We start from the raw sequence: 113,231 nt of genomic DNA on the forward strand, positions 1-113,231 counted from the left end.
GGGCATTGCCGTGAGTCATTACCGCTTTCGCCGTGGCTATGTGATGCATGGCCACGATGTGGGTCTGCTGCCCTACAAGGCGGGTGCTTTTCCCTTTGGCCCCATCTTTGCCTTTGTGCTGTGCCTGATCGTGACGCTGGGTCAGAACTACCAGGCCTTTCTGGAGGAGCGCATTGACTGGGGCAGCGTGATCTCCACCTATCTGGGCATTCCGTTGTTTCTGGTGTTCTGGCTGGGTTACTGGCTGGTCAAGCGCAACACCTGGGTGTCTTACGCCGATATGCGCTTTGACGAGGTCGAGGAGCTCAAGAGCGAGGCGGCGAACAAGTAAGCCTTGCCGAGCAGGCTTGCTGTCGATTCTTGCCAGCGCAGGCAAAATCGGCAGCGTGAGTGATCTTTCCGTCAGCCCTGAACCCAAGCCCCGGCGTATTGCGCATCTGGATATGGATGCGTTCTACGCCTCGGTGGAGCTGCTGCGCTATCCGCAGCTCAAGGGCCTGCCCGTGGTGATTGGCGGCGGGCGGCGCAGCTTTGACGACGCGCTGCTGGCGCGCCATGCGGGGCTGCCGCTGGCAGAGATTCCGGTGGCGGACTTTCCGCTGCTGCGCGACTACACGGGGCGCGGCGTCATCACCACCGCCACTTATCCGGCGCGGCAGTTTGGTGTGGGTTCGGCCATGGGCATGATGAAGGCCGCCAAGCTCTGCCCTCAGGCGATTTTGCTGCCCGTGGACTTTGCCGAATACCGGCGTTTCTCGCGCGCCTTCAAAGAGATCATCGTGTCGATTGCTCCCGTCATGGAGAACCGCGGGGTGGATGAGGTCTATATCGACTTCACCGACGTGCCCGGTGGCCAGCGCGAGGGGGGGCGAGTCCTGGCGCGCTTGATTCAGAAATCCATCTTTGACGCGACGGGCCTGACCTGCTCGGTCGGCGTGGCGCCCAACAAGCTGCTGGCCAAGATGGCCAGCGAATTCAACAAGCCCAATGGCATCTCCATCGTCCAGCCCGAAGATCTGCAAAGCCAGATCTGGCCGCTGGCCTGCCGCAAGGTCAACGGCATAGGCCCCAAGGCCGATGCCAAGCTCAAAAGTCTGGGCATAGAAACCATTGGCGATCTGGCCGCGCAAAGCCTGCCGCAATTGCTGCACTGGTTTGGCAAAAGCTATGGCCACTGGCTGCATGAGTCTGCATGGGGGCGAGATGAGAGGCCGGTGGTGACAGAAAGCGAGCCTGTGTCCATGAGCCGCGAAACCACCTTTGAGCGCGACCTGCATGCAGTGCAAGACCGGGCCGAGCTGGGGGCGATCTTCACCGGGCTGTGTGAGCGTGTTGCGGAAGACCTGAAGCGCAAAGGCTATGTGGGGCGCACGGTAGGCATCAAGCTGCGCTATGACGACTTCAAGATTGCCACGCGAGATCAGACCCTGAGTCTGCCTGTGCAGAATGCGGCTGCCATTCGGCAGGCGGCCGGACAGTGCCTCAAACGGGTGCCACTGGGCAGGCGCATACGCTTGCTGGGGGTCAAGGTTTCGGGCTTGATTGACGAAAAGGCGTGGAAGGCCGCTGCGCACGACCCTGTGGCGCGGGAGCTATTGCTCAGGCCTCAGGCGCTGATGTCCGTCAAGAACCATGATCCCTACACTGCTTCCTTGTTCTGAGCCCCTGTGTACGGGCATCGACCGTGTGCGATGATTCAAGTGTGAGATTGTGTATCTATGCTGGTGCGGCCCTGGACGTCTCCCGGATTGATCGCTTTTGAATAAAAAATAGGCTTCCTGGAGGAGTGCAAGTCATGCGTGTGAACCTGCCGATTACCCAACAAAACTATGATTTTCCAGGTGATGAGCTGCTCGTCTCCAGTACCAATACCAAGGGCGAAATCACGCACTGCAACCCGGCATTTGTGCGGGTCAGCGGCTTTACCTATGAAGAGCTGATCGGCCAGCCCCACAACCTGATCCGCCATCCGGACATGCCGTCCGCAGCCTTCAAGGACATGTGGCGCACCATTGCACATGGCTACCCCTGGACGGCTCTGGTCAAGAACCGCCGCAAAAATGGCGATCATTACTGGGTGCGTGCCAATGTCACCCCCATCATGGAAGGAGGCAAGCCGCGTGGCTATCTGTCGGTGCGCACCAAGCCTTCCGCCAAAGAAGTGGCTGAAGCCGAGGCCTTGTATGCACGCATGCGTGACGAGGAAAAGCAGGGCAAGGCCAGCATTCGCCTGCGTGGCGGAGAGATCCGTCGCCTGGGGCTGATGGCCTGGTGGGATGGGCGTCAGGACGTGGGCCTGGTGGCACGCATGGCATGGCTGCTGGCCATCGTGGCCTTGATTGTCATGGTGCCGGACATGCTGGGCTGGCAGGGCGCTGCGGCCTGGGGCTGGCGCGCTGCTACTTTGATGGCCGGTGGCATTTTTGTGCTGTGGCGCTTTCATCGCCGCTGCGTGGCGGGGCTTGATGAGGCCAGCCGTTTTGCCGCCGATGTGGCCGCCTGCAATCTGAGCACCGAGTGCAGCCAGAACTACAACGGTGCCATGGGCGCGCTGATGCTGAGACTGCAGCAGATTCAGATCAATTTGCGAGCCGTGGTGGGCGATGTGCGCACCGAGGTGCAGGGCTTTGCACGCACGGCGCATGAAATCGCCCAGAGTAGCTTTGAGCTGGCCGGACGCACGGAGTCTCAGGCCTCCAGTCTGCAGCAGACGGCTGCGTCGATGGAGGAGATTTCCGGCACGGTCTCGCAGACGGCAGATACGGCGCAATTCATGGCCGGTGCCAGCGATGAAAGCTCCAAGGTGGCCAGCCGCAGCGGTATGGCCATCAGCGAGGTGGGTCAGGCCATGGAGCATATTCGTGGTTCGTCCACTCGCATGAGCGAGATCATTGGCGTGATCGAGAGCATTGCTTTCCAGACCAATTTGCTGGCGCTCAATGCGGCGGTGGAGGCTGCGCGTGCCGGTGAGCAAGGCCGTGGCTTTGCCGTGGTGGCGGCCGAAGTGCGGGCGCTGGCCCAGCGCAGCGCAGAGGCTGCCAAGGAAATCAGCGTGCTCATCAATCGCACGGTTGACGGCATCAACGATGGCAATGCGCGCATGCGTGCGGCAGGGCAGACAATTGACGGCATGGTGCAAGCCGTGGACAAGGTCAGCTCGCTGGTGCACCAGATCAGCGTTGCCACGCGCGAGCAGTCCATTGGCATCTCTCAGGTCAACGAAGCCGTGGCGCAGCTGGATTCGGTGACCCAGCAAAATGCCGCCTTGGTGGAAGAGTCCACCAGTGCGGCCGAGTCGCTGCGCCTGAGCGCGAAAACGCTGGAGCGCTCGGTCGACGTGTTCAATCTTTGAGGCTTTGGCACAGGCCAAAAAAGGCAGCTTGCGAGCTGCTTTTTTTGTGTGTGCTTTCTGTAGGATGACGGCATGAGTGTTGTGCTGACCCTGATTGCTATTGCGGCGCTGGCCCTGTGTTTGCTGGTCTGGCTGATTTCACGTCTGCGTGACGGTGGGGGGCGGTCCGCGTCTGCCCAAGCCGATCTACCTGCGCCTGAGGGAAAGCCTCTGGCAGACAGTCAGGCCTCGGCAGTGAGTGCTTCAAAGCTATCAAAATCAGAGCTGGAAGCGCATGCTGATATTGCGGATGAGAGCAATAAGGATGTGAATTTTCGTCCCCAGGGAGAGCGAGGCATGGGCGGTCCGCTCTATGGCGATGTGATGTGCTCGGATGGCGTCTATCTGCCCCATGTCTGGGAGATGGACATGCACACCTCCTATGACGGGCGCTGGCTGCGTACCGGCTTTTATGACAGCGAGCTTGCCCATCTGGTAGACCGCAAATCCCGGCGCAGCTGGCTGATTACCAAGGCCGAAGGGGAGTTGCTGGATGCAATCCACTGGCGTATGCCACGCTGGAGCGGAGAGAGCATCAACGAGAGCGGTATTGCCGACGATGCGCATGTGATTCTTTCGGATATCAACTTCGATGTCTGGCTGGGTGAGCATGTAGCAGCTGCCGCTCAGCCGCTGGTGCAGGTCGTGGATTTGTGGGTACCTGCCGAGAGCTTGCCGACAGAGGTTGGCCGCCCCATGCCCGTGCTGCCTCAGCCCTCGCAGCCCACAGCCGTGCCGCAACTGACACTCAAGCGGCACTGGCCGGCTTCGCTGCGCAAGCTGCGCTATCCCATGGCGCCACTGCAGAACCCGCACTGGCAGCTGATGCTGGGAGAGAGTCTTCAGCCCTGGGGCCTGGATGAGAGCCATAGCATGGTCTGGCGGGCCGATGCCCAAGCCTTTGCGCTGTATGCCTATCCAACGCAGGGCGATGCCAGTCAGAACAGTCTGAGGCTGGTGGCCTGGACCATGGAGCGCGGCTGGCAGCAGTGGCCGGAACTGATGCCTGAAGATAGCAAGCCATGGGCGCTGGGCCTGTGCTGGAAGGCTGGAGAGGCCCAAGCAGAGGAGGCAGGCTCTCTGGAACTGAGCTGGAATCAAGACCTGATCCTGCAGCGCGTCAGCGTGGATATTCCTGATATCGAGCGTCTGCATGACGGCACCAGCATCAGCTGCATCATGAGCGAGACCGAGGTGTGCGTCGGTCACGAACGGGATGGGCTGCCCATGCTCAAGCCGTCGCTGGCCGTGGCCTTTGACTGGCTGCGCGACCCGGCCCAGCCGGCCCTGTGGAGAGCGCAAAGCGAGCCCTTGAAGGGCCAGCGCATGATCTGGACGCTGGCCAAGCCCGCCAAGGATGAGCTGGGTGAAACAGCGGCCTATAACCTGCAGTGGGGAGAGCGCCACCTGCCGGGAGCCTGGGCGCTGGAGCATGTGATTGTGCAGGGGCGCTGGGCCATTCTCATGCCCCATGGACGCGCGCCCATGCGTGGCGGCAGCGGCAGCTTGCAGGTCTGGGATGGTGAGCGCCTGCAAAGCATTGACCTGCCCTGGCCTGTCGTGCGGCTGCAGGCGGTCCCCGCCCTCAAAGGCACACAGAAAGGGGACATGGCTGCACGTGTGCGGGTGGTAGCACTCACGGCCAGTCTGGCCGATAAGGACTGGGACCCCTCCACAGCCTCCTGGCGCTGGCCTTTGCAGTCTGTGTCGGCCAGCCATCTGGCCCGGCCAGACTGGCGTCCCTTGTACGCAGAGCGAGAGCTGGCACCCGATGTCCAGGGGCGCTGGCAGCTGCTGCCACGCTGGCGCTCGGTCAAGCAGATTCAGCACCCTTGTGCGGATGGTGACTATGTCTGGCGCGATGAAGTCCGTGGCGACAGCCTGTGGTGGTGGGGTGGTGTGAACGAGGGCGTCAACAGCTATTGGCAAGCCGATGAGCTGAGCAAGGATGGTGTCGCCATGACGCGCAGCGGCCTGGCTTTGTGCGGTGTGGGGCCTTGTGCCTGTCCGCATCCCTCCGGTGAAGGCTGGGCGGTGCTTGAGCCGGTGGAGAGCCGGTACGGCGAGCTGGGGCTGTGGAAGCTGCACTGGCTCAACCCCGTGGAAAAAGAGCTGCGCACGCTGGAGATCAAGGCCCGCATGCCCGTGCTCAAGAGCTGGGATGCCCAGGGCCTGCATTGGCAAGATGAGCCATTGCCAGCCGATGAAGAGCAGACGGCCTCTGAGCCCGGTGCGAGCACTGGGCAGCCTGGCTTGCGCCAGTTGCTGGTGCCCCAGAGCTGGCAGCGCGCCAGCGTGGAGCCGCTGCGCCAGGGCGTCAACGGCCTGTGGCTGCGCAAGCAGGACTTGCGTTATGCAGAGGCTTTGCAGGGGCAGGATGATGCCCCTTGGGGGCGGTAGCGCTTCTGTTCAGATAGGGCAGAGTGTCAAAAAAAGGAGCTGCAAGCGCTGGTTCATAGTTGGTTTCAGGTAGAAAACGATCTGAAATCAAGTGTTCATCAGCGTAAGCAGCTTCTATTTATTGGGGGCTTCGCAAGCCCGCAATCTTTACTGCCTTGCCGTACGCACGTTGGCGGGCAGGGCACCGGGGTGGCTGGTGCGCAAGGGGTTGATGTCCAGGCCGCCGCGGCGGGTGTAGCGGGCATAGACGACCAGCTTGATGGGTTTGCAGCGGGACCACACATCCATGAAGATGCGTTCCACGCATTGCTCATGAAATTCGTTGTGGTTGCGAAAGCTCACCAGGTACTGCAGCAGGCCTTCTTGATCGATTTGCGGACCTGTGTATTGAATTTGCACGCTGCCCCAGTCGGGCTGACCGGTCACCAGGCAGTTGCTTTTGAGCAGATTGCTGACCAGGGTTTCCGACACAGGAGCTTCACCATGGCTGGCGCGAAGCAGCTCTGGAGCCGGGGTGTATTGCGTGCACTCCACATCCAGTCGATCCAGCAGCTGGCCGTCCAGCTCATGGACTTGCTGGGCATTGAACTTCTCGACGTCGATCAGTTGCACGCCAATGCTGCCCTTGTGGTCGCTGCCGCGCCAGACGGCTTCGGAGAGGTCGGCGCGAAGACGTGCCAGCACTTCGCTGCCGTCGGCAAAGCAACTGTTGTTAAAGCTGTTCAGGTAGAGCTTGAAGGACTTGCTCTCGATCAGGTTCGGCGTTTCACAGGGGATGGTGAAGTGCGCCAGTGCCACCTGTGGTTTGCCGCGCAGATTGAGCCAGGACAGCTCGAACGCCGTCCACAGGTCAGCACCAAAAAAAGGCGGATTGCTGCCGGCGCCAATCTCTTCGCGCTTGACCAGGCGTGGAATGGGGAAAAGCAGGGACGCGTCGTACTGGTCCACATAGGCCGAGCTTTTGCCCAGCTGGGATTGTTCAGGAGTATTCATAAGTACAGAAAACAATGCGCAGCTAGTAAAAATGATAGCTAGCTGCGCTTGATGGATATGGGCTGTAGGCTGTTTTTACTTGAACTCTCTCTCGCGCAGCCATTTGGTGGCAATCCACTTTTCTCCTTCGAGAACTGGCGCTCCACCATGCAGGGACTTTGTCGCGGGGTCGGGGCGGTCATAGCTGAAGAACACGGCATTGCCGCGCCTGGGGACGACTTGCAGACCGATGTCGGGAAAGACCGTGCCGCCGCCGCGCGTGGGCTCATTGAGGTACATGACCAAGGTGCCTACGCGCTGGCCACCGCGCTTGAGAATGGTGGGCGTTCCAGGCTCGTTGGGGGCAAAGTAGTCGTAGTGCGGCTTGTACTCGGCGCCTGGGCGGTAGTGCAGCACCTGCAGGCCTTCGCCGTTTTCGACGGGCCAGTTGAGCAGCCGGGCAATGCGCTGCTCCACGCGGCTGATGACTTCGTTCTCGTCACGCTGAAAGAACATGCCACTGCTGGTGCGGTCATCGTTGACGGCTTCGCCGCCGCTTTGGTTATCGACGGTCAAAGAGCGCTGCAGTCTGGGGCGTGCGGCTGCGATGATGGCTTCGCACTCTTCATCAGACAGCAGATTGCCAAATACCACCACGCGTGGCTGGCGCAGGCTGGTCAGGACATGCACCTCGCGGTCTCCGGCATCGATGACGCAAGGGTCGTTATGCAGATCGGGCTCGGGCACGCTGCCGCCACGGGGCTGCTCTGCCATTGGCTGCTGACGCTGTGCGGAAGCAAAGGGAAAAGGCAGAGGCCCCTCTTCCGGCAGCGATAGAGCGCGTCTGGCCAAGTGTTCGGCCCAGCCTGCCTTGCGTATGGATTGCAGCAGCGAGTGTGGAGGCACGCCGCTGGCAGCTTGTGCGTGCAGCCATTGCATTAACTCGGGGGTGAGGCCGGGAGGGGTGACGAACTCGTCTTGGGTAGATGTGCTCATGTCGACCATGCTAGTGCGCACTGCGCTTGATTTCAATGCGAATCAGTCTTCCTGCCTGCGGCGGAACACCAGTCTGGTGGCGGTACTGGCCTGCTCGGCAAAGGCATAGCCTTCCAGATCGAACTTGCGCAAGTCAGCCACCTTTTTGGCTTTGTGCTGAACGGCCCAGCGCACCATCAGGCCACGCGCACGTTTGGCGTGAAAGCTGATGATTTTGTATTTGCCGCCCTTGTAGTCTTCGAACACGCATTCCACGACAGGTGCTTTGAGCGTCTTCAAATCTACGGCCTTGAAATATTCCTGTGAAGCCAGGTTGACCACAATGCGCTCGGCTTCGGGCTGCTCGCTGCTGCGCTCGTTCAGGTAATTGGCAATTTGCGAGCCCCAGAACTGGTAGAGGTTGCTGCCATGGGCATTTTCCAGCTTAGTGCCCATTTCCAGACGGTAGGGCTGCAGCAGGTCCAGCGGACGCAGCACGCCGTAGAGCCCGCTGAGAATCACCACATGCTCCTGGGCCCAGTCCAGCTCTTTGGGCTTGAGGCTGGCCGCATTCAGGCCTTCGTAGACATCACCGTTGAAAGCCAGTACGGCTTGTCGCGAGTTCTGAGCCGTGAACCGGGGGCTGAAAGCTTCATAGCGTCCCACATTGAGCACGGCCAGCTTGTCGCTGATGCTCATCAGCTCGGACAGTTGCTGGGGCGATTTTTCGCGCAGCACACCAATCAGCTCCAGGGACTGCTGTGGAAATACCGGCAGTGTGTGAGGAAGTTCGGCAGAAATAGGGCTTTCGTAGTCCAGCGATTTGGCCGGAGAGATCAGAAACAGCATGGCTTGAAGCTAACAAATTCAACAAAGGGCTGCATGAAAAAGGGCCAAGGCCCCATCCACCGTGGTGGACAGGTTTCCTTGGCCCTGTGATGCCGCAAGGCAGCTTGCTTAGGCGTTGAGGCCAGCGGCCTGCTCTTCCTTCTCGAAAGGCAGCTGCATCAGGCTCAGATCCTTGCGGGTCTCGACCAGAATCAGCGGGCCTTCGTCCAGCACCACGGGGGCGGGGCGCTCGCGAGGAAGGCGCACGGGCTTGGGCTCGGCAGCGATGGCTGCCTGCACAGCGGCCACCTTGTCAGCGTCGGAGTTGATCCACTCCAGACCCGAAGCAGCAGCCAGAGCGTGCAACTCGGCCAGAGGCAGCTCATAGGCCTGGACCTTGGGCGTTGCAGGGGCGGCAGACATGACAGGAGCGGCAGCCTCGACCACTGGAGCAGCAGCTTCAGTGACAACTGGCTCAGCGGCAGGAGCCACTTCTGCCACAGCAGCAACAGGCTGAGACTCGGCAGCAGCTGTCACAGGCGCAGCAGCTTCCTGCACAGCAGGAGCGACTTCTGTCGTAGCCACAGGTGCTTCTACTTCTGTAGCTGCAGGCGCTTGCTCAGCATGGGCTTGAGGCGCAACAGCATCAAAGTAGCTGCGACGAGCAGGTTGCTCACCCGCTTCGGAGGCGGGCGCTTCCATGGCTACATCAGGCGCAGCCGTCGCAGCTTGCTCGGCAAAGGCGGCTTCGCCTGCCTGTGCATCACGTGGTGCACGGTCGCGGCGGTCGCGGCCATAGCGATCGCGTGAGCGACGCTGACGCTGCTCGCGCGGCTGTTGCTCGCCTTGTGCATCCTGAGTCTGGGCATCCGGTGCTTCCGTTGCAGAAACCTGCAGTGCGTTCTCGTTTGCCACAGGCTGCATCACGGGCTGGGCTTCGGCATTGCGCTGCTGGCGCTCACGGCGGCCTTCACCGCGTTCTGTGCGCTCGCCACGCTCTGCTCGTTCACCGCGCTCACCACGCTCATGGCGGCTGCTGCGCTCTGGCTTTGCAGCCTGTGCCTGAGTGTTGAACTCTTCACCGTTCAGGGTCGCTTCTGCTACCTGAGGTTGACGATCATCACGGCGCTCATTGCGTTCGCCACGCTCGCCGCCACGGCGGTTGCCGCGTTCGTTGCGCTCCTGGCGGGGTTGCTGCTGATCGGGGCGTTCGTTGCGTTGTTCGCCGTCACGGTTGGCACCGTTACGACGGTTGTTGCGGTCTCCGCCGCGCTCGCTCCGTTGCTCGCCGCCGTTGCGCTCACTGCGCTCATTACGGTCGCTGCGCTCGCCACCTCGGCGGTTGCGGTCGCCACGGCGGCCATCACGGTTGCCTTCGCGAGGCGCGGGAGCTGCTGCCTCTGCGACAGGCGCAGCAGCAACAGGCGCAGGTGTGCCAAAGCCGAACAGATTCTTGAGCCAGGCAAAGAAGCCTTGCTCGCGCACTGCGGGGCGGGCTGCAGAAGGAGCCGGGGCCGCTGCTGCAGTGGCTGTGCGCTGCTGGCGGGGAGGACGAGGCTCTGCAATAGGAGCCGGTGCATCGGGCAGGACGCCCTTGATGACGGGGGTTTGCTTGTTGGTGGGCTCCTGCGAGCGGCGGGTAACAGTGGTCACGTCCTCGGGCTCGTCCGCCAGCTTGTAGCTGGCTTCCATGGACTCCAGGCGCGTGTCATCGTGCTTGAGGCGCTCGAGCTTGTAGTGCGGCGTATCCATGGACTTGTTGGGCACCATGATGACGTTGACACGCTGCTTGAGCTCGATCTTGGTGATTTCGCTGCGCTTTTCGTTGAGCAGGAAGGAAGCCACTTCCACAGGCACCTGGCAGTGCACGGCGGCCGTGTTGTCCTTCATGGACTCTTCCTGAATGATGCGCAGAATCTGCAGCGCCGAAGACTCGGTGTCGCGGATGTGGCCGGAGCCGCTGCAGCGTGGGCAGTTGATGTGCGCACCTTCGGAGAGCGCGGGCTTGAGGCGCTGGCGGCTCATTTCCATCAGGCCGAACTTGCTGATGGTGCCGAACTGCACGCGGGCACGGTCCTGGCGCAAGGCATCGCGCAGGCGGTTTTCCACTTCCTTGCGGTTGCGGGACTCTTCCATGTCGATGAAGTCGATCACGATCAGACCGCCCAGGTCGCGCAGGCGCATCTGACGGGCTACTTCGTCGGCGGCTTCCAAGTTGGTGCGGGTTGCGGTTTCCTCGATGTCACCGCCCTTGATGGCGCGGGCCGAGTTCACGTCCACGGAAACCAGCGCTTCGGTGTGGTCGATCACGATGGCGCCGCCCGATGGCAGGGTCACGGTGCGCGAGTAGGCAGACTCAATCTGGTGCTCGATCTGGAAACGGCTGAACAGGGGAGCGTCATCACGGTAACGCTTCACACGCGCAGCGTGCTCAGGCATCACATGCGCCATGAACTGCTGGGCCTGTTCGTAGATGTCATCGGTGTCGATCAGGATGTCGCCGATGTCATTGTTGAAATAGTCGCGGATGGCGCGAATGACAAGGCTGGACTCCTGATAAATCAGGAAAGCGCCCTTGGAGGCCTTGGCTGCCCCGTCGATGGCGCTCCACAGCTTGAGCAGGTAGTTCAAGTCCCACTGCAGCTCGGGCGCGGTACGGCCGATACCTGCGGTGCGCGCGATGATGGACATACCCTTGGGGTATTCCAGCTGGTCCATGGCTTCCTTGAGCTCGGCGCGATCTTCGCCCTCGATGCGGCGAGAAACGCCACCGCCACGGGGGTTGTTGGGCATCAGCACCACATAGCGGCCGGCCAGAGAGATGAAGGTGGTCAGGGCGGCGCCCTTGTTGCCACGCTCTTCTTTTTCGACCTGGACGATCAGTTCCTGGCCTTCGCGGATCACATCGTTGATGCGGGCCTGGCTGGGAGAGACGCCTTCGGCAAAGTATTGCTTGGAGATTTCCTTGAAGGGCAGAAAGCCGTGGCGGTCTTCGCCATAGTCCACAAAGCAGGCTTCGAGCGATGGCTCGACACGGGTCACAACGGCCTTGTAGATGTTGCCCTTGCGTTGTTCGCGACCTTCGATTTCGATCTCGTAGTCCAGCAGTTTCTGGCCGTCAACAATGGCCAGGCGGCGTTCTTCAGACTGCGTCGCGTTAATCAGCATCCGTTTCATGATGCGCTTCCTTTATTCGTTTTATAGGGCGCGCTGGTCACAGACCAACGCACCTTTGACTGGTAATCAAAGACGGGCTCTACGGAGAGCCTTGATGCCAGACGAACGGTTGAAACGGATCAGGAATCTGGGGGCGGTACAGGACTGCGCTACTGGCCTGATCTCAAGTCAGTAGCGGAGGTACAGGCCGGGGGACGAGCAGCAGAGGACGCGCATGCAGACGGGGAACAAAAAAAACCGGTGCGCGTGCAGGGGAGGTGGGTGGCACCTTCAGGACACGACTCGTCTCGGAGGCCGGCTGTGCCTTGCCCCAGAGGTTGATCAGCAATGTCCAAAAGATCCACATGCTCGTTGAGAAAACCGGCAGTTGCAGGCTGCTTTGCCTGAGCCAACTGCCCGGTATGAGATTCCGTATCAGTGTTTCAATTCGTCAGCCTTTGCCAGACTTTCACAGGCTGCTGCAGCGCTTCTGGGCTGCAGTTTGCGTGTACAAAACTGGCGGGCATCGACCTGCCTGTGCGGTGGGAAATGATTGTTTGGACTAAACTCCATGCGAATCAATCACTTACAACTAAGCTCGGCACAGGTGAAACACATTATAGAGGGCAAACCGGCGCAGGACCGGACCCAGAATACGGCCGCGGCCTCAGTGCGCTTGATCGAGGTGGATGAAGACTCCGCCGGACAGCGACTCGACAACTTCCTCATGCGCCACCTCAAAGGGGTGCCCAAGACCCATGTCTACCGCATTATCCGCAGCGGTGAAGTGCGTATCAACAAAGGGCGCGTCAGCGCTGAGACCCGGGTTCAGCCTGGCGATGTGGTGCGAGTTCCCCCGGTGCGGATTTCCGAAAAAGTGAGCGAAAAAGCGGAGCGTCCAGCGCCTGCTAAGGATTTTCCCGCCCTGTTGGAGGATGAGCACATGATTGCTCTGTCCAAGCCCGCAGGCGTGGCGGTGCATGGTGGCTCGGGCGTGAGCTTTGGTGTGATTGAGCAGTTGCGCCAGGCAAGACCCGAATCCAAGTTCCTCGAGCTGGTGCACCGGCTGGACAGAGAAACCTCGGGCATTTTGCTGGTAGCTAAAAAGCGCTCGGCACTCATCAATCTGCAAGATCAGTTCCGCGAGCGTGAAACGGGCAAGACCTATCTGGCACTGGTGCAAGGGACTTGGCCTGCCAATAAAAAGGTGATTGATGCGCCGCTGCACAAATATCTGCAGGCCGACGGCGAGCGCCGTGTGCGTGTGACCACGCAGGACGATCCGGATGGCATGCGCTCCATCACCTTGGTCAAGATTCGCAAGCTCATTGAAGCGCGTCCCTTGCAGGGCCTGCCTGCCATGAGCCTGCTGGAGGTGACCATCAAGACCGGGCGCACGCACCAGATTCGCGTTCACCTGTCTTCACAAGGTCACTCCATCGTGGGCGATGACAAATATGGTGATTTTGATCTCAACCGTCGTGTCCAGAAGCATGGGCTCAAACGCATGTTTCTGCACGCCTGGCGGCTACAGTTCAATCATCCTGCCAGCGGTGAGCGCATCGAGCTGCGTGCCGAGCTGCCACCGGAGCTGGCGGATTTTGTGAACTGAAAAGGCTTCATGATTACTGAAAACCATAGCGGAAATGATAGCAAGCCGCGCCTGCGCCGCTTCGATTTGATTGCCTTTGACTGGGATGGAACTGTGGCGGACTCCACCGCCATCATCAGCCGCAGCATTCAGGAGGCGGTGCGCGATGTAGGAGGCACCGTGCCCAGTGACGAGCAGGCTGCCTATGTGATCGGCATGGCGCTGATGCCCGCCCTGGCCCGGGCGGCACCTGATGTGCCGCCTGAGAAGTATCAGGATCTGGCCAATCGTTATCGCTTTCACTTTTTCAAGCATCAGGACGATATTTGCCTGTTTGACGGCATATTGCCGTTGCTGGACGATTTGCGCAGCCGGGGTCACTGGCTGACCGTGGCCACAGGCAAGAGCCGCATGGGCCTGAATCAGGCGCTGCAGGACCCGCAACTCAAAGGTTTGTTTGATGGCTCGCGCACGGCAGATGAAACGGCAGGCAAGCCTAGCCCGCTGATGTTGCATGAGCTGATGTCAGAGTTTGGCGTGGAGCCTGAGCGCACGTTGATGATTGGCGACACCACACACGACTTGCAGATGGCGGTGAATGCCGGTTGCCCCTGCGTGGGTGTCTCTTATGGTGCCCATCCGCCCGACAGCTTTGCTCAATTCAATCCTTTATTTGTCGCTGATTCGGCGCAGCAATTGCGCACTTGGCTGCTGGCCAACGCCTGAGGTGAATATGACGGATGCTGTGAACTTGTGCAGCAGTGCAGAGCTGATTGACGGTGGCAAGGCGCTGGGTTTCGATGTGCTGTATGCAGGGCAAAGCAGCCGGGCTTTTGCGATTCGCTATCAAGGGCAGGTCCATGCCTATCTGAATCGCTGCACCCATATCCCCATGGAAATGGACTATCAGGAAGGGCAGTTCTTTGATGACTCCGGGCGCTGGCTGTTGTGTTCTACCCACGGAGCGGCCTATGAACCTGACAGCGGTGCCTGCGCTGGCGGCCCTTGCCGGGGTGGACTGGTGAAAATCGCCTTGAGCGAAAGCGATGGCATGGTGCGCTGGCATACTGGCCCACAACTAAAGCCAATTGAGTTTTGAGATGAGTTCCCCAAACACTCCTGACAACCATGATTCGCAGTCCCATGTGACGCCGGGTGCTGACCTGTGGTCCAAGGCCTCAGCCGGATCGGCCGAGGCTTCCGCGACTCCTAAAGCACCCGGTAGCGGGGGCTGGGAGCGGGATGTGCTGGAAAAGCTGGTCTTTGCTTCCATCAAAGAGCAGCGTGCCGCACGGCGCTGGAGATTTTTTAGCCGCTTGCTGTGGTCTGTCGTGGTGTTGCTGGCGCTGTGGATGGTGTTTTTCAAGGACACGGCGACGAAGACCAGTACTTCGCCCCATACGGCTGTGGTGGAGATCAAGGGAGAAATCGCCTCGGGGGCTGACGCGAGTGCAGAGTTTGTTGTTGCGGCCATGCGCAGTGCGTTTGAGGACTCGGGCTCACGTGCTGTGGTGCTTTTGATCAACTCGCCTGGAGGCAGTCCTGTGCAGGCCGGCATCATCAACGACGAGATGACGCGCCTGAAGGCCAAGTACAACAAGCCTTTGTATGCGGTGGTTGAAGAAACCTGTGCCTCGGCTGCTTACTACATTGCATCGGCGGCCGATGAAATCTTTGTCGACAAAGCCAGCATCGTGGGCAGCATTGGTGTCTTGATGGATGGCTTTGGCTTTACGGGAGTCATGGACAAGGTCGGCGTGGAGCGGCGACTGCTGACTGCGGGCGAGAACAAGGGGTTCCTGGATCCGTTCAGCCCCATGTCTGAGCAGCAAAAAGAGTTTGCGCTGCAGATGCTGGAGCAGATTCACCGCCAGTTCATCGGTGTCGTCAAAGCCGGTCGTGGTGACCGCTTACATGAAACCCCTGAAATGTTCAGCGGCCTATTCTGGACGGGGCAACAAGCTGTCGAGCTGGGTCTGGCCGACAAGCTGGGAAGTCTGGACTACGTGGCTCGTGAGGTGGTCAAGGCGGAAGAAGTCATTGACTACACCCGACGTGACAATGTGGCGGAGCGCCTGGCCAAGCGCTTTGGTGCAGCCGTCGGTGCTGGTTCGGTTCAGGCCATGCGAGAGCTGGCCCCCAGCATTCGTTGAAATCTATTTTGATAGCGCTTTGCGCTTGACTGCTATTGAGTTGCGCTTGAAATCAGTCTGAAGTCCATATCTGAACAGCGGTGCAAGCTATCAAAAAAAGAAAGCGGCGAAAGCCGCTTTTCTGATTTCATCGCCCTATGGCGAAAACCACGGGGGTGCGGTTGTCTGGCGGGGCATTGCGCTGACGCCATTCGCGCACCAAGTGGCTTTCGATGCGTGCAGTCTCCAGCGTCAATCCGCTGGCCATGGCCAGGCGGGTGTTGGGCTGAAGCGTCTGCAGCAGCGCCTGCCAAAGCGCCGCATTGCGATAAGGCGTCTCGATGAACTGCTGTGTCTGGCCGTGGCGCAAAGCCAAACCTTCCAGTTCCTTGATGCGGGCTGTGCGCTCGCTGTGATCCTGCGGTACATAGCCGACAAAGGCAAAGTTTTGGCCGTTCAGTCCACTGGCAGCCAGTCCCAAGAGCAGTGAAACAGGTCCAACCAGCGGCACAACGCGAATGCCCAGGTCATGCGCTGCACGCACGATGGAGCTGCCGGGGTCGGCCACCGCGGGCATGCCTGCCTCGCTGATCAAACCCATGTCATGGCCCGCCAGCGCAGGTGCCAGCAAAGGCTTTGGGTCAAACATGGCAGCTCCTTTGTTGCCATGGTCGCCTTTTTTGTGGGCTTCGCGGGGGAGTTCGGCAATGCTCTGGGCTTGCAGTGGGGCAGCCAGCGGGAACAGGGCGTCGATGCGCTTGAGGTAGGCGCGGGCTGTCTTGGCGTTTTCGCTGATCCAGTGAGTCAGCGTGGCAGCACGGTGCAGCGTGCCTTCGGGTAACACTTCGGTCAGGGCGGTCTGGCTTTCGCAGCCAAAGTCGAGTGGGGCGGGCACCAAATACAGAGTGCCTGTTTTACTTCTTGATGTTTCGCTCATGGCAGAACCACTCCTGCGGCACGCAGCAACTGGCAGGTACGGATCAGTGGCAGGCCTATCAGAGCAGTGGGGTCGTCGCTGACGATGGCGTCCAGCAGCGCAATGCCCAGACCTTCACTCTTGGCCGAGCCTGCGCAGTCATAAGGCTGCTCGGCGCGCAAATAACGCTCGATCTCGGTGTCATTCAACTCGCGAAATCGCACTTGAACCGTCACTACGCTTGATTCTGAGAAGCCGCTTTCCAGGCAGGTGACGCATACACCCGTGTGGAAATTCATCTGGCGGCCACTCATCTGGCGCAACTGCTCGGTTGCACGTTCGTGGCTACCTGGCTTGGACAGCGGCTGGCCATCGAGTTCCGGAACCTGGTCAGAGCCGATGATGATGGCTCCGGGGTTTAACTGGGCCACGGCTTGCGCTTTGGCGATGGCCAGGCGAAGGCTCAGCTCGTAAGGGGATTCTTGGTCAAATGGGGTCTCGTCAACTTCTGGGGAGACCGTCTCGAATGGCAGTTGCAGGCGGCCCAGCAGCTCGCGGCGATAGCGCGAGGTGGAGCCAAGAATGAGGGGACGCTCAAGTCGTCCGGCAATCAATAAGTCAGGCATTGCGGGATTCTCTTACACTGGCTGCATGAGCAAGGATTTTTCTGTGACCCGGCTGGATGTGCGTGCTTTTGCACAGGCTGCAGGTCATTTGCATGGACAGGCGCCATTGTCGGACTTCAAGCGACTGGCGGCCGATGCGTTGGCAATTGCCGGTGAGCAACCGCTGGTGCACTGGGAAGCTGAAGGCGAGCTGGTTGCGCAAAAAGGCGGCAGCGGTCATGTCTGGCTGCACTTGACGGCTGAAGTTGAGATGCCCCTGACTTGCCAGCGTTGCCTGACGGAGGCTGATATTCCCCTTTATGTGGATCGGTCATTTCGCTTTGTAGCTGACGAAGCCACGGCAGAGTTGGAAGATGACGACAGCGATGAGGATGTGCTTGCACTGAGCAGCGAGTTCAACTTGCTGGAATTGATCGAAGACGAGTTGCTGATGGAAGTGCCCGTTGTGCCCCGTCACGACGAGTGCCCGGTGGCTGTCAAGCTGGAGGTCAGCGATGCTGACTTCGATCAGGCGAGTGAGCAAAAGGAAAACCCTTTTGCCGTGCTGCAGTCTCTCAATGTAGGTAAATCTGCCAACTGATCTAACCCGAGGCATGGGTGGGGATTGATTTGCATGGGCCACGAAAAGCGTTTGCGCTATAATCGTGAGCTCCGCGCGAAACCCCCTCGTGTCTTTAATGGGCTGATCGCGTTTTTTTAGGACTTGCACGGACGGAAGGCGCACTTGCGGTGTGTCTAAGGGTAGATCTATTTACCCATTCTTGATGTGTGGGTCGTGTCACCAACCCTTTCAAGATACACAGGAGCCATCATGGCTGTTCAGCAAAACAAGAAGTCTCCCTCCAAGCGCGGCATGCACCGTTCGCACAACGCACTGAATGTGCCTGGCATCGCTGTCGAAGCCACAACTGGTGAGACACACCTGCGCCACCACATCAGCCCCAACGGCGTGTACCGTGGCCGCCAAGTGCTGAAGAACAAGTCCGAAGCCTAAGCGACGACTGCATTCGCAAAGCCTGTTGCTACATTGTCTGTAGCAACAGGCTTTTGTGTTTATGGGAGATATTTGCAAAATTAGCTGCCACAAGGCCTGCGGCCCAATTTTTGAGCTGTTTTTGTAAATAACTCCTGTGCGCGCTATCTGGAACATTCAACCTATAACCTCAAGCCCGAATGGACTTGTCAGTCGCCCATGATTACTTTGGCTGTTGACTGCATGGGGGGCGATCATGGCCCCCGCGTCACGCTGGCTGCGTGTCGTCAGTTTTTAAATACTCATCCTGAAGCCCATTTGCTGCTGGTCGGCAAGGTTGATGAGTTGGCAAACTTCAAGCACGACCGTGCGACGGTGGTGCCTGCCACTGAAGTGGTCGGCATGGACGACCCGGTGGAAGTAGCGCTGCGCAAGAAAAAAGATTCTTCCATGCGCGTTGCTATCAGTCAGGTCAAGACGGGAGCAGCTCAGGCTGCGGTGTCTGCCGGCAATACCGGTGCGCTGATGGCAATTTCGCGCTACCTGCTCAAGACGCTCGAGGGTATTGATCGTCCTGCTATCGCTTTTGGTTTGCCCAATGCCAAGGGCAGCGACACCACCATGCTGGATCTTGGCGCCAATGTGGACTGCACGGCAGAGCACCTGCTGCAGTTTGCGGTCATGGGGTCGGCTTTGGTGTCTGCGCTCAAAAATGCGGAAGCGCCTTCTGTGGGCTTGCTCAATATTGGTGAAGAGTTGATCAAGGGCAGTGAAGTCATCAAGCGTGCGGGTGAATTACTGCGCGCTGCGGGCGATGCGGGCAATCTGAACTTCTATGGCAACGTCGAAGGCAATGACACTTTCAAGGGGGTGGTGGACATCGTGGTCTGCGACGGCTTTGTCGGGAATGTCGCGCTCAAGACGACGGAAGGCGTGGCGTCGATGATCTCGGGCATCTTGAAGGAAGAGTTCAAGCGCAATATCTTCACCAAAATGGCTGCCATCATTGCCTATCCGGTGTTATCTGCGCTGATGAAGCGCGTCGATCACCGCCGCTACAACGGCGCCGCATTGCTGGGCCTGCGCGGCCTGGTCTTTAAAAGCCATGGCTCTGCTGATGCAATGGCTTTCGAGCACGCACTCAATCGTGCGTATGATGCGGCACGCAACAATTTGCTGGAACGTGTCCGCACCCGTATTGCTGCAGCCGCACCTTTGCTGCTGGCTGCTCAAGCGGAACAAGGAACGTCGGAGACCTGATAGAAGACATGAGACGCTACGCACGCATCATAGGCACCGGCAGCTATCTGCCTCCCCGCCGCCTTACCAATGACGACCTCGCTGCCGAGTTGGCAACGCGTGGACTGGAAACCTCCGACGAATGGATTGTCGAGCGTACGGGCATTCGTGCTCGCCACTTTGCTGCGCCTGAGGTGACCAGTAGCGACTTGGCGCTGGAGGCCAGTCGCAAAGCGATTGAGGCTGCTGGCATTGATGCGCAGGATATTGACCTGATCATCGTTGCCACGTCTACGCCGGACATGGTCTTCCCCTCGACCGCGGCCATCCTGCAGAACAAACTAGGAATCACCAATGGTTGCCCTGCGTTTGATGTGCAGGCGGTATGCAGTGGCTTCGTCTATGCATTGACGGTGGCTGACTCCATGATTCAGTCGGGCGCAGCCAAGCGCGTGCTGGTGGTGGGCTCGGAAGTTTTCAGCCGTATTCTGGATTTCAATGATCGCACGACCTGCGTGCTGTTTGGTGATGGTGCGGGCGCCGTGGTGCTGGAAGCCTCTGACGAGCCGGGCATTCTGTCCACCGAGCTGCATGCCGATGGCAGTCATGTAGGCATTCTCTGCGTTCCAGGCAATGTGTCGGGCGGCAATGTGCTGGGCGATCCTTTGCTCAAGATGGATGGTCAGGCCGTTTTCAAGCTGGCGGTTAGTGTGCTGGACAAGGCCGCGCGGGCCACGTTGGAAAAAGCGGGTCTAACAGAAGCTGATATCGACTGGTTGATTCCTCATCAGGCCAATATCCGCATCATGCAAAGTACAGCGCGCAAGCTCAAGCTGTCCATGGACAAGGTGGTGGTCACTGTAGATCAGCACGGCAATACTTCGGCTGCATCCATCCCTCTGGCGCTGGACCATGGCGTGCGCACAGGTCAGGTCAAAAAGGGCCAGACCGTGCTGCTCGAAGGCGTGGGTGGTGGTTTCACCTGGGGTGCTGTGCTCCTCAAGATGTAGCTGTAAGCGCACAGTACATAAGCGTTACAAGTACTTTTTATACTAAGAAATATGAAGAAGTTCGCATTTGTATTTCCCGGCCAGGGCTCGCAAGCAGTAGGCATGCTGGACGGCTGGGGTGATCATCCTGTGGTGGCCCAGACCGTGGCCGAAGCCTCGGATGCTCTGGGTGAAGATATTGGCCTGCTGATTCAGCAAGGCCCCAAGGAAGCCCTGGCTCTGACTACCAACACCCAGCCAGTGATGCTGGTGGCGGGTGTAGCTGCCTGGCGCGTGTGGCAAGCCGAAGGCGGTGAGCTGCCTGATGCCATGGCTGGTCACTCGTTGGGTGAATACTCGGCGCTGGTCGCTTCTGGCGTGCTGACGCTGGCCCAGGCTGCACCTCTGGTGCGCCTGCGTGCTGCTGCCATGCAGGATGCGGTGCCCGTGGGTACCGGCGGCATGGCTGCTGTGCTCGCTCTGGATGCCGAAAAGGTCAAGACCGTCTGCGCTGAAGTGACTGCCCAGTTGGGTGGCGCTGAAGTGGTGGAAGCTGTGAACTTCAACGACCCCGGCCAGACCGTGATCGCTGGCAGCAAGCTGGCCGTGGAAAAAGCCTGTGAAGCCGTCAAGGCTGCAGGTGCCAAGCGGGCCCTGCCTCTGCCCGTTTCCGCACCTTTCCACTCCAGTCTGATGAAGCCTGCTGCGGAAAAGCTCAAGGCGGCGCTTGCAGACCTGACGCTGGCTGCCCCTCAGATTCCCGTCATCAATAATATTGACGTTACCGTCCAAACGGACGCTGATGCGATTCGTGATGCCCTGTATCGTCAGGCATTCGGCCCTGTGCGCTGGGTGGAATGCGTGCAAGCCATCAAGGCGCGCGGCGTGACCCATATTGTGGAATGCGGCCCCGGCAAGGTGCTGGCTGGCATGGTCAAGCGTATTGACGCCGACCTGACGGGTGCTCCCCTGTTTGATACAGCCACCCTGGCTGACGTGAAAGAATTGCTCGCATGACTGATAACCAGACCAAGCCTCAAGTTGCCCTGGTCACTGGTGCCACCCGAGGCATCGGCGCCGCCATCGCGCAAGAGCTGGCCTCCAAAGGCTATCAAGTGATCGGCACCGCTACTTCGGATGCCGGCGCTGAAAAAATCTCTCAAGCCCTGGCTGCCTTTGGTGGCCGTGGCGTGAACCTGAACGTGACTGACGGCGCTGCCGTCGATGCCTTGATCGACTCCATCGTTAAGAACGATGGCGGTCTGCATGTGCTGGTCAACAACGCCGGTATTACCCGCGACACCCTGGCCATGCGCATGAAGGATGACGATTGGGATGCCGTCACGGACACCAATCTGAAGGCTGTTTTCCGAGTCAGTCGTGCGGCTATTCGCCCCATGATGAAGCAGCGTTTTGGCCGCATCATCAGCATCACCAGCGTGGTCGGGGCCTCCGGCAACGCAGGTCAGGCCAACTATGCTGCAGCCAAGGCTGGCGTGGCCGGTATGACCCGTGCGCTGGCCAAGGAACTGGGCAGCCGCGGTATCACCGTGAACTGTGTGGCGCCAGGTTTCATTGCGACCGACATGACGGCCGATCTGCCAGAGGCGCAGAAGGCGGCTCTGAAGGCCCAGATCGCCATGGGCGATCTGGGTCAGCCCAGCGACATCGCACATGCCGTGGCCTATCTGGCATCAAACGGCGCAGGCTATGTGACGGGGCAGGAATTGCACGTCAACGGCGGCATGTACATGTAAAGAATTTCGGTAGTTTGGGCGGCGTTTGTCGCACTTGCTGCCAGAAGCTGAACACTTTTGCAAGTTCAGTGGCCGATTCCTCGCGACGGCCAGCCGAAAAAGGTCTTAGGCCTGAAACGGCTAGAATCGCGGGTTCATTCACAACCCCCTGAGGGAAACCATGAGCGATATCGAAGCACGTGTCAAAAAAATCATTGCTGAACAACTCGGCGTTGAAGAGTCCCAAGTGACCAACGAAAAGGCCTTCGTGGCTGACCTGGGCGCTGACTCCCTGGACACAGTGGAACTGGTGATGGCCCTGGAAGATGAATTCGGCATCGAGATCCCTGACGAAGACGCAGAGAAGATCACGACGGTGCAAAACGCCATCGACTACGCCAACACCCACCAAAAGGCCTAAGGTCTTTTTTTCAGCGATCAGTTAAAGGTTTGAACGCATGAGCCGTCGTCGCGTTGTCGTGACCGGCCTGGGTTGCATCTCCCCCGTGGGTAACACGGTGGGCGAAGCCTGGGCCAATCTTTTAGCCGGCCAGTCCGGTATTGACCTCATTACCAAGTTCGACGCGTCGAACTTCTCCTGCAAGATTGCCGGTGAGGTCAAGGGATTTGATGTGGAGAAGTACATGAGCGCCAAAGATGCGCGCTCCATGGACTCCTTCATTCATTACGGTATTGCGGCTGCGGAACAAGCTGTTCTCGACGCAGGCCTGCCCACAGGTGAAGCCCTGTCTGAAGACTTGGCCACACGCATTGCATGCGTGATTGGCTCGGGTATCGGCGGCCTGCCGCTGATCGAAAATACCCACGCAGAACTGGCGGCGCGCGGCCCTCGCCGTATTACGCCGTTCTTCGTGCCTGCTTCCATCATCAATATGGTGGCAGGGCATGTGTCCATGCGCTTTGGCTTCAAGGGGCCAAATCTGTCGATCGTGACAGCCTGCACCACAGGTCTGCACTGCATCGGCGAAGCAGGTCGCATGATTGAATACGGCGATGCTGACATCGTCGTGGCTGGTGGCACGGAAGCCACTGTATCGCCTCTGGGTGTTGGCGGCTTTGCTGCCATGCGTGCGCTATCGACGCGCAACGACGACCCCAAGGCGGCTTCGCGCCCCTGGGACAAGGACCGTGATGGTTTTGTGCTGGGCGAAGGTGCTGGTGTGCTGGTGCTTGAAGAGTACGAGCACGCAAAGGCCCGCGGCGCCAAGATTTACGCGGAGCTGGCTGGCTTTGGCATGAGTGCCGATGCCGGTCACATGACGGCTCCCAACATGGACGGCCCACGCCGCGCCATGCTCAACGCTTTGCGCAATGCTGGTGTGAACCAAGATCAGGTCAATTACCTGAACGCGCACGGCACGTCTACACCGCTGGGTGATGCGAATGAATCCAACGCCATCAAGGCGGCCATGGGTGAGTACGCCAAGAAGGGTCTGGTCGTCAGCTCGACCAAGTCCATGACAGGTCATCTGCTGGGTGGCGCTGGTGGTATCGAGAGCGTGTTCACCGTGATGGCGCTGCACGATCAGAAGATCCCGCCAACCATCAATCTGGACAACCAGGACCCTGATTGCGATCTGGACTACTGCGCCAATGTGGCGCGTGATGCCAAGCTGGAAGTGGCTGTAAAGAACAACTTCGGCTTTGGTGGTACCAACGGTACGCTGGTCTTCAAGCGCGTCTAAGTCGCATTAATCTATTTTTGTAAGCCCGCCTGTTTCAGACTTGGCGGGCTTTTTCATTGATAAGCGGCTGTGTTTTCCCTAGCTTTGATGCCATAAGACTTTCGCGCATCGTTGTGGTATGAGTCTTCGCTACCATGCTCCAGCCGTCGCTTATGCCTTCTTCAGGCCGCGTTGGGCTGGGCTTGCCCTGTCCTTGCTGGGACTTGTGCTGTTGGCGAGTTCGCTGGCTTGGTGTCGTCAGGCTAAGTCGGACCTGCTGCCGATACTTCTCTCTGTATTGGTGACGCTGTCAGCATTCTCATTGCTGTATGGAGTGTGGCGCGACTGGCCGCAAGGGCGAATATTTTGGAGTGGGGAGGACTGGTCGCTTGAATTGCAATGTTCAGGTGCTGCGCAGACGCCGCAATCTGTGCAACTGGGTGTGGGGCTGGATGGTGGCAGCTGGCTGTGGCTCAGAGCCTCGAGTGTTTTAGGTCTGAAGCCTGGGCACAGAAGGCGGAGAGTGCTATGGATTTTTATAGCGCAGCAGCACATCCCTGAGCAATGGGGAGACTTGCGGCGTGCGGTATATTCCTCCATCGTGCTGCGGACAGAGCAATGCTGAGCTTTTGCAGGTCTGAGCAGTGCGCCGCCTAGCATCTCATGACACCTCCCGATTTCTCCACTTCCTCTGCTGATAGCGACCTGGCTCTGGTTGAGCGCGCCAATGCTGGTGATACACGGGCCTTTGAGCTGCTGGTCATTAAGTATCAGCGCCGTATTGAACGCTTGGTGGGTCGTATGGTGCGTGATGTGGATCTGGTGCCTGATATCACGCAGGAAACCTTTATCCGTGCCTATAAAGCCTTGCATCAGTTTCGTGGCGAGGCGCAGTTCTATACCTGGCTGTACCGGATTGCGGTGAACACGGCCAAGAAAGCCTTGATGGAAATGCACCGCTCCCCGGTCATGACCGAGAGTGCGTTACACATTGGGGATGACGAGGATGAAACTTCTGCTCACAGACAGGAACTAACGACTCAGGAAACCCCGGAGACGGTGTTGGCGGCGCGCGAAATAGCTGAGGCTGTCAATGCCGCGATGGAAGCTTTGCCCGAGGATTTGCGCCAGGCGGTCACGCTGCGCGAAATCGAAGGGCTGAGTTATGAGGAAATCGCTCAGGCGATGGATTGCCCTATTGGGACAGTGCGCTCGCGCATCTTTCGGGCGCGTGAGGCAATTTCGGCCAGGGTTAAGCCCTTGCTGGAGCGCCAGGGCGGCAAACGTTGGTAGTACAGCAAGACGAGCAGGTGAACTTCATGAATGACGATCTGATCAAGCAGGAACAGCTATCGGCCCTGGTGGATGGCGAGGCTTCGGCTCTCCATATTCAGGCAGCTCTGTCTTTTGCAGAAAGCGACGAAGGCCAGCAGTCCTGGGCGATGTATCACCTCATCGGGGATGTACTGCGCTCACCGGAGCTGGCACATCATTGCCAGCACGATATTCTGAGTGGTGTGCGAGCGCATATGGAGCGTGAGCCGATCCAAGGTATTCATTTGCCCGGTGTGACTGCTGGTGTCGCAGGCGCATTGGACTTGGGTGCTCTGGGGCAGGTCGCTGAGGCAGATCAGCAAGGCAAGGCTGTGGTCAACGGAGCGAACATCGTCAGCTTGCCTGCACGTCATGCGGCCAATGCTTCTGTCTTTCGCTGGAAGATGGCTGCAGGCTTTGCTTCAGTTGCGGCAGTTGCTGCTGTGGGCTGGGGGGTGATGTTGGCGGGCTCTGGAGGCCTTTATAGCCGCCAAGGTGGTGCACAGCTCGCAGCCTATCGGCCTAGCGCAGTGGTAGCAGCCGCTCCTGCGGCCTCATTGGGACTTAGTCAGCCAGTGGCTGCGGCTAGTGATGAGGCAGTGCAACTGGGAGCCGAAGCACAGGCCTCCGCAGTTGTTGCTGTTGCTAGTCCCAATGGTCAGACCGTCATGCTGAGGGATCCGCGTCTGGACGAGCTGCTGGCTTCTCAAACTCAGCAAAGTACTGTCCCTAGTCTACAAATGCCAGCGAGCTTCTTGCGCAATGCAAGCTTTGCTACGGCCACACGTCATTGAGTCAGTCCAAATGAGTATTGCTTTTTGCTGGATTTGAGGGTTTTTGCCTTTAAATCCTTATGGGGTAAGCGTGCTCAGCTATTGAATTTGATGTGTTTAAGCCCATGTTGCTCTCATGAGTGCTGGAGGCTTTGATGCTATCTAGCGCCTTTGCCAAGAATGGGCATTCACTCTTGTCAGCAATCTTTCATTGGGGTTACTGTATGCCCCGCTCTGTCAGACGATTCGAACAAGGAATAACAAAGATGCGCACACCCGCCTGGATGACACTCAAATCCCGTGTTTCTGCGACGGCCCTGGTCAGCGCCATGATGGCGGCCTCCTTGGCTGGAGGCGGCTTGCTGTCAACTTCTGTTGCACACGCACAAAGCGCAGCTGTGGCGCGTGGCTTGCCAGATTTCACGGATCTGGTCGACCAGGTGGGGCCATCTGTGGTGAACATTCGCACACTGGAGAAAGTTTCGAATAACGGCGTTGAGGCTTTGGGCATGGATGAAGACATGCTGGAGTTCTTCCGTCGTTTTGGTCTGCCTGTGCCCAATGTGCCGCGCCAACGCTCTCCGAAAGGAGGACGTGCCGAGGAGGAACAGCCGCGGGGTGTCGGGTCGGGCTTTATTCTCACTGCAGATGGCTATGTAATGACCAACGCCCATGTGGTGGATGGTGCAGATGAAGTCATTGTGACCTTGACCGACAAGCGTGAGTTCAAGGCCAAAATAGTCGGTGCTGATAAGCGCACCGACGTGGCCGTTGTCAAGATTGATGCCAAGAACCTACCCGCCGTCAAGATTGGCGATGTGAGCAAGCTGCGTGTGGGTGAATGGGTCATGGCCATTGGCTCACCTTTTGGGCTTGAAAATTCCGTGACGGCAGGCATTGTTTCTGCCAAGCAGCGTGACACGGGCGACTACCTGCCTTTTATCCAGACCGACGTGGCTATCAATCCTGGTAACTCGGGCGGTCCGCTGATCAATATGCGCGGCGAGGTGGTGGGCATCAACAGCCAGATTTATTCGCGCTCGGGTGGCTTCATGGGCATCAGCTTTGCGATTCCTGTGGATGAAGCGATTCGCGTCAGCGATCAATTGCGGGCTTCCGGGAAGGTCACTCGTGGCCGCATTGGTGTGCAGATTGGTCCTGTGACCAAGGATGTGGCTGAGTCCATTGGCCTGGGCAAGGCAGAAGGAGCGCTGGTATCGGCGGTTGAGCCTGATTCTCCCGCAGCCAAGGCTGGTGTGGAGCCGGGTGACGTCATTACCAAGTTCGATGGTAAATCCATTGAGAAAGTCTCTGATTTGCCGCGCCTGGTAGGTAATACCAAGCCCGGCACTAAGAGCGCTATCACCGTGCTGCGTCGGGGCAAGCTCAAAGAATTGAGCATGGTGATTGCCGAGGTGCCTGCCGATGATGGGGGCAAGGCCAAGGCAGGTAGTGGTGGCAAGGCTCCATCCTCTGGCATGCTTGAGAACAAGGCGCTAGGCCTGACTTTGAGTGAGCTGACGGCTGCACAGAAAAAGGACCTCGAGATCAAGGGCGGAGTGCGAGTGTCGGCGGCAGTGGATGCTGCAGCACGCGCAGGCTTGCGCGAAGGCGATGTCATCTTGCAATTGGCGAATGCAGAAGTTTTGGATCTCAAGAGCTTTGAAGCCGCTTGGGCCAGAGCGGACAAATCCAAGCCTGTCAATGTATTGGTACGCCGTGGTGACTGGGCGCAATATGTGCTGATTCGCCCTTCCAAATAAATGTGACGAAAACCAACAGGTCTTGCGGTCATTTCATGATCTGGAATGTCTTCAAGACCTGTACCCGACAGTGTCCCTATGCCATTGGGTAGAATCCCGTGCAAATGCATGGTGGTTGGACGCAAAAAATCTGCGCATAAAAGCAGTTTTCAAGCGGTGCAAAAGCCTTTGCAATTTCCGGCTGCTGACGGCTAAATGCAGGTTTCGTGATTGTGAATAATTTGTTGATACATGAAAATGAAATCACAAACCGGAACTTGTCAAGCCTTGCTGGGTCTTGGTTTGAGGCCAGTTTTGCCTACAATGAAGTCCCAACTATCGCAGTTGCCAGAGATTGTTGGTTAAGGGCGCGCCGCTGAGGGACGCGCCCTTTTTTCTTGCTGCTGCAGACCACTCTTTTTTAATTCCAAGCTGTTTTTCTCGTTGATGAATCACATCCGTAATTTCTCCATCATTGCGCACATTGACCATGGCAAGTCCACGCTGGCAGACCGCCTGATCCAGCGCTGCGGCGGCCTCGCCGAACGCGATATGGAATCCCAGGTGCTGGACTCGATGGACATCGAGAAAGAGCGTGGTATCACCATCAAGGCACAGACGGCTGCACTGCAGTACAAGGCTCAGGATGGCAAGGTATACAACCTGAATCTGATCGACACCCCCGGTCACGTGGATTTCTCCTATGAAGTCTCGCGCTCGCTGTCAGCCTGTGAGGGAGGCCTGCTGGTGGTCGACGCCTCCCAAGGCGTGGAAGCCCAGACCGTGGCGAACTGCTACACCGCGCTGGACCTTGGCGTGGAAGTGTTCGCCGTGCTGAACAAGATGGACCTGCCACAGGCCGATCCTGAGAATGCCAAGGCAGAGATTGAAGACGTGATCGGCATTGATGCCAGTGACGCCATTCCTTGTTCGGCCAAGACCGGCATGGGCATTGACGATATTCTGGAAGCCATTGTGCGCAAGGTGCCGCCACCTGAGGGCAACCCTGACGGCCCGCTGCGCGCCATGATCGTGGACAGCTGGTTCGACCCCTATGTAGGTGTCGTGATGCTGGTGCGTGTGGTGGATGGCGAGCTCAAGAAGAATGAGCGCTTCAAGATGATGGCTACTGGTGCCGCTTACGAGGCCAACAATATTGGCGTGTTTACCCCTGCCAACCAGCCGCGTGATGTGCTAAAGGCGGGCGAGGTGGGTTACATCATTGCCGGCATCAAGGAGCTCAAGGCCGCCAAGGTGGGTGACACCATCACGCTGGAAAAGAAGTTGCCCAACAACCTTGGCCCCGCCAGCGAAGCACTGCCAGGCTTCAAGGAAGTCAAACCCCAGGTGTTTGCGGGCCTGTATCCGACCGAAGCCTCGGAATACGATCAGCTGCGCGATGCGCTGGAAAAGCTGCAGCTCAATGATGCTGCGCTGCAGTTCGAGCCCGAAGTCTCTCAGGCTCTGGGCTTTGGCTTCCGCTGCGGTTTCCTGGGACTGCTGCACATGGAAATCGTGCAGGAACGACTGGAGCGTGAATTCGATCAGGACCTGATCACTACGGCCCCGAGCGTGGTCTACCAGGTGGTCAAGGGTGATGGCGAGCTGATCGATGTGGAGAACCCCTCCAAGATGCCCGATGTGGGACGCATTCAGGAGATCCGCGAACCTATCGTGACCGTGCATCTGTATATGCCGCAGGACTATGTGGGTCCAGTGATGACACTGGCCAACCAGAAGCGCGGTATTCAGATGAACATGCAATACCACGGGCGTCAGGTCATGCTGACTTACGAGATGCCGCTGGGTGAAATCGTGCTGGACTTCTTTGACAAGCTCAAGTCGGTCTCGCGCGGCTATGCCTCCATGGACTATGAGTTCCTGGAGTACCGCCCGTCGGATGTGGTGAAGGTGGATATTTTGCTCAACGGCGAGAAGGTTGATGCTCTTTCCATCATCGTTCACCGTACGCAAGCCACCTACCGTGGTCGTGCCGTGGTCGCCAAGATGCGTGAAATCATCAGCCGCCAGATGTTCGATGTAGCGATTCAGGCAGCCATTGGCGCCAACATCATTGCCCGAGAAACCGTCAAGGCCATGCGCAAGAACGTGCTGGCCAAGTGCTATGGCGGCGATGTGTCGCGTAAGCGCAAGCTGCTGGAAAAGCAGAAGGCCGGCAAGAAGCGTATGAAGCAGATCGGCTCGGTGGAAGTGCCTCAGGAAGCCTTCCTGGCCATTCTGCAAGTGGAGGACTGATGCAAGTCATGCAGTGGATCACGGCCGCTATCCTGGCGGCCTTTGTAGGCTACATCGCAGCTTGGTACACAGGTTCCATCGAAGGCAACTTTGCGTTGCTGCTGTTTCTGGCAACGGTGGTGACGGGTGTGTACTGGCTGGCCGAGCGCTTTTATTTCTGGCCCAAGCGTCGTGCCGCAGCGGTTGCACTGGAGCAGGCGGCTGTCGAGCGTCGTGCCGAGCTGGATCGTATGGGCATCGCCAAGACGGATATTGAGGTCTCGGAAGACGCTAAGGACCGCATTCTCATGCAGCCCTGGTGGCTGGACTGGACAGCAGGGCTGTTCCCGGTAATTGCGATTGTGTTCGTGCTGCGCTCGTTCCTGTTCGAGCCCTTCAAGATTCCGTCGGGCTCCATGATTCCGACGCTGATGGTGGGCGATCTGATCCTCGTGAACAAGTTCACCTACGGGGTGCGCCTGCCCGTGATCAACAAGAAGATCACCGAAGGCAACAAGCCCCAGCGCGGCGATGTGATGGTGTTTCGCTACCCACCTCAGCCCACGCTGGACTACATCAAGCGTGTGGTGGGTGTGCCCGGTGACGAAGTGGCTTATATCAACAAGCGACTGACCATCAATGGTCAAGAGCTGCCTACGCGCGAACTACCGGACTTTCTGGATCGTGACGTGATGCGCTACTTCAAGCAGATCGAAGAGTCGCTGGGTGAAAAACCGCACCGAGCCATCGTCAACAACGACGTGCCGGCTTTCATCCAAGGTGCAACAAGCTTCGAGTTCAAGGAAAACTGCCGCTATAGCGTCGAAGGCGTTACCTGCAAGGTGCCGGAAGGCCATTACTTCATGATGGGCGACAACCGCGACAATTCGCTGGATTCGCGCTACTGGGGTTTTGTGCCGGACAAGAACATTGTGGGCAAGGCCTTCTTTGTCTGGATGAACTTTGGTGATTTGAGCCGTATTGGCCGCTTTAACTAAGTTCGAAAGTCTTTCGGTATTTTTCTGGGGTGAGCGGGCATTGAGAGATGTCCGCCTTGAGAGGAGAAAAACATGAAAAATCTGGCATTACGTTCGCGTCAGCGTGGCCTGTCCTTCATTGGTCTGGTGTTTCTCGTAGCCATCATTGTGTCTGCTGCGGTAATTGGCGCACAATCGGTGCCCGTCTTCCTGGAGTATCAAGCCATCACCAAGGCCGCCAACAAGGCGGCCGCTGAAGGCAACACCGTGGCTGAAGTCAAGGCCAGCTTTGATCGTTCAGCCGCCATTGATGACTTCAAGTCCGTTTCCGGCAGTGACTTGGATGTGACCAAGGTCAACGACAAGATCGTCGTCGGCTTTGAATACTCTCGTGAAATTCATCTGGTAGGTCCGGCCTACCTTGTTTATCGTTTCAAGAAATAGACCTTTCAGGTGGAACCTGCTCTAGTTGCACTGCAGCAAAGGCTGCAACATCAATTTGCCAACCCGGCTTTGCTGCAACGTGCCCTCACGCACCGCAGCTTCTCGGCTGACAACAACGAGCGCCTGGAGTTTCTGGGCGACTCGGTCCTGAGTCTGGCGATTTCCAGCTTGCTCTATGCCAAGCTGGCTTCCATGCCCGAAGGCGATCTCTCGCGTGTTCGGGCCAATCTCGTCAAAGAAGGCACTCTGCACAAGATTGCATTGAAGCTGCAGTTGCCCGAGCTGCTCCGCCTGGGGGAGGGAGAGTCCAAGTCCGGTGGCAAGCAACGCGCATCCATCCTGGCCGATGCCGTGGAAGCGCTGATCGGTGCCGTCTATCTGGATGCCGGATTTGCGGCAGGCGAGGCAGTGGTTCACCACCTTTTCGAAGGCGTGGACATCAACCCTCACATGCGTGCGGCCGACAAAGACCCAAAAACCGCACTGCAGGAATTGTTGCAGGGCAAGCGCATGAAGCTGCCCCAATACCATGTAGTCGAGATCACGGGCGCTGCGCACAAGCAGACCTTCAAGGTCGAGTGCACGGTTGCCGAATGGAACATCACTGCCCAAGGCGCGGGAGCATCCCGTCGCATCGGCGAACAGGCGGCAGCCGCTGCCGTACTGGAAAAATTGAAAGCCAAAAAACCATGACCGATGCTGCTAAGAAAAAAATAGCAGGCACCGCAGGTGCAGCAAGCGCCAAGGGCCGAAAAGGCCCTCAAGCTGCTACAACAGATATTACAGACCCCGGTCTGGACTACATCAGCGCCATGCTGGCTGCAGCCAAGCCCGGCAGCGCCCCCACAGCCATCCGAGATCAGGAAGAGGAGGCGCCTGCTCGCGTCTATGCGCCTGAAGAGCAGCGCTGCGGTCTGATTGCCATCGTTGGCAAGCCCAACGTGGGCAAGTCCACGCTGATGAATGCGCTGGTGGGACAGAAGATCTCCATCACATCGCGCAAGGCCCAGACCACGCGCCACCGTATCACCGGCATTCGCACCAAGGACGAGACTCAGTTCGTGTTTGTGGACACGCCCGGCTTCCAGACCAAGCACTCCACGGCGCTGAACAAATCGCTCAACAAGACCGTGATGGGTGCTATCGGGGATGTGGACCTGATTTTGTTTGTGGTGGAAGCGGGCAGCTTCACTCTGGCCGATGCCAAGGTGCTGAGCCTGTTCAAGCCCGGAATCCCTACGCTGCTGATTGCCAACAAGCTGGACACGGTGGGGCGTCGCCATGAAATTGCGCCCTGGCTGCGTGACATGCAAGAGCGCCATCCTTTTGCCGAGTTCGTGCCCATGTCGGCCAAGAACAAAAAGGATATCGAACGCATGTTCGGCATCTGTTCCAAGTATCTGCCTCAGCAGCCCTGGTTCTACGGCGAAGATGAACTGACGGATCGCAGCGAGAAGTTTCTGGCTTCCGAGACGCTGCGCGAAAAGCTGTTCCGCTTCACGGGTGACGAGCTGCCCTACACCTCCACCGTGGTCATTGACAAGTTCGAGGAAGAGCCAAGCCCCAAGTTTGGCCGCTTCATGCGCATTGCCGCCACCATCGTGGTCGAGCGCGACGGTCACAAGGCCATGGTGATTGGGCAGGGGGGCGAGCGCCTCAAGCGCATCTCCACAGAAGCCCGTCAGGAGCTGGAAAAGATTCTGGACGCCAAGGTGTTTCTGGAGGTCTGGGTCAAGGTCAAGTCCGGCTGGGCCGACGACGAGGCCCGTGTCAAATCGTTCGGTTACGAATGATCTCCTTGCAGCCAGTATCAGATACAGGCTGCAAGCTATCATTTCTGCACCAAGGCCTCTGCTGAGGCCTTTTCTTTTATGTGACTCCCTGTGGCAGCCAAACGCGTCAGCGACGAACCCGCATACATCCTGCACCAGTACGACTGGAGCGAATCCAGTCTGATTCTGGAGGTGTTCACACGCCATCGCGGGCGGGTGGCGCTGGCGGCCAAGGGCGTCAAACGCCACACCTCCAACTTTCGCCCGGTACTGTTGGCGCTGCAGCCGCTCAAGCTTAGTTACACCCTGGGTGCAGAAGGCAATGCGGAGATTCACACGCTCAAGGGGGCGGAGTGGGCAGGTGGACATGTCATGCCGCAAGGCGAGGCTTTGTGGTCGGGCATGTATCTGAACGAGCTGTTGCTGCGTCTGCTGGCGCGCGACGATCCCTATGCGGCCCTGTTCGATATCTATGCGGGTGTGGTGCGCGTGCTGGCGGGCCAGCATGGCAACACCAACGATGCGATCGAGCCAGTGCTGCGTGCCTTTGAGCTGGTGCTGCTGCGTGAGCTGGGGCATCTGCCTGACCTGACGCAGGAAAGCGCTACGCTGAGCCCATTGGACATGGGGCAGCGCTATACGCTGGTGGCCGATGGCGGCTTGCGTCAGGCGGCAGTGCATGAGCGTGCAGCGCTTACGAGTCTGCAATGGCGAACCATAGAGCAGGCTTTGCAAACAGATCAGCCCTTCCCCCGTACTCTGAATGCTCTGGCCGAGCCCGAAGTGGCCCAGGCCCTGAAGCCGCAATTGCGCCATCTTCTGCAATACCATTGCGGCTCAACCATGCTGCGCACCCGCCAGCTGATGATGGATCTGCAATCGCTATGAACACCTCTGCCTCCCCGCGCACCGCGCTCTCGGTCAATGTCAACAAGGTGGCGCTGCTGCGCAATACCCGTCACCTGGGAATTCCTTCGGTGACACGCGCCGCGCAGATCTGTCTGGAAGCCGGGGCGCAAGGCATCACCATTCATCCCCGCCCCGACGAGCGCCATATCCGCGCCCAGGATGTGTTCGAGCTGCATGCGCTGATGCAGAACTGGCTCCAGGCCGAGTTCAATATCGAAGGCAACCCTACGCAGAATCTGATGGACTTCATCCGCCAGACGCGCCCGCATCAGGCCACGTTTGTGCCCGACAGCGAAGACCAGTTCACCAGCGACCATGGTTGGACCTTCCCGCAGGATGCCGAGCGCCTCAAGCCGCTGATTGACGAATGCAAGCAACTGGGCGTGCGCGTGAGCCTGTTCATGGACCCTATCCCTGAGCAGATGGCAGCCGCCAAGGCCGTTGGCGCGGACCGCGTGGAGCTGTACACCGAGCCTTTTGCCGCCAACTGGGGCAAGGCCGATCAAGAGCAGCAGCTGCAAACCTATGCCGCAGCCGCGCAAGCCGCGCTGGATGCAGGTTTGGGCATCAACGCAGGCCATGACCTGAACCGCGACAACCTGGCCGCTTTTGTGGCCCGTGTGCCCGGTCTGGCCGAAGTCTCCATCGGCCACGCGCTGATCGCTGATGCGCTGGAGCTGGGCTATGCCGAAACCGTGAAGGCCTACCAGGCTTGCATTGATGCCGGAATGGCCCTCAAGCAATCCTGAAACCATAGCTGCCAGCGCTTGACTGGCAAGCGCTAGAGCCTGATTTGACTCAAGATTGACTCCAAAGGAGCCCCGCATGATCTACGGCATTGGCACCGACATCTGCGATGTGCGCCGCATTCGCGCCAGTCTGGAAAAGCATGGCGAGCGCTTTGCCCTCAAGGTGCTGGCCGAAGGCGAAATCGCCACCTGGAAGGCCCGCAGCGCGCGTTGGCCCGAGCGCGGCATTCGCTATCTGGCCACGCGCTTTTCGGCCAAGGAAGCGTTCAGCAAAGCCGTTGGTATGGGCATGGTCATGCCTATGACCTGGCGGCACTGCGAAGTCATCAAACTGCCTAGCGGCCAGCCTGCAATTCGTCTGCATGGCGAACTCAAGGAATGGTTTGAGAAAAATAATCTGACCGCGCACCTTTCTGTCACCGACGAATCCGATTACGCAGCCAGCTTCTGCGTAGTCGAAAGAAAAGAATGAAATTGGCCTCTAGCGCTTGATGGATAAGCGCTAGCAGCTATAAAAATTGATAAATCATGAGCATGCACGCCCCTCTCATCATTGATATTGCAGGCACATCACTGACCGATGTGGACCGCCAGCGTCTGGCCCACCCGCTGGTGGGCGGCATCATTCTGTTCAAGCGCAACTGGGAAGACCGCAGCGCTCTGGTGCAGCTGTGCGCGGACATCAAGGCCGTCAAACCTGATCTGCTGATTTGCGTGGACCACGAAGGCGGACGCGTGCAGCGCTTTCGTACCGATGGATTCACCCATATCCCGCCCATGCGCGCCTTTGGCGAGATGTGGATGGATGACGGCAAGGGCAAAAAGCACCGCGAAGGCAGCGGCGCCATGCGCGCCATGAATGCGGCCACGGCTGCGGGCTATGTGCTGGGCACCGAGCTGCGCGCCTGCGGCGTGGATTTCAGCTTTACGCCTGTGCTGGACCTGGACTATGGCGAGTCGTCCGTTATCGGCGATCGCAGCTTTCACCGCGACCCGCGCGTGGTGGCAGCACTGGCCAAGAGTCTGATGCACGGTCTGCTGCAGGCGGGCATGGGCAACTGCGGCAAGCATTTCCCCGGCCACGGTTTTGTGAAGGCTGATTCGCACGTGGACATTCCCGTCGACAAGCGCAGCCTGAGCGCCATCCTGGATGAAGATGCTGCGCCGTACCCTTGGCTCAGCAGCGTGCTTACCGCTGTCATGCCCGCCCATGTGATCTACCCCAAGGTGGACAAGCGCCCCGCAGGCTTTAGCGAAAAGTGGCTCAAGGACATTTTGCGCAGCCGCCTGCGCTATGACGGTGCCATCTTCAGCGATGACCTGAGCATGGAAGGCGCACGCCGTATCAATGGTCAGCTCATCAGCTATACCGAAGCCGCTTTGTCCGCCTTGAATGCAGGCTGCGACATGGTGCTGCTGTGCAACCAGAGTCTGGGGTTGGGCGAGCATGTGGATGAGCTGCTGGACGGCATGGATGCTGCACTGCGCGACGGTCGCTGGACTCCTGACGAAGACAGCGAATCGCGCCGCGTCTCGCTGCTGCCCGATACCGAGCCACAGGCTTGGGATGACTTGATGCTGCAGCCAGCTTACCTGCAGGCTCTGGATCAGCTGCCCTGAGAGCGGCCATATAGATCAATAAGAACAAGGAGAGATATTCCATGCGTGTGGGTGTGTTGACGGGTGGTGGTGACTGCCCAGGTCTGAATGCGGTGATCCGTGCAGTCACCAAGTCTTTGATCAATCATGGTCAGTGCGAGGTACTGGGCATTGCCGATGGCTTTGAGGGCTTGATGGGCGCGCAGCCGCGCGTCAAAAGCCTGAGCTGGGACGAGGTCAGCGGCATCTTGCATATTGGCGGCACGATTCTGGGCACCAGCAACAGTGCCAATCCGCTGCGTGATGCGGCCACGCTGGAGCAGGTGGGGCGCAATGTGCAGCAGCTGGGCCTGGATGTGGTGGTCGCCATCGGCGGCGACGGCACGATGAGCCTGGCCCATGGCCTGGCGCAAGTGGGGCTGCAGTGCGTGGGTGTACCCAAGACCATTGATAACGACATTGCCAGCTGCGAGCGCAGCTTTGGTTTTGATACGGCGGTGGCCACGGTGACGGAAAGCCTGCGCCGCATCGAGAGCACGGCCATGAGTCACCACCGCGTGATGATTGTCGAAACCATGGGCCGACACGCGGGATGGCTGGCGCTGGAGTCCGGCATTGCCGGTGCGGCCGACATCATCCTGCTGCCCGAAATCGATTACGACCTGCAGTCCATTATCAAAGTCTGCAAGGATCGTGAAGAGCGCCAGCGCTACACCATCATCTGCATCGGCGAAGGGGCCAAGGAAAGCGGTCAGAGCCTGACGGTACGTGAGCGCATAGAGCACAGCCCCGACCCTGTGCGTCTTGGTGGCGTGGGTCATGTGCTGCGAGAGCGCCTGCAGCCTCATCTCAAGAGCGAAGTGCGCACCACGGTACTGGGCCATGTGCAGCGCGGCGGCGACCCGACTCCCTATGACCGGGTTCTGGCCACCCAGTTTGGCCACCATGCGGCACAGCTGGTGCTGAGCGGGCAGCTGGGGCATATGGTCACACTGCAAGACGGGCGTATCGGCAGCGTGGCGATTGCCGATGTGGCGAACACGCAGCGAACGGTGCCTCTGGACAGCCCGTTGCTGAGCATGGCGCGAGACATTGGCATTTGCTTGGGCGAAGTCTGAGCTGCGCTAAGGTGTGAGCCTGCGCAAACTTTTTGAGGCGCTGGAGAGATACAGCATGGATCGACATGACGAAGCCGTGATGCAGCTGCTCACGGCCAACGGGGAAACCTTTGTAGCCCCCAAATACGAAGTGGCTGACGGCTGGCAATGCCCGGCCTTTGTGGCGCTGCGACCAGCGCGCAAGCAAGTCTATGTGGTGGAGGTGTCGGCTTCCGGCTATCCGCTGGCGCAGGTCAACCGCCTCAATGAGCGGCTGGAGAAGTGGGTGGCACCGCTGCTGTCACAACTGCATGGCCTGGGTGTTACCGCGCCAGACTGGGAAATCGCGTGTCTGGTATTTGTGCGCAGCGATCAGATCGACTGGCTCAAGGAACGCGTCAAGGATTTGAGCGGCGTGCATGTGCTGAGTCTGGAGCAGGCCAGCAGCCCCTGGCTCTGGGACGATTCGGTCTGGACTTCCGAGATGCAATTCAATGCGGGCGCGATTCCTTTGAAGCTCGCCAAGCCGAGCGGCCTCACCCATTGAAAAGTAATCTTGCAGACCTCTGAATGGAAGGGACAGGAATGAACGATTTGCACATGTCTCTCTTGACCCATGCAAGACAGGCCATGAACGTCTTGGGACCGCTCATGCCTGTGCACAGGGCGCTGATGTTGGCTGCCTTGTTGATATGCGCGGCCTTGCCCGTGCGGGCTGCGCAGTGGCAGATCTGTGATCTGGAGGTGGAAGTGCGGGACAAGCAAAGCAGTCGCCGCGAACTGCAGGTACGTGTGCTGGAGACCCGAGCGCAGGCTCAGGCCGAATGCCCACAGCCCGGAACGGCACTGAGCTTCCGGCCCGAGACACAGGACTATCAAAGCGAGCTGCCACGACGCCAGTGGCCCAAGCCCGGTAGCAAGGTCAAGCTGCGCTTTCGCTATCTGGATGGGTATTGCAAGGATCGAGGTCCCTGTCGCATTTCTCACTACTCGCCCGTACTGAATTGAAATATTGATAAAAAATGGCTCTAGCCCTTTCCTATTAAGCGCTGATAGCTATTGAATTGGTAGTGATCTTGCGCGCTATGCACATGCTGTGGCCTATGATCGGGCACTGGCCCATATCTGCAGGACGCGACAATGACTACCTTAGGAACCCCTCTCTCCCCCCATGCCACCAAAGTCATGCTGCTAGGCAGCGGCGAGCTGGGCAAGGAGGTACTGATTGCCTTGCAGCGCCTGGGTGTCGAGACCATTGCAGTGGATCGCTACCAGAACGCGCCCGGCCAGCAAGTGGCGCATCACGCTCGCACCATCACCATGAGTGATCCAGCGCAGCTCAAGGCGCTGATTGAAGAGATCAAGCCTGACCTAGTGGTGCCAGAGATTGAAGCCATCGCCACGCCCATGCTCGAAGAGCTGGAGGCCGCGGGTGTCGTGACCTGCATTCCCACGGCGCGTGCTGCGCGCCTGACCATGGATCGCGAAGGCATTCGCCGTCTGGCTGCCGAAACACTGGGTCTGCCTACCAGCCCCTATCGCTTCTGTGACTCGCTGGCTGAGCTGCAGGCAGCGATTGATGGCAGCGATGGCAAGCCAGCCATTGGCTATCCCTGCGTGGTCAAGCCGGTGATGAGCAGCTCTGGCAAAGGCCAGAGCAAGATCGACAGCGCCGACGATGTGGCTGCAGCGTGGGACTACGCCATGGCCGGTGGCCGTGTGGCCAAGGGCCGCGTGATCGTTGAAGGCTTTATCGACTTTGACTACGAAATCACCCAGCTGACCGTGCGTGCCAAAGGCGCGAATGGTCAGGTGGAAACCCATTTCTGCGACCCCGTAGGTCATATCCAGCAAGCGGGTGACTATGTGGAAAGCTGGCAGCCGCATCCCATGCACCCCGCGGCGCTGGAAAAGTCACGCCAGATTGCCAAGGCAGTGACCGATGACCTCGGTGGCCTGGGACTGTTCGGTGTGGAGCTGTTTGTGAAAGGCGAGCAGGTCTGGTTCAGCGAGGTGTCGCCGCGTCCACATGACACGGGGCTGGTCACGCTGTGCACGCAGTGGCAAAGCGAGTTTGAGCTGCATGCCCGCGCTATTTTGGGCTTGCCCGTGGATGCCAGCTTGCGCAACCCCGGTGCCAGTGCCGTGATTTATGGCGCTCAGGATGCTGAGGGGCTGGTGTTTGACGGAGTGGACGAGGCGCTGGCCATTGCCGGCACGGACCTGCGTCTGTTTGGCAAGCCAGAGAGCTTTGTGAAGCGCCGCATGGGGGTGGCCCTGGCCCGCGCTGCCGATGTGGAGCAGGCCCGCGTGACTGCCAAGCTAGCTGCAAGCAAGGTCAAGCTACGACTGCCATAAACGGTAAAACATCAAAAAGGGCTGCTGGAAGATATTTCCAGCAGCCCTTTTTGATGGTGAGAGAAAAAACTTAGTTGCCAGCCTTGCTGGATTCGGTCGTGGCGCCAGGGGTCATCATGGAGACGACGCTTGCCTCTTCATTAGCCGTGGCGGGGGTGTTCTCTGTCACGGCGTGCATGCCACCTTTCCATCGGCGGATGACGCGCTGGAAAATCAGGGAGTTAGGGATTTGCAATAGGTTCGGGCGTCCTTCAGGGGCGCTGTCGTCCTGCAAGGTGGTGTAGAGCATGTTGAGGTCTATGACCCGACCTTTGGCTCCTGGTTTTTCAGCGGTATCCAGAACCTCAATGTAGTCACCAAGCCTGAAGGGGCCGACCGTCATGATGAGAACGGCGCAAAACAGGTTGGAAAGCACACTCCAGGCTGCAAAGAAGGCGACGGCACCGACGGTGGCAAAACCGGTAAAGGCTGTCCACAGCACGGTAGCGGACATGCCAAGACGCTCCAGTACCGCCAGCACGGCCGCAGCGATGATGAGCCAGCGCAATGCTCCGCGCAGAGGCATCAGAATTTCATGCGGCAGATCGTAGGCCTGGCCCACGCGCAAGATGATGCGCTTGAGAAGGCGATTGAGCAGCCAGGCCACGAAGATGATGCAAAAGATCTGCATCCCGGGGACCAGGATTTCTATCCAATCCTGCATCCATGAGGGCAGGTGCATTTGAAGACGATGCATAACCAAGAAATAAAAAAGCCAGGAGAGAATCCTAGCGTTTATTGTGGGGTGGGTTGAGAAAGCCGGGACCAACGGCAGGGTGGCAGCGTGCACGCCCTGAGGGTGAAGGCGTAAGGCGAGGCTGTTTGCATTGGGTCAGAGTTGCCGTTGCTCTATGGTGTCCATCTGCATTTCAAAGCTGAAGAAGCGGTTGCGGCCCTGGGATTTTGCTGCATACAGGGCTTCATCTGCACGCATCAGCATGGATTCGGCACTGGTGTTTTCATCCGGTATGCAGGTTGTGATGCCGCCTGACAGCGTGAGCAGGATCTCATCGGGTGTTCCCGCTGGTCGGATTTTGAGAAATTTCAGCATCTGCCCCAATGCCCGCGCAAAGGTCATGGCCCCCGAGCGAGGCGTGTTGGGAAGAATCAGCGCGAATTCTTCGCCGCCGTAGCGAGCCGCAATATCGCGGGGGCGAACGCAGACTTCGCGCAGCAGTCGGCCCACCTGTTTGAGACACTCATCGCCCTGAACGTGGCCGTAGGTATCGTTGAAGCGCTTGAAATGATCCAGGTCACAGAGCATCAGTGTCAGCGGCTTGCCCTCGCGCTTTGCGGCAGCAATTTCTGCATGCAGCATGCGATCAAGCCCACGGCGGTTGACCAGACCTGTGAGCGCATCCAGCTCCACCATTTCGTTGAGCTTCTGGTTGGCCAGATGGAGTTCTGCAGAAACGGTGACCAGACGGCGGCGCATGTCCAGCAGGCGGCGCATGGCCCGCAGTTTGGCCACCAGTACGATGGGTTTGACGGGCTTGACGAGGTAGTCGTCACCACCCGCCTCGATGCCGCGCCAGACATCCAGGTCATTGTCGAGACCGGACAAAAAGATAATGGGAGTCCACTCACCAGGTTCGGCCTCGCGCAATTGTCGAGCGACCCAGTATCCGTCCTCTCCGGGCAGGCGAATGTCCAGCAATACCAGGTCAGGGCGCTCGCTGCGAAACAGCGCGAGAGCAGTACGACCATTTTCTGCTTCTAGCACCTGGGTGACGCCTGCCTGATGCAGCTCTGTGACCAGGGCCGCACGCATGACGGCCTGATCTTCAACGACAAGAACGGAGAACGGTGCTGTAGAGTCTTGTGAGGAGAAGCGTGCCCCGCTGGGCTCAATGGCTGGCGGGGCTGAAGCGGAAGATGGCAGAGCTGTCATGGGCGCGTAAGAAAAAACGAGGTCATACCAAATCTGTTACTCAGGCCGCTGCTGGGCAATATCTTGTTACTTTATACGCTAGTTTTAAGAAATAAGCTTTTTCAAAGTCCCGCGGCCTGACTCAGGCCAATGAGTATGTGGAATGGGCTTTGCTGGCTTCGTCATGCCAGTGGATGAAAGCCTGGGCCTCAGTGCAGAACAAGCTCGGACCATGCTGCTCAAGAAAGCGGCAAGCGGCGAACTTTTGGGCAGCTGATTCATAGCGATCCACCCACTGTTGACGAGAAACTTGGTGTTCTTTTGGGGTGGGCCAGCGGCGCTCTGAAGTGGAAAGCCCGCTTAGACCCATGCGCCAGGGCTTGCCGCTGACTCGTGCACGAAAGCATTTCTGCTTTTGGCACAACAAAGCGTAGAGCGGGTCTACTTCCAATTGTGTGAACAGGTTCTGCGCTTCAGCAGACTCGGGGTGAAATGCAGCATGGCTGACGATGACGCGCAGCCCCTTCGGGGTCTCGTAGATCCTCAATCCCCAGTCAGGGTGTGCCGCAGCAAAGGCTCTGACCTTTGCCAGAGCTGCTTCTGCTTGAGTCGGCGCTGAGGGAAGGCTGCGTTGTTGCTGGTGGCTAGCAAACCACCTTTGAAGGCCGGACCAGAATATCAGTCCAACGCTTGCAATAACCAGAAGCAATGCCACAAGACCGGGAGACCAAGAGAGCGGTGTTACCCACAACCATGGCAAAGCCGCGGCGAAGAGCAGGGCTGAGATGATGGGGAAGCGGGGGCGCTTTTCTTCCTGTGGGTAGTCAATGTCTGCAATGGCTATCTGCTCGGTATTGAGACAGTGCGCGCCATAGCTATTTCGCGTCAGGACTGCTTGCCCACGGCGCTCCAGAATTTCTTCGCGAATCTGGGTGCTGCCGCCCAGACCGTATTCGCTTTGCCATTCCATGCGTTCAAAGTGCAACTCCTGCTGGCCGTTGAGCACGGCCTCCAAGGCCTGCTGAGCCCTTTGCTCTGCATGAATCTCGGCGTCGCTCTCACTGAGATCAGACCAGCCCCAGCGCTGCACAGAGATACCATGACGTATGCCGCTTTGATGGCGCATACGCTTTTGAGCCCAGTATTGCGGAATCTGCATGCATGGCAGTATAGCCAGCGCTTATGACATAAATGGCAACCAAGAAAAAAGGCATCGTGCGTGAACACGATGCCTTTGAGGTGCAGTGAATGGGCAGAGCTTATTGTTCGCGGCGCAGGGCAGGGAAGAGAATCACGTCGCGGATGCTGGGGCTGTCGGTCAGCAGCATCAGCAGGCGGTCGATACCGATACCGCAGCCGCCGGTGGGGGGCATGCCGTATTCCAGTGCGCGCACAAAGTCGTGGTCAAAGTACATGGCTTCGTCGTCACCGCCGTCTTTGGCTTCCACCTGAGCGTTAAAGCGTGCGGCCTGGTCTTCGGCGTCGTTCAACTCGGAGAAGCCATTGCCGAACTCGCGGCCGGTGATGTACAGCTCAAAGCGCTCGGTCACTTCGGGGCGCTCGTCGTTGGCGCGGGCCAGAGGCGAGATCTCGGTAGGGTGCTCCATGATGAAGGTGGGGTTCCACAGCTTCTCTTCCACCACTTCTTCGAAGTACAGCACCTGCAGGCTGGCCAGCGAACGGGTGGACAGCTTGTCCTTGTCTTCATTCATGCCCAGCTTTTTCAGTGCATTGGTCAGCCAGTCACGGTTGGTCACGTTGTCGCCGGCTTCGGTGTACTTGACGATGGCTTCGGGGATGGTCAGGCGCTCAAAAGGCTTGGCCAAGTCCACAGGCTTGCCACCATAGGTGCACTCCAGCGTACCCACGGCCTTCAAGGCTGCGTCCCGCACCAGCTTTTCGGTGTAGTCCATCAGGTCCTGGTAGTTCCAGTACGTGGCGTAGAACTCCATCATGGTGAACTCAGGGTTGTGGCGTACCGAGATACCTTCGTTGCGGAAGTTGCGATTGATCTCGAACACGCGCTCAAAGCCGCCGACGATCAGGCGCTTCAGGTACAGCTCCGGGGCAATGCGCAGGTACATCTCCTGGTCAAGTGCGTTGTGGTGCGTGACGAAGGGCTTGGCGTTGGCACCGCCGGGGATGGGGTGCAGCATGGGGGTTTCCACTTCCAGGAAACCATTGCTCACCATGAAGTCACGGATGCCTGCCACGGCCTTGGAGCGGGCGACAAAGCGGGCGCGAGCGTCTTCGTTCATCATCAGATCAACGTAGCGCTGACGGATCTTTTGCTCTGGGTCGGCCATGCCATGGAACTTGTCGGGCATGGGGCGCAGGCTCTTGGTGAGCATGCGGATCTTGCTGGCCTTGATCGACAGCTCACCGGTCTTGGTTTTCATCAGTGAGCCTTCGATAGCGATGATGTCGCCCAGGTCCCACTTCTTGAAGTCGGCATACACCTCTTCGCCCACGGCGTCGCGGGTGATGTAGGCCTGAATGCGGCCTGTGGCATCTTGCACCGTGGCAAAGCTGGCCTTGCCCATCACGCGCTTGAGCATCATGCGGCCAGCGACGGACACGGTTAGGCCTTCGGCTTCCAGTGCTTCGGCTTCTTTTTCGCCGTGGGCCTGCACCAGAGGCAGAGCGCGGTCAGCGGGCTTGAAGTCATTGGGGAAGGCGACGCCGCCACTGGCCTTGGCAGACTCGCGCAAGGCTTTGAGTTTTTCGCGGCGCTCGGCGATGAGTTTGTTTTCGTCCTGAGGGGCGGTGTTATCTGCCGCAGAAGAGGTGTTTTGTTCAGTCATGAAAAGAGAGCGCCAGCGGCAAGCGCTGGTTGGAGGCCACAAGGGAATGAGGGGGCAACAAGACTTGCTGCAGCCCGAAACGCATGATTTTAAGTTTTTTGACGAAGCAGCGGTCAATGGGTGGGCAAAGCGCTGGCTTGAACTGCGGTATGGCATTGTCGAATGCCATCACTGGTGCAGTGAAATTATTCCAATTGATATAAAAAAGAAGCTTTAACCCTTTGGTGTTTAAAGGTGCAGGCTGTTTTTGTAGTGTTTTTTACTTTGGGCCGCCTGTGATGCCGCTCTGATCCAGCAGGTCTGAAATCAGCTCAAGCCTCAGCAGCGGGGCATTCAATGTCATCAGTTGCTGCTTGATCTGCAGTGGCAGTGGCAGGATTTCTGCCCAGCGATTGGCAACCCATCCGCAATCGTTGATTTGCTCTGCTGAGGGGAGGCAGGCATGGTCGGAGTCTTGGCCGTACATATTCAGCAGAACCTGCGACAGGGCATGTGCCGTGATGCGCAGGTGTGCGGGGATGCTGATCCGAGTGTCATGGGGCAGCATGTGGACATCGGCAACCCACAAGCCATGCGTCAATTGTCTGCAACATTGAATATGAAAGCGCTGGCTGCCTTTGCACTGCAGATGCAGAAGGCCTGGCTGAGGAGCATCGACATGTGCGATATGGGCCAGTACACCCTCGGAGTGCAGACGCTCTGCCTGAGCGCCGGCTTTGCGTACTTCCTGGCCTGACTGAAGGGCGACGATGCCAAAGGGGGCCTGGGTCTGCTGGCATTTGCGAATCATGTCCAGATAGCGCACCTCAAATACCTGCAGGCTTAGCAGGCCTTCGGGAAACAGCACAGTGTTCAAGGGGAACAGGGGCAGAGAGTGCAGACTTGGAGTATCAGTCATGGTGCACGGCTATCATCCCACGAATAGGCGAGGACCTCGTCACCTTATGAACTGAGTTACATGCTATTTGAAATTGTTTTGTTTCTGCTGGATGTTGTGGTCGGCTTGATCAGCGGAGCCTGCCTGCTGCGCATGTATATGCAGGCGCAGCGCGTGCCATTTGGCAATCCTGTGGGGCAACTGGTGTTTGCGCTGAGCGACTGGGTCGTCATGCCTCTGCGCAAGCTGGTTCCTGCCAAATGGCGTTGGGATACCTCCAGCCTGATTGCAGCGCTGGCTTTGCAGCTGGTGCAGGCTTTGCTGATCTGGTTGCTGTTGGGGGCGAAAGGCAATGTGCTGGCTTTGCCCTGGCTAGCCATCTGTGGGCTGGTCAAGGTGGCTCTGTCTGGAATGATGGGCATTTTGCTGATCTACGCCATTCTGTCCTGGGTTCAGCCTTATTCGCCCATCTATGGTGTGCTGCAGCGCCTGGCGGATCCGTTGGTGGCACCGATTCGCAAACATGTGCCCATGATTGGAAATGTGGACTTTTCGGCGCTGATCGCCCTGATTGGCTTGCAGGTGCTGCTGATGGTGCTCAATTACGTACAGGCGGGTGGATTAGCCATGATTGCCAGCGCAGCCTTTTGATCCAAGGGCCTCAAAGAGTCATCACCTCTGTGCTGCTCCCTTCAGTTTGACCAGATGGCTTTGGCAGAGACTGCAGTGCATGGGGAGCCATTGGTGCAGTTTGCGGCCTAGCCATCCACGAGGCATTGGCTTGAAGAATTCGCTCTTGCATTCCATGCACTCATAGATGAGGGATTGTCCAGACAGGGGGGCTGGACATTTTTAGGCCTTGTTTTTATGTCAGGCGCTGCCTTGAACGGGGTGAGCAGCATGGTCTTGAGGTGCTCAAACTCTGCCTCATCGATGGAGTTGCTTTCGCGAAGCTGCTGGACCTGTCGCAGGCTGGCAATGGTCTGGTGCAAGTCCGCTACGGAAGTCACTGCGGTAATGCTCTGAGGCCTCCTGACAGCATTCGCCGAGGTGGCTTTATGGGCCCTGGTATGAACTGCTTTGCGGATGCCGCTGACGATGGAGGCAACACCCCAGGCAAGGCTGGTAAACAGAAAAATACTATGACGATGCCGCCACCTTTCATTCCGCTCTCCGAAGTGCTGTGAAGCGATGAGGTGACTGTAGAGACCAGCGAAGACAGGATGTGTCAGTCTGTTTGCAAGTGGAAAATTTCAATAAAAAAAGCAGCCAGGGCATATGGTGTCAGCCCTGGCTGCTTTTGTTTTGATAGTGATAGTGATTTATTCCACTGCGTCAGCAGGCAGGCGCTGCAACATGGCCAGAGAGTTGGCGACACGGTCACGCAGTTCGCGACGGTCCACGATCATGTCAACGGCACCCTTGTCCTGCAGGAACTCGGCACGCTGGAAGCCTTCAGGTAGCTTCACTCGCACGGTGGTTTCGATCACGCGGGGGCCGGCAAAGCCGATCAGGGCCTTGGGTTCGGCAATCACGATGTCGCCCACAAAGGCAAAGCCGGCAGACACGCCGCCCATGGTGGGGTCGGTCAGCACGGAGATGTAGGGCAAGCCCTTCTTGGCCAGGCGGGTCAGTGCTGCATTGGTCTTGGCCATTTGCATCAGGCTCAGCAGGCCTTCTTGCATGCGGGCACCACCGGTGGCGGTGAAGCAGACGAAGGGGACTTTTTGCTCGATGGCAGTTTCCACGCCACGCACAAAGCGCTCGCCTACCACTGAGCCCATGGAGCCGCCCATGAAGTCGAACTCAAAGCAGGCCACAACCACGTTGATGCTCTTGACGGAGCCTCCCATGACGATCAGGGCATCGGTCTCACCAGTGTTCTCCAGTGCTTCCTTCAGACGCTCTGGATACTTGCGACTGTCCTTGAACTTCAAGGGGTCGACAGGAATCACTTCCTGGCCGATTTCGTAGCGACCTTCCGCGTCGAGGAAATGGTTCAGACGTGCGCGTGCACCGATGCGATGGTGGTGGCCGCAGGTCGGGCAGACGTTCTGGTTCTTTTCCAGATCGGTCTTGTACAGCACGGTTTCGCAGCTGGGGCACTTGATCCACAGACCTTCGGGAATCTGCTGGTGGCGTTCCGTCGGGTTGGTCTGCTGGATTTTTGCAGGCAGAAGTTTTTCAAGCCAGGACATTGGTTGTTTCCTTTTCAGTTTCCGTTGCTCAGCATTCCACCCAACACATCTAAAGGCTGGGGCAAGGGACAGCGAGCAAGGGCCGCCCCGCAGCAAGGCTGCTGTCCCCCTTCAGGGGGAAGCGGCGTAGCCGCTCAGGGGGATCTAATTATGCGTCGAGTGCCTTACGCACGCCACGCAGAAAGTCTATTGCCAGAGGCACGATCTTTTCATGGGGCTGGTTGTCGAGCAAGTCGATGATGCGGCTGCCGATAATGACAGCGTCGGCGACCTGGCCCACGGCCTGTGCAGTCTGGGCATCACGGATGCCGAAGCCCACTCCGACTGGAACACTCACATGCTGGCGAATGCGGGGCAGCATGGCTTCCACGGCGGAAGTATCCACGGCGGCTGTCCCGGTCACGCCCTTGAGCGAGACATAGTAGACGTAGCCGCTGGCCACGCGGGCCACTTGCTGCATGCGCTCTTCCGTACTGGTGGGGGCCAGCAGGAAGATCAGATCCATGTCGCGGGCCTTGAGCTTGGCGGCGAACTCTTCGCACTCTTCAGGCGGGTAGTCCACGACCAGCATGCCGTCCACGCCGGATTCGGAGGCATGATTGACAAATGCGTCCTCGCCATGGATCTGGTCGTAGCGCTCCACCGGATTGGCGTAGCCCATCAGAACCACGGGCGTGGCTTGATCTTTTTTACGGAACTCAGCCACGTAAGCCAGTACTTGGGCAAGGCCTACGCCATTGGCAATGGCCTTGTCACCCGCACGCTGAATGGTCGGGCCATCTGCCATGGGGTCGGAAAAAGGCACGCCCAACTCGATCACATCAGCCCCTGCTTCCACCATGCCGTGCATGAGGGAGGGGGTGATAGGGGCAAAGGGGAAGCCAGCTGTCACGTAAGGAATCAGAGCGGTGCGGCCTTCTTCCTTGAGTTTGTTGAAAGTGGCGTTGATTCGACTCATAACTTGCTTGCTCCCGCTGCTGCAGCCTTGGCTGTTTCGTGTCCGGGAGCACCTTTGACAGTGAGACCGCGCATAGAAGGGCGGTCGAAATATTCGGCACCCGACAGGTCGGCCACGGTGCCGATGTCCTTGTCGCCACGGCCAGAGAGGCTGACGAGGATCGATTGGTCCTGCCGCATGGTCTTGGCCAGCTTCATGGCATAGGCCACGGCGTGGCTGGATTCAAGTGCGGGGATGATGCCCTCGGCGCGGCACAGATAGTGGAAGGCATCCAGTGCCTCGGTATCGGTAATGCCCACGTACTCAGCGCGTTTGATCTCCTGCAACCAGGCGTGCTCTGGGCCCACGCCGGGGTAGTCCAGCCCCGCGCTGATCGAATGGGTCTCGGTGATTTGGCCGTTTTCATCTTGCAGGATGAAAGTGCGATTGCCGTGCAGCACGCCCGAGCTGCCTTTTTGCAGCGAAGCCGAGTGCTTGCCGGACTCCAGGCCTTCGCCTGCCGCTTCCACACCAAACAGCTTGGTGTTCTCAAACGGGATGTAGGGGTAGAAGATGCCCATGGCATTGCTGCCACCGCCCACGCAGGCGACCACGGCATCGGGTTGCTTCTCGGTGCCCAGAAATTCGGGCATCTGCGTCAGGCACTCATCGCCAATGACTTTCTGGAAGTCGCGCACCATCATGGGATAGGGGTGGGGGCCGGCCACGGTACCGATGATGTAGAAGGTGTTGTCTACGTTGGCTACCCAGTCGCGCATGGCTTCGTTGAGCGCATCCTTGAGGGTCTTGGAGCCGGACTCCACGGGCACCACGGTGGCGCCCAGCAGCTTCATGCGATAGACATTGGGGCTCTGGCGTTTCACGTCCTCGGCACCCATGTAGATGATGCATTCCAGGCCGTAGCGCGCGCAGATGGTGGCCGTGGCCACGCCATGCTGGCCGGCACCGGTCTCGGCAATGATGCGGGGCTTGCCCATGCGCTTGGCGAGCATGGCTTGGCCGATCACGTTGTTGATTTTGTGCGCGCCAGTGTGGTTGAGGTCTTCGCGCTTGAGGTAGATCTGCGCGCCTCCCATCTCACGCGACATGCGGTCTGCGTGATAGACGGGCGAGGGACGGCCCACGTAGTGCGCCAGTTCGGACTGGAATTCTGCGATGAACTCGGGGTCGTTCTGATACTTGGCATAGGCCTCACGCAGCTCGGTGAGGGCGTGGGTCAGGGTTTCACTGGCGAAGCTGCCGCCGTAGCGGCCGAAGTGGCCAAGGGCGTCGGGATACTGGTATTCAAACATGTGTCAGTCTGCAAAATTTGGGCATCTGCTGCGCGCACGGCAGCAATGAAGCAATGAATCTTGTGGGCATCCTTGATGCCTTTGAGGGGCTTGCCGTCGGGGCCTTCGGCCTCAACACCAGAGCTCACGTCAACGGCCAAAGACAGCCCGCGAGGACGTACTTGCAGGATGCCATCGGTCACGTTTGCAGGCGTGAGTCCACCAGACAAAACGAGGTGAGAGGCGACGCTTGCTGGAAGGAGTGACCAATTGAATGCTTTGCCACCGCCACCATAACCATCGACATGAGCGTCGAGCAGGATGGCTTGGGCTTTTGAATAACGTTGGGCATATTCTACGAGGTCGAAGCGGGCCGCATCGTCGCCAAGGGGTATGCGGGCGGCGCGCATCCACGGCTGTACGCCTTGGGTAGCGGCTTCGCAGTCCTCGGGTGATTCATCACCATGAAATTGCACGCAAGCGTTTGGTATACGAGCGCTAGCAGCTATTACATTGCTAGCGATTTCGTTCACAAAGAGCAAAACAGGTGTGACAAAAGGCGGCAGGCGGCGGGCCAGCTCAGCTGCGCGCTCCAGCGTTACGGCCCGCGGGCTCTTGGCGTAGAGCACAAAGCCTATGGCATCGGCTCCGGCTTGAACGGCGGCGTCAACGTCCTGCTCACGAGTCAGGCCGCAGATTTTGATGCGAGTACGGTAGGAAATGGGGACCATGGCAGTTCTCTGATTGTGCTACGACTGTTTGCACTTGAGTGATCAGGGAAGCCAGGCAAACGCAGGAGTGGAGGAGGGTAGGCTCCAGCGTGCGTCGTAGATGGGGCCCAGAAAGTACAGTCCGTCCGGAGAGAAGGTCGGAGCAGCGACGTCGCGTGATCGTGCATCCAGTACCTGCTGCATCCACTCCACAGACTTGGATCCTTGGCCTACATAAATCAGGCAGCCCATGATGTTGCGGATCATGTGATGAAGAAAGGCGCTACCTTCGAACTCGAAGCGCCAATAGCCGCACTCCATCTCTCCATCGCGCATGGGGGCTAGACCTGCCGGTCGGTAACTCACGTCGATGCGATACAGGGTTTTGACAGGGCTTTTGGCCTGGCAGCCTGCGGCTCGAAATGAGGAGAAGTCATGCTCACCCAGCAGCAACTCTGCAGCAGAGCGCATGCGCTGCCCGTCCAGAGGCTGGAACACCCAGCCCACGCGACCGTGCTCTACGCTGGGGCGTACGGGGGACTGCAGCAGCACATAGGCATAACGACGCGCGGTGGCACAGGCGCGGGAATGAAAACCTTGGGGGCCGCTGGGCACCTCGACAGCCCACTGCACGGCAATGTCCTTGGGGAGGAAGGTGTTGGTGCCACGTACCCAGGAGTTGGGCGCACGCTGCAGCTCGGTGTCGAAGTGAACAACTTGCATCAGTCCGTGAACACCGGAGTCGGTGCGGCCAGCACAAATGGTGGACACCTCTTGAGCAGCAAAGCGGCCCAGGGCCGCTTCGAGTTTGTCTTGTACGGTGTGGCCATCGGGCTGACTTTGCCAGCCGCGATAAGCCTGACCGTTGTAGCTGACGCCCAGAGCTATGCGCATGGCATGGCTCCTGGCGCGGAGATTTCACACATCAAATTCAACCAATCTGAGAAAGCAGAGACTGAGCCTTGGCTTTGAGGTCACCACGGGCTTCGGCGATCACTTCTTCAATGAGTGTACGCGCTCCGTCACTATCGCCGATAGCATTGAACTCCTCTGCCAAAGCCAGCTTGGTAGCGATAGGATCTTCGGGCTCAGTGGGGGGGGCGACGGCATCAATTTGCGGTACTGTACCGGAGTTGCCCAGTTCCAGAGACAGGCCGCTCAGGTCAAAAGCTACCTCGGGCTGTGCCTGCTCGGGCGTGAGGGCGGAGATGTTGCGCTCGTGCTCGTCAATGGGCAGCTGCAAGGTCATGGCCTCGGTGCTGTGATCATCGGCTCCTGTTGCTGTGAAGTTCAAAGATGCTGCGTCCTGAGTGTTCTCCTGAGCGGACTGAGGCTGCAGTGGCAGGGTAAAGCTGTCGAGGTCGAACTCAAGCGTATTCAAGGAGGCCTGCTCTGCAGGCGCAGGAGCTGCTACTGGTGCAGGGGCTTGAGAGGCCGTTGTAGGCAGGCTGAACGATGCAAGGTCGTCGAGATCCAGATTCAGGCCATTGTCTGCAGCGTGAGATGCGGGTTTTGCAGGCGCTGTTGCGGGCGTCTCCCACTGAGCCAGTGCTGCGAAGTCCTGTTCGGAGGGCTGTGCAACCGGCTCAGAAGTCACAGGTTTGGCATTGGCTGAAGCCTCGGGAAGACCCAGATCCAGGTTGAAGTCCATGATGGAAGGTTCTGTAGGAGGACCTTCGCGGTTGACGGCTGTTTCGATGGCCTGAGCCGCCGCCAAAGCCGAACCAAAAGCTACTGCGGCACCTGCCCCGCCTTTTAGCGCTGTAGAGGGATCGGTTGGGCTGAAGGCACTGGACGCGGCTGCGCTCTTGGCTTGTGGCGATCCGCCGGGCTGGTAGAGCTGATTTTCCGGATCAAGGATGCGTCCTTGGTCTGCTAGGCGTTGCCACTCGGGTCCCTTGCCTTGAGTGAGGGCGTACAAGTTGCCTGCGACTGCAGCGTAGGCCATGCGGTCATGGCGCTTGGCGTAGATCTCCGCCAGCTTCTGGTGCAGTACCAGGCGGTTGGGGTCAGTGCGCAGGGCTTCCTTGAGAATCTCTTCGGCCTGGAGGTCTCGCCCATAGGCCAAGTAAACATCGGCTTCGGCCAGAGGATCGACATCGCCTGCATCCAACTGGCTGGGAGAGTACTGCATGGACTGGCCGGACATCTGACTGCTGGTGGTCGTGGTATCCACGCGCTGGCCACCGCTGGCGCCAAAGAATGAGTCGGCAGACAGCTGACTGTCGCCCAGTGTGCTATCGGCTTGAGCTGCAGCCGCAGCCTTGCGGCGCTGGGCTACGCGGTAACCGCCATATCCCAGTAACAAAGCCAACAGGGCAGCTCCGGCCAATGGAATGGTGGGGTCCTCCATCAGGCTGTCGATAAAGCTGGGTTCCTCTGGCACAGGGGCGGCGGGCGCTGCAGGCTTGGGAGGGGCAACCGGAGCAGGTGCAGGAGCAGGTGGCTCGACAGGTTCCGGTACAGGTGCTGCCTCACCTGCAGGCTCGGTAGCTGCTTCGAGCTTGCTCAGGTCTGTGCTCACGGCTCCGGGTTCGCTCACTGCTTCTGTGGGGGCGGCAGGCGTTGTGGTTGCTTCCGAACCTGTGGCAGGCACAGCAGCAGTCGCTGTCATAGCGGCTGGAACATTGACACCGGGGGCCGAAGGAGGCGTTGCCGCAGGCACTGCAGCTGTCGCAGCATCGCCTGCTGGCTTGGCTGCAGCGGCAATCTGGCTCAGTTCAGCCATGTTTCGCTTGAGCTCGTCTGCGCGAGCCGACTGTTCTGCTGCCTGCTTTTGCTGCGCCAGCTGCTCATCAGCCACAACTCCCTTGACGGCGCCCTTGGAGAGAGTCAGCTTGTCTGGTGCTGCTGTGCTGGGCTTGCCGTCTTCCACGTGGGCCTGGACCTGTCCGGAAGCACTGCGGGATGCAGCTTCCACAGGTGCGACAGGTGCGACACCCGCGAGCTGGCGGCGAAACTGGTTGAAGTCCTGAGACTGGGCCGCCATGATCTGGCGCGCTTCCTTGGCGGAGGTCGCCTGTGCAGCAGTCCGGTCGGGCAGCTGAATGACAGCGCCGCTGCGCATGCGGTTGACGTTGCCACCGATGAAAGCCTGGGGGTTGCTGCGCAGCATGGCTACCAGCATCTGATCCAGAGATACTCCTGCAGGCTTGTGGGCAGCGGCAATGCGGCCGGCCGTATCGCCCGTCTTGACTCGCAGCTCACCAGGGCTACGGGCCGGAGCCGCTGCACTGTCCGGGGTCTGGCGAGTGCGCTGAGGCTTGGAAGACGCAGTATCGAGGTCGCGATCATTGCGAAGGTCGCGGCCCGGGGCATTGATGGCGGCAATCGTTGGACGAGTGGCCGCAGCAGGGCGAGCAGGAGTGACTGCGGGCGTGGGAGCAGGTGCCGCTTGAGCCGCCGTGGTGGGGGCGGGAGCTGCACGGCGGGATGAAGGAGGGTCCAGCAGCAGGGTGTAGTTGCGCTGCAGCTTGCCCGATGCCCAGTTGGCATCGATCACCAGGTCTACAAAGGGATCGTTAACAGGCTGAAAGCTGCTGAGCTTGAGGATAGTGCTGCCGTTGGCGCGCTTTTGCACTTGCACGCGAACGGAGTTGGCTGTGCCCGTGTACTCCATGCCTTGAGCGCGGAATGCCGCCGGTGAAGCAATGGCTGCTTGCAGACTGTCGGCTTCCGCAGCGCTGAGCTGAGGAATTTCGACCTCGGCGCGCAAGGGCTCTCCCAGAGCCGACTGAACCGTGATGCGGCCCAGTGCCAATGCCCATGCATCGGTGGCCGAAAGGCTTGACAGTGCGAGGGTGGCTGCGGCGAGCGCAGAGAGTTTCCAGCGTTGCATAGGGCTCAAACTTGATTTGTGCAGCCTACAGCCCTTTTGTTTTTGATCGGGTTCGTGGCTGCGGTGCACATGAAAATTGAAAATTCGGCAGGTGACAAAGGTCTTGCTACCCGACTATTACAGCTTGCATTGTCAACGACGCTATTGCCTTGTGAGCAAAAGCCGCCTTGCCAAGGCGCGCAATTGTTGTCGATTGGCAACGAGATGAAACTTAATGTAGCTCACCTGAAACCTGTCTTCGTTCATTCGATTAGACAAACAATTGTCGCCCAGTGCGAGCCTTGGAGATGAAAAAGCGCCAGCCATCGCAAGGATGACTGGCGCTTTGCTGTGCTGGATCAAGCCCTTGGTGGGCTGATGCTGGCTGAATCAGTCAGCCAGCAGAATGCGCAGCATGCGGCGCAGGGGCTCGGCAGCGCCCCATAGCAGTTGGTCACCGATGACGAAGGCCGACAGGTACTCGGGGCCCATGTTCAGCTTGCGCACGCGTCCCACGGCGATGTCCAGGCCACCTGTGGTGGCTGCGGGGGTCAGTTGCTTGACGGTTTCGGCACGGTCGTTGGCCACGAACTTGACCCATGGGTTGCCACCCTTGATCAAGGCTTCGATCTCTTCAAGAGGCAGATCCTTCTTCAGCTTCAGCGTCAGCGCCAAGCTGTGGCAGCGCATGGCGCCGATGCGCACGCACAGGCCATCCACGGGGATGGTGGCTTCAGTGCCGAGGATCTTGTTGACTTCGGCCTGGCCCTTCCACTCTTCCTTGGACTGGCCGTTGGGCAGTTGCACATCGATCCAGGGGATCAGGCCGCCAGCCAAGGGGGCACCGAAAAATTCGGTGGGCACATCTTCGCGGATGGTCGTGGCTACCTTGCGGTCGATATCCAGAATGGCGGAAGCGGGAGTGGCCAGCTCGTCGGCCACGGCAGCATGCACCACGCCCATGCCCTTGAGCAGCTCGCGCATGTGGTTGGCGCCGCCGCCCGATGCGGCTTGATAAGTCATGGAGGAGACCCACTCCACCAGACCTGCCTTGAACAGGCCGCCCAGGCCCATCAGCAAGATGGAGTTGGTGCAGTTGCCGCCGATCCAGTTCTTGCCGCCTGCGGCCAGCTTGGCTTTGATCAGGTCGTCGTTGACGGGGTCCAGCACGATGACGGCGTCATCTTCCATGCGCAGCGACGAAGCTGCGTCGATCCAGTGGCCGGTCCAGCCGGCTGCGCGGATCTTGGGGAAGACTTCCTTGGTGTAGTCGCCTCCCTGGCAGGTGATGATGATGTCGCACTTGGACAGCTCGGCGATGTCGTTGGCATCCTTGAGCTGGGTATGCACCGTGGCCATCGCGGGGGCCTTGCCGCCGGCGTTGGAGGTGGAGAAGAAAACGGGCTCGATCAGGGCAAAGTCGCCCTCGGCCTGCATGCGATCCATCAGCACGGAGCCCACCATGCCACGCCAGCCCACCAAACCAACCAGTTGCTTGCTCATTTGAAATGCCCTTTCAGTTTTGAAAACCGTTGTTTTCGACTGCTTCCTCCGGCTCGTCTGAGCCGGATCAAGGGCGCACGACGAACCGGGCTGGGTCAGCCTGTAATCGTCTTAATAGTGATTGCGCGCACGTCCAGACCGGCAAGCAGTGCAGGTGTGGCGGTTTCAGTGTTGAAGGCTGGTGCGGCAAACATAAGAGCTCCATTCTAGCGACTGGAGAAAAAGCTTGAAGCTTTAAAAGTGATTGAATCAATGGTCAAAACGTCTAAATAAAAGATTTATTTTTGACGTTTTGATTTGTTTGCAGGCAGAAAACTCGCCAAACAAAAAAGCCACCGTTTTGAGGCGGTGGCTTTTGCTTCAGTACTTCATGGCTTTCAGACGCTGGCCAGCGCCTTGACCACGGCATCTCCCATCTGAGCGGTGCTGACCTTGGTCGTGCCTTCGCTGTAGATGTCGGGTGTGCGCAGACCGTCGGCCAGCACCTTTTGCACGGCGGCTTCGATCTTCTGGGCAGCGGCTTCCTGGTTCAGCGAGAAGCGCAGCATCATGGCGGCTGACAGGATGGTGGCCAGCGGGTTGGCAATGCCCTTGCCGGCGATGTCGGGAGCCGAGCCGTGGCTGGGCTCGTACAGACCTTGCTTCTTGTCGTTCAGGCTGGCGCTGGGCAGCATGCCGATGGAGCCGGTCAGCATGGAGGCTTCGTCGGAGAGGATGTCGCCGAACATATTGCCGGTCACCACCACGTCAAAGCGCTTGGGCTCCTTGACCAGCTGCATGGCGGCGTTGTCCACGTACATATGGTCCAGGGCCACGTCGGGGTACTGCTTGGCGACTTCGGTGACCACGTCCTTCCACAGCTGGAAGGTCTCCAGCACGTTGGACTTGTCCACACTGGTCACGCGCTTGTCGCGCTTTTGGGCGGCCTGGAAGGCCACGTGGGCGATGCGCTCGATCTCGGGGCGCGAGTAGCGCATGGTGTCGAAAGCTTCTTCGGCGCCGGGGAAGTGACCGTCCGCAGCCGTGCGGCGGCCGCGTGGCGAGCCAAAGTAGATGTCGCCCGTCAGCTCACGGATGATGAGGATATCGAGGCCCGCCACCAGCTCGGGCTTGAGGCTGGAGGCGTGGGTCAGTTCCTTGTAGCAGATGGCGGGACGGAAGTTGGCGAACAGGCCCATGGCCTTGCGCAGACCCAGAATGGCTTGCTCTGGACGCAGAGGGCGGTCCAGCGTGTCGTACTTCCAGTCGCCCACGGCGCCGAACAGGATGGCGTCGGCTTCCTGAGCCAGCTTCAGCGTGGCAGGAGGCAGAGGGTGGCCAGCGGCTTCGTAGCCCGCGCCGCCTACAGGTGCGGTTTCCATCTCCAGACCCAGGTTCAGGGCTTCCAGCACCTTGACGGCTTCTGCAACGATTTCGGGGCCAATGCCATCACCAGGCAAAACTGCAATCTTCATGATGTTCCTTTGATGAATTTGATAGCTGCTTGCGCTTGATATTCATAGATTTCAGATTGAATACTGTTTGAAATCTAATAAAGAAAAGCGCTAATAGCTCACTTCTTGATAGTTGTACTTGAGGCCAAAGTAACTGACATCCCTCAACTGAGTGAGACGAGCAATGCCAGTGTGGGGCATGGCCTAAGCTCTGGCGCGTCCCAAAAAAAGGGCATCGAGCAAGGGCCGTCCCGCAGCGAAGATGTCGTCCCCCTTCCGATGCAAAGCATCGAGAAAGGGGGAAGCCGCAAAGCGGCTCAGGGGGTTACTTCTGGATCAATGTATGAGCAAGCCAGGGCTTTTGCGCCAGACGCTCGGCTTCAAACGCCTTGATCTTGTCGGCATGGCGCATGGTCAGGCCGATGTCGTCAAAGCCGTTGAGCAGGCAGTACTTGCGGAAGGCGATGACGTCGAAGGCTATCTCTTCACCCTGGGGGCGAACAATGACCTGACGCTCCAGATCAATGGTCAGCTCGTAGCCGGGGGATGCTGCGACGTCGTTGAACAGCTGGTCTATCACGGACTCGGGCAGCACGATGGGCAGCAGGCCGTTCTTGAAGCTGTTGTTGAAGAAGATGTCGGCAAAGCTGGGTGCCAGGATGGCACGGAAGCCGTACTGGTCCAGCGCCCAGGGCGCGTGCTCGCGGCTGGAGCCGCAGCCGAAGTTCTTGCGCGCGATCAGGATGGAGGCACCCTTGTAACGTGGCTGGTTCAGAACGAAGTCGGGGTTGGGCTTGCGGTCGGCTTCGGGAACGCCGGGCTGGCCGGGTTGGTCCAGATAGCGCCATTCGTCAAACAGGTTTGGGCCGAAGCCGGTCTTCTTGATGGACTTGAGGAATTGCTTGGGAATGATGGCGTCGGTATCGACGTTCTCGCGGTCCATGGGGGCCACGAGACCCTTGTGCACGGTGAATTTCTGCATGGTGTGATTCCAGAATCTTGTGTCTTGGCCGCTTAAGCGAACTGGCGAATGTCAACGAAATGACCGTGGATGGCGGCCGCAGCTGCCATGGCGGGGCTCACAAGGTGGGTGCGGCCACCGGCGCCCTGGCGGCCTTCGAAGTTGCGGTTGCTGGTCGATGCGCAGCGCTCGCCGGGCTCCAGGCGGTCGGCATTCATCGCCAAGCACATGGAGCAGCCGGGTTCGCGCCATTCAAAGCCTGCAGCCACAAAGATTTTGTCCAGACCTTCGGCTTCGGCCTGCGCCTTCACCAGACCGGAGCCGGGCACGACCATGGCCAGCTTGATGTTCTTAGCGACCTTTTGGCCCAGGTTCTTGACGACGGCAGCGGCTTCGCGGATGTCTTCGATGCGGCTGTTGGTGCAGGAGCCGATGAACACTTTGTCGACAAAGATGTCGCTCAGAGGCTTGCCGGGTTGCAGATCCATATAGGCCAGCGCGCGCTCGATGGCGCCGCGCTTGTTGGCATCCTTTTCCTTATCGGGATCGGGCACCACGGCGTCCACGCCCAGCACCATTTCGGGCGAGGTGCCCCAGGTGACCTGCGGCACGATGTCGGCCGCATTCAGCTCCACCACGCGGTCGAATTGGGCGTCGGCGTCGGAGTGCAGCGTCTTCCAGTAGGCGACGGCGGCATCCCACTCGGCGCCAGTGGGGGCCAGAGGCCGGCCCTTCACATAGGCAATGGTCTTGTCGTCCACGGCCACCAGGCCGGCGCGTGCGCCACCTTCGATAGCCATGTTGCAGACGGTCATGCGGCCTTCCATGCTCAGGTCGCGAATGGCTTCGCCAGCAAATTCGATGGTGTAACCCGTTCCGCCCGCAGTGCCGATCTTGCCGATGATGGCCAGCACGATGTCCTTGGCGGTGATGCCAGGAGCTACCTTGCCGTTGACCTGCACCAGCATGTTCTTGGCCTTCTTGGCCAGCAGGGTCTGGGTGGCCATCACGTGCTCGACTTCGGAGGTGCCGATGCCGTGCGCCAGTGCGCCGAAAGCCCCGTGGGTGGAGGTGTGGCTGTCGCCGCAGACCACGGTCATGCCGGGCAGGGTGGCGCCTTGCTCTGGGCCCATGACGTGAACAATGCCCTGGCCTTTGTCCATGAAGGGGAAGAAGGCGGCCGAGCCGAACTCGGCGATATTGCTGTTCAGCGTGGTGATCTGCTCCTTGCTGATGGGGTCGGCAATGCCGTCATAGCCGCGCTCCCAGCCGTCGGTGGGGGTGTTGTGGTCGGCAGTCGCCACCACGGAGCTGACGCGCCACAGCTTGCGGCCCGCCATGCGCAGGCCTTCGAAGGCCTGGGGGCTGGTGACTTCGTGCACCAGATGGCGGTCGATGTAGAGGACGGAGGTGCCGTCTTCCTCGGTATGCACGACGTGTTCGTCAAAAATCTTGTCGTAGAGGGTGCGTCCCATGGTGCTTTGCTCTCGTGAGTTGGAGTTGTTGGGTGGTTTATTCGGTTTGGGCGTGAAGCGGCTGGCTTCAGGCCTTGATGCTGGTAGGGCACAAGTGGTCGACCAGCAGGCGCGTGGTGACGGGCAGGGCCTCAAAGTCGCGGGCGACTACACACAGTTCGCGGTGTGCCCAGTCATCCGTCAGTTGCACGGCACGCAACTGGCCCACGCCGTGCATCAGTTCAAAGGCGCGGTCGGGCACCAGGCCCAGACCCAGGCCGTTGTCGATCATGCGGCACATGGCGTCCAGGCTGGTGACCTGAATGCGCTGGTGCAGAGGGTGGCCGGCCTGGGCTGCAGCGGAGCGCATTGCCAGGCTGATGGACGAGCCTGCGTGCAGGCCCACGATGTCCCATTCCAGTACTTCGGAGAAGGCCACGCTCTCGCGAGCAGCCAGTGCGTGGCGCTCAGGCACGACCACCACCAGGCGGTCGGCGCGGTAAGGGCGGTATTGCAGCGTTACATTGCCTTGCGCCAGCTGTACGGTGGCCTGATTGCCTTCGCTGCTCTTGATATTGCCCAGAGTGCAGATGCCGATATCGGCCGTGCCTTCTGCCACGGCGCTCAGTACATCGGGGCTCAGGTGTTCCTGCAGGTCGATCTTGATCTGGCTGTGCTCACGGGCAAAGGCGCCCAGGTCCTCGGGCAGAAACTGGACAATGGCCGACATATTGGCGTGCATGCGCACATGGCCGCGTACGCCTTCTGCGTACTCGGAGAGTTCACCCTGCATGCGCTCCAGCCCATAGAGCACGTTGCGCGCATGGTGCAGCAGGCTCTCGCCGGCAGGGGTCAATGTCACGCCACGGCTGTGACGGTAGAGGAGGGCGGTGTCCACCGTCGCTTCCAGGTCGGACAGGCGCTTGCTCACGGCCGAGGCGGCAATGAACTCGCGTTCGGCTGCGCGGCCAATGCTGCCCAACTCGCACACGGCGACGAACAGTTGAAGCGAGGTGAGGTCGATGCGGCGCGCAAAACTGCGCTCTGAATTCTTCATGTGGAGGCTTAAGTCTTCTCGTTTCGAGAAGTTGAAGCCATTTTTACCGATTAATTTCGATAAATCCATCTTCTAATGAGATGTCGCATATGGAGATGGGTGAATTTTGACGATGGCTTGTTTCTTGATGGGCGATGGCTTGGGGGAAGCGGTCAATCAAGAAGAGACTTTTTGAAGCCAAACACTTGTATTTTGATAGCTGCAGCCCTAGATGCAGAGGGCATTTGAGCCCGAAAGGGCTTGAAGTCTCCTGAGAAGGCCTGCATGCACTCTTGGCTTGCCTGTTGCCAGGCATGGCGCCGCTTGTCATGTAGTCCCTCGTTTGCTGGCTAGGCGAGAGAGGCAAGTGCTGGATAGCCACAAAATATCCGTGTGTCGCCGTCGCGGCATTTTCAAAGTAAATCGTCAGTAAAGCAGCCGGCGTCTGGGCCATTCGCTGCAAAAATGAGAGTCATGACTGCTCCCAATCATCCGATGTCCGAAAGTGAACCTTCAGAACGGCCTGTCTCCACTATAGGTGGGCTTGCTTCTCGCCAATCCATGTATTGGGGGCAAGCCTGCCTGCTGGCCGCCGCCTTGGCGCTGGGCTCGGGAGTCACCTTGCCCGCCATGGCCAAAGGTAAGACCCAGGCCAAGTCCAGTGCAGCAGCACCTGCAAAATCCTCCAAGCAAGCCAAGGCCAAGGGTGCCAAGTCTTCGGCCAAGCCCGCCTCTCAATCTGGCAAAGTCGGTAAAAAATCACGTGCCGGCCGGGCGGCCGCGGTGGGAGCAGCAGCTGCTGCAGGAGCCGCTGCCGCAGCGCCGCTGGGGCGTGAGCACTGGACACCTGAGGCCAAGTCCGATCAGGCAGAAGATGCCAAGGAGCTGGCAACTATCCGTGCCGCCGCCCAGGAAGGAGATGCCAAGGCGCAATACCTGCTGGGCTCACGCTATCGTTTTGGCAAAGGGGTGAAGCAAGATCTGCCCCTGGCCGTGCAGTGGTATCGCAAGGCTGCTGATCAGGGCTATGCACCTGCACAGTCCGATTTGGGGGTGCTGTATGCCAATGGGCGAGGCGTGGCTCAGGATGAGGCGCAGGCTGTGCATTGGTACCGTAAGGCTGCGGATCAGGGCGATGGCATTGCGCAGAACAACCTGGGACTGATGTATGCCGAAGGTCGGGGGGCGCCACAAGATGATGCGCAGGCAGTGCAATGGTTTGAGCGCTCGGCCCAAAGCGGTGAAGCCTCCGGGCAGTACAGCCTGGGCGTGATGCTCTCCAGCGGCCGAGGCGTCAAGGAGGATGGGGTTGCTGCGTTGCATTGGTTTGACAAGGCTGCCGCCCAAGGCCATGCCGATGCCCAGTACAACGCCGGCATGATTTATGCCGTGGGCGCTTTGGTACCGCAAGACCTGACGCGTGCAGCGCAGTGGCTGGAAAAGTCTGCAAACCAGGGGAATCCGTCGGCACAGTCATCGCTGGGCTTTTTGTATGCCAATGGGCAGGGGGTGGCTCAGGATGCAGCCCAGGCTGCACGCTGGTTTGACCGGGCGGCCAAGCAGGGCTACACCTTGGCGCAATCCAATCTGGCAGCCATGTATGCCAGCGGCCTGGGCGTGCAAAAAGATTTGGGTAGAGCGTACTTCTGGCTCTCCGTGGCGCAGGCCAAAGATGCATCGCTGGGCAGCCGGCTACAGGCTGCCGAGCAAACGCTCAATCCAGCAGAGCGCGTGAAGGTGCAGCGTGAGGCGCGTAACTGGAAGCCGAGCAAGGAGTAATTTCTTGCTTATGAAAAAAGCCCATCAGGACATAGCTGATGGGCTTTTTTGTGGGGCTCGAACTTAGCTGAAAAAACTCTTGAGACGATCCGTCCAGCTTTCGCCACTGGGAGAGTGCTTGGAGCCGCCTTTTTTGAGCGATTCATCCAGGTCCTTCAGCAGCTTGCGCTGGTACTCGGTCAGCTTGACCGGTGTCTCCACCACGATGTGGCAGTACAGGTCACCGGGGTAGCTGGAGCGAATGCCCTTGATGCCCTTGCCGCGCAGGCGAAACTGCTTGCCGGCTTGCGTGCCTTCGGGAATGTCGATCGCAGCCTTGCCTTGCAGTGTCGGCACTTCGATCTCGCCACCCAGCGCTGCCGTGATGAAGCTCACGGGCACATCGCAATGCAGGTCGTCGCCATCGCGCTCGAAGATGTCGTGGTCTTTGACGCGAATCTCGATATAAAGATCGCCTGCAGGGCCGCCATTGGTGCCGGGCTCGCCGTTGCCAGCCGAGCGAATGCGCATGCCGTCGTCGATGCCGGCTGGAATCTTCACTTCCAGCGTCTTTTGGCGCTTGACCTTGCCTTGGCCGCCGCAGGATGTGCAGGGCTCGGGAATGATCTTGCCTGTGCCACGGCAGTGCGGGCAGGTCTGCTGGACGCTGAAGAAGCCCTGGCGCATCTGCACCGTGCCCATGCCGTTACAGGTAGAGCAGGTCTTGATACTGGTGCCGGGCTTGGCGCCGCTGCCGCTGCAGGTGTCGCAGTTATCCCAGCTGGGTATGCGGATTTGCGCATCCTTGCCCTTGGCGGCTTCTTCCAGGGTGATTTCCATGGAATAGCTGAGGTCGTTACCGCGATAGACTTGGCGGCCACCACGACCGCCACGGCCTTGGTTGAACATGTCGCCAAAGATATCGCCAAAGGCTTCGGCAAAACCGCCAAAGCCTTCGCCGCCGCCCATGCCACGGTTGGGGTCCACGCCAGCGTGGCCGTACTGGTCATACGCCGCACGCTTTTGGCCGTCGGAAAGCATCTCGTAGGCCTCTTTGACCTCCTTGAATTTTTCCTCGGCTTCCTTGGCGGCATCACCCTGATTGCGGTCAGGGTGGTACTTCATCGCCAGCTTGCGATAGGCCTTTTTGATTTCATCGTCCGAGGCGCTTTTGGCAACGCCCAGAACTTCGTAATAGTCACGTTTGGACATGTTGATTTCCGGTCAGATAGAACAGCAACGCCGCGCCAGCCCTTGGCAGAGCATGGCGCGGCGGCAAGCGGTCAGTGGTTTGAGGCCAGGACCTGCCCGCGCTTAGTCCTTCTTGACTTCCTTGACTTCAGCATCAACGACGTTGTCGTCGGAGGCTGCGGCGGATGCACTGGCTCCGGCAGCACCAGCTGCAGCAGCGGCTTCGGCGCCACCTGCGGCCTGTGCGTCGGCGTACATCTTCTCGCCCAGCTTCTGCGCGGCAGTCATCAGCGCTGTGGTCTTGGCGTCAATGGCGTCCTTGTCCTCGCCCTTCAGAGCCTCTTCCAGCTCCTTGACGGCGGCTTCGATAGCGCTCTTTTCAGCGGCGTCCAGCTTGTCACCGTGCTCAGACAGGCTCTTGTTGACGCTGTGAACTGCGGCTTCACCCTGGTTCTTGGCAGTCACCAGCTCCAGCTTCTTCTTGTCGTCGGCTGCATTAAGTTCAGCATCCTTGACCATTTGCTGGATCTCTTCGTCCGACAGACCGGAGTTGGCCTTGATGGTGATCTTGTTTTCCTTGCCGGAAGCCTTGTCCTTGGCAGAGACGTTCAAGATGCCGTTGGCGTCGATGTCGAAGGTCACTTCAATCTGAGGCACGCCACGACCAGCGGGCGGGATGCCTTCCAGGTTGAATTCGCCCAGCATCTTGTTGGCGCTGGCGATTTCACGCTCACCCTGGAACACCTTGATGGTCACGGCAGGCTGGTTGTCTTCAGCAGTGGAGAAAGTCTGCGCGAACTTGGTGGGGATGGTCGTGTTCTTGGTGATCATCTTGGTCATGACGCCGCCCAGGGTTTCGATACCCAGGGACAGAGGAGTCACGTCCAGCAGCAGCACGTCGGAACGCTCGCCACCCAGCACCTGGCCTTGAACGGCAGCGCCCACGGCCACGGCTTCGTCAGGGTTCACGTCCTTGCGGGGATCCTTGCCGAAGAATTCCTTGACCTTTTCCTGCACCTTGGGCATGCGGCTCATACCGCCGACCAGGATGATGTCATCGATGTCGGACACGGAGATGCCGGCATCCTTGATGGCGGTGCGGCAAGGAGCGATGGTGCGCTCGATCAGGTCGTCCACCAGCGACTCCAGCTTGGCACGGGTCAGCTTGATGTTCAGGTGCTTGGGGCCTGTGGCATCGGCAGTGATATAGGGCAGGTTGATATCGGTCTGTGCGGAGTTCGACAGCTCGATCTTGGCCTTTTCAGCGGCTTCCTTCAGACGCTGCAGAGCCAGTACGTCCTTGGACAGATCAACGCCTTGCTCTTTCTTGAACTCGTCGATGATGTAGTTGATGATGCGCTGGTCAAAGTCTTCACCGCCCAGGAAGGTGTCGCCGTTGGTCGACAGCACTTCGAACTGCTTTTCGCCGTCCACGTCGGCGATTTCGATGATGGACACGTCGAAAGTACCGCCGCCCAGGTCATACACGGCCACCTTGCGGTCGGCCTTGCCCGCCTTGTCCAGGCCAAAGGCCAGGGCAGCAGCGGTAGGCTCGTTGATGATGCGCTTGACTTCCAGGCCGGCGATACGGCCAGCGTCCTTGGTGGCCTGGCGCTGAGCGTCGTTGAAGTAGGCGGGCACGGTGATGACGGCCTCGGTCACGGGTTCGCCCAGGAAGTCTTCGGCAGTCTTCTTCATCTTGCGCAGCACTTCTGCGGAGATCTGAGGAGGAGCCAGCTTCTGGTCACGCACTTGCACCCAGGCGTCGCCATTGTCGGCCTTGACGATCTGGAAAGGCATCAGGTCAATGTCCTTTTGCACTTCAGCTTCGTCGAACTTGCGGCCGATCAGGCGCTTGGCGGCGTAGATGGTGTTCTTGGGGTTGGTCACAGCTTGGCGCTTGGCAGAAGCGCCCACCAGGATTTCGCCGTCTTCTTGATACGCAATGATCGAAGGCGTGGTGCGTGCGCCTTCGCTGTTTTCGATCACGCGGGTGTTGTTGCCTTCCATGATGGACACGCAGCTGTTGGTGGTGCCCAGGTCAATACCGATGATTTTTCCCATAATTCTCTCCGTAATCTGTGAATGTTTGCTTGATCGTCACTTGTGGGCGGTGGGGCAGGCTTCAAGAGCCTTTAATCACAATTTTTGCCCGTGACGGTAATTGCTTAGCCTTGAGCGACGGTCACTAGCGCAGGGCGCAGGATGCGATCGGCAATCACATAGCCCTTTTGCAGCACGGTCACTACGGTGTTGGCGGGCTGGTCTGCGGCAACCATGGAGATGGCTTGGTGGTGGTGAGGATCGAACTTCTCGCCTACGGCGGGGTTGATGGCCAAGACCTTGTTGCGTTCCAGGGCGGAGATCAGCTGGCGCAGGGTGGCGTCCGAACCTTCGCGCAGCTGCTCTGGGGTGGCGTTCTGGATGGCCAGCGCGGCATCTAGGCTATCAATCACGGGCAACAGGCTTTCAGCGAAGCTCTCAATGCCGAACTTGCGTGCCTTGGAGACTTCTTCTTCGGCGCGGCGGCGCATATTTTCGGCTTCGGCCTTAGCGCGCAGGTATTGGTCTGCCAGATCGGTGCTTTTGGCCTTGAGCTCTTCCAGTTCAGCCTGCAGACGACCCAGTTCGTCCGACGCATTGGCTGCCATTGCGGCTTCCAGCTCTTCTGGGCTGGCGTCGTTGATGGTGTTGGGGGTATTGTTCTCGGTCATAGGTGATGAAGGTTTCTCAAAACTGAAGACAAGCTATTTCTAGCTAGATGTGCGCCTGCGGGAAGATTTCAAGACTTGAATTCATGAATATTCATTCCATGAGCGAGCACAAAGGCGCCAGCAGCCTTTGCAGGCAATAAATTGAATGCGAGCGCCTGCACTTTCCAGGCCGCTTGCCTAGATTGACCAATGGTAACTGCAGGTTTATAGGGCTGAAAGTGTATGGAAAGTCTGTGGCTGAGCTACAATCTCACGTTTTGCCTTGCCGCACCGCTACAGACGCAGTGGGCGGCGTTTACCCAAAAGGAGTCGTTATGCGTCATTACGAAATCATTTTGTTGATCCATCCGGATCAAAGCGAGCAAGTTCCCGCGATGCTGGAGCGCTACAAGGGCATGATCGCCGCTGGTGGCGGTAAGGTGCACCGCGAAGAAGACTGGGGCCGTCGTCAGCTGGCTTACATGATCAACAAGCTCGCCAAGGCTCACTACCTGTGCCTGAACATCGAAGCCGACCAGGCTGTGATGGCTGAACTGGAACACGCCTTCAAGTTCAACGATGCTGTGCTGCGTCACCTGACTGTGCAGAAGAAGAAGGCTGATACAGCTCCTTCCGCCATGATGAAGAGCGTGGAGCGCGAAGAAGCTCGCAAGGCCAACCAGGCTGAGCACGCTTAAGCTCTCGCTTTCGGCATTCAGATACTGAAGGAGTGGAAAACCGCGTTGTGTTAACGGGATGCCTCGCAGAGCAAGCTGCTTTGCGCTACACCCCCGCCGGATTGCCTGCGCTGGACTTGCGAATTGAACACAGTTCGCAGCAGCAAGAGCTGGGCAATGTGCGCAACGTCACTGCATCTGTCAAAGCTGTTGCCTTTGGTGCCCTGGCTGAAAAGCTGGCACGCCAAGAGCCTGGTAGTCAATGGACCTTTCAAGGTTTTCTGGCCACGCCACGCAACAGCAAGATGGTGGTTTTGCACATTCAGGATATTCAACAAAATTAATTTTCAAGAGGTCCAGTAATGGCCACGTTCAAGAAATTCAACAAGGACAAGCGTCCTAAGCGCAACACCCAGTCGCTGCTGTTCAAGCGCAAGCGCTTTTGCCGCTTCACCGTCGCCGGCGTCGAAGAAATCGACTACAAGGATGTGGACACACTGCGTGACTTCATCGCTGAAAACGGCAAGATCGTGCCCGCTCGCCTGACCGGCACGCGCGCTATCTACCAGCGTCAGCTGAACACAGCCATCAAGCGCGCTCGCTTCCTGGCCATGCTGCCCTACTCTGACCAGCACAAGATCTAAGGAGCCGAACCATGCAAATCATTCTGCTCGACAAGGTTGTGAACCTGGGTAACCTGGGCGATATCGTCAAGGTCAAGGACGGCTACGCACGTAACTTCCTGATCCCCACCGGCGCTGCTCGCCGCGCTACTGCTGCTGCCAAGGCTGAATTCGAAGCCAAGCGCGCTGATCTGGAAAAGGCTGCTGCTGAGAAGCTGGCTGCTGCTCAAGAACTGGGCGAAAAGCTGAACGGCGTTTCCGTGAAGATCACTCAAAAGGCGGGCGTTGACGGCCGTCTGTTTGGTTCCATCACCAATGCTGATATCGCTGAAGAGCTGACCAAGGCCGGCTTCGCAGTGCACAAGGCACAGGTTCGCATGCCCAACGGTCCTATCAAGATGGTTGGTGACGCTACTGTGGTTGTGACTCTGCACACAGACGTGTCTGCTGAAGTGTCTGTCTCCGTGTTCGGCGACCACTCCTAATCCAGACTCTGTTCTGAATTGGCAAGAAGCCGCCCTCGGGCGGTTTTTTGCTTTTTGGCAAAGCACAAAGCCTAATTGGTGTTTTATTGATTGCGTCGTGACGTTGTGCTCGCCTCAGGCTACGATGGCGAGCTTGTCTCTAGGAGTCTCATGTCGTCTGTTATGCCCCCGCTTGATCTGGAAGATGATGCTTTCGCGCCGGCTCCGTCCGCGGATCCGCAAGTGGCGCAGCTGCGTGTTCCTCCGCACTCCATGGAGTCGGAGTCTTCGGTGTTGGGTGGTCTGCTGCTGGATAACAATGCCTGGGACCGCGTGGGTGACTTGCTCGGTGAAGGCGACTTTTATCGCCATGAGCACAAGCTGATTTTTGAGGCGATCAGCAAACTGATCAACGCCAGCAAGCCGGCTGACGTGATCACGGTGTACGAGCACTTGCAGGGCATGGGCAAGGCCGAGGAAATCGGTGGCCTGATGTACCTGAACCAGCTGGCGCAATATGTGCCCAGTGCCAGCAATATCCGCCGCTATGCGGAAATCGTGCGCGAGCGTGCCATCTTGCGCAAGCTGGTCACGGCCAGCGATGAAATTGCCACCAACGCCTTCAATCCGCAGGGTAAGACGGTGGAGCGCGTGCTCGACGAGGCCGAGCAAAAAATCATGGCCATCGGCGAAGAAGGTGCGCGCAACAAGCAGGGCTTTCAGTCGCTGGACTCTCTGGTGGTGGACCTGCTGGACCGCGTTCAGGAGATGGCCGACAACCCCATGGACGTGACGGGCGTTCCCACGGGTTTTGTTGATCTCGATCGCATGACCTCGGGCTTGCAGGCCGGCGATATGGTGGTGCTGGCGGCCCGCCCCTCCATGGGCAAGACCTCGTTTGCCGTGAATATTGCCGAACATGTGGCGCTCAACGAAGGTTTGCCCGTTGCCATCTTCTCCATGGAAATGGGCGCGGCCCAGCTGGCGGTTCGTATCGTCGGCTCGATTGGCCGCGTCAATCAGGGCAATCTGCGCACCGGCAAGCTCAGCGATGATGAATGGCCGCGTCTGACGGAGGCGATCGAGCGTCTGCGCACTGTGAGTCTGCATATTGATGAAACACCGGGCTTGTCGCCCACCGAGCTGCGTGCCAACGCCCGCCGTCTGGCGCGCCAGTGCGGCAAGCTGGGCCTGATCGTGGTGGACTATTTGCAGCTGATGAGTGGCTCCGGCGGCGGCTCCAGCAGTGACAACCGGGCGACCGAGCTGGGTGAAATCTCCCGGGGTTTGAAGATGCTGGCCAAGGAGCTGCAGTGCCCGGTGATTGCACTGTCTCAGCTCAACCGTTCGGTGGAGCAGCGCACCGACAAGCGCCCCATGATGTCCGACCTGCGTGAATCGGGAGCCATTGAGCAGGACGCTGACATCATCATGTTCATCTACCGCGACGACTACTACAACAAAGAGAGCAAAGAGCCCAATATTGCCGAAGTCATCATCGGCAAGCAGCGTAACGGGCCCACGGGTACGGTGAAGCTGTTTTTCCAGAAGAACCAGACGCGCTTCGAGAATCTGGCGCAAGGCTACGGCACCGACGAATATTAAAAATCATAGCTGCCAGCGCACGTAGGGTCTCAAATTCTTATATCTATGAATATGAATTTGAGGCAGTACATGCGCAGCAAGCTATCAAATTGTTTTTGACCATTAAAAAGCCCGCAGGCCATAGGCTGTGCGGGCTTTGATGTGAATGACGGCTTTGGCCGCTTTGCTGGCGCTTTCAGAGTCTGAAAACGTAAATAGTGAGACCAATCAGGCAGACGCCCAGAATGCCGCAGGCCCATGCCAGGCGCTGGGCACCTGTACGCAGCGCGCCTACAGTGGCGACGATCTGGGTGTTCTGCTGGGCCAGCTTTTCGATAATCTCCAGCGACTGACGCTGGGCTTGCTCCAGCTGGGCGATGCGCTCTTCCTGCTGCTGGATCAGCAGCAAGGCCTGTTCGCCTGCAGAGCTGGGGGCTGAGATGCGCTGAGATGCACCGCCTGTACCGGCTTGCTGCTCGCGTGCTTCCTCCTGGGCATCTGTTTTCTTGAGCATGCTTTGCGCGGCCTTTACCACCTGGGGCGTGGCCTTAATGACCTCGCTCCAGGGGACCAGCTTAAGCGCTGTGATCCAGCCTGCCACTTACAGTACCTCGCTGGCGAAGTCCGCCAGGCGCGAACGCTCGCCGCGTGCCAGCGTGATGTGGCCGCTGTGAGGCCAGCCCTTGAAGCGGTCCACCACATAGGTCAGGCCCGAGCTGCCTTCGGTCAGATACGGCGTATCGATCTGCGCCAGATTGCCCATGCAGATGATCTTGGTGCCGGGGCCGGCACGCGTGATCAGGGTCTTCATCTGCTTGGGTGTCAGGTTCTGGGCCTCGTCGATGATGACGTACTTGTTCAGGAAAGTGCGGCCGCGCATGAAGTTCATGCTCTTGATCTTGATGCGGCTGCGAATCAGCTCGTTGGTGGCAGCGCGCCCCCATTCGCCGGCATTGCCGCCGTCGCCCTTGGCCAGAAACTCCAGGTTGTCGTCCAGCGCGCCCATCCAGGGGCCCATTTTTTCCTCTTCGGTGCCGGGCAGAAAGCCAATGTCCTCGCCCACGCTCACTGTTGCGCGGGTCATGATGATCTCGGTGTAGCGGCGCTCATCCAGAACCTGGGCCAGGCCGGCGGCCAGGGCCAGCAAGGTCTTGCCGGTGCCGGCGGTGCCTGTCAGCGTGACAAAGTCCACCTCGGGATTGACCAGCAGATTCATGGCGAAGTTCTGCTCGCGATTGCGGGTGGACACACCCCAGACGGCATTCTTGGGGTTGCCGAAGTCGCGCAATGTCTTGAGAACTGCCGTTCTGTCGCGGATCTCGGTCACGCGCATGTAAAGGCTAGGCTCGCCGGGGGCTTCGTAGTAGACGAACTGATTGATCATCAGCGAGTCCACCACGGCACCGCTGACGCGGTAGAAGGTAATGGAGCCTTCCTGCCAGCTCTCCACATTCTTGCCGGCCTTGCTCCAGAAGTCTGCGGGCAGGGCCAGAGCGCCGGAGTACAGCAGATCGCCGTCTTCCAGCACCTTGTCGTTTTGGTAGTCCTCGGCGGCCAGGCCCAATGCGCGCGCCTTGACGCGCATATTGATGTCCTTGGACACCAGCACCACTTCGCGGTCTTTATGCTGTTCGCGCAGGGCGGCGACCACGCCCAGAATCTGATTGTCGGCTTTGCCTTGGGGGAGGCTGTCGGGCAGGGCGGCATCCAGCGGGTTGGTCTGGAAGTACAGTGTTCCCGTGGCGCTCTTCTGGCCGGTGGCGTTCAGCGGCAGGCCTTTTTCCAGGCCATCGTCTGCTTGGGAGGCAACCAGCGAATCCAGAGTGCGGCTGACTTGGCGGCCATTGCGCGCCACTTCGGTCATGCCCTTTTTGTGGTTGTCCAGCTCTTCCAGCACCACCATGGGCAGGAAGATGTCGTGCTCTTCAAAGCGGAACAGGCTGCTGGGGTCGTGCAGCAGCACATTGGTGTCCAGCACGAACAAGGTGGTTGGCCCGCTGCGCGCATTGCGCGTGCGACGCACAGGCTTGGCTGCCTTGCTGGGGCTGGCTTTGGCGCTGGTCTTGGTTGTGGCTGTGCTGGCGCGCGCAGGGGATTCCTGCTTGGCAAGCGTGGTTGCCTTGCTGCGACGGGGTTTTGTGCTGGTCGTGGTGGCAATGGCAGTGCTTGCGCCGGATAGAGGAGTTGCGGTGTCGATGGTTCTGGAGAGGCTTAGATCATCATCAGGCGAAGCGGTTTTCTTGGCTGTTTTGCGGCTGGATGAAAAGGCTTCTGCGGGGAGCTTGGCGGCGCGGTGGCCAGGGGCGGGAGGCAGGGGCATAGTAGGCGAGCCGTTTCTCAACAAGATTCAAAAAGCACAAAGCCGCCAGGAAACCCGGGCGGCTTTGGGAGGGTGAACAGAAATGCTGCGTTGCACTGAGGCATGAAGCCATTATGCATAGCCTGAGGGGCTGTAACGCGGTATTTGCTGTGATGCTTTGTTTAAAGACCTTGAAATACTAGGCTGCTATGAAGCGGCACAGAATCCGGGTCAAAGCAGGAGGCTTAGGCAACCTTCTTGTCTTGTGCCTTCAGAGCCTTGACGGCCTTGAGCACTTCATCCACGTGACCGGGAACCTTCAGGCCGCGCCACTCTTGTGCCAGGATGCCGTCTGCGCCGACCAGGAAGGTAGAGCGCTCAATGCCCTTGACCTTCTTGCCGTACATGATCTTGTTCTTGACCACGCCAAACATGTGGCACATCTTCTCTTCGGTGTCTGCAATCAGCTCAAAAGGCAGTTCCAGCTTTTCCTTGAAGTCGTTGTGCGAGTTCATGTTGTCACGGGACACGCCAAACACCGTCGCGCCAGCCTTGACAAAATCTTTGTACTTGTCGCGGAATTGCATAGCTTCCGTGGTACAACCGGGCGTATTGTCTTTGGGGTAGAAATACAGGATCAGAATTTGGCCATTGTGCGAGGTGTTGGACACCTTGATGCCGCCGGTCGCGTTGGCTTCAAATTCTGGGAGGGGTTTGTTGACAACGATCGCCATGCGCTTGTATCTCTCGGGTGTGTTCGTTGAAATGCCGAGGGCGTCGGTGGTATTTTTGTTTTTATCAATCGATCGCCCCCAACCGCAACCTGCGATTTTACCCTGAAATACGTATTTTTCTCAATAGATGCGTACAAGTCTATGCTAGCAGCAGGGCTGCAACCACGTTTCTCCCCTCGCTTGCCAGTACGTTGTACGTGCGACACGCGGACGCGGTGTCCATTGATTCCAGTCCAATTCGCTTGGACATCAAGGGCTTGAGCCAGGCTACGGGCGGAAAGCGGTTCTTGCTACCGCTGCCAAAGAGCACAACTTCCACATCCAGCTTGGCAAGCTCTTCGAAGTGCTCAGCCGTCAGGTCTTCGAAGCGGGTGCAGTTCCATGGCGTCAGCAGACCACGTGAGCCCACCAGCAAACTGGTCTCATGGTTATGCTTGTCGACGGCAATCCAGCCCGGGCCATAGGCGGTGATGGTCTGCGCATCGGATTTGTCAGTCTGGAATTTCATGGTCAAGAGTGTGCGCAATCGGCGCGCAGGAGAGGGGCGATGGCTGCTGTCTCCATACGGCGAGGGTGGGGGACATTGCTGCAGCGCGGAACTGTGTTCAAATTATAGGTTTCACCATGGCGTTTGCTGCGTCATGGCGTGCCTGAAATCCTTTTGCATAGATTCGCATGAAAACCGTTCTCAAATCCGCCAAATTAGCAAACGTCTGTTACGACATCCGCGGGCCGATCATGGACGCGGCGAAGAAGATGGAGGACGACGGCCAGAAGATCATCAAGCTCAACATCGGCAATCTGGCCGTGTTCGGCTTCGATGCCCCTGAAGAAGTCCAGCAGGACATGATCCGCAACCTGCCCAACTCGGCAGGCTATTCGGATAGTAAGGGTATCTTCGCCGCCCGCAAGGCCGTGATGCACGAGACGCAGCATCAGGGTATCAAGGGCGTGACGCTGGATGACATCTATCTGGGCAATGGTGCATCCGAGCTGATCAGCCTGGCGACCAATGCGCTGCTGGACAACGGTGACGAGATGCTGTTGCCCGCACCCGACTATCCGCTGTGGACGGCTGCAACCAGCCTGTCGGGTGGCACACCCGTGCATTACATGTGCGATGAGGCCAATGGTTGGATGCCCAATATGGCGGACATCCGCTCCAAGATCACGCCGCGCACCAAGGGTATCGTCGTCATCAACCCCAACAACCCGACAGGCGCGCTGTACAGCAAAGAGCTGCTGCTGGAAATTGTCGAGCTGGCGCGCGAGCACGGTCTGGTGATCTTCGCCGATGAGGTCTATGACAAGGTGCTGTACGACGATGTGGTGCACACCCCGCTGGCTAGCCTGTCCACCGATGTGCTGACCATTACCTTCAATTCCCTGTCCAAGGCTTACCGTAGCTGCGGTTACCGCGCGGGCTGGATGGTGATCTCTGGCGACAAAAAGCCTGCCAAGGATTACATCGAAGGCCTGAACATGCTCTCCAACATGCGCCTGTGCGCCAACGTGCCCGGCCAATGGGCCGTGCAGACGGCATTGGGCGGTCATCAAAGCATCGATGCTTTGGTGCAGGAGGGCGGTCGCCTGCGTGTGCAGCGCGATCTGGCCTGGGAGCTGATTAACGCCATTCCCGGCGTGTCCTGCGTCAAGCCTCAGGGCGCTCTGTACATGTTCCCGCGCCTGGACCCCGAGGTCTATCCGATCAAGGATGACCAGGAATTCTTCCTTGAGGTGCTGCAGGACACCAAGGTCATGCTGGTGCAGGGCACGGGTTTTAACTGGCCCAATCCCGATCACTTCCGCATTGTCTTCTTGCCGCATGAGGCCGACCTGCGTGAAGCCATCAACCGTCTGGCGGCCTTCCTAGAGAAGTACCGCAAGCGCCATGGCACGGATAAGCCCAAGGTGGTTCCTGCAGAGAAGCTGGCCAAGCCAGCCAAGGCAGAGAAAGCCGCATAAAACTTTCTTTTTGATAGCTGGTGGCGCTTGATAATCAAGCGCTTCAGCGCTTTTTTGACCTTAGAACTTATGAAACCCATCCAAGTAGGCCTGTTGGGCATTGGCACCGTAGGTAGCGGTACTTTCAATGTGCTGGAACGCAACCAAGACGAGATTCGCCGTCGTGCGGGTCGTGGCATTGAAATTACCATGGTGGCCGACTTGGATACCGAACGCGCCAAGAGCGTGGTGGGTGACAAGGCCAAGGTCGTCGGTGATGCCCGTGAAATCATCGCCAACCCCGATATCGACGTGGTGGTTGAGCTGATTGGCGGCTACGGCATTGCCAAGGCCCTGGTGCTGGAAGCCATTGCCGCCGGCAAGCATGTGGTGACCGCCAACAAGGCGCTGCTGGCCGTGCATGGCACGGAAATCTTCAAGGCTGCCGCCGAGAAGGGTGTGATCGTGGCCTATGAAGCGGCCGTGGCCGGTGGCATTCCCATCATCAAGGCACTGCGCGAAGGCCTGACGGCCAACTCCATCCAGTGGGTGGCCGGCATCATCAACGGCACGACCAACTTCATCCTGTCCGAAATGCGCGACAAGGGCCTGGACTTCGACGTGGTGCTGAAAGAAGCCCAGCGTCTGGGTTACGCTGAAGCCGACCCCACCTTCGACATCGAAGGTGTGGACGCTGCCCACAAGGCCACGCTGATGAGCGCGATTGCCTTCGGTATTCCCGTGCAGTTCGACAAGGCCTATGTGGAAGGCATCACAAAATTAGCCGGTGCCGACATCAAGTACGCCGAACAACTAGGCTACCGCATCAAGCTGCTGGGCATCACCAAGCGCACCGACAAGGGTGTTGAGCTGCGCGTTCACCCCTCGCTCGTGCCTTCCAAGCGCCTGATTGCCAATGTGGAAGGCGCGATGAACGCCGTGGTTGTGAACGGTGACGCCGTGGGCACCACGCTGTACTACGGCAAGGGTGCGGGTTCCGAGCCTACGGCTTCTGCTGTGATCGCTGACCTGGTGGACATTGCCCGCCTGCACGGCGCTGACCCTGCGCACAGCGTGCCTGCGCTGGCCTTCCAGTCCAACACCCTGGCTGCCGCAGGCAATGAGTTGCCCGTTTTGCCCATGGCCGAAGTCATCACCAGCTACTACCTGCGCATCCGCGTGGCCGATGAAGCCGGTGTACTGGCCAAGATCACCGGCCTGCTGGCGGGGGCGGGTATCAGCATCGACGCCGTGCTGCAGCGCGAAGCTGATGAAGTGGGTGGCGAGGGGTCGACCCAGACCGATCTGATCATCCTGACCCACGAAACACGCGAAGGCGATATGGACAAGGCTTTGGCCGAAATCCAGAGCCTGCCTACGGTGCTGGCTCCCATTACTCGCATCCGCAAAGAAGAGCTGAACTGAGTTCACCTCCTGAGGCGCTTTGCGCCTTCCCCCTCTCTGGTGCTACGCACCGGAGGAGGACGACACCAGCGCGGCGGGGCGGCCCTTGCGCGGTGTCTCTGGCGAAAGCCGCCCTGGTGCAGATGCTGTGCCAGTCCCTGAATATTGACGAGGAAGCACCATGCTTTATCTGTCCACCCGCGGTCACGCTGACCGCAAGCGTTTTTGTGACATCCTGCTCGAAGGCCTGGCGCCTGATGGCGGCCTGTACCTGCCGGTTGAGTACCCCCAGATCAGCGATGACAAGCTGACCCAGCTGCGCACCACGCTGGCAACCAAGGGCTACGCCGCGCTGGCGTTCGAGATTCTGTCGCTGTACATCGACGACATTCCCGCAGCCGATCTGCAGTCCCTGTGCGCTAAGACATACACCAAGGAAGTGTTCGGCACGGATGCCATCGTGCCCGTGCGTCAGCTCGATGGCGTGCTGCACATCGAAGCCCTGTCCAACGGCCCCACGCTGGCCTTCAAGGACATGGCCATGCAACTGCTGGGCAATCTGTTCGAGTACGAACTGGCCCGCCGCAATGAAGAGCTGAACATTCTGGGCGCCACATCTGGCGATACAGGCAGCGCGGCCGAATACGCCATGCGCGGCAAAAAAGGCGTGCGCGTCTTCATGACCAGCCCGCATGGCCGCATGAGCCCCTTCCAGCAGGCGCAGATGTTCAGCCTGCAGGACGAGAACATCCACAACATCGCCATCGAAGGCGTGTTTGACGACTGCCAGGACATCGTCAAGGCCGTTAGCAACGACCACGCGTTCAAGGCGCAGTACAAGATTGGCACCGTCAACTCCATCAACTGGGCACGTCTGCTGGCCCAAGTGGTGTACTACTTTGCCGGCTACCTGCAAGCCACCCAGAGCAACGACCAGAAGGTCAGCTTCACCGTGCCATCGGGTAACTTTGGCAATATCTGCGCTGGCCATGTGGCACGCCAGATGGGGCTGCCGATTGCCAAGCTGGTGGTGGCCACCAACGAAAACGATGTGCTGGACGAGTTTTTCCGCACCGGCGTCTATCAGGTGCGTGGTTCGGCCAACACTTACGAAACATCGAGCCCCTCGATGGACATCAGCAAGGCCAGCAACTTTGAGCGCTTTGTGTTCGACTTGGTCGGCCGTGACGGTGCACGCACCAAGCAGCTGTTTGCCGAAGGCGTGGCGAAGGCGGGCAAGTTCGATCTGAGTGCCGATCCAGCCTTCAAGGATGCTGCCGCCAAGTACGGTTTTGTGAGTGGCAAGAGCACGCACGCCGACCGCCTTGCCACCATCAAGGACACCTACGAGCGCTTTGGCCAGATGATCGACACCCACACCGCCGACGGTGTGAAGGTGGCACGCGAGCATTTGGGTGCAGAGCCCATGCTGGTGCTGGAAACCGCTTTGCCCATCAAGTTTGCGGCCACCATCGAAGAGGCCCTGGGCCGCTTGCCCGATCGTCCCGCCAAGTTCAATGGCATTGAAGACCTGCCCAAGCGCGTTGTCGTTATGGCTTCCGATGTGAATCAGGTCAAGGCCTTTATTGAAGCCAACTGCAAGTGAAATGACTTTCCCCCTGAGGCGCTTTGCGCCATCCCGCAGGGGACGGCAGCCTCGCCGCAGGGCGGCCTTTGCTCGCTGCCTCTGTCCTTGGGCAGCGCCCATGGCCACTGATGCGGTTTTCGGTTGAGGTCAAAATACATGCCGGCGCTTGGCTACCAAGCGCCGGTTGCTATTTGGAAGAGAGCAAAACGTATATGAAGGTCATAGGCTTTGCCGGGTATTCGGGCGCAGGCAAGACCACTCTGGTCGAGGCTCTGGTGGCGCTGATGAAGCAGCAAGGCCTCAAGGTCTCGGTCATCAAGCATGCCCATCATCACTTTGATGTGGACCGCGAAGGCAAGGACAGCTGGCGCCACCGCAAGGCTGGAGCTTACGAGGTGCTACTGGCGTCTGACCAGCGCATGGCGCTGATGCGTGAATATGAGCAGCCGACTGAGTTCAGCGTGCATGACATGCTGGCGCAGCTGGACGCGAGCGTGGACTGGGTGCTGGTCGAAGGCTTCAAGCACGGCGATTTGCCCAAGGTCGAGGTCTGGCGGCAGCAGCAAGACCGCCTGGACAAGGGCAAGAGCATCGAGCCCCTGTATCCACATGACGCCAGGGTGCTGGCCGTGGCCACCGATGCTGTCCATGCTCTGCCGCAAACACCCACCCAGCCAGTGCTGGACTTGAACCAGCCGCAGCTTGTGCTGCAATGGCTGATCGCTCACGCGGACTCTCTGCAATACAAGAACGAAGGAAAGACATCGCAATGCAAGCACCCCACACCAATCGCAAGCCATTGAAGCCGCTGGACGATGCACTGCAGGAGCTGCTGGCCCATGCCCAACCCATGGCGGGCAGCCAGATGGTGGACACCTTTGACGCCGATGGTCGGGTGCTGCTGCAAGACGCGATTTCGCCGCTTCAGGTGCCGCCCCAGGACAACTCGGCCATGGATGGCTATGCCGTGCGTGCCGCTGAATGCGCGAGTAGTGATGCCGTGCTGTTCGTGTCCCAGCGCATTCCAGCAGGCACTGCGCCTGATGCTTTGGCTGCCGGTTCTGTAGCCCGCATCTTTACCGGCGCGCCCGTGCCCGCGGGTGCGGATGCCATCGTCATGCAGGAAGACTGCGAAGTGCTGGAAGATGGCCGCGTGCGCATCAAGGCCCAGCCTGTAGCGGGTCAGTGGATTCGCCGTTCGGGTGAAGACATTCGCCAGGGCGCGACGGTGATCGAGGCAGGAACTCGCCTCACACCCGCCCACCTGGGCCTGGCGGCCAGCATGGGCTTTGCCCAGTTGAATGTTGCGCGCAAGCCGCGCGTGGCGCTGTTCTCTACCGGCGATGAGCTGGTCATGCCAGGCACCGTGGCGCCGCAGGACATGAAGCCCGGCAGCATCTACAACAGCAACCGCTTTTTCCTGCGGGCCTTGCTGCTGCGCATGGGCTGCGAGGTGACGGATCTGGGCATTGTTCCCGATGACCGCGAAGCCACGATGGCCGCGTTGGCCGATGCGGCCATGGATCACGATGTGATCGTCACCAGCGGCGGCGTGTCCGTGGGTGAGGAAGACCATATCAAGCCTGCCGTGCAGGAGCTGGGTCAGCTCGACCTCTGGCAGATCAACATCAAGCCCGGCAAGCCGTTTGCCTACGGCCGCGTCAATCGCGAGTCCGGCACAGGCTTTGCGCACTTTATCGGTCTGCCCGGTAATCCCGTGTCCAGCTTTGTGACTTTCCAGGTGCTGGTGCGTCCCTTCCTGCTGCGTTTGCAGGGCGTACAGAACGTGCTGCCGCGCGCCATCGATGCGCGGGCCGATTTTGTTTGGCCCAAGGGCGACAAGCGCCGCGAATTCCTGCGCGTGCGCTACAACGAGCGTGGCGGGCTGGAGCTGTTCAAGAACCAAAGCTCGGGCGTGCTGACTTCCACGGCCTGGGGTGATGGTGTAGTGGACAACCCCGCAGGAACCACCATTGCCCAGGGCGACAGCGTGCGCTTTGTCCCGTTTTCCGAACTCATGGCCTGAAGGAGTAATGAGATGAACCAGATTACCGTGCGTTATTTCGCATCCATCCGTGAAGCCATGGGTACGGGCAGCCAAAGTCTGCAGAGTGCAGCGCCGACGGTTGGGGCACTGCGTGCAGAGCTGATGGGCCAGAGCGAAGCTGCAGCCCAGGTGCTGGCAGAAGGCCGTGCGGTGCGTATGGCGCTGAATCAAGACATATGCGCTGATGATGCAGTGCTGAAAAGCGGCGACGAAGTGGCCTTCTTCCCCCCAGTCACCGGTGGCTGACAGCGGAGAGAAATTTAGCTTCTCTTCCCCAAAGGCCTCCACGGTCGCCTGTGCAGGCTTTTTTGTGCCCGCAGGTAGGTGACAGCCGCAATGGTGAGATTGCTTACTAGGGTTTTCATGGGTGAGTTTTCATGAATCTGACGAGATTCATTTTGGACAATCCGCGCTTTCTACAAGAGAGACAGAAAGCGCTTACTCATGACAACTCACGTCAATATGGAGGAAACCCGCTCTGCGCGCTTTGCCATGCGCTGCGCCAGCTGGGCGGAAAAGTGGTTCCCGGATTCCTGGGTGTTTGCTGCCGTTGGCATCTTTATCGTGGTGCTGGCCGCCTTTGCTATTGGCGCGCCTGCGGCTGAAACCAGCAAGGCCTTTGGCAAAGGCTTCTGGAGCCTGATTCCCTTCACCATGCAGATGGCGTTTGTGGTGATTGGTGGCTATGTGGTGGCCAGCTCCAAGCCCGCCTCCAAGCTGATCCATTCCCTGGCCCTCGTGCCCAAGACCGGTCGTGGCGCCGTGGCTTGGGTGGCTTTCGTGTCGCTGACCGCATCGTTGCTGAACTGGGGTCTGAGCCTGGTGTTTGGCGGCCTGCTGGTCAAGGCGCTGGCGCGTCGCACCGACATCAAGATGGACTACCGCGCTGCGGGCGCAGCCGTCTATCTGGGCCTGGGGGCTGTGTGGGCGCTGGGCATTTCGTCGTCAGCCGCACAGCTGCAGGCCAACCCGGCCAGCTTGCCTCCTGGAATCCTGGCCATTACCGGTGTGATTCCGTTTACCGAGACCATTTTCTTGTGGCAGTCTGGCGTGATGCTGGCCGTGCTGATGATCATCTCCATCGTCGTGGCTTACATGACAGCCCCCGGTGAAAAGTCGGCGCGTGATGCTGCTCAGTGCCAGGTTGATCTGGCCGAAGAAGTGGTACAGGAAGTCAAAAAGCCCAGCCGCCCCGGTGAATGGCTGGAGTACAGCCCCATTCTCATCATCATGATGGTGGCGCTGACGGTGGGCTGGATGGTGGAGGAGTTCTCAAGCAAGCCTTTCATTCAGGCGATTTCGGGTCTGAACACCTACAACCTGCTGTTCCTCATGGCTGGTGCGCTGCTGCACTGGCGTCCGCGCAGCTTCCTCGATGCCGTGGCGCGTGCCGTGCCTACTACGACCGGTGTGCTGATTCAGTTCCCGCTGTATGGTGCTATTGCAGCCATCATGACGGACGTCAAGGGCGTGGACGGTGCCAGCATTGCCCACCATATCTCCACCTTCTTCACCAGCTTTGCCACGCATGACACCTATGCGCTGCTGATGGGCACTTACTCTGCCGTGCTGGGCTTCTTCCTGCCTTCGGGCGGTGGCAAGTGGATTGTGGAAGCGCCTTACGTCATGCAAGTGGCCAATGACCTGCAGTACCACCTGGGCTGGGCCGTGCAGATCTATAACGCCGCTGAGGCTCTGCCCAATCTGATCAATCCCTTCTACATGCTGCCGCTGCTGGGCGTGCTGGGCTTGAAGGCGCGTGACCTGATTGGCTACAACTTTGTGCAGTTGCTGGTTCATGCGCCGGTGGTGCTGTTCCTGTTATGGTTCCTGGGTCAGACCCTGAGCTATACCCCTCCTGTAATGCCATGACCTCAATTGCCGATTTGCCATCTACCGAAGTGAACCCGGATATCAGCGCCCGTACCCGCAAGGCGCTGGCCGAAGCGCGCGAGCGCGGGATGAAACTGGGAACCGCGGGGGCGGCCAATATCCGCGCCACGGTGGAAAAACGCAAATCGGCTGCCGATGCCTTTGCCAAGCAGCACGAAGCGCTGTTTGCGCAGTTGCAGGAAAAAGGCCTGACCCACCGTGCTATGGCAGCTGAACTCAATGCCCGAGGCATTGCTGCGGCCAAGGGCGGAGAGTGGACCCATGGTCAGGTGCAGCGCATTCTGAACCGCTACGCAGACTGGAAGGCGAAGGGCTCAGCAGAGACCTGATGGCGGTGAGCTCATTAAAAAAGCCGTGCGCTGAACTGCACGGCTTTTTGTTTTGATAGCTGCCAGCGCTTTGTGGGTAAGCGCTGGAGGCTGATTTGACGCTTATTCTGAAGTGGTGGCTGGCAATTGCGGCGAACGCCATTCCAGCAATTCGGCCAGGCGCTGAACAATCCAGCCTGCTTCGGCTGCAGTGACGACGGAGCCTTCCATGGCCAGTCCGCTATGCATGCCCAGCAGTACCTGCTCTTCGGAAGAGTTGCCCGAGTGATAGAGCGTCTGGGCCTGCTCCGTCAAATGGCTGGCAAGGTCTTCGCAGAGTTCATAGCGGGCTACGACCTCGGCAATGGAGGCTGAGAGCTTGCCGCTGCGTGTGCGAAACAGTTCCGCAAAGCTGGGGGGCGGCTGTATCTGGCTGGTTTCGTCCATGAAGCGATCCCTTAGCTTGGCTCGAACAAGCGCTCGAAGCGCTCGATATCCGCCGAGAACTCGCAGGTGATGAGCTGCCCTGACTTGTTGTCGCGCTTGCGATGGGCAGCAAACAGCGTGGCCTTGCCCTTGAAGTTGTAGTCGGGCAGGTGGATCAGCTCATAGGGATAGGGCACAAAGAGCTGGAACTCGAAAATCATCCGGTGCTCATTGCGTGGAGAGGGGTACAGCGTGTACTCCGGCAGGTTGATGGTTTGTGTGGCCATGGTGCAATGCTAATGCGCAGCTCATGCCTATGTCAGGGCCTGCACGCATAACCCTCGCTGTCGCGCAAGCCATGCAGGGTGTGGTGCCTTGAGCATCTGAGGTGTTGCGGCCTTTTGCAAGCCAGCCGCTTTGCGGCGAGCCTGCGACAATGCAGGTATGACTGCTGCACGTGTTTTCATTCAGACCCAGGACTTTGACCTTTCGGCCGAGATTGCCGCCTTGCGCGCTGGCGATGCGCGCGTGGGCGCGGTCTGCAGCTTTGTCGGTACGGTGCGTGACCGCAACGAGGGCGATGCGGTCTCCAGCATGGAGTTGGAGCACTACCCGGGCATGACCGAAAAATCCATCGAAGCCATCCTCGACAAGGCCGTGGAGCGGTTTGGCATCTTTGGTGCGCGCGTGATCCATCGTATCGGCCTGCTGCAGCCCATGGATCAGATTGTTCTGGTGGCTGTAACCAGTGCCCACCGCGGCAAGTCGTTTGAGGCCTGCGAATACATCATGGATTACCTGAAGTCCGAAGCCCCGTTCTGGAAAAAAGAGCAGACCGGGCAGGGCGCACGCTGGGTGGATGCGCGGGTCAGCGACGAGCAAGCTCTGGCGCGCTGGGTGGCCTGACTTTTCGAGTGATTGGCTGGTACTCGATACAGTGAAGCCCTTGGCACTTGCGCATGAATTCTATGAATGAAAAAGCACGCTAGTGCTTATGTATCAGGCGTTGATAGCTATCTTTTTGAGAGTTTTGCGCTATTTAGGAAGTTTTAGTGATGGCATGCTCCGGAAGTGCGGTGCTTTGAGGACTTGCTCCTACATGGCGTGAGTTCGCCTCGCGCCATGCTCGAATGGCCCCAGGGAGCGCAGCCTCTTTGATCTTGCTCAAATTGTCGGCTTACTGCGGTCTTTGCATTGTTTTATTGCCATTTCGATCTTGAAATTCATCATCGGGCTATCAGATAAATCAGCAATGAATCTGATTGAAGCGAAAGCGACACACCATGCGAATTGACAAACTGACGACCAAATTCCAAGAAGCCTTGGCCGATGCGCAGTCTCTGGCGCTCGGTGCGGATCAATCCACCATCGACCCTCTGCACCTGCTGGTGGCCATGCTGCGCCAAGACGATGGCCCGCGAGCCTTGCTGCAGCGTGCCGGTGGCAATGTGCAGCAACTGAAAAATCTGGCCGAGCAGGCCATGGGTGACTTGCCGCGTGTGCAGCAGCAAGGCGATGTACAGGTGGGCTCTGAGCTGGCCCGCCTGCTGCAGGCGACCGAAAAGGAAGCGCTCAAGCGTGGCGACCAGTTCATTGCCAGCGAGCTGTTTTTGCTGGCGCTGGCCGATGCAGCAGGATCGGCCACGCGTGCCGGAGCCTTGCTCAAGCAAAGCGGCGTGAGCAAATCCAGCCTGGAAGCAGCCATCAATGCGGTGCGAGGAGGACAGAACGTGGACAGTGCAGAAGCCGAAGGTCAGCGCGAAGCGCTGAAAAAATACACCATGGACCTGACCGAGCGCGCCCGCATCGGCAAGCTCGATCCGGTGATTGGCCGCGACGATGAAATCCGCCGTGCCATCCAGGTGCTGCAGCGTCGCAGCAAGAACAACCCCGTGCTCATTGGCGAGCCTGGCGTGGGCAAGACCGCAATTGTTGAAGGTCTGGCCCAGCGCATTGTGGCTGGCGAAGTGCCCGAGAGCCTGCAGAACAAGCGCGTTCTGTCGCTGGACATGGCCGGTTTGCTGGCCGGTGCCAAGTACCGTGGCGACTTCGAGGAGCGCCTGAAATCCGTGCTCAAGGAGCTGGCACAGGAGGAAGGGCGCGTCATCCTGTTCATCGACGAAATCCACACCATGGTGGGCGCCGGCAAGGCCGATGGCGCCATGGATGCCGGCAATATGCTCAAGCCCGCGCTGGCGCGCGGCGAGCTGCACTGCGTGGGTGCAACCACGCTCGATGAATACCGCAAGTACATCGAAAAGGACGCAGCGCTGGAGCGGCGCTTTCAGAAGGTGATGGTCGACGAGCCCTCGGTGGAAGACACCATCGCCATTTTGCGTGGGCTGCAGGTCAAGTACGAAGCGCACCACAACGTCGATATCACCGACCCTGCCATCGTTGCCGCAGCAGAGCTGAGCCATCGCTACATCACCGACCGCTTCTTGCCCGACAAGGCGATTGACCTGATCGACGAGGCTGCGGCCAAGATCAAGATCGAGATGGACTCCAAGCCCGAGGTGATGGACAAGCTCGAGCGCCGCATGATTCAGCTCAAGATCGAGCGCGAAGCCATGAAGCGCGAAAAGGACGAGGCTTCGCAAAAACGTCTGCAACTGATCGAGGAAGAGCTGGAGAGCCTGGAGCGCGAATACGCCGACCTCGAGGAGATCTGGAAGGCTGAAAAGGCCAGCGCCTTGGGCTCGGAGCAGATCCGCAAGGAAGTGGATCAGTTGCGCATCCAGATCGAAGAGTTCAAGCGCAAAGGCGACTTCAACAAGGTGGCCGAGCTGCAGTATGGCAAGCTGCCAGCACTCGAAAAGCAGCTGCATGAAGCCCAGGCCAAGGAAGAAGGCCAGGATGGAGAGACGGCGCATAAGCTGCTGCGTACACAAGTGGGTGCCGAAGAGATCGCCGAGGTGGTCAGCCGTGCCACGGGTATTCCTGTGGCCAAGATGATGCAGGGCGAGAAAGACAAGCTGCTGCACATGGAGGCCAAGCTGCACGAGCGTGTGGTGGGTCAGGAAGAGGCGATTGCTGCTGTGGCCAATGCCATCCGGCGTTCGCGCTCGGGCCTGTCCGATCCGAATCGTCCCACCGGTTCCTTCCTGTTCCTGGGCCCCACGGGTGTGGGCAAGACCGAACTGTGCAAGGCGCTGGCAGGTTTCCTGTTCGACAGCGAAGAGCACTTGGTGCGCATTGACATGAGTGAGTTCATGGAAAAGCATTCTGTGGCACGCTTGATCGGAGCCCCCCCCGGTTATGTAGGCTATGAAGAAGGCGGTTACCTGACGGAAGCCGTGCGTCGTAAGCCCTATAGTGTGTTGCTGCTGGACGAGGTGGAAAAAGCCCACCCCGATGTCTTCAATGTGTTGCTGCAGGTGCTGGATGATGGCCGTCTGACCGATGGTCAGGGGCGTACGGTGGACTTCAAGAACACTGTCATTGTCATGACCAGCAACATTGGTTCACATTTGATTCAAGCCATGGTGGGTGAGGATGCCAATGATGTGAAGGAAGCGGTCTGGGGGGAACTTAAAAACCATTTCCGACCCGAATTCTTGAACCGTATCGATGAAACCGTGGTCTTCCATGCCCTGGATGCCAAGAATATCGAGGCGATTGCCAAGATTCAGTTGAAGTTGCTGGAGAGCCGTCTGCAGAAGATGGAGCTGAGCATGCAGGTGTCCGAACAAGCCCTGGCCGAGTTGGCCAAGGTAGGCTTCGATCCTGTGTTCGGTGCCCGTCCGCTCAAGCGCGCAATTCAGCAGCGTATTGAAAACCCGCTGTCCAAGTTGTTGCTTGAAGGCAAGTTCCCGCCCAAGAGTACGATTGCCGTGAAAGTAGACCCGGTGAATGATCCCGGGGTATTCCGGTTCGAATCCGCAGGTATCGCCTGAGGTTTTGAACCCTAGAAAGAGGTATTGCTTTGAACGATTTCGCCACGACCGCAACCCGTTGGGCTGTCCGCATCATGCTGATGCTGGTGGGCCTGGTGTTCTTTCTGTGCCTGCTGGCAGTGGCTGCCTTGATCGCTGCGGCCTGGGGTTTGCGTGCCCTGTGGGCCAAGCTCACAGGTCAACCCGTCGTGCCAATGAGCTTTGGCTCCATGAGCCCGTCTGCAGGCTGGCAGACGGTGTATCGCTCGGGTGCAGAGTGGATGGCGCAATCGTCAGGCAATGCAGACGCCAAAAAAGAGGCCCGTGGTGAGACCCGCTCTCGCCGTGGTGTCTTGCCAGGTTCTGGCGAGGTCACCGATGTGCAGCCGCGAGAAGTGCAGGAGTCATAAGAACGTGTTGGCGATCTCTCCGCAGCCGTGGCGCGAGGAGATCGTCGGCACGTTCTAAATCCAGCTGGGGCGCTTGGCTCATGCGTTGAGTCCCGTCTGCCAATCCACAGGTCGCAGCTTCGCGCAGCGGTCAAAACTCAAGAGCCTGTGCAGTGTTGCAGGCTCTTTTTTTACGCGGTGTTTACGCAGTCTCGCGGTATGGTCGAGATTGTGATCTTGGGTTTTTTAGACAGGCATGAATAACATGGACTTGCACCGTATCTTTGACTTGCAGTATCAAGCCAGCCGGGCGCAGGTTGATGTGCCTTTGCTGGTGCGGCGTGAAAGGCTGCTGCGCTTGCAGAAGATGCTGGAGCAAAACGGCTCGGCACTGTGCGCTGCGGTAGAGCAGGACTTTGGTGTCCGCTCTGAGCGCTGGACCGAGATGCTGGATCTGATGCTGGTGCGAAATATGCTCAGGCATACGCTCAAGCATCTGCCGAAATGGAGCAAGCGGCAACGTGTGCGCACGCCGCTCATGCTGCAGCCAGGCAAGGCCTGGGTAGAGCGCCAGCCCATTGGGGTCGTGGGCATCATCTCGCCCTGGAACTATCCGTTGCAGCTATCACTGGCTCCCGCCATCACAGCGCTGGCAGCGGGCAATCGCGTGATGCTCAAGCCTAGCGAAATGACGCCTCATACCTCAGCCAAGATGGCGGAGTTGGTAGCGCAGTACTTCGCTCCTGAAGAGTTTTCTGTCATCGAAGGGGATGTGGGCGTCGCCACACAGTTCTCAGGCCTGCAGTTCGACCATCTGTTTTTTACGGGCTCTACCGCGGTGGGGCGCAGAGTGGCCCAGGCTGCAGCTGTGCACCTGACGCCAACCACGCTGGAGCTGGGAGGCAAGTCGCCCTGCATCGTCGCGCAGGACTGTGACGTGCAGGCCGTGGCGCTCAAAGTCGCTTATGGCAAGCTGGTCAATGCCGGGCAGACCTGCATTGCTCCCGACTATGTGTTGCTGCCGCGTGGGCGTGAGCAGGAGTTTGCAGATGCCTACCAAGCGGCAGTTCAGCAGTTGTATCCACGTATCTCTGGCAATCCCGACTACACGGCCATCATTAGCAAGCGCCATCTGGCACGACTCAAGCAGATGCTGCGACAAGCGGAAAGCCTGGGGGCGCAGGTTCATTGGATGCATGAGGCAGTGGCTCCTGCTTCCGATGGGGATGCCACAGCCTGGGGGGAGGCCGTGGAGCGGCAGCTTGCGCCAGCACTGGTGTTTGGCGTGACAGGCGAAATGCAGCTCATGCAGGAGGAGATCTTCGGCCCTATCCTGCCTGTGATCTCTTATGAACGTATTGAAGATGTGATTCATGCCATCAATGCCAGCCCCAGGCCATTGGCGCTGTACTGGTTTGGCAATGATGAGTCTGAGCGCGATGCGGTGCTGATGCGCACCGTCAGCGGCGGTGTCTGCGTGAATGACACTTTGCTGCATGTCGCCCATGAAAACCTGCCGTTTGGCGGTGTGGGGGAGAGCGGCTGGGGCGCCTATCACGCAGAGCAGGGTTTTTTGCGCTTTGTGCATCAGAAGGCGGTTTTCGTGCAGTCGCGCTGGGCAGCGACTGCACTCCTTTATCCGCCGTTCGGAGACAAATTCGATCGTGTGATGGAGTTCATGCGACGCTGGCTGTGAGCTTTCGGCAGCTTTTATGGTCGCATAAGCAGGGGGTGTGACATCAAGTCTTGGCGCTAAATGTCATCAAATGTGAGGCAAAGCCTTGATGGGTAAAGGCTTGCTGCTCTGCTTAGGGGAGCGCATAGCACATAGATTGCGGCATAGCAAGGAATTGCAAACAGCCGCAGTTGAGCAAATGGCTAACAACCATGATGCGTGCCAAAACTTTGAATTTGTAGACAATTACGCCCTTCTATTCTTACATGTTTCCGTCCCGGTTTTTCCATGTCTAGTATCCAGGTCCGTCCCGCTACTCTTCGCGATGCAAAAGCGATTGCCCAGATCCATACTGCTTCCGCACTGGAGGCTTATCGAGGTCTGGTTCCCGATGATCAACTGAAGGCCATGTCCTCGGTTGAAAAGCGTCAGGCTTACTGGCGCGAAGCTATTGAATACTGTGAGCCTCAGGTTCAGGTCGCCATCGATGGCGACAAAATCGTGGGCTTTGTCGGTTTTGACCGCTCCCGTGATGAAAAATCTCGTCAGACTACTGGTGAGATTTGGGCCATCTATGCCGCACCTTCTCACTGGAACCAAGGCGTTGGCGTTGCCCTGTGGGATGCCGCACGCGATGGTTTGCTGGAAGAAGGCTGCACCAATGTGACAGCCTGGATTCCTCTGCGCAACGAGCGTGCCCTGCGTTTCCATGAGATGGCAGGCTTCAAGCGCGAGATGTCCACGGCCAAGACGGCTGTGATTGGCAGCATCAAGATTGAAGAAGTGCGCGTCAAGCGCCCTCTGAACGGCTGATCGCCGTTGCTTTGAAAGACAGGCCGTGAAGACCCCCAAGAACAATGTCGCGGCCTCAGTCACCGCTCCCGCAACTGCTTTCGAACTGCTGCAATGGCAGAACGAAGACAAGGCCGAACAAGCCTTGTGGCGCACCGAAAGCAGCTTGCCCAAACCTCGCCGCATAGAGCTTGCCGACGACACCATGCCCGCTGATACGGCGTTTCGCCATATCAGCGAAGGTGCGTCGCTGCTGTGGCGAGGCGACTTCCAGAATGCCCGTCAACTGCTGCTGGCGCTGGGTCGTCGTCTGGACAAGAAATCCCAGCGCAAAAGTGGCAAAGCCAGCAAATCTGGCACTGTGCCGGCAGGCTTTCCTCACGCATTCCATCTGTATCGACAGTCCCAGGCCCAGCGTGCGCGCATGCTGGGCAGTATTCTGATTGAGCTGGATGCCCAGTGGCATTGCGTCTTGCGCCGTGCGCCGGACTGGAGTCAGGCCTGCCTTGAAGCATGGGGCGCAGTTCCAGCTGAAGCACATGCGCAATCCGTTCTGGTGCCGCTGCGCGATCTGCTGGGTGTGCTTGGTTCTCACGAATGGCGCAAGAAGGGCGTGGAGATCGCTGCGCTGGATGGCGCCCGCATTCATGCGCATTACGGCGTTTTCTCGCCCGTGCGTGGCGAGTACCTTGATCTGGTAGCGCGTACCCCGATTCCGGCGGCCGGTATGGCTCAGGCCTGGGATATCGGTGTCGGCACGGGGGTGCTCACGGCCCTGTTGCTCAAGCGCGGTGTGAAGTTGGTGGTTGCCACTGATATGAGCGAGCGCGCTCTGGGCTGCGCCGCTGAAAATCTGCAGCGCTTGGGTCAAGCCTCCAAGGTGGAGCTCCTGCGTGCCGATCTGTTCCCCGAGGGAAAGGCCGGCCTGATTGTCTGCAATCCGCCCTGGCTGCCGGGCAAGGCAGCCTCGTTGCTGGACCAGGCCATCTATGACGAAGACAGTCGCATGCTGCGCGGTTTTTTGCAGGGCTTGGCGGCACATCTGCTGCCCGGCGGAGAAGGCTGGCTCATCATTTCCGACCTGGCCGAGCACTTGAAGTTGCGCACCCGTGAAGAGTTACAGGCCTGGATTGAGGCAGCTGGCCTCAAGGTGCTGGGGCGCGAAGATATTCGACCTCAGCATGGCAAGGCGCAGGACAAGGAAGACCCATTGCACGTGGCCAGAGCAGCCGAAGTGACTTCGCTCTGGCGTTTGGCTGCGGCCTAACCGGGCTGATATGGCTTACGTCGTAGCGCTTTCAAGGGCTGTGGCAGCCACCTCGTCAGCTTCCTCATAAGACAGCAGGGCAGCCAGTCGCTCGCGCAGCGACTGGGCGCGCTCCTCTCCCGCGTACTCCTGCACGGCAGTCAGCAGACTGATGCCTGCGCTGCGCAAGCTGCTCAAGTCTCTGGCTTCGCGCAGCTGGGTACGCAAGGACTGGGCCAGAGCCTCGTGGCGGTTGGCAAACAGACGCTCGCACATGTCAAACAGATACATGCGGGTTCCGGCCATGTTGATGGCAGGAGGCGAAGATGCTGCTGTCTGGTCGGGGACTGGAGCGGGAGTGGCCGCGACTTTGGCAAGAGAGGCAGCCGGGTGAATGGCTGGGTTGCGCTTTTTGGTGGTGCAGGCAGAAACCAGTTGAAGATATCCCTGCTCCACCAGTTGCTGGGTCAGTGCTGCATGATCGCTGCCCAGCATGGCCTCAATCTCCTCAAGGCGTTTTCCACCAGCCAGCAGCAGTAAGGATCGTGCACGCTGAGGTAGCTGGCGCGAACCAGGCTGAAGCTCCTCCTGGGCCTTGGCGGTTTTTTGCAAAATCATGGTTTTTGTTGTCTGACGCAATACAAGTTCTGATGCGCTATTGCATGTGCAGACCATGACAGCGGTGTGAATTGGAGCCAATTCGCAGTGCATCTGTCTGCTATTGCAGTTCATCTTGCTGCCTGCTTTTGAATTGATAGCTGTAAGCGCTTGCTGGATAAGCCCTATAGCCATATTTTTGACATTGAAATGAAACTGCTGCTTGCCCCCATGGAGGGGTTACTGGATTTTGTGCTCCGCGATGTGCTGACCCGCGTGGGCGGTGCTGACCGCTGCGTCTCGGAGTTCATCCGCATCAGCGGTACCTTGCTGCCCGACAAGGTCTATCTGCGCACCATGCCGGAGCTGCGCAATGGCAGCAAGACGCTGGCAGGAGTGCCCGTGCGAGCACAGCTGTTGGGCTCCGATCCCGTCAGCATGGCTGAGAACGCTGCCAACCTGGCACGCCTGGGGCCTGAGGGCATTGACTTGAACTTTGGCTGTCCGGCCAAGGTCGTCAACCGTCACGGCGGTGGCGCATCCTTGTTGCAGGATCCTGAGCAGATCGTGCGGGTGGTGGAGGCTGTGCGCAAGGCGGTGCCTGAGCACCTGCCCGTCTCGGCCAAGATGCGCCTTGGCTTCAATGATCGCCTGCTGATGACAGAGTGCGCCCAGGCCATGGAAAGCGGCGGAGCTTGCGAAATTGTGGTTCATGCCAGAACCAAGCTGGACGGCTATCGACCTCCGGCGTATTGGGAGGAGATTCCGCGCATTCGCGAGGCGGTGCGTGTGAATGTGGTGGCCAATGGCGAGATCTGGACGGTGGAAGAGGCCTTGCGTTGTCGTGAGCTCTCTGGCTGCGACGACTTGATGCTGGGACGCGGTATTGTGGCGGACCCTGGCCTGGCGCTGGCGGTGCGCCGGGCTGTAGAGCAGGGCGGAGTCACTACAGCGGCAGGCATTGACTGGCAGGAGCTGGTGCCGCAGGTGCAGCGGTTTTGGGAGATGGTGTGTGAAGGGCTGGAGCCGCGTCAGCGGGCGGGGCGTCTCAAGCAGTGGCTGAACCTGATGCGCAGACGCTTTCCCGAGGCCGAGCAGGCCTATCAGGAAGTGCGCACGCAGACCGATCAATCGGCCATCAGTGACTGGGTGGAGGCGTTGTTGACGCGCGACTTGGAGCAAGAATGGGTCTGGCCGCAGCTGCAATCTACAGCAGGCTGTCTGGAGCCAGTGGTCCCAGTAGCCACAGCATCAGACGCAGTCCCAAGCTGGCATCGGGCTCCGAATGGGCGTCACTGAGCCCGCTGTCCACAGGGGCGCGCCAGATCAGCTGACCATTCTGATCGAGTTGAACCTTCCAGCTGTTCTCGGGCAGGCTGTCATCAATGCTGTCGCTGGCCAGCTGACTGAATTGGCGGCTTGCAACCAGTATGGCAATTTCCGTGTTCTGCAAGCGTGAGCGCATGTCCAGATTCATGGAACCTACGGCAACCAGTCGGCCATCAATGACTAGCAGCTTGGAGTGCAGCATGGCACGCGAAGCCCCAGGGCTGCTGCCGGAGCTTGAGCCTGTGCCACCGGCGCGCATGGCGGAGCGCAGATTGGCTGCTTCACTGCGCATCTCGTGCAGCTCAATGCCCATCTCCAGCAAAGCTTTGCGATGACGCGCGTAGCCCGCATGTGCCAATGGGGCGTCGTTGGATGCCAGTGAGTTGGTTAGCACCCGGATGCGCACCCCTTTGCTGCGGGCGCTGGCAAAGGCATCCATGATTTCAGGGCCTGGCACAAAGTACGGAGAGACCACCAGCAGGTTTTGCTTGGCGGAGCGAATCAAGGCCAGCAGGCCATCGACCACGGTCTCTGCATGCAAAGCAGGCACCGCAGCGAGTGGTGGGGTGTTGGTGCTGCCTTTGGATGTGGGCTCCAGAAGGGGCGTTGCATGAGCCTCTTCCTGGTTTTCCGTGGGGATCTTGGCAGGGCTGTCTGCCAGTACCAGCGCCTGGGCCCAGATCCATGGAATTTTCTGAAGATTGAGGGGCGGCTCTTCCTGCGGGTGAGGGGAAGCGTTTGAGGATGAAGAAGAGGTCTCCGGTTCTGTCTGGGAGTCTTCCTGGGCAAACTGCTGCCTGAGCTTGATCAGCTCCTGCTCGCTGATCAGTGATTGCACCGGGTAGGCGCGAACATTGTTCCAGTAGCGGTCAAAGCTGTGCGAGAGCTCCTTGACCACAGGGCCGCCGGTCAGCACATCCAGGTCGATGAAGTTGCCGTCGTTGGACGCATCAAAGTAGGCATCGCCCAGATTGCGCCCGCCAATGACGGCCATGGTGTTGTCGGCGATGAAGAGCTTGTTGTGCATGCGCTGCTGAGCGCGCTGAAAGTCGGTCAGCAAGGTCCAGGCGCGGCCCAGCGACGAGGCGCGTGAACCAGCCAGAGGGTTGAACATGCGCATTTCCACATTGGGCACAAACGCCAGACGCATGACTTGTGCATTGGCACCGGTGCTGTGGAAGTCATCCAGCAGCACACGCACGCGCACGCCGCGCTTTGCGGCTTGAACCACAGCGCGCAGCAGTCGCTCGGTGCTTTGGTCGGCGTGAATGGCGTAGTACTGCAGATCCAGGGTTTTTTGAGCGTTCTCCACCAGCGCCATGCGACTGCTGAGGGCATGCTTGGGACCAGAGATCAGCGTGAATGCCGATGTGTCAGGCTTGGATTTTGACGGGCGACTTTGCGCAATCAAGAGACCCAGGCGCGTGCTCTGGGGCTGGCTGAGAGCGGTACTGACAGGGCGCTGAACCTCTTTGGGCAAAGAGGTGCTGCAGCCGGACAGCAGTACGGCCGCCGCAGTGCAGGCAAGCAGCATCCAGCATTTCAAAAGTGAGAGGCGGGGGTAAGAGGTCAATGGAGCAGCCATGGCTGCGTTGTAACCGATGGTGGACGGTTTCGTGTGTCGGACGCAGGCGGTGCTAGAACTGATCTCGTCCTTGAACTCTGGCGATGATGCGCAGGTCAGGACCCAGGCGTGTGATGTCATGAAACTCCAGATCAACCCCTTGGATCAGCGCATCGAGTGGACCAAAGTTGGCGATGCCCATGGCCCCGGTTCCTAGAAGCTTCGGGGCCTGGTAGAACAGAAACTCATCCACCAGACCTTCACGAATGAATGAGCCATTGAGTTTGAAACCAGCCTCGACATGCAGCTCATTGGTGCCGCGTTGAGCCAGATCACGCAGCATGGCCGCCAGGTCAACCTTGCCTGCAGCATTGGGCATATCAATAACTGTAGCGCCTAGCGCTTGCAGAACCTTAATTTTGGATTGATCTTGGCTTGAAGTGTAGATAAGGCAACCGCTAGGTGCTTTTAAAACATGAGCATCCAGTGGCATGTCCAATTTGCTGTCCACCACGGCAATGCGTGGCTGGCGCAGTGTTTCCACCTCGCGTACGTTCAGGCGCGGGTTGTCTTCAAGCACAGTGCCAATGCCCGTCAGAATGGTGCAGGCGCGTGCTCGCCAGGCATGGCCATCGGCGCGCGCTGGCGCAGAGGTAATCCACTGGCTGGTGCCGTTGTGCAATGCCGTCACGCCGTCCAGCGAGCTGGCTGCTTTCATGCGTACCCAGGGCGTGCTGCGGATCATGCGGCTGAAAAATCCCAGATTGAGCTCGCGAGACTCAGCTGCGCCGATGCCCACTTCGACCTCCACGCCGGCTGCACGCAGCCGCTCGAAGCCGCGTCCTGCGACTTGTGGGTTGGGGTCGGTCAGCGCACCCACGACCTTGCCAATGCCAGCGGCAACCAGCGCATCGCAGCAAGGCCCCGTGCGTCCCTGGTGCGAGCAGGGCTCCAGCGTCACATAAGCCGTAGCACCGTGCACATCATTGCCTCTGGCCGCGGCATCGCGCAGTGCCATGACTTCCGCGTGAGGACCGCCTGCCTGCTGGGTAAAGCCCTGGCCGACGACTTGGCCACCGTTATCGACGATCACGCAGCCAACGCGCGGGTTGGGAGAGGAAAGAAAAAGCGCCTGGGCAGCCTGCTCAAGCGCTTTGTTCATGAAGTGGGCAGAGGGTGTCATGCCCGTGATGGTAATGCACAGGGCAGGGCTTACTTGCCCCAGCAGTCGGCGTCGTATCCCTGGTCTCCTTGCTGCTTTCCGGCTGCACCGCGTAGCCCGGTGTTGGTTAGGGTGTAAGTGCCGCATTTGTCGGAGGCTTGCGGGCCGGGATTTTTGGGCATGGCTGTCAAGGTGAATGCCGCATTGGTATTGCCTGCAGCAAGACCTATGGTGTAGCGCTTGCTGGTATCAGCAGACCAAGTCAGCGTGTCAGGAAGGGTGGTGGGATAGACCCCGGTTGCAGTGGCTGCTCGCTCCATCCACAGTTGTGCCTGCAGCAGACCCGCGCGTGCATCGGCTCTATGGCCGCGTCGCACGTACTCGGTATAGCTCGGGTAGGCAATGGCGCTGAGAATGCCGACCACGGCCACGACGATCATCAGCTCGATCAGCGTAAAGCCTTGTTGTTTGTGTTTTTTCATATTCATGTTTTCAGAGTGCACGCGTGAATCAGCGCAGTTGACGCCAGCTGGGGCGCAGCGATTGCTCGGGCATGCGGGCCAGGAGTTTCTTGTCGCCCTTGGAGTCGAAGTCTGCAATTTTGTCCTTTTGCGTGACCATGGTGTGCGAGCCCTTGGTGGTTTGCATGCGTGCGACGCCCTGGTCGGTGCTGTTGTAGAACCCATCGCCATTGGCATCGATGATCTGAATGGAGGGAGCCAGGCCATCCATGATGTTGATCAAGGTCAGGTATTGGCGCTCCTCGTCTACCGAGGTGGACTCGCAGCTTTCGACGGTGGTGTCCACGTTCGAGCCCTTGGCGGGTACTTGTGAGTACATGGCCAGAATATTGCTGCCGTCGTAGAACTCCATATTCTTGAGCAGGCGCTCGCCCACGGCTGGAAGGTCCATGTACCAGCCATTGTGCTGAACCCAGTCCATCTTGTTGCTGCTGATGGTGCCGAAGTTGCTGGTTTCTTTGCTGATCGGATCTGTGATCGAAAGCTCCGTGATGCTTTGCGAGGTCAGTTTTGCAGCGGTCACGCCAGTGCCCAGAGGTTTGGGGTGGGGGATGCAGCTGCTGGTGCTGCAGCTGCTGCTCTCTCCGGGGTGGACTTCCAGGCGCGAGCCTTTGGTCGTCTGGATGGTGCGGTAGCGTGTGTTGTCCAGCACCGAGTACAGCGTCTGGACTGCCACATCGTTGGTGTCCCCTTGTGTGACGTTGCGGCCTGTGCCAAAGGCCACCATCATGCCGCCCACTTTAAAGCCTCTTTCGCTGGCGGTGCCTGCGTCAAGGGTCTTGGTGCGGTCATTGGCGCGCACCGTGGGAGCTGCCGTGATGGGCTGCTTTTGCTCGCGCAAAGCACTGCTCAGTGATGCAGGGCCTCTGGCGGTGAACAGCGGCTCTCCGCCGAAAGCCACCTTCCAGTTGGATGATATGTCACTGGTCAGGTCGAACTTCCAGAGATTGCCCAGGTTATCCCCGGCATAGGCGATATCAGGGCGGCCATCACTGTTGAGGTCCACCAGGCGCGGTGCGGACAGGCCGTTATCGGCTGCGTTGCCGGTTCCTGGTTGGTCGTTGGTTGCAGGAATGCGCACCAGCTCGTTTGTGTCCAGATACTGAATCAGCAGCACGGGGCGACCGTTGCTGCTGTTGTAGCCATTGCCCATCACAACCGCCCAGCGGTTGTCGTTCATGCGTGTGATCTGGGTGGTGCGCATGGGGTTGTTGGGGTCCAGAACGGGAGCGGCCGTGATGTGGCCAATATCTCTGTCTTCCTCTTCGGTGAGGACGCACAGCGTTTTTTCGGCAGGGTCCATGGTGCTTAGCGTGCAGTCAGGCGCAGCCTCGGTCGCGCCGCGCGTGCGGTCGAGCCTGACGAGGCTTTGGGCCTTGTCGGCCTTGAAGTCACTGGGGTTGGTGACATCCAGCACAAAGTAGCCCTTGCCGCCATTGCCCAATGTGCCTACCAGCATGGTGCGCCAGTTGGGGTTCTCTGAGCCGTTGTCACTTATATTGCCTGTGCCGAGATCCACATCGCCAGTGATGGGGGAGCCGTCCACATAGTATTTATGCTGCTCGTCAAAGGCGGGTGCGGCCAGTTGCTTCAAGGTGGGAATGACGCCGCGAGGAACATAGGCCAGCTTTTCGCTGCCGTCGGCAGCCGAAAATCCATGCAGCATGCCGTCATTGCCGCCGACATAGATCATGGGGAGGCGCTCTTTTTGATCGCTGGAAAACTTGGAGTACCCATTGAGCGCATAGGTGCTGGCGGGTTTGCCGGTGTACCAGATCACTGAGTTGACGATATCGCCCTGACGGCTTTTACGAGCGCGAAATGGCTTGGCGTTGGTGTAGCCGTTCGTGCTGGAGCCTTCTAGACTCCTTTCCCCTCGGATGTAGTTGAGGATGTTCTGCCCATTGCTGCCCACGGCAACGCCGTTGCCGGGAGTCAGTCCCAGCATGGCTTTTTGCGCGGTACTCAGATAAGTCTCGTCATTACTCCACTGGAACTCAGTGCCGCCTTTGTATTTTTTGATCTCCTTGTTCCAGACATCGCTCCAGCTCAGAATCAGGCGGTTGCCGACAACGTAAGAAGGGTCATCAAGCTTGTCGGCAGTGGTCTGTTTGCTCCATCCTGGGGTGGGAACCAGAGTGCCATCCGTCTGCACGGTCTCGGCTTTTACAAAGCCTTTCCAGGCATTGCTGGGTTCATAGGCACCGGTGAATTTGCCAACCACATTGCGAGTGTTATTGGCGCCGCTGGTGGCGGTGGACGTCAGGTCCGGCTGAGTCTCGGTATTGATGGTGCCGATGATTGCCTCGAAGGCTTTTTTGAGGTCTTCGCCCTTTTCCACGGCATAGAACTGGCCGCGTCCATTCAGGGCCGCATGCCACATGTCGTGGCCACGATCGGCAGTTGATAAGGCTGGGGGCCCCCCCGAATTTCCGCCATAAGCTTTCCAGCGATAGGTGCCATTGGCATAGTTCACAAAGTCGCCGTCATATCCATAAGGCAGCATTGAGGTTGGGTGTGTGATGTTTATTCTGGAATTAGATGTGTAGTTGACTTGTGGAAGTGCGTCACTACTGAAGCCGATAGTGAAGGTCACTAGGTGTGGCCAAGTGGCTGGGTTATATCGAGGGTTCCAGAAGCGCTCTAGCGTGACAGAGGTGTTCGTTCCCCTTTTAGTGAAAGTCTCTGTTGCAGGTGCCTTGCGATATTCAGGAGATGGTTGAACCGAACCTGTCAGGCCACTCGTTTTCAAGGGATTGGCCCAGCTGTAAAAAGCCCAGTCTGCGATAGTGCTGAAATTACTCTCATTGTCTCGATAGAGTTGAGTTTGTGGGCTGGTGGTGCTGTAAGCCGTGCCGTCTGGGAGTGTGTGGGCCGTGCCGTCGTAATTCCTTGGTGATACGTATTGAACACTGCTATTCCAGCCGCCATCTGTTAAAAGAATGTGATAGTTACGGCGGCAGCCCAAATATTCAGGTTTGCTTGCCCCCGGTTTGCTTGCCCAAGGTCCGTTAGGGTGCAGTGCAGCCCGCATATAGGCATCTGCTCGCTGCGACATCCTATGTGTTGGAGTGCCGCCGCTAGCAGCGTATTTATTGTTCATGAACGAAACAAGATTGTTTCTGTGCGTCGAATCCAATATACGCATCAAGTTGGGAGCACTGCTGGAGGCTGTTTGAGACGCTGCGGAGGTGCCCAGATCAGCGAGTGCGTTCTTCGAGTCATTCATGCTTTGCCAAGCAAGACGAATTTTTCCATCAGGTAGCAAGCTTGTGTCACTGAAAACATCGATAACCGCATTTTTAAGCACTGTTGCTCGGGATCCGAGGCCACTACCAGCCGACCCCCCCATACTGCCTGAGTCGTCCAGCGACAAAATTACATTGGGCGCGACATAAGGCTCTTGCGTCCCTGGCGGTGACTGAACCAAATCCAGAGCCCAGACACCATGGGGTGCAAGCGAGGCGCAGGCGGCCAGCGCCAGCAGTTTTTTCTGAAAGTGGGATGGAATGCTGCAATGCATGGCTTTTCCTTGAAAGGTCTGCTTTTTTAGATCAAATTTTTCAGATCAAATTCGACTCAAATGCTTGACAGGTAAGTGCTGTCAGCTCACTTTTATGTCTTTGAGGGGCACTCAGTCCTTGCGCCTTTGCTGGGCGTAAGACTGTTGCAGCACAACCATGGTGTTGGGTTTGCGTCCGTACGCCAGGGCGGTGATGCGATACACCACATTGGGTGTGAGTGTGAGCGGTAGCAGATTGCTGGGGCCGCCTACGACGAGGCCGGCCCCTTGGCTGTCGTAGTAAGGCAGAACTTCAATCCAGTACCAGCCGCCCTGGTTGTCGCCCGTGGCAGCCAGGATGGGGTTAGAGTAGGAGCCCTTGCCTGCGCCGGTGTACTGGCCATAGCGTGCACCGACCGCTTTCATGGCGGTGAGTGTGTCCTTGTCGTTCCAGAAGTCCTGCTTGTCATGGCGCTTGGCGCACAGTGCATTGCGACACAGGGTCTCTTGCGTCGTGAGAACGGCGAGCAGCTGGGTGACCTCTTGCGCTTCGAGTGGTATTTGCTCGGAGATGGCGGTTCTGCAGAGATTGGTATTGCCTGTGCTGCTGCTGGAGTTGCAGGCGCTGCCATCCGCGTTTTCGCCGCGAATGTCCAGCTCGGCATCTTGCAGTAGGGCTTGTGCCGCTTCAAAGGTGCGCTGGTAGTCGGCGTCATTGCCCACCACCAGTTCATTGAACAGCGAGGTGCGTGCGGCCCATAGCGCCAGCAGCATGGAGAGCATGACGAAGATGATGACCACAAACAGGGCGATACCGCGCTGGTGGGGAGGGCGAGTAGCGCGCATGCGTGGTGACATGATGTTTTTTGGCATGGGAAGTTAGAGCACGGAGCCGATCAGCCCCTGGCTGCGCAGCTGAAAGACGTTGCGAAATGTCAGGTGCATGCGCCGGGCCGCAGCGCCGCTGGTGGGGAAGTTGACTTTCTGGCCGCTGCAGTCGGTGTATTGACTGCCTGCGGGAATGTCTATGACCTCATCGCCATAGAGCACCATGCAGATTTCCACAGCTTGCACTTTGCTCCAGCTTTTGTTGCTCTCCACGTCGTCGGCTGTGACGTACTGGATTTTGGTGTCTCCGGCTGAGGTGTTGTCCTGCTGCAGGTAGCGCACCTGGAAGTCGGCGACGTTTTGCAGTATGGGCTGAGCGGTGGTGGGCGGAGTGGTGATTGGGTGTGTGGGCGGGGGAGTCGCGTTGCCTTCGCACTTAAATGTGTTTTTGGCAGCATCGAACCAGAAAATACTTTCCACCCGCTGGTCATCCTTGCGGGGGGACGCAGGGTCGTCTGATGGGCCACCCAGGCAGTTGAGGGACAGGGTTTGTCCCGTCTCTCTGCCATAAACCGAATCCTTGTAACGACGATAGCCAATAGTCAGTGTGACAGGGCTGGCGGTGCCGTTGAGAGTGCTGGTGGCGGGGTCGAAGTCATTGCCTGAGGCTTCGGCGGATGCGGTTGTTTCGAACGCGACGGGGGTTGAGGCGGCCAGCGTCTTGTCCTCGGCTGGGGGGCTGCCGGACGGTCTGTTGGGGTCTAGGTTGAGGTAGAGCGAGCCGGCCTGACGCAGTTGCTGGCCGATGGTGCGGATGGCGTAGGCAGCCTGCTGCTGAATGTCGCTGGCATCGCTGATGGTGCCGGAAACATTGCGCGAGACCATGAGCGCGCCCATGGCGACGGCCACCACGAGCAGGCCGATGACGATGCCCACCATTAATTCCAGCAAGGTGACGCCTTGCTGCTTATGCGCTTCAGCATGTATTTTTGTTTTGAGGCTGAAGTTGGAGGCCTTTGTTGTTATGTGCATGTTCATGCTCCTGCGCAAAAGAATTGGATAGTGCTGCCGCCAAAGTAAGGCGCGCAGCGCGCAGCCACGGAGATGTACTGGAGGTGGCAGGTGCTGCCAGCGGGGCAGGTCTGGGCTTCTTCGCTTTGGTTGCTGCCTGCGCTCAGCTTGCCGTCGGCATCGCGCACCTGCGTTGCGTCAATGTTGTCTCGAAAGGTTTTTTTATCCGTGTCGTTGGTGATCTCGCGCTCGTTTTCGCGCCAGGCGATCATGACGCCGAGCTGGCGGCGGTTGTTGTCAGCGTTTTCGCCTTCGGCTAGGAAGATGCTGGCCTGTCCCAGGGGAAGGAGATTTTCAACCGACTCCTTCCAGGAGTGCAGGTCATGAACAGCCAGTTCGGCTTGAGAGCAGGCCTTGGTGTTGCAGTCGCCTGATGGCGGGGCATCGCTAAAGTCCGAGACGTAGGAGTTCAGGCTGGCCATGGCATTGGGGTTGACCTTGAGTCGCTCGCTGAGGTCTTCGATGAGGCGAATGGCCTGTGCGCGACGCACCGTGGTCTGGGTGTCGCTGAGGGTGCGCATCTGAACGCCGACGATGCCCAGAATGCCAAGGGCGGCAATGACGATGGCGACCAGGGATTCAATCAGCGTGATCCCGCGCTGGCGAGGCAGGCGCTTGACTTTTATGGTGTGCATGGAATTTCTTCTGCTGGAATGATGCGAATGCGTCCGCCGGAGCTCATGCAGAGGCCTTTGGATGCGGGGTGAGATGTAGGTTGTTCAAAGGGGACGATGCTGAAACTGGGCAAGGCTCCATCGACAAGTCCCCAGCGGTTGAATTGGATCGTCTCGGCGCCGCCCTTGCGCGTGATCTGGAGGTTGCGTGGGGTGCTGACGGTATGCAGCACGGGTTCGGCCGCAGTGCAGGTGCCGCTGTTATTGCGGTCTTCGCAGATAAACCAGCCGCAGTCCCACTCTGCTTTGTTGGTGGCGGTTGTACAGCCATCGGTTTTGTTTGGGATTTTCTGGATGACGACTTGACCGCCCCGCTTGATGGCTTCTGAGCGAGCGAGCTGTAAGCTGGATTTCAGCGCTTCGACAGTTTGCATGATTCGCCAGCGCTCGAACAAGGGAGTGAATGAAGGAGCAGCAAGAGCGGAAAGAACAGCCAGTATCGCCACAGTGACCATCAGCTCAATGGCGGTGAAGCCATGGCACGCAGTCTTGTGCGCGCAGGAGGCGGTGATATGTAGGTGCAAGGTGCTGGGGGCGCTTGGGTACATATAACGGGCTCCTTATCGAAGATGGTGACCACGGGGAGGACTGTCTGTGAAAGGCTCTGATTGATAGTTTGCTTGTGGTGGTTTTATGTCGAGCACGCTCCATCGCCGGAGTTGAGGCGCTTGATGCGACCACTGCTGATGCATAAAGAAGCGGCGCTTGATTGCGTACTACTGCCACCTTCGGGCATGAGGCGAAAGACGAAATTAGCCGCACTGCTGCCAGCGGAGAACTGGCCCCAGCGGTCCACCTTGATCGGGTCGCTGAGCTTGGCATTGCTGCCGGCATCGATAAAGCTGACAGTGAGCTTGGAGGGCAGGGTGGTGGTTTGCAGTGGCACGCTACTGCTGTCCTCAAAGACACTCCAGCCTGCGCTCCAGGCGCTGGGGTCGCCCTGGCAGTTGTTGCACGATATGGTGATGCCACCGCCGCGCTTGATGGCTTCGGAGCGTGCGAAGTAAAGCGTAGACTGCAGCTCCTCCGTGGCCTGACGTGTTTTCCAGCGTTCGATTAAAGGGGTGAAGCTGGGTGCGGCGATGGCTGCCAGCACGGCCAGAATGGCCACGGTGACCATGAGCTCGATGGTTGAAAAGCCTTTGGCAAAACGGGGCGAGGGCATTTTGAACATGCCCGGATGTTACATTCTGAAAGCTTGTGTAAGTATTGAGCTTGGACAGGAGGTGCAAAGGTCGCGATGGGCGGTATGGTTTTGTTATTGCTTGGAGGGTGGGCGCTGGGTGTAGCCCGCGCAGGCCCCTGAATTGGGGCGTCCTTGGCACTCCCTATACAAGCGGCGTTCACGTTGTGCAGGAGATTCTTCCGAGCTGCTTCGGATATGTTTGATCTTGACTTGGCCGCTTTGCTTTTTGGCAGCCTTGGACTGACTGGATGCGCGCTCTTTGGCATGGGATGCAGTGGCCGGCAGCAGGCTCAGGGTCAGTGCTGCGAATGCATTAATACAGAGGCTGGCAGGGGACAGGCGTGCAGACGATCTGGACATGGCGCATCCTTGGCTGGAGAGAGGTGAGTGCATTGTTGAGCCCCAAAGTTGTCGCTGCAAGCCGGGTTTGCCAGCCTTCAAGCACAGGCTTGTGGTGTGGCGGTGCAAAGGATAAATGGGCTCTTGATATAATCGACAGGTTTTGCATGGTGCAGGACGCACGCTGAGGCCTTTCCAGTCTTGGCGCAAGTAACCAAGGTGCTCCTTGCTGAGTGCCAAATCCTAAGGAAAACAAAATGATCGCTGCCGATAAGAAGGCTGAAGTTGTCAAGGCCAATGCTCGTTCCGAAAACGACACTGGTAGCCCCGAAGTGCAAGTGGCTCTGCTGACAGCTCGCATCAACGAACTGACTCCCCACTTCAAGGCTAACGCCAAGGACCACCATGGTCGTCGCGGTCTGCTGCGTATGGTGAGCCGTCGTCGTAAGCTGCTGGACTACCTGAAGTCCAAGGATGCTGAGCGTTACACCGCACTGATCGCCAAGCTGGGCCTGCGTAAGTAAGCACGGTGAAAGATCGAAACGCCTGAGTTAGATTGCCTAGCTCAGGCGTTTTTTACTTCGGAGTTTGCAAAACAGAGCGAAGCTGTGTCATTCCACTGCTGTACTGAATGCTTCAGTATCCATAGCGGCTAGCGCAGCACTGGAATGGCATCGTGTTCTGTTTGCACTCCAAATCAAGACTGGATATGCGCATCCAGCTATCTATTAAGGAGTCACTATGACCATGTTCAACAAAGTTACAAAGACTTTCCAGTGGGGCCAGCACACGGTCACCATGGAAACCGGCGAAATTGCCCGTCAGGCCTCCGGCGCCGTGCTGGTCAACATCGACGACACCGTGGTTCTGGCCACTGTCGTGGGTTCCAAGATCGCCAAGGCTGGCCAGGATTTCTTCCCGTTGACAGTTGACTACATCGAGAAGACATACGCCGCCGGCAAGATCCCCGGCAGCTTCTTCAAGCGCGAAGCCAAGCCTTCGGAGCTGGAGACCCTGACCTCGCGTCTGATCGACCGCCCCATCCGTCCTCTGTTCCCCGAAGGCTTCTACAACGACGTGCACGTGGTCATCCACACCATCTCGTTGAACCCTGAAGTGGACGCCGACATTGCAGCCATGATCGCCACTTCGGCGGCTCTGGCTGTGTCTGGTCTGCCTTTCAACGGCCCCATCGGTGCAGCCCGCGTGGGTTACATCAACGGCGAGTACGTGCTGAACCCCGGTCAGACGCAGCGCAAGGATTCGCAGATGGATCTGGTCGTTGCCGGTACCGAGTCCGCCGTACTGATGGTGGAATCCGAAGCCCTGCAGCTGCCTGAGGAAGTGATGCTGGGCGCTGTGGTGTTCGGTCACGAGCAAGGCAAGATCGCCATCGATGCCATCCACGATCTGGTGCGTGAAGGCGGCAAGCCCGCATGGGACTGGACAGCTCCAGCCAAGGACGAAGCCCTGATCGCCAAGGTGACCGAGTTGGGTGAAGCCAAGCTGCGCGCCGCTTACCAAGAACGCAACAAGCAAGTGCGTACGCTGGCTTGCCGCATGGCCTACGCCGATGTCAAAGCTGCTCTGACTGAGCAAGGCGTGGCGTTTGATGGCGTCAAGGTCGAAAGCATGCTGTTCGATATCGAAGCACGTATCGTGCGTTCGCAGATCCTGGCGGGCGAGCCCCGTATCGACGGACGCGATACACGCACCGTGCGTCCTATCGAAATCCGTTCTTCGGTGCTGCCCCGCACCCACGGCTCGGCCCTGTTCACGCGTGGCGAGACGCAGGCTCTGGTGATCTCCACGCTGGGCACCGAGCGCGATGCTCAGAAGATCGATGCGCTGGCTGGCGAGTTTGAAGACCGCTTCCTGTTCCACTACAACATGCCTCCCTTTGCCACCGGCGAAGTGGGACGCATGGGCTCGACCAAGCGCCGCGAAATCGGCCACGGCCGTCTGGCCAAGCGCGCTCTGGCCGCTTGCCTGCCGACCAAGGAAGAGTTTCCCTACACCATCCGTGTGGTGTCGGAAATCACCGAGTCCAACGGCTCCTCGTCGATGGCTTCGGTCTGCGGCGGTTGCCTGTCCATGATGGACGCCGGCGTGCCCATGAAGGCGCACGTGGCCGGTATCGCCATGGGTCTGATCAAGGAAGACAACAAGTTCGCCGTGCTGACCGACATCCTGGGTGATGAAGATCACCTGGGTGACATGGACTTCAAGGTGGCGGGTACTACCAACGGTATTACCGCGCTGCAGATGGACATCAAGATCCAGGGCATTACCAAGGAAATCATGCAGGTCGCCCTGGCTCAGGCCAAGGAAGCGCGCATGCACATCCTGGGCAAGATGCAAGAAGCCATGGGCGAAGCCAAGACCGAAGTTTCCGACTTCGCTCCCAAGCTGTTCACCATGAAGATCAACCCCGAGAAGATCCGTGACGTGATCGGCAAGGGCGGCGCCACCATCCGTGCGCTGACCGAAGAGACCGGTACCCAGATCAACATCGAGGAAGACGGCACCATCACCATCGCCGCTACTGACGGCGCCAAGGCTGAAGCTGCCAAGGCTCGCATTGAGCAGATCACTGCCGAAGTCGAAATCGGCAAGATCTATGAAGGCCCGATCGTCAAGATTCTGGAATTCGGTGCTCTGGTCAACCTGCTGCCCGGCAAGGATGGCCTGCTGCACATCAGCCAGATCGCTCACGAGCGCGTGGAAAAGGTCACCGACTACCTGCAAGAAGGCCAAGTGGTCAAGGTCAAGGTTCTGGAAACCGACGACAAGGGCCGCGTCAAGCTGTCCATGAAGGCGCTGATCGAGCGTCCCGCCGGCATGCCCGAGCGTGAGCCTCGCGAGTCTCGTGGTGATCGCGAGTACCGCGAACGTGCTCCTCGCCAGAACCGCGAGCCACGTGAAAACCGTGAGCCCCGCGAAAACCGCGCCGCTGCTGAAGACCAGCAACAACAGCAACAGCAGTAATGACTGAGTGCAAACCTGACTTGGTGCAGGTTTGCGCTTTGTCTATTGCAGAAGTTCTGCATTGATCCTGTTTTGATAGCTGCTAACGCTTACCCTGTAAGCGCTAGAGCCTGATTTCATTGATAAAGCAAAGCCTGGATATGGAGCACAACACAATGCGAGCGGTGGAGATCACCAGCTACGGCACGCCCGACGTGCTGCGCATGGGTGAGCGTCCCATGCCTGTGGCAGGTGAGGGGGAGGTGCTGATTCGCGTGGCAGCGAGCGGCATCAATCGCCCGGATGTGCTGCAGCGCAAAGGTCACTACGCGCCGCCGGATGGAGCTTCGGATCTGCCGGGGCTGGAGGTCGCGGGTGTCATTGTTGCGGGCGACGAGGCGGCCATGGCGCAAGCCGGCTTCAGGCTTGGCGACCGGGTCTGTGCTCTGGTAACAGGTGGTGGTTATGCGCAGTACTGCGTGGCTCCCGTGCCTCAGTGTCTGCCAGTTCCCGCTGGCCTTAGCGATGTGCAGGCCGCAGCCTTGCCTGAGACCTTCTTCACGGTCTGGAGCAATGTGTTTGATCGGGGTGCTTTGCAGTCCGGTGAAACCTTGCTGGTGCAGGGCGGCAGCAGCGGTATTGGTGTGACGGCGATTCAGCTGGCCAAGGCCCGAGGTGCCAAGGTCATCGTCACGGCGGGCAGTGATGCCAAGTGTGATGACTGCCTCAAGCTCGGCGCCGATCACGCGATCAATTACAAGACGCAGGACTTTGTGGCTGAGGTGCAGCGCATCACCCGTGGCGAAGGCGTCAATGTCATTCTGGACATGGTCGCCGGCAGCTATGTGGCGCGTGAAGTGCAATGCTTGGCGCCCGATGGCCGATTGGTCATCATCGCCGTGCAGGGTGGCATCAAGGCGGAGTTCGATGCGGGTCTCGTGCTGCGCAAGCGACTGACTATTACTGGCTCTACATTGCGCCCACGCTCCGTGGCCTTCAAGGCTGCGATTGCGCAGGCGCTCAAGCGCAATGTCTGGCCCTTGCTGGAATCCGGCAAAGTGCGCCCGGCCATTTATCGTGAATTCGATGCTGCTGACGCCGCGCAGGCTCATGCGTTGATGGAGTCCAGCCAGCACACCGGAAAAATCGTTTTGACTTGGGAAACATGAAGCAAAAACTCATTGTCGGCAACTGGAAGATGAACGGCAGCCTGGCTGCCAATGCGGCTTTGCTGCAAGCCATCAAGCAGGGTCTGCCTGCGAACAACAAGGCGTGCGTAGCGGTGGCTGCACCTGCGGTGTATCTGGCTCAAGTGCAGGCTGAGCTTGCGGGTTCTGCTATTGGTGTGGGAGCGCAAGACGTTTCTCAACACGAGCAGGGCGCTTTCACCGGTGAAGTCTCGGCCACCATGCTCAAAGAGTTTGGTGTGCGCTATGCGCTGGTCGGTCACTCCGAGCGTCGTCAGTACCATGGCGAAACCGACGCAGCTGTGGCTGCCAAGGCCCAGGCGGCTCTGGCTAAGGGCATCACGCCTATTGTCTGTGTGGGTGAAACGCTGGCAGAGCGCGAAGCCGGTCAGACCGAGGTGGTGGTCAAGCGTCAGTTGGCAGCGGTTATTCAACAAGTGGGTCAGTGCGTGAGCGAGCTGGTTGTGGCTTATGAGCCCGTCTGGGCCATTGGAACCGGCAAGACCGCAACGCCTGATCAAGCTCAGCAAGTCCATGCCGTACTGCGTGCACAGTTGGCTGTTGCGACTGAAAAAGCAGATCGCGTGCCTTTGCTCTACGGCGGCAGCATGAATGCAGCCAATGCAGCACAACTGCTGGCTCAGGCCGACATTGATGGCGGCCTGATCGGTGGTGCGGCTTTGAAGGCTCCGGACTTCCTTACCATTATTGCGGCGGCGCAATAATCCATTGGCGCCGCGCTTGGGTGTGGCGCACCCTGATTTCGATTACTAGGTTTTGATATGAACGTCTTATCCAGCGTCATTCTTGCGGTTCAGATGTTGACCGCTCTGGGCATGATCGGCCTGATTCTCATGCAGCACGGCAAGGGTGCTGATATGGGGGCCTCTTTCGGTAGCGGCTCGTCTGGCAGTCTTTTTGGTGCATCGGGCAGTGCCAACTTCCTGTCGCGCTCCACGGCGGTACTGGCCACGGTTTTCTTTGTGTCGACCCTGGCTCTGGCGTATCTGAGCAATGCACGTCCTGCCAGCTCGGGGAGTGTTTTGGAGGGGGCTTCTGTTACCGCTCCTGCTCCTGCGCAGTCTGTGCCTGCTACCGATGTTCCGCCTGCTGCTTCAGGCGATGCATCCGTGCCTCCTGTCGCGCCTGCAGCCGGAGCTGAAGGTGCTGCTCAGATCCCAACAAAATAAATTAGAGAAAAACTTGAAGAACCCCAAAGAGTGGGGTTTTTCAGGCTAGAATCTAGGGATTGTCTGGGGATCAGAATCTTTGCAACGAGGGTTCCAGAGATTGCCAGGCTTTGAGACGAAGCCGTCGTGGTGGAATTGGTAGACACGCTATCTTGAGGGGGTAGTGGCGAAAGCTGTGCGAGTTCGAGTCTCGCCGACGGCACCAACACATAACTAAAAACCTGCCCTGCTGATCAGGCAGTGATCGGTGAGGCATGTTTTCATAACAAGGCCCACTCGATGAACATCGATCAGTACCTTCCCGTTCTTCTGTTCATTATTATTGGCATGGCTGTGGGCGTTGTGCCTCTGGTTCTCGGCTACGTGCTGGGACCCAATCGCCCCGACGCTGCCAAAAACTCCCCTTATGAATGCGGTTTCGAAGCGTTTGAAGACGCTCGAATGAAGTTTGACGTGCGCTACTACCTCGTAGCCATTCTCTTCATCCTGTTTGATCTGGAAATCGCATTTCTGCTGCCCTGGGCTGTCGCATTCAAAGATGTTGGCGGTGTGGGTTTTGTTGCTGTTCTCATCTTCTTGGCCATTCTGGTCGTGGGCTTTGCCTACGAGTGGAAAAAAGGCGCCCTGGATTGGGAATAAGCAGCTTCTCTGAGGAAACACGATGATCGAAGGCGTGATGAAGGAAGGCTTCGTCACCACCAGTTATGACACGGTGGTGAACTGGGCCAAGACAGGGTCGATCTGGCCCATGACATTTGGCCTGGCCTGTTGTGCGGTGGAGATGATGCATGCGGCAGCTGCACGTTATGACATTGGTCGCTTCGGCTCCGAAGTGTTCCGAGCCAGTCCCCGCCACTCTGACCTGATGATTGTTGCCGGAACGCTGTGCAACAAGATGGCTCCGGCGATGCGCAAAGTCTATGACCAGATGTCTGAACCCCGCTGGGTGATCTCCATGGGGTCTTGCGCCAATGGCGGTGGTTATTACCACTACAGCTATTCGGTGGTGCGCGGTTGTGACCGCATTGTTCCCGTCGACGTTTATGTGCCTGGTTGCCCCCCGACAGCGGAAGCGCTGATCTACGGCATCATCCAGCTGCAGCAAAAAATCCGTCGCACGCATACCATCGCTCGCGTTTAAAGGGCTGAGATGACTGCTATTGCAATTCACCCCGAAAAGCTTCGGGATGTGGTTACGGCTGCCTTGGGTGACAAGGTGCGCTCTGTCACTTTGGCTTATGGCGAAGTGACGGTGGAGGTGTCAGCGGACAATTATCTGGACGTGATGCAGACCCTGCGCAACGCACCTGGTTGCCAGTTCGAGATGCTGTTGGACCTGTGCGGCGTGGATTACTCCACATACGCGGAAGTGGGCAAGGATGGTCCGCGCTTTGCCGTGGTCTCTCACCTGATGTCTCTGACACTGAACCAGCGTCTGCGTGTACGTGTGTACTGTGCCGATGATGACTTCCCTGTGGTTGCCTCGATCAACCTCATCTGGAATTCGGCCAACTGGTTCGAGCGCGAAGCGTTTGACCTGTTCGGCATCGTGTTTGAAGGTCACGAAGACCTGCGCCGAATCCTGACTGACTATGGCTTCATCGGCCATCCGTTCCGCAAGGATTTCCCCCTGTCTGGCCACGTAGAAATGCGCTACGACGCTGAACAGAAACGTGTGGTGTACCAGCCAGTCACGATCGAGCCGCGCGAGATCACGCCGCGCATCATTCGTGAAGAAAATTATGGCGGAGGCCTGCACTAAAGGCGCGTTTCGCCTTTTGACGGAAGACCATGGCTGAAATCAAGAATTACTCCCTGAACTTTGGTCCGCAGCACCCGGCAGCGCACGGCGTGCTGCGTTTGGTGCTGGAGCTGGACGGTGAAGTGGTGCAGCGCGCTGACCCACACGTCGGCCTGTTGCATCGCGCGACCGAAAAGTTGGCCGAAAGCAAGACTTACATCCAGTCGCTGCCCTATATGGACCGCTTGGACTATTGCTCGATGATGAGCAACGAGCATGCTTACTGCCTGGCCATCGAAAAGCTGATGGGCATTGAAGTGCCTATCCGCGCCCAGTACATCCGTGTGATGTTCTCGGAAATCACTCGCATCATGAATCACCTGATGTGGCTGGGCTCCTCGGGCAACGACGCTGGCAGCTCGACCATCCTGATCTACAGCTTCCGCGAGCGTGAAGCGCTGATGGATATGTACGAAGCTGTGTCGGGTGCGCGCATGCACGCGGCTTACTTCCGTCCTGGTGGTGTATACCGAGATCTGCCGGACACCATGCCTCAGTACAAGGCCAGCAAGGTGCGCAATCAGCGCTCCATGGAGGCCATGAACGAAGACCGCCAAGGCTCGTTGCTGGACTTCATCGACGCCTTCACAAAGCGCTTCCCCAAGTGCGCGGACGAATACGAGACCCTGCTCACGGATAACCGTATCTGGAAGCAGCGTAACGTCGGGATTGGCGTTGTTTCTGCGGAGCGTGCTATTAATTTGGGATTGACTGGCCCTATGCTGCGTGCCTCTGGCATGCCTTGGGACATGCGCAAGACCCAGCCCTACGAGGTCTATGGCAAGATGGACTTCGATGTGCCTGTGGGTACAACGGGCGACTGCTATGACCGCTATTTGGTTCGCATGGCAGAGATGCGTGAGTCCAACAAGATCATCAAGCAATGCGTGGACTGGTTGCGCGTCAATCCCGGCCCGGTGATTACGGACAACCACAAAGTGGCTCCCGCAAGCCGTGAAGCCATGAAGTCCAACATGGAAGAGCTGATTCACCATTTCAAGCTCTTTACTGAAGGATTCAAGGTTCCAGAAGGCGAGGCTTATGCCGCTGTCGAACACCCCAAGGGCGAGTTCGGCATTTATTTGATCAGCGATGGTGCGAATAAGCCTTATCGCCTGAAGATTCGTCCACCAGGATTTGCGCACATGGCTGCTCTCGATGAACTGAGCCGTGGCCATATGCTGGCTGACGCCGTGATGGTGCTCAGTACCCTGGACATCGTGTTTGGAGACGTTGACCGATGATTACCGAAGCGACCAGAGAGCGCTTTGCGCGTGAGGTGGCCAAGTATCCGGCTGACCAAAAGCAGTCTGCCGTCATGGCTTGCCTTTCTATCGTGCAGCAGGAGCAGGGATGGGTCAGTCAGGAAAGCGAGGCAGTGATTGCCGAGGTTCTGGATATGCCCGAGATTGCGGTGCACGAAGTCACCACTTTCTACAATATGTACAACCAGAAGCCTGTTGGAAAGTACAAGCTGAACGTCTGTACCAACCTGCCATGCCAGCTGCGTGACGGCTACAAGGCTTTGCAACATCTTGAGCACAAGCTGGGCATCAAGATGGGGGAGACTACGGCCGATGGCCTGTTCACGCTGCAGCAGTCTGAATGCTTGGGTGCATGCGCTGATGCGCCTGTGATGCTGGTGAATGACCGCTGCATGTGCAGCTTCATGAGCAATGAAAAGCTTGATGAATTGGTCGACGGCCTGCGCGCAGCGGAGGGCAAGGCATGAGCACGATTCTGAACAATCCTGCAGCCAACTCCGTGCTGGCAAAGTTTGCATCGTCTGGCGTTGAGACCTGCTTTCATGATCGCCATATCGAGCCGCAAATTTATGCAGGTCTGAACGGCAGCAACTGGTCCATCAAGGACTATGAAGCTCGCGGTGGCTATCAGGCTCTGCGCAAGTTGCTGGGCAAGGATGGCGGTGAAGGGCTGACGCAAGATCAGGTCATCGCGACACTTAAGGAATCCGGGCTGCGCGGCCGTGGCGGTGCGGGCTTTCCCACGGGGCTGAAGTGGAGTTTCATGCCACGCCAGTTTCCTGGTCAGAAGCACCTCGTTTGCAACTCGGACGAGGGCGAGCCAGGAACCTGCAAGGACCGCGACATTCTGATGTTCAACCCGCACATCGTGATCGAAGGCATGATCATTGCCGCCTTCGCGATGGGTATCAGTGTGGGTTACAACTACATCCACGGCGAAATTTTCCAGGTCTACGAGCGCTTTGAGGCAGCTCTGGAAGAAGCCCGCGCAGCTGGCTATCTGGGCGACAACATCCTGGGCAGCAGCTTCAGCTTCCAGCTGCATGCACACCATGGCTTTGGCGCTTACATCTGCGGCGAAGAAACGGCGCTATTGGAGTCGCTGGAAGGCAAGAAGGGACAGCCCCGCTTCAAGCCACCATTTCCTGCCAGCTTCGGTCTATACGGCAAGCCTACGACCATCAACAACACCGAAACTTTTGCTGCGGTCCCTTGGATCATCCGCAACGGTGGTCAGGCCTACCTGGAATGCGGCAAGCCCAATAACGGCGGAACCAAGATTTTCTCGGTCAGCGGTGATGTGAACCTGCCTGGCAACTATGAAGTGCCCATGGGGACGCCCTTCAGCAAGCTGCTGGAGCTGGCCGGCGGTGTACGCACGGGACGAAAGCTCAAGGCTGTGATTCCTGGCGGCTCTTCGTCGCCTGTGTTGCCTGCCGACATCATCATGGGTTGCACGATGGACTATGACTCCATCTCCAAGGCAGGTTCCATGCTGGGTTCGGGTGCTGTGATCGTGATGGATGATTCGCGCGACATGGTCGAGTGCCTGCTGCGTCTGTCGTACTTCTATTCCCACGAGTCCTGCGGTCAGTGCACGCCTTGCCGTGAAGGCACAGGCTGGCTATGGCGCGTGGTGAATCGTATTCAGCACGGTCAAGGCCGTCCGGAAGATATCGAGCTGTTGGACTCGGTATCCGTGAACATCATGGGCCGCACCATCTGTGCGCTCGGCGACGCGGCAGCCATGCCAGTTCGCGCCATGATCAAGCACTTCCGCCACGAGTTTGAAGCGAAGATCCAGAACGCTTCCAAGCAGGCTGCGTAAGCGCCTGATCGCGAGACAAGCATATGGTTGAAATTGAACTGGACGGAAAAAAGGTAGAGGTCTTGGAAGGCAGCATGGTCATGCATGCCGCCGAGAAGGCC

109 protein-coding genes and 1 tRNA gene (2 of these 110 cut by a window edge) are annotated in these 113,231 nt (G+C 58.7%); 68 read left to right on the forward strand and 42 right to left on the reverse strand.

Annotated features, from left to right (window positions below; all coding sequences use genetic code 11):
* The 4 genes from AC2I9W_RS04245 to AC2I9W_RS04260 form a co-directional block, all read left to right on the forward strand.
* Positions 1-331, forward strand: partial view of an amino acid permease gene (locus tag AC2I9W_RS04245; protein ID WP_486408798.1) — the end only. Its footprint begins 1,196 nt before the window's first position; only the last 331 of its 1,527 coding nucleotides appear in the window; its start codon lies beyond the left edge, outside the window; the stop codon is at positions 329-331.
* A 112-nt stretch (positions 332-443) separates the two neighbouring features.
* Positions 444-1,661, forward strand: coding sequence for a DNA polymerase IV (gene dinB, locus AC2I9W_RS04250; RefSeq protein ID WP_486408997.1), 1,218 nt, complete (start codon positions 444-446; stop codon positions 1,659-1,661).
* Positions 1,662-1,795: 134 nt separating this feature from the next.
* Positions 1,796-3,352 (forward strand): methyl-accepting chemotaxis protein, encoded by a 1,557-nt coding sequence (locus AC2I9W_RS04255; protein WP_486408799.1) that lies wholly within the window; start codon positions 1,796-1,798, stop codon positions 3,350-3,352.
* A 72-nt stretch (positions 3,353-3,424) separates the two neighbouring features.
* Complete coding sequence (locus tag AC2I9W_RS04260; protein WP_486408800.1) at positions 3,425-5,791, forward strand: hypothetical protein; 2,367 nt, start codon at positions 3,425-3,427, stop codon at positions 5,789-5,791.
* Positions 5,792-5,938: 147 nt separating this feature from the next.
* On the opposite strand, the gene queF is transcribed toward AC2I9W_RS04260, so the two are convergent.
* The 4 genes from queF to AC2I9W_RS04280 form a co-directional block, all read right to left on the reverse strand.
* A complete protein-coding gene (gene queF / locus AC2I9W_RS04265; protein ID WP_486408801.1) occupies positions 5,939-6,784 on the reverse strand; it encodes an NADPH-dependent 7-cyano-7-deazaguanine reductase QueF in 846 nt (281 codons plus the stop codon).
* Between the two features lie 75 nt (positions 6,785-6,859).
* Positions 6,860-7,759 carry a 2OG-Fe(II) oxygenase gene (locus AC2I9W_RS04270; RefSeq protein WP_486408802.1) on the reverse strand — a complete coding sequence of 300 codons (900 nt, stop codon included), beginning with the start codon at positions 7,757-7,759 and terminating at the stop codon, positions 6,860-6,862.
* Between the two features lie 42 nt (positions 7,760-7,801).
* Positions 7,802-8,587, reverse strand: coding sequence for a peroxide stress protein YaaA (gene yaaA / locus AC2I9W_RS04275; protein ID WP_486408803.1), 786 nt, complete (start codon positions 8,585-8,587; stop codon positions 7,802-7,804).
* Between the two features lie 108 nt (positions 8,588-8,695).
* Positions 8,696-11,743, reverse strand: a complete 3,048-nt coding sequence (locus AC2I9W_RS04280; RefSeq protein WP_486408804.1) for an Rne/Rng family ribonuclease — start codon at positions 11,741-11,743, stop codon at positions 8,696-8,698.
* Positions 11,744-12,329: 586 nt separating this feature from the next.
* On the opposite strand from AC2I9W_RS04280, the gene AC2I9W_RS04285 reads away from it, so the two are divergent.
* Genes AC2I9W_RS04285 through AC2I9W_RS04300 form a run of 4 tightly spaced genes read left to right on the forward strand, consistent with a single transcriptional unit; the run spans position 12,330 to position 15,466 of the window.
* Positions 12,330-13,334 (forward strand): RluA family pseudouridine synthase, encoded by a 1,005-nt coding sequence (locus AC2I9W_RS04285; RefSeq protein WP_486408805.1) that lies wholly within the window; start codon positions 12,330-12,332, stop codon positions 13,332-13,334.
* Between the two features lie 9 nt (positions 13,335-13,343).
* On the forward strand, positions 13,344-14,039 hold the full coding sequence (locus AC2I9W_RS04290; protein ID WP_486408806.1) for an HAD family hydrolase: 696 nt from the start codon (positions 13,344-13,346) through the stop codon (positions 14,037-14,039).
* A gap of 7 nt (positions 14,040-14,046) precedes the next feature.
* Positions 14,047-14,412 carry a Rieske (2Fe-2S) protein gene (locus AC2I9W_RS04295; protein ID WP_486408807.1) on the forward strand — a complete coding sequence of 122 codons (366 nt, stop codon included), beginning with the start codon at positions 14,047-14,049 and terminating at the stop codon, positions 14,410-14,412.
* 1 nt (position 14,413) lies between these two features.
* Positions 14,414-15,466 carry a S49 family peptidase gene (locus AC2I9W_RS04300; RefSeq protein WP_486408808.1) on the forward strand — a complete coding sequence of 351 codons (1,053 nt, stop codon included), beginning with the start codon at positions 14,414-14,416 and terminating at the stop codon, positions 15,464-15,466.
* A 127-nt stretch (positions 15,467-15,593) separates the two neighbouring features.
* Here the strand turns inward: AC2I9W_RS04300 and AC2I9W_RS04305 are convergent, their stop codons facing one another.
* Together AC2I9W_RS04305 and AC2I9W_RS04310 are read right to left on the reverse strand one after the other, a co-directional pair.
* Positions 15,594-16,382: an SAM-dependent methyltransferase gene (locus AC2I9W_RS04305; protein ID WP_486408809.1), complete on the reverse strand. Its 789-nt coding sequence runs from the start codon at positions 16,380-16,382 to the stop codon at positions 15,594-15,596.
* Positions 16,379-16,987 (reverse strand): Maf family nucleotide pyrophosphatase, encoded by a 609-nt coding sequence (locus tag AC2I9W_RS04310; RefSeq protein ID WP_486408810.1) that lies wholly within the window; start codon positions 16,985-16,987, stop codon positions 16,379-16,381. Before AC2I9W_RS04310 ends, AC2I9W_RS04305 begins: the two co-directional genes overlap by 4 nt.
* Positions 16,988-17,012: 25 nt before the next feature.
* Between AC2I9W_RS04310 and AC2I9W_RS04315 the strand changes: the two genes are divergently transcribed.
* The 24 genes from AC2I9W_RS04315 to purT all read left to right on the forward strand — a co-directional run bounded on the left by AC2I9W_RS04315 (position 17,013) and on the right by purT (position 39,578).
* Positions 17,013-17,567 (forward strand): YceD family protein, encoded by a 555-nt coding sequence (locus AC2I9W_RS04315; RefSeq protein ID WP_486408811.1) that lies wholly within the window; start codon positions 17,013-17,015, stop codon positions 17,565-17,567.
* 231 nt (positions 17,568-17,798) lie between these two features.
* A complete protein-coding gene (gene rpmF, locus AC2I9W_RS04320) occupies positions 17,799-17,981 on the forward strand; it encodes a 50S ribosomal protein L32 (protein ID WP_003058062.1) in 183 nt (60 codons plus the stop codon).
* A 198-nt stretch (positions 17,982-18,179) separates the two neighbouring features.
* A complete protein-coding gene (gene plsX, locus AC2I9W_RS04325) occupies positions 18,180-19,220 on the forward strand; it encodes a phosphate acyltransferase PlsX (protein WP_158390068.1) in 1,041 nt (346 codons plus the stop codon).
* An 8-nt stretch (positions 19,221-19,228) separates the two neighbouring features.
* Positions 19,229-20,209 carry a beta-ketoacyl-ACP synthase III gene (locus AC2I9W_RS04330; protein ID WP_486408812.1) on the forward strand — a complete coding sequence of 327 codons (981 nt, stop codon included), beginning with the start codon at positions 19,229-19,231 and terminating at the stop codon, positions 20,207-20,209.
* Between the two features lie 51 nt (positions 20,210-20,260).
* Complete coding sequence (gene fabD / locus AC2I9W_RS04335) at positions 20,261-21,205, forward strand: ACP S-malonyltransferase (RefSeq protein WP_486408813.1); 945 nt, start codon at positions 20,261-20,263, stop codon at positions 21,203-21,205.
* Complete coding sequence (fabG, locus tag AC2I9W_RS04340) at positions 21,202-21,945, forward strand: 3-oxoacyl-ACP reductase FabG (RefSeq protein WP_486408814.1); 744 nt, start codon at positions 21,202-21,204, stop codon at positions 21,943-21,945. The genes fabD and fabG overlap by 4 nt, the downstream gene beginning before the upstream one ends.
* Before the next feature lie 160 nt (positions 21,946-22,105).
* The gene (gene acpP / locus AC2I9W_RS04345) at positions 22,106-22,345 is read left to right on the forward strand and encodes an acyl carrier protein (RefSeq protein ID WP_003058049.1); all 240 of its coding nucleotides are present in this window, start codon (positions 22,106-22,108) and stop codon (positions 22,343-22,345) included.
* Between the two features lie 37 nt (positions 22,346-22,382).
* On the forward strand, positions 22,383-23,630 hold the full coding sequence (gene fabF / locus AC2I9W_RS04350; protein ID WP_486408815.1) for a beta-ketoacyl-ACP synthase II: 1,248 nt from the start codon (positions 22,383-22,385) through the stop codon (positions 23,628-23,630).
* A gap of 642 nt (positions 23,631-24,272) precedes the next feature.
* Positions 24,273-24,902, forward strand: coding sequence for an RNA polymerase sigma factor RpoE (gene rpoE / locus AC2I9W_RS04355; RefSeq protein ID WP_486408816.1), 630 nt, complete (start codon positions 24,273-24,275; stop codon positions 24,900-24,902).
* A gap of 26 nt (positions 24,903-24,928) precedes the next feature.
* Complete coding sequence (locus tag AC2I9W_RS04360; protein ID WP_486408817.1) at positions 24,929-25,717, forward strand: sigma-E factor negative regulatory protein; 789 nt, start codon at positions 24,929-24,931, stop codon at positions 25,715-25,717.
* A gap of 245 nt (positions 25,718-25,962) precedes the next feature.
* Positions 25,963-27,459, forward strand: a complete 1,497-nt coding sequence (locus AC2I9W_RS04365; RefSeq protein ID WP_486408818.1) for a DegQ family serine endoprotease — start codon at positions 25,963-25,965, stop codon at positions 27,457-27,459.
* A gap of 426 nt (positions 27,460-27,885) precedes the next feature.
* A complete protein-coding gene (gene lepA / locus AC2I9W_RS04370; RefSeq protein ID WP_486408819.1) occupies positions 27,886-29,694 on the forward strand; it encodes a translation elongation factor 4 in 1,809 nt (602 codons plus the stop codon).
* Positions 29,694-30,671 carry a signal peptidase I gene (gene lepB / locus AC2I9W_RS04375; protein ID WP_486408820.1) on the forward strand — a complete coding sequence of 326 codons (978 nt, stop codon included), beginning with the start codon at positions 29,694-29,696 and terminating at the stop codon, positions 30,669-30,671. The genes lepA and lepB overlap by 1 nt, the downstream gene beginning before the upstream one ends.
* 72 nt (positions 30,672-30,743) lie before the next feature.
* Positions 30,744-31,094, forward strand: a complete 351-nt coding sequence (locus AC2I9W_RS04380; protein WP_486408821.1) for a DUF4845 domain-containing protein — start codon at positions 30,744-30,746, stop codon at positions 31,092-31,094.
* 9 nt (positions 31,095-31,103) lie between these two features.
* On the forward strand, positions 31,104-31,787 hold the full coding sequence (rnc, locus tag AC2I9W_RS04385) for a ribonuclease III (RefSeq protein WP_486408822.1): 684 nt from the start codon (positions 31,104-31,106) through the stop codon (positions 31,785-31,787).
* On the forward strand, positions 31,784-32,887 hold the full coding sequence (gene era, locus AC2I9W_RS04390; RefSeq protein WP_158390097.1) for a GTPase Era: 1,104 nt from the start codon (positions 31,784-31,786) through the stop codon (positions 32,885-32,887). The genes rnc and era overlap by 4 nt, the downstream gene beginning before the upstream one ends.
* Positions 32,888-32,977: 90 nt before the next feature.
* The gene (recO, locus tag AC2I9W_RS04395) at positions 32,978-33,754 is read left to right on the forward strand and encodes a DNA repair protein RecO (protein ID WP_486408823.1); all 777 of its coding nucleotides are present in this window, start codon (positions 32,978-32,980) and stop codon (positions 33,752-33,754) included.
* Positions 33,751-34,524, forward strand: a complete 774-nt coding sequence (locus AC2I9W_RS04400; protein WP_486408824.1) for a pyridoxine 5'-phosphate synthase — start codon at positions 33,751-33,753, stop codon at positions 34,522-34,524. Before recO ends, AC2I9W_RS04400 begins: the two co-directional genes overlap by 4 nt.
* Before the next feature lie 76 nt (positions 34,525-34,600).
* Positions 34,601-34,996: a holo-ACP synthase gene (gene acpS, locus AC2I9W_RS04405; protein ID WP_486408825.1), complete on the forward strand. Its 396-nt coding sequence runs from the start codon at positions 34,601-34,603 to the stop codon at positions 34,994-34,996.
* Positions 34,997-35,052: 56 nt separating this feature from the next.
* Positions 35,053-36,144, forward strand: a complete 1,092-nt coding sequence (gene nagZ, locus AC2I9W_RS04410; RefSeq protein WP_486408826.1) for a beta-N-acetylhexosaminidase — start codon at positions 35,053-35,055, stop codon at positions 36,142-36,144.
* 41 nt (positions 36,145-36,185) lie between these two features.
* Positions 36,186-37,241, forward strand: coding sequence for a 6-phosphofructokinase (locus AC2I9W_RS04415; RefSeq protein ID WP_486408827.1), 1,056 nt, complete (start codon positions 36,186-36,188; stop codon positions 37,239-37,241).
* 55 nt (positions 37,242-37,296) lie between these two features.
* Positions 37,297-37,767 carry a hypothetical protein gene (locus AC2I9W_RS04420; RefSeq protein ID WP_486408828.1) on the forward strand — a complete coding sequence of 157 codons (471 nt, stop codon included), beginning with the start codon at positions 37,297-37,299 and terminating at the stop codon, positions 37,765-37,767.
* Positions 37,768-37,805: 38 nt separating this feature from the next.
* The gene (locus AC2I9W_RS04425) at positions 37,806-38,228 is read left to right on the forward strand and encodes a hypothetical protein (protein ID WP_486408829.1); all 423 of its coding nucleotides are present in this window, start codon (positions 37,806-37,808) and stop codon (positions 38,226-38,228) included.
* 132 nt (positions 38,229-38,360) lie between these two features.
* On the forward strand, positions 38,361-39,578 hold the full coding sequence (gene purT, locus AC2I9W_RS04430) for a formate-dependent phosphoribosylglycinamide formyltransferase (protein ID WP_486408830.1): 1,218 nt from the start codon (positions 38,361-38,363) through the stop codon (positions 39,576-39,578).
* Positions 39,579-39,648: 70 nt separating this feature from the next.
* Here the strand turns inward: purT and AC2I9W_RS04435 are convergent, their stop codons facing one another.
* From AC2I9W_RS04435 to lysS, 4 genes are all read right to left on the reverse strand, one after another.
* Complete coding sequence (locus tag AC2I9W_RS04435) at positions 39,649-40,314, reverse strand: mechanosensitive ion channel family protein (RefSeq protein WP_486408831.1); 666 nt, start codon at positions 40,312-40,314, stop codon at positions 39,649-39,651.
* Positions 40,315-40,449: 135 nt separating this feature from the next.
* Positions 40,450-41,508 (reverse strand): GGDEF domain-containing response regulator, encoded by a 1,059-nt coding sequence (locus AC2I9W_RS04440; RefSeq protein WP_486408832.1) that lies wholly within the window; start codon positions 41,506-41,508, stop codon positions 40,450-40,452.
* A gap of 121 nt (positions 41,509-41,629) precedes the next feature.
* Positions 41,630-42,493 (reverse strand): hypothetical protein, encoded by an 864-nt coding sequence (locus tag AC2I9W_RS04445; protein WP_486408833.1) that lies wholly within the window; start codon positions 42,491-42,493, stop codon positions 41,630-41,632.
* 253 nt (positions 42,494-42,746) lie between these two features.
* Positions 42,747-44,291, reverse strand: a complete 1,545-nt coding sequence (lysS, locus tag AC2I9W_RS04450) for a lysine--tRNA ligase (protein WP_486408834.1) — start codon at positions 44,289-44,291, stop codon at positions 42,747-42,749.
* On the opposite strand from lysS, the gene AC2I9W_RS04455 reads away from it, so the two are divergent.
* Positions 44,290-44,508, forward strand: coding sequence for a hypothetical protein (locus AC2I9W_RS04455; RefSeq protein ID WP_486408835.1), 219 nt, complete (start codon positions 44,290-44,292; stop codon positions 44,506-44,508). The two genes, lysS and AC2I9W_RS04455, sit on opposite strands and share 2 nt — an antisense overlap.
* 42 nt (positions 44,509-44,550) lie before the next feature.
* Here AC2I9W_RS04455 and AC2I9W_RS04460 read toward each other — a convergent pair whose 3' ends face one another.
* A complete protein-coding gene (locus AC2I9W_RS04460) occupies positions 44,551-45,189 on the reverse strand; it encodes an LON peptidase substrate-binding domain-containing protein (RefSeq protein ID WP_486408836.1) in 639 nt (212 codons plus the stop codon).
* A 60-nt stretch (positions 45,190-45,249) separates the two neighbouring features.
* Here AC2I9W_RS04460 and AC2I9W_RS04465 point away from each other — a divergent pair, with 60 nt between their 5' ends.
* The gene (locus AC2I9W_RS04465) at positions 45,250-45,819 is read left to right on the forward strand and encodes a YggT family protein (RefSeq protein ID WP_486408837.1); all 570 of its coding nucleotides are present in this window, start codon (positions 45,250-45,252) and stop codon (positions 45,817-45,819) included.
* Between the two features lie 671 nt (positions 45,820-46,490).
* Here the strand turns inward: AC2I9W_RS04465 and accD are convergent.
* From accD to AC2I9W_RS04520, 11 genes are all read right to left on the reverse strand, one after another.
* The gene (gene accD, locus AC2I9W_RS04470) at positions 46,491-47,366 is read right to left on the reverse strand and encodes an acetyl-CoA carboxylase, carboxyltransferase subunit beta (protein WP_486408838.1); all 876 of its coding nucleotides are present in this window, start codon (positions 47,364-47,366) and stop codon (positions 46,491-46,493) included.
* A 148-nt stretch (positions 47,367-47,514) separates the two neighbouring features.
* Positions 47,515-48,324: a tryptophan synthase subunit alpha gene (gene trpA / locus AC2I9W_RS04475; protein WP_486408839.1), complete on the reverse strand. Its 810-nt coding sequence runs from the start codon at positions 48,322-48,324 to the stop codon at positions 47,515-47,517.
* A complete protein-coding gene (gene trpB / locus AC2I9W_RS04480; protein ID WP_486408840.1) occupies positions 48,321-49,616 on the reverse strand; it encodes a tryptophan synthase subunit beta in 1,296 nt (431 codons plus the stop codon). Before trpB ends, trpA begins: the two co-directional genes overlap by 4 nt.
* Positions 49,541-50,326 carry a phosphoribosylanthranilate isomerase gene (locus AC2I9W_RS04485; protein ID WP_486408841.1) on the reverse strand — a complete coding sequence of 262 codons (786 nt, stop codon included), beginning with the start codon at positions 50,324-50,326 and terminating at the stop codon, positions 49,541-49,543. Before AC2I9W_RS04485 ends, trpB begins: the two co-directional genes overlap by 76 nt.
* A gap of 42 nt (positions 50,327-50,368) precedes the next feature.
* Positions 50,369-51,199, reverse strand: coding sequence for a tRNA pseudouridine(38-40) synthase TruA (gene truA / locus AC2I9W_RS04490; protein ID WP_486408842.1), 831 nt, complete (start codon positions 51,197-51,199; stop codon positions 50,369-50,371).
* A 37-nt stretch (positions 51,200-51,236) separates the two neighbouring features.
* Entirely contained in the window at positions 51,237-54,143 is a 2,907-nt protein-coding gene (locus AC2I9W_RS04495; RefSeq protein ID WP_486408843.1) for a motility hub landmark protein FimV, read from the reverse strand.
* Positions 54,144-54,512: 369 nt separating this feature from the next.
* Positions 54,513-55,625, reverse strand: coding sequence for an aspartate-semialdehyde dehydrogenase (gene asd, locus AC2I9W_RS04500; protein WP_486408844.1), 1,113 nt, complete (start codon positions 55,623-55,625; stop codon positions 54,513-54,515).
* Between the two features lie 377 nt (positions 55,626-56,002).
* On the reverse strand, positions 56,003-57,079 hold the full coding sequence (gene leuB, locus AC2I9W_RS04505) for a 3-isopropylmalate dehydrogenase (RefSeq protein WP_486408845.1): 1,077 nt from the start codon (positions 57,077-57,079) through the stop codon (positions 56,003-56,005).
* 304 nt (positions 57,080-57,383) lie between these two features.
* On the reverse strand, positions 57,384-58,040 hold the full coding sequence (gene leuD / locus AC2I9W_RS04510) for a 3-isopropylmalate dehydratase small subunit (protein WP_486408846.1): 657 nt from the start codon (positions 58,038-58,040) through the stop codon (positions 57,384-57,386).
* A gap of 32 nt (positions 58,041-58,072) precedes the next feature.
* Complete coding sequence (gene leuC, locus AC2I9W_RS04515; RefSeq protein WP_486408847.1) at positions 58,073-59,494, reverse strand: 3-isopropylmalate dehydratase large subunit; 1,422 nt, start codon at positions 59,492-59,494, stop codon at positions 58,073-58,075.
* Between the two features lie 67 nt (positions 59,495-59,561).
* The gene (locus tag AC2I9W_RS04520) at positions 59,562-60,530 is read right to left on the reverse strand and encodes a LysR family transcriptional regulator (RefSeq protein WP_486408848.1); all 969 of its coding nucleotides are present in this window, start codon (positions 60,528-60,530) and stop codon (positions 59,562-59,564) included.
* Between the two features lie 453 nt (positions 60,531-60,983).
* Between AC2I9W_RS04520 and AC2I9W_RS04525 the strand changes: the two genes are divergently transcribed.
* Positions 60,984-62,288, forward strand: a complete 1,305-nt coding sequence (locus tag AC2I9W_RS04525) for a tetratricopeptide repeat protein (RefSeq protein ID WP_486408849.1) — start codon at positions 60,984-60,986, stop codon at positions 62,286-62,288.
* Positions 62,289-62,351: 63 nt separating this feature from the next.
* Here AC2I9W_RS04525 and dnaJ read toward each other — a convergent pair whose 3' ends face one another.
* From dnaJ to grpE, 3 genes are all read right to left on the reverse strand, one after another.
* Positions 62,352-63,479: a molecular chaperone DnaJ gene (gene dnaJ / locus AC2I9W_RS04530; protein ID WP_486408850.1), complete on the reverse strand. Its 1,128-nt coding sequence runs from the start codon at positions 63,477-63,479 to the stop codon at positions 62,352-62,354.
* 102 nt (positions 63,480-63,581) lie between these two features.
* Positions 63,582-65,522 (reverse strand): molecular chaperone DnaK, encoded by a 1,941-nt coding sequence (dnaK, locus tag AC2I9W_RS04535; protein ID WP_486408851.1) that lies wholly within the window; start codon positions 65,520-65,522, stop codon positions 63,582-63,584.
* Positions 65,523-65,626: 104 nt separating this feature from the next.
* Positions 65,627-66,172 carry a nucleotide exchange factor GrpE gene (gene grpE, locus AC2I9W_RS04540; protein WP_486408852.1) on the reverse strand — a complete coding sequence of 182 codons (546 nt, stop codon included), beginning with the start codon at positions 66,170-66,172 and terminating at the stop codon, positions 65,627-65,629.
* Positions 66,173-66,486: 314 nt separating this feature from the next.
* Between grpE and rpsF the strand changes: the two genes are divergently transcribed.
* The 5 genes from rpsF (at position 66,487) to dnaB (ending at position 69,520) form a co-directional block, all read left to right on the forward strand.
* The gene (rpsF, locus tag AC2I9W_RS04545; protein WP_158390156.1) at positions 66,487-66,849 is read left to right on the forward strand and encodes a 30S ribosomal protein S6; all 363 of its coding nucleotides are present in this window, start codon (positions 66,487-66,489) and stop codon (positions 66,847-66,849) included.
* A gap of 32 nt (positions 66,850-66,881) precedes the next feature.
* A complete protein-coding gene (gene priB, locus AC2I9W_RS04550) occupies positions 66,882-67,172 on the forward strand; it encodes a primosomal replication protein N (RefSeq protein WP_486408853.1) in 291 nt (96 codons plus the stop codon).
* Between the two features lie 18 nt (positions 67,173-67,190).
* Positions 67,191-67,472, forward strand: a complete 282-nt coding sequence (gene rpsR / locus AC2I9W_RS04555; protein ID WP_003057920.1) for a 30S ribosomal protein S18 — start codon at positions 67,191-67,193, stop codon at positions 67,470-67,472.
* Positions 67,473-67,483: 11 nt separating this feature from the next.
* Positions 67,484-67,936, forward strand: coding sequence for a 50S ribosomal protein L9 (gene rplI, locus AC2I9W_RS04560; protein ID WP_486408854.1), 453 nt, complete (start codon positions 67,484-67,486; stop codon positions 67,934-67,936).
* A gap of 150 nt (positions 67,937-68,086) precedes the next feature.
* A complete protein-coding gene (dnaB, locus tag AC2I9W_RS04565) occupies positions 68,087-69,520 on the forward strand; it encodes a replicative DNA helicase (protein WP_486408855.1) in 1,434 nt (477 codons plus the stop codon).
* 175 nt (positions 69,521-69,695) lie between these two features.
* Here the strand turns inward: dnaB and AC2I9W_RS04570 are convergent, their stop codons facing one another.
* From AC2I9W_RS04570 to AC2I9W_RS04585, 4 genes are all read right to left on the reverse strand, one after another.
* The gene (locus tag AC2I9W_RS04570; RefSeq protein ID WP_486408856.1) at positions 69,696-70,100 is read right to left on the reverse strand and encodes a hypothetical protein; all 405 of its coding nucleotides are present in this window, start codon (positions 70,098-70,100) and stop codon (positions 69,696-69,698) included.
* Positions 70,101-71,819, reverse strand: coding sequence for a PhoH family protein (locus tag AC2I9W_RS04575; protein WP_486408857.1), 1,719 nt, complete (start codon positions 71,817-71,819; stop codon positions 70,101-70,103). It abuts the gene before it with no gap.
* A 224-nt stretch (positions 71,820-72,043) separates the two neighbouring features.
* A complete protein-coding gene (locus AC2I9W_RS04580) occupies positions 72,044-72,532 on the reverse strand; it encodes a peroxiredoxin (protein ID WP_486408858.1) in 489 nt (162 codons plus the stop codon).
* A gap of 139 nt (positions 72,533-72,671) precedes the next feature.
* Positions 72,672-73,040 carry an Mth938-like domain-containing protein gene (locus AC2I9W_RS04585; RefSeq protein WP_486408859.1) on the reverse strand — a complete coding sequence of 123 codons (369 nt, stop codon included), beginning with the start codon at positions 73,038-73,040 and terminating at the stop codon, positions 72,672-72,674.
* A 167-nt stretch (positions 73,041-73,207) separates the two neighbouring features.
* On the opposite strand from AC2I9W_RS04585, the gene AC2I9W_RS04590 reads away from it, so the two are divergent.
* The 8 genes from AC2I9W_RS04590 to AC2I9W_RS04625 all read left to right on the forward strand — a co-directional run bounded on the left by AC2I9W_RS04590 (position 73,208) and on the right by AC2I9W_RS04625 (position 81,737).
* Positions 73,208-74,497, forward strand: coding sequence for a pyridoxal phosphate-dependent aminotransferase (locus AC2I9W_RS04590; RefSeq protein ID WP_486408860.1), 1,290 nt, complete (start codon positions 73,208-73,210; stop codon positions 74,495-74,497).
* Between the two features lie 69 nt (positions 74,498-74,566).
* Positions 74,567-75,901 carry a homoserine dehydrogenase gene (locus tag AC2I9W_RS04595; protein WP_486408861.1) on the forward strand — a complete coding sequence of 445 codons (1,335 nt, stop codon included), beginning with the start codon at positions 74,567-74,569 and terminating at the stop codon, positions 75,899-75,901.
* Between the two features lie 160 nt (positions 75,902-76,061).
* Entirely contained in the window at positions 76,062-77,486 is a 1,425-nt protein-coding gene (gene thrC / locus AC2I9W_RS04600; RefSeq protein WP_486408862.1) for a threonine synthase, read from the forward strand.
* 194 nt (positions 77,487-77,680) lie between these two features.
* A complete protein-coding gene (mobB, locus tag AC2I9W_RS04605) occupies positions 77,681-78,271 on the forward strand; it encodes a molybdopterin-guanine dinucleotide biosynthesis protein B (protein WP_486408863.1) in 591 nt (196 codons plus the stop codon).
* Positions 78,238-79,494 (forward strand): molybdopterin molybdotransferase MoeA, encoded by a 1,257-nt coding sequence (locus tag AC2I9W_RS04610; protein ID WP_486408864.1) that lies wholly within the window; start codon positions 78,238-78,240, stop codon positions 79,492-79,494. Before mobB ends, AC2I9W_RS04610 begins: the two co-directional genes overlap by 34 nt.
* A 12-nt stretch (positions 79,495-79,506) precedes the next feature.
* Positions 79,507-79,761: a molybdopterin converting factor subunit 1 gene (gene moaD / locus AC2I9W_RS04615; protein WP_486408865.1), complete on the forward strand. Its 255-nt coding sequence runs from the start codon at positions 79,507-79,509 to the stop codon at positions 79,759-79,761.
* A 198-nt stretch (positions 79,762-79,959) separates the two neighbouring features.
* Positions 79,960-81,387 (forward strand): short-chain fatty acid transporter, encoded by a 1,428-nt coding sequence (locus AC2I9W_RS04620; RefSeq protein ID WP_486408866.1) that lies wholly within the window; start codon positions 79,960-79,962, stop codon positions 81,385-81,387.
* Entirely contained in the window at positions 81,384-81,737 is a 354-nt protein-coding gene (locus tag AC2I9W_RS04625; protein ID WP_486408867.1) for a recombinase family protein, read from the forward strand. The genes AC2I9W_RS04620 and AC2I9W_RS04625 overlap by 4 nt, the downstream gene beginning before the upstream one ends.
* A 102-nt stretch (positions 81,738-81,839) precedes the next feature.
* On the opposite strand, the gene AC2I9W_RS04630 is transcribed toward AC2I9W_RS04625, so the two are convergent.
* On the reverse strand, positions 81,840-82,163 hold the full coding sequence (locus tag AC2I9W_RS04630; protein WP_486408868.1) for a hypothetical protein: 324 nt from the start codon (positions 82,161-82,163) through the stop codon (positions 81,840-81,842).
* 11 nt (positions 82,164-82,174) lie between these two features.
* The gene (locus tag AC2I9W_RS04635) at positions 82,175-82,429 is read right to left on the reverse strand and encodes a hypothetical protein (RefSeq protein ID WP_158390186.1); all 255 of its coding nucleotides are present in this window, start codon (positions 82,427-82,429) and stop codon (positions 82,175-82,177) included.
* Between the two features lie 157 nt (positions 82,430-82,586).
* Between AC2I9W_RS04635 and AC2I9W_RS04640 the strand changes: the two genes are divergently transcribed.
* The 6 genes from AC2I9W_RS04640 (at position 82,587) to AC2I9W_RS04665 (ending at position 90,140) form a co-directional block, all read left to right on the forward strand.
* On the forward strand, positions 82,587-83,048 hold the full coding sequence (locus tag AC2I9W_RS04640) for a molybdenum cofactor biosynthesis protein MoaE (RefSeq protein ID WP_486408869.1): 462 nt from the start codon (positions 82,587-82,589) through the stop codon (positions 83,046-83,048).
* Between the two features lie 377 nt (positions 83,049-83,425).
* A complete protein-coding gene (clpB, locus tag AC2I9W_RS04645; protein ID WP_486408870.1) occupies positions 83,426-86,038 on the forward strand; it encodes an ATP-dependent chaperone ClpB in 2,613 nt (870 codons plus the stop codon).
* Positions 86,039-86,067: 29 nt separating this feature from the next.
* Complete coding sequence (locus tag AC2I9W_RS04650; RefSeq protein WP_486408871.1) at positions 86,068-86,427, forward strand: hypothetical protein; 360 nt, start codon at positions 86,068-86,070, stop codon at positions 86,425-86,427.
* Between the two features lie 235 nt (positions 86,428-86,662).
* Positions 86,663-88,102: a coniferyl aldehyde dehydrogenase gene (locus AC2I9W_RS04655; protein ID WP_486408872.1), complete on the forward strand. Its 1,440-nt coding sequence runs from the start codon at positions 86,663-86,665 to the stop codon at positions 88,100-88,102.
* A 267-nt stretch (positions 88,103-88,369) separates the two neighbouring features.
* Positions 88,370-88,894, forward strand: a complete 525-nt coding sequence (locus AC2I9W_RS04660; protein WP_034348967.1) for a GNAT family N-acetyltransferase — start codon at positions 88,370-88,372, stop codon at positions 88,892-88,894.
* Positions 88,895-88,919: 25 nt separating this feature from the next.
* Entirely contained in the window at positions 88,920-90,140 is a 1,221-nt protein-coding gene (locus tag AC2I9W_RS04665; protein ID WP_486408873.1) for a methyltransferase, read from the forward strand.
* Between the two features lie 15 nt (positions 90,141-90,155).
* Here AC2I9W_RS04665 and AC2I9W_RS04670 read toward each other — a convergent pair whose 3' ends face one another.
* A complete protein-coding gene (locus tag AC2I9W_RS04670) occupies positions 90,156-90,737 on the reverse strand; it encodes a hypothetical protein (RefSeq protein ID WP_486408874.1) in 582 nt (193 codons plus the stop codon).
* A 189-nt stretch (positions 90,738-90,926) separates the two neighbouring features.
* Between AC2I9W_RS04670 and AC2I9W_RS04675 the strand changes: the two genes are divergently transcribed.
* Positions 90,927-92,015 carry a tRNA dihydrouridine synthase gene (locus AC2I9W_RS04675; protein WP_486408875.1) on the forward strand — a complete coding sequence of 363 codons (1,089 nt, stop codon included), beginning with the start codon at positions 90,927-90,929 and terminating at the stop codon, positions 92,013-92,015.
* Here the strand turns inward: AC2I9W_RS04675 and AC2I9W_RS04680 are convergent.
* The 10 genes from AC2I9W_RS04680 to AC2I9W_RS04725 all read right to left on the reverse strand — a co-directional run bounded on the left by AC2I9W_RS04680 (position 91,924) and on the right by AC2I9W_RS04725 (position 102,913).
* A complete protein-coding gene (locus AC2I9W_RS04680) occupies positions 91,924-93,579 on the reverse strand; it encodes a phospholipase D-like domain-containing protein (protein ID WP_486408876.1) in 1,656 nt (551 codons plus the stop codon). The two genes, AC2I9W_RS04675 and AC2I9W_RS04680, sit on opposite strands and share 92 nt — an antisense overlap.
* A gap of 103 nt (positions 93,580-93,682) precedes the next feature.
* Entirely contained in the window at positions 93,683-94,792 is a 1,110-nt protein-coding gene (gene ribD / locus AC2I9W_RS04685; RefSeq protein ID WP_486408877.1) for a bifunctional diaminohydroxyphosphoribosylaminopyrimidine deaminase/5-amino-6-(5-phosphoribosylamino)uracil reductase RibD, read from the reverse strand.
* 29 nt (positions 94,793-94,821) lie between these two features.
* Positions 94,822-95,253: a type IV pilin protein gene (locus AC2I9W_RS04690; protein ID WP_486408878.1), complete on the reverse strand. Its 432-nt coding sequence runs from the start codon at positions 95,251-95,253 to the stop codon at positions 94,822-94,824.
* 28 nt (positions 95,254-95,281) lie between these two features.
* Positions 95,282-98,815 carry a pilus assembly protein gene (locus AC2I9W_RS04695; RefSeq protein ID WP_486408879.1) on the reverse strand — a complete coding sequence of 1,178 codons (3,534 nt, stop codon included), beginning with the start codon at positions 98,813-98,815 and terminating at the stop codon, positions 95,282-95,284.
* A 111-nt stretch (positions 98,816-98,926) separates the two neighbouring features.
* Positions 98,927-99,652: a pilus assembly PilX family protein gene (locus tag AC2I9W_RS04700; protein ID WP_486408880.1), complete on the reverse strand. Its 726-nt coding sequence runs from the start codon at positions 99,650-99,652 to the stop codon at positions 98,927-98,929.
* A gap of 21 nt (positions 99,653-99,673) precedes the next feature.
* The gene (locus AC2I9W_RS04705; RefSeq protein ID WP_486408881.1) at positions 99,674-100,654 is read right to left on the reverse strand and encodes a PilW family protein; all 981 of its coding nucleotides are present in this window, start codon (positions 100,652-100,654) and stop codon (positions 99,674-99,676) included.
* 2 nt (positions 100,655-100,656) lie between these two features.
* On the reverse strand, positions 100,657-101,328 hold the full coding sequence (gene pilV / locus AC2I9W_RS04710) for a type IV pilus modification protein PilV (RefSeq protein ID WP_486408882.1): 672 nt from the start codon (positions 101,326-101,328) through the stop codon (positions 100,657-100,659).
* Positions 101,316-101,915, reverse strand: coding sequence for a GspH/FimT family pseudopilin (locus AC2I9W_RS04715; RefSeq protein WP_486408883.1), 600 nt, complete (start codon positions 101,913-101,915; stop codon positions 101,316-101,318). Before AC2I9W_RS04715 ends, pilV begins: the two co-directional genes overlap by 13 nt.
* An 83-nt stretch (positions 101,916-101,998) precedes the next feature.
* Entirely contained in the window at positions 101,999-102,541 is a 543-nt protein-coding gene (locus AC2I9W_RS04720; RefSeq protein ID WP_486408884.1) for a GspH/FimT family pseudopilin, read from the reverse strand.
* Between the two features lie 84 nt (positions 102,542-102,625).
* Positions 102,626-102,913: a hypothetical protein gene (locus AC2I9W_RS04725; protein WP_486408885.1), complete on the reverse strand. Its 288-nt coding sequence runs from the start codon at positions 102,911-102,913 to the stop codon at positions 102,626-102,628.
* Positions 102,914-103,149: 236 nt separating this feature from the next.
* Here AC2I9W_RS04725 and rpsO point away from each other — a divergent pair, with 236 nt between their 5' ends.
* From rpsO to nuoG, 13 genes are all read left to right on the forward strand, one after another.
* Positions 103,150-103,416, forward strand: a complete 267-nt coding sequence (rpsO, locus tag AC2I9W_RS04730) for a 30S ribosomal protein S15 (RefSeq protein ID WP_158390216.1) — start codon at positions 103,150-103,152, stop codon at positions 103,414-103,416.
* Between the two features lie 217 nt (positions 103,417-103,633).
* The gene (pnp, locus tag AC2I9W_RS04735; RefSeq protein ID WP_486408886.1) at positions 103,634-105,880 is read left to right on the forward strand and encodes a polyribonucleotide nucleotidyltransferase; all 2,247 of its coding nucleotides are present in this window, start codon (positions 103,634-103,636) and stop codon (positions 105,878-105,880) included.
* A gap of 155 nt (positions 105,881-106,035) precedes the next feature.
* Positions 106,036-107,028 (forward strand): NAD(P)H-quinone oxidoreductase, encoded by a 993-nt coding sequence (locus AC2I9W_RS04740; protein ID WP_486408998.1) that lies wholly within the window; start codon positions 106,036-106,038, stop codon positions 107,026-107,028.
* Positions 107,025-107,771 (forward strand): triose-phosphate isomerase, encoded by a 747-nt coding sequence (tpiA, locus tag AC2I9W_RS04745; protein WP_486408887.1) that lies wholly within the window; start codon positions 107,025-107,027, stop codon positions 107,769-107,771. The genes AC2I9W_RS04740 and tpiA overlap by 4 nt, the downstream gene beginning before the upstream one ends.
* A 57-nt stretch (positions 107,772-107,828) precedes the next feature.
* Positions 107,829-108,236 carry a preprotein translocase subunit SecG gene (gene secG, locus AC2I9W_RS04750; protein WP_486408888.1) on the forward strand — a complete coding sequence of 136 codons (408 nt, stop codon included), beginning with the start codon at positions 107,829-107,831 and terminating at the stop codon, positions 108,234-108,236.
* Between the two features lie 120 nt (positions 108,237-108,356).
* Positions 108,357-108,441: transfer RNA gene (locus tag AC2I9W_RS04755), tRNA-Leu, on the forward strand.
* Positions 108,442-108,515: 74 nt separating this feature from the next.
* A complete protein-coding gene (locus tag AC2I9W_RS04760) occupies positions 108,516-108,875 on the forward strand; it encodes an NADH-quinone oxidoreductase subunit A (protein ID WP_158390226.1) in 360 nt (119 codons plus the stop codon).
* A gap of 22 nt (positions 108,876-108,897) precedes the next feature.
* Complete coding sequence (locus tag AC2I9W_RS04765) at positions 108,898-109,377, forward strand: NuoB/complex I 20 kDa subunit family protein (RefSeq protein WP_003057832.1); 480 nt, start codon at positions 108,898-108,900, stop codon at positions 109,375-109,377.
* Between the two features lie 9 nt (positions 109,378-109,386).
* Positions 109,387-109,998 (forward strand): NADH-quinone oxidoreductase subunit C, encoded by a 612-nt coding sequence (locus AC2I9W_RS04770; protein ID WP_486408889.1) that lies wholly within the window; start codon positions 109,387-109,389, stop codon positions 109,996-109,998.
* A gap of 29 nt (positions 109,999-110,027) precedes the next feature.
* A complete protein-coding gene (locus tag AC2I9W_RS04775; RefSeq protein WP_486408890.1) occupies positions 110,028-111,281 on the forward strand; it encodes an NADH-quinone oxidoreductase subunit D in 1,254 nt (417 codons plus the stop codon).
* Positions 111,278-111,769 (forward strand): NADH-quinone oxidoreductase subunit NuoE, encoded by a 492-nt coding sequence (nuoE, locus tag AC2I9W_RS04780; RefSeq protein WP_486408891.1) that lies wholly within the window; start codon positions 111,278-111,280, stop codon positions 111,767-111,769. The genes AC2I9W_RS04775 and nuoE overlap by 4 nt, the downstream gene beginning before the upstream one ends.
* Entirely contained in the window at positions 111,766-113,130 is a 1,365-nt protein-coding gene (nuoF, locus tag AC2I9W_RS04785; protein WP_486408892.1) for an NADH-quinone oxidoreductase subunit NuoF, read from the forward strand. The genes nuoE and nuoF overlap by 4 nt, the downstream gene beginning before the upstream one ends.
* Before the next feature lie 23 nt (positions 113,131-113,153).
* Positions 113,154-113,231, forward strand: partial view of an NADH-quinone oxidoreductase subunit NuoG gene (gene nuoG, locus AC2I9W_RS04790; RefSeq protein ID WP_486408893.1) — the beginning only. The gene runs 2,040 nt beyond the window's last position; 78 of the gene's 2,118 nt are visible here — the first part of the coding sequence; the start codon lies at positions 113,154-113,156; its stop codon lies off the right edge, out of view.

The organism is Comamonas sp. FUJ_7, assembly GCF_057369555.1.

Bases quoted from the DNA above. Each gene is read 5' to 3' on its own strand.
- AC2I9W_RS04440 (WP_486408832.1), bottom strand. From the start codon at position 41,508: ATGACAGCTCTGCCATCTTCCGCTTCAGCCCCGCCAGCCATTGAGCCC.
- plsX (WP_158390068.1), top strand. From the start codon at position 18,180: ATGATTACTTTGGCTGTTGACTGCATGGGGGGCGATCATGGCCCCCGC.
- AC2I9W_RS04455 (WP_486408835.1), top strand. From the start codon at position 44,290: ATGAAAAGAGAGCGCCAGCGGCAAGCGCTGGTTGGAGGCCACAAGGGA.
- AC2I9W_RS04680 (WP_486408876.1), bottom strand. From the start codon at position 93,579: ATGCTGCTTGCCTGCACTGCGGCGGCCGTACTGCTGTCCGGCTGCAGC.
- AC2I9W_RS04310 (WP_486408810.1), bottom strand. From the start codon at position 16,987: ATGCCTGACTTATTGATTGCCGGACGACTTGAGCGTCCCCTCATTCTT.
- nuoF (WP_486408892.1), top strand. From the start codon at position 111,766: ATGAGCACGATTCTGAACAATCCTGCAGCCAACTCCGTGCTGGCAAAG.
- pnp (WP_486408886.1), top strand. From the start codon at position 103,634: ATGACCATGTTCAACAAAGTTACAAAGACTTTCCAGTGGGGCCAGCAC.
- nagZ (WP_486408826.1), top strand. From the start codon at position 35,053: ATGAGCATGCACGCCCCTCTCATCATTGATATTGCAGGCACATCACTG.
- rpoE (WP_486408816.1), top strand. From the start codon at position 24,273: ATGACACCTCCCGATTTCTCCACTTCCTCTGCTGATAGCGACCTGGCT.
- AC2I9W_RS04305 (WP_486408809.1), bottom strand. From the start codon at position 16,382: ATGAGCGAAACATCAAGAAGTAAAACAGGCACTCTGTATTTGGTGCCC.
- dnaJ (WP_486408850.1), bottom strand. From the start codon at position 63,479: ATGTCCAAACGTGACTATTACGAAGTTCTGGGCGTTGCCAAAAGCGCC.
- AC2I9W_RS04485 (WP_486408841.1), bottom strand. From the start codon at position 50,326: ATGGTCCCCATTTCCTACCGTACTCGCATCAAAATCTGCGGCCTGACT.
- AC2I9W_RS04775 (WP_486408890.1), top strand. From the start codon at position 110,028: ATGGCTGAAATCAAGAATTACTCCCTGAACTTTGGTCCGCAGCACCCG.
- AC2I9W_RS04635 (WP_158390186.1), bottom strand. From the start codon at position 82,429: ATGGCCACACAAACCATCAACCTGCCGGAGTACACGCTGTACCCCTCT.
- dnaK (WP_486408851.1), bottom strand. From the start codon at position 65,522: ATGGGAAAAATCATCGGTATTGACCTGGGCACCACCAACAGCTGCGTG.
- AC2I9W_RS04415 (WP_486408827.1), top strand. From the start codon at position 36,186: ATGCGTGTGGGTGTGTTGACGGGTGGTGGTGACTGCCCAGGTCTGAAT.
- AC2I9W_RS04760 (WP_158390226.1), top strand. From the start codon at position 108,516: ATGAACATCGATCAGTACCTTCCCGTTCTTCTGTTCATTATTATTGGC.
- AC2I9W_RS04575 (WP_486408857.1), bottom strand. From the start codon at position 71,819: ATGCCCCTGCCTCCCGCCCCTGGCCACCGCGCCGCCAAGCTCCCCGCA.
- rpsF (WP_158390156.1), top strand. From the start codon at position 66,487: ATGCGTCATTACGAAATCATTTTGTTGATCCATCCGGATCAAAGCGAG.
- asd (WP_486408844.1), bottom strand. From the start codon at position 55,625: ATGAGCAAGCAACTGGTTGGTTTGGTGGGCTGGCGTGGCATGGTGGGC.
- AC2I9W_RS04620 (WP_486408866.1), top strand. From the start codon at position 79,960: ATGACAACTCACGTCAATATGGAGGAAACCCGCTCTGCGCGCTTTGCC.
- AC2I9W_RS04380 (WP_486408821.1), top strand. From the start codon at position 30,744: ATGAAAAATCTGGCATTACGTTCGCGTCAGCGTGGCCTGTCCTTCATT.
- AC2I9W_RS04465 (WP_486408837.1), top strand. From the start codon at position 45,250: ATGCTATTTGAAATTGTTTTGTTTCTGCTGGATGTTGTGGTCGGCTTG.
- fabG (WP_486408814.1), top strand. From the start codon at position 21,202: ATGACTGATAACCAGACCAAGCCTCAAGTTGCCCTGGTCACTGGTGCC.
- AC2I9W_RS04425 (WP_486408829.1), top strand. From the start codon at position 37,806: ATGAACGATTTGCACATGTCTCTCTTGACCCATGCAAGACAGGCCATG.
- AC2I9W_RS04295 (WP_486408807.1), top strand. From the start codon at position 14,047: ATGACGGATGCTGTGAACTTGTGCAGCAGTGCAGAGCTGATTGACGGT.
- leuB (WP_486408845.1), bottom strand. From the start codon at position 57,079: ATGAAGATTGCAGTTTTGCCTGGTGATGGCATTGGCCCCGAAATCGTT.
- AC2I9W_RS04690 (WP_486408878.1), bottom strand. From the start codon at position 95,253: ATGAAAAAACACAAACAACAAGGCTTTACGCTGATCGAGCTGATGATC.
- AC2I9W_RS04435 (WP_486408831.1), bottom strand. From the start codon at position 40,314: ATGCATCGTCTTCAAATGCACCTGCCCTCATGGATGCAGGATTGGATA.
- AC2I9W_RS04365 (WP_486408818.1), top strand. From the start codon at position 25,963: ATGCGCACACCCGCCTGGATGACACTCAAATCCCGTGTTTCTGCGACG.
- AC2I9W_RS04670 (WP_486408874.1), bottom strand. From the start codon at position 90,737: ATGATTTTGCAAAAAACCGCCAAGGCCCAGGAGGAGCTTCAGCCTGGT.
- rpmF (WP_003058062.1), top strand. From the start codon at position 17,799: ATGGCTGTTCAGCAAAACAAGAAGTCTCCCTCCAAGCGCGGCATGCAC.
- secG (WP_486408888.1), top strand. From the start codon at position 107,829: ATGAACGTCTTATCCAGCGTCATTCTTGCGGTTCAGATGTTGACCGCT.
- era (WP_158390097.1), top strand. From the start codon at position 31,784: ATGACCGATGCTGCTAAGAAAAAAATAGCAGGCACCGCAGGTGCAGCA.
- AC2I9W_RS04580 (WP_486408858.1), bottom strand. From the start codon at position 72,532: ATGGCGATCGTTGTCAACAAACCCCTCCCAGAATTTGAAGCCAACGCG.
- pilV (WP_486408882.1), bottom strand. From the start codon at position 101,328: ATGCACACCATAAAAGTCAAGCGCCTGCCTCGCCAGCGCGGGATCACG.
- AC2I9W_RS04270 (WP_486408802.1), bottom strand. From the start codon at position 7,759: ATGAGCACATCTACCCAAGACGAGTTCGTCACCCCTCCCGGCCTCACC.
- AC2I9W_RS04725 (WP_486408885.1), bottom strand. From the start codon at position 102,913: ATGTCCAGATCGTCTGCACGCCTGTCCCCTGCCAGCCTCTGTATTAAT.
- AC2I9W_RS04460 (WP_486408836.1), bottom strand. From the start codon at position 45,189: ATGACTGATACTCCAAGTCTGCACTCTCTGCCCCTGTTCCCCTTGAAC.
- AC2I9W_RS04280 (WP_486408804.1), bottom strand. From the start codon at position 11,743: ATGAAACGGATGCTGATTAACGCGACGCAGTCTGAAGAACGCCGCCTG.
- queF (WP_486408801.1), bottom strand. From the start codon at position 6,784: ATGAATACTCCTGAACAATCCCAGCTGGGCAAAAGCTCGGCCTATGTG.
- AC2I9W_RS04705 (WP_486408881.1), bottom strand. From the start codon at position 100,654: ATGCACATAACAACAAAGGCCTCCAACTTCAGCCTCAAAACAAAAATA.
- AC2I9W_RS04770 (WP_486408889.1), top strand. From the start codon at position 109,387: ATGACTGCTATTGCAATTCACCCCGAAAAGCTTCGGGATGTGGTTACG.
- AC2I9W_RS04400 (WP_486408824.1), top strand. From the start codon at position 33,751: ATGAACACCTCTGCCTCCCCGCGCACCGCGCTCTCGGTCAATGTCAAC.
- ribD (WP_486408877.1), bottom strand. From the start codon at position 94,792: ATGACACCCTCTGCCCACTTCATGAACAAAGCGCTTGAGCAGGCTGCC.
- rplI (WP_486408854.1), top strand. From the start codon at position 67,484: ATGCAAATCATTCTGCTCGACAAGGTTGTGAACCTGGGTAACCTGGGC.
- AC2I9W_RS04360 (WP_486408817.1), top strand. From the start codon at position 24,929: ATGAATGACGATCTGATCAAGCAGGAACAGCTATCGGCCCTGGTGGAT.
- AC2I9W_RS04520 (WP_486408848.1), bottom strand. From the start codon at position 60,530: ATGAAGAATTCAGAGCGCAGTTTTGCGCGCCGCATCGACCTCACCTCG.
- lysS (WP_486408834.1), bottom strand. From the start codon at position 44,291: ATGACTGAACAAAACACCTCTTCTGCGGCAGATAACACCGCCCCTCAG.
- lepA (WP_486408819.1), top strand. From the start codon at position 27,886: ATGAATCACATCCGTAATTTCTCCATCATTGCGCACATTGACCATGGC.
- AC2I9W_RS04740 (WP_486408998.1), top strand. From the start codon at position 106,036: ATGCGAGCGGTGGAGATCACCAGCTACGGCACGCCCGACGTGCTGCGC.
- AC2I9W_RS04525 (WP_486408849.1), top strand. From the start codon at position 60,984: ATGACTGCTCCCAATCATCCGATGTCCGAAAGTGAACCTTCAGAACGG.
- dnaB (WP_486408855.1), top strand. From the start codon at position 68,087: ATGTCGTCTGTTATGCCCCCGCTTGATCTGGAAGATGATGCTTTCGCG.
- AC2I9W_RS04300 (WP_486408808.1), top strand. From the start codon at position 14,414: ATGAGTTCCCCAAACACTCCTGACAACCATGATTCGCAGTCCCATGTG.
- AC2I9W_RS04610 (WP_486408864.1), top strand. From the start codon at position 78,238: ATGCAAGCACCCCACACCAATCGCAAGCCATTGAAGCCGCTGGACGAT.
- mobB (WP_486408863.1), top strand. From the start codon at position 77,681: ATGAAGGTCATAGGCTTTGCCGGGTATTCGGGCGCAGGCAAGACCACT.
- moaD (WP_486408865.1), top strand. From the start codon at position 79,507: ATGAACCAGATTACCGTGCGTTATTTCGCATCCATCCGTGAAGCCATG.
- AC2I9W_RS04315 (WP_486408811.1), top strand. From the start codon at position 17,013: ATGAGCAAGGATTTTTCTGTGACCCGGCTGGATGTGCGTGCTTTTGCA.
- purT (WP_486408830.1), top strand. From the start codon at position 38,361: ATGACTACCTTAGGAACCCCTCTCTCCCCCCATGCCACCAAAGTCATG.
- AC2I9W_RS04715 (WP_486408883.1), bottom strand. From the start codon at position 101,915: ATGTACCCAAGCGCCCCCAGCACCTTGCACCTACATATCACCGCCTCC.
- thrC (WP_486408862.1), top strand. From the start codon at position 76,062: ATGCTTTATCTGTCCACCCGCGGTCACGCTGACCGCAAGCGTTTTTGT.
- AC2I9W_RS04695 (WP_486408879.1), bottom strand. From the start codon at position 98,815: ATGCATTGCAGCATTCCATCCCACTTTCAGAAAAAACTGCTGGCGCTG.
- leuD (WP_486408846.1), bottom strand. From the start codon at position 58,040: ATGCAGAAATTCACCGTGCACAAGGGTCTCGTGGCCCCCATGGACCGC.
- AC2I9W_RS04640 (WP_486408869.1), top strand. From the start codon at position 82,587: ATGACTGCTGCACGTGTTTTCATTCAGACCCAGGACTTTGACCTTTCG.
- fabF (WP_486408815.1), top strand. From the start codon at position 22,383: ATGAGCCGTCGTCGCGTTGTCGTGACCGGCCTGGGTTGCATCTCCCCC.
- AC2I9W_RS04595 (WP_486408861.1), top strand. From the start codon at position 74,567: ATGAAACCCATCCAAGTAGGCCTGTTGGGCATTGGCACCGTAGGTAGC.
- AC2I9W_RS04655 (WP_486408872.1), top strand. From the start codon at position 86,663: ATGAATAACATGGACTTGCACCGTATCTTTGACTTGCAGTATCAAGCC.
- grpE (WP_486408852.1), bottom strand. From the start codon at position 66,172: ATGACCGAGAACAATACCCCCAACACCATCAACGACGCCAGCCCAGAA.
- nuoE (WP_486408891.1), top strand. From the start codon at position 111,278: ATGATTACCGAAGCGACCAGAGAGCGCTTTGCGCGTGAGGTGGCCAAG.
- yaaA (WP_486408803.1), bottom strand. From the start codon at position 8,587: ATGCTGTTTCTGATCTCTCCGGCCAAATCGCTGGACTACGAAAGCCCT.
- AC2I9W_RS04630 (WP_486408868.1), bottom strand. From the start codon at position 82,163: ATGGACGAAACCAGCCAGATACAGCCGCCCCCCAGCTTTGCGGAACTG.
- trpA (WP_486408839.1), bottom strand. From the start codon at position 48,324: ATGAGTCGAATCAACGCCACTTTCAACAAACTCAAGGAAGAAGGCCGC.
- accD (WP_486408838.1), bottom strand. From the start codon at position 47,366: ATGTCCTGGCTTGAAAAACTTCTGCCTGCAAAAATCCAGCAGACCAAC.
- AC2I9W_RS04625 (WP_486408867.1), top strand. From the start codon at position 81,384: ATGACCTCAATTGCCGATTTGCCATCTACCGAAGTGAACCCGGATATC.
- tpiA (WP_486408887.1), top strand. From the start codon at position 107,025: ATGAAGCAAAAACTCATTGTCGGCAACTGGAAGATGAACGGCAGCCTG.
- rpsR (WP_003057920.1), top strand. From the start codon at position 67,191: ATGGCCACGTTCAAGAAATTCAACAAGGACAAGCGTCCTAAGCGCAAC.
- AC2I9W_RS04330 (WP_486408812.1), top strand. From the start codon at position 19,229: ATGAGACGCTACGCACGCATCATAGGCACCGGCAGCTATCTGCCTCCC.
- AC2I9W_RS04495 (WP_486408843.1), bottom strand. From the start codon at position 54,143: ATGCAACGCTGGAAACTCTCTGCGCTCGCCGCAGCCACCCTCGCACTG.
- AC2I9W_RS04255 (WP_486408799.1), top strand. From the start codon at position 1,796: ATGCGTGTGAACCTGCCGATTACCCAACAAAACTATGATTTTCCAGGT.
- acpS (WP_486408825.1), top strand. From the start codon at position 34,601: ATGATCTACGGCATTGGCACCGACATCTGCGATGTGCGCCGCATTCGC.
- AC2I9W_RS04290 (WP_486408806.1), top strand. From the start codon at position 13,344: ATGATTACTGAAAACCATAGCGGAAATGATAGCAAGCCGCGCCTGCGC.
- dinB (WP_486408997.1), top strand. From the start codon at position 444: ATGGATGCGTTCTACGCCTCGGTGGAGCTGCTGCGCTATCCGCAGCTC.
- rpsO (WP_158390216.1), top strand. From the start codon at position 103,150: ATGATCGCTGCCGATAAGAAGGCTGAAGTTGTCAAGGCCAATGCTCGT.
- AC2I9W_RS04260 (WP_486408800.1), top strand. From the start codon at position 3,425: ATGAGTGTTGTGCTGACCCTGATTGCTATTGCGGCGCTGGCCCTGTGT.
- trpB (WP_486408840.1), bottom strand. From the start codon at position 49,616: ATGTTTGAATACCAGTATCCCGACGCCCTTGGCCACTTCGGCCGCTAC.
- leuC (WP_486408847.1), bottom strand. From the start codon at position 59,494: ATGGGACGCACCCTCTACGACAAGATTTTTGACGAACACGTCGTGCAT.
- acpP (WP_003058049.1), top strand. From the start codon at position 22,106: ATGAGCGATATCGAAGCACGTGTCAAAAAAATCATTGCTGAACAACTC.
- lepB (WP_486408820.1), top strand. From the start codon at position 29,694: ATGCAAGTCATGCAGTGGATCACGGCCGCTATCCTGGCGGCCTTTGTA.
- AC2I9W_RS04585 (WP_486408859.1), bottom strand. From the start codon at position 73,040: ATGAAATTCCAGACTGACAAATCCGATGCGCAGACCATCACCGCCTAT.
- AC2I9W_RS04720 (WP_486408884.1), bottom strand. From the start codon at position 102,541: ATGTTCAAAATGCCCTCGCCCCGTTTTGCCAAAGGCTTTTCAACCATC.
- AC2I9W_RS04675 (WP_486408875.1), top strand. From the start codon at position 90,927: ATGAAACTGCTGCTTGCCCCCATGGAGGGGTTACTGGATTTTGTGCTC.
- fabD (WP_486408813.1), top strand. From the start codon at position 20,261: ATGAAGAAGTTCGCATTTGTATTTCCCGGCCAGGGCTCGCAAGCAGTA.
- AC2I9W_RS04420 (WP_486408828.1), top strand. From the start codon at position 37,297: ATGGATCGACATGACGAAGCCGTGATGCAGCTGCTCACGGCCAACGGG.
- truA (WP_486408842.1), bottom strand. From the start codon at position 51,199: ATGCGCATAGCTCTGGGCGTCAGCTACAACGGTCAGGCTTATCGCGGC.
- AC2I9W_RS04590 (WP_486408860.1), top strand. From the start codon at position 73,208: ATGAAAACCGTTCTCAAATCCGCCAAATTAGCAAACGTCTGTTACGAC.
- AC2I9W_RS04700 (WP_486408880.1), bottom strand. From the start codon at position 99,652: ATGTCACCACGCATGCGCGCTACTCGCCCTCCCCACCAGCGCGGTATC.
- AC2I9W_RS04765 (WP_003057832.1), top strand. From the start codon at position 108,898: ATGATCGAAGGCGTGATGAAGGAAGGCTTCGTCACCACCAGTTATGAC.
- AC2I9W_RS04660 (WP_034348967.1), top strand. From the start codon at position 88,370: ATGTCTAGTATCCAGGTCCGTCCCGCTACTCTTCGCGATGCAAAAGCG.
- clpB (WP_486408870.1), top strand. From the start codon at position 83,426: ATGCGAATTGACAAACTGACGACCAAATTCCAAGAAGCCTTGGCCGAT.